Annotated in this window: 102 protein-coding genes and 16 pseudogenes (1 of these 118 only partly in view); 56 read left to right on the top strand and 62 right to left on the bottom strand. The window is 72.6% G+C overall.

The features are described 5' to 3' along the window. The 7 genes and pseudogenes from acpP to FRAQA3DRAFT_RS07770 form a co-directional block, all read right to left on the bottom strand. Positions 1–9, bottom strand: the 5' end (the start) of a protein-coding gene (gene acpP, locus FRAQA3DRAFT_RS07790) for an acyl carrier protein (protein WP_009738523.1). 228 nt of this gene lie to the left of the window's left edge; 9 of the gene's 237 nt are visible here — the first part of the coding sequence; it begins with the start codon at positions 7–9; its stop codon lies beyond the left edge, outside the window. 255 nt (positions 10–264) lie between these two features. After that, a pseudogene (locus FRAQA3DRAFT_RS36875) lies at positions 265–426 on the bottom strand (pentapeptide repeat-containing protein); the annotation flags it as partial. Between the two features lie 13 nt (positions 427–439). After that, positions 440–799: a hypothetical protein gene (locus tag FRAQA3DRAFT_RS36870; RefSeq protein WP_051054202.1), complete on the bottom strand. Its 360-nt coding sequence runs from the start codon at positions 797–799 to the stop codon at positions 440–442. A gap of 6 nt (positions 800–805) precedes the next feature. Further along, a complete protein-coding gene (locus FRAQA3DRAFT_RS36865) occupies positions 806–1,003 on the bottom strand; it encodes a hypothetical protein (RefSeq protein WP_009738522.1) in 198 nt (65 codons plus the stop codon). A gap of 420 nt (positions 1,004–1,423) precedes the next feature. Continuing rightward, positions 1,424–1,888, bottom strand: a complete 465-nt coding sequence (locus tag FRAQA3DRAFT_RS07780) for a GNAT family N-acetyltransferase (protein ID WP_051054561.1) — start codon at positions 1,886–1,888, stop codon at positions 1,424–1,426. A gap of 50 nt (positions 1,889–1,938) precedes the next feature. Further along, complete coding sequence (locus FRAQA3DRAFT_RS07775) at positions 1,939–2,577, bottom strand: IS110 family transposase (RefSeq protein WP_009738520.1); 639 nt, start codon at positions 2,575–2,577, stop codon at positions 1,939–1,941. Positions 2,578–2,662: 85 nt separating this feature from the next. Then, positions 2,663–2,998 carry a hypothetical protein gene (locus FRAQA3DRAFT_RS07770; RefSeq protein ID WP_009738519.1) on the bottom strand — a complete coding sequence of 112 codons (336 nt, stop codon included), beginning with the start codon at positions 2,996–2,998 and terminating at the stop codon, positions 2,663–2,665. 165 nt (positions 2,999–3,163) lie between these two features. On the opposite strand from FRAQA3DRAFT_RS07770, the pseudogene FRAQA3DRAFT_RS38510 reads away from it, so the two are divergent. The 7 genes and pseudogenes from FRAQA3DRAFT_RS38510 to FRAQA3DRAFT_RS07740 all read left to right on the top strand — a co-directional run. Continuing rightward, a pseudogene (locus FRAQA3DRAFT_RS38510) lies at positions 3,164–3,436 on the top strand (site-specific integrase); the annotation flags it as partial. An 82-nt stretch (positions 3,437–3,518) separates the two neighbouring features. Further along, complete coding sequence (locus tag FRAQA3DRAFT_RS07765) at positions 3,519–4,127, top strand: TetR/AcrR family transcriptional regulator (protein WP_009738518.1); 609 nt, start codon at positions 3,519–3,521, stop codon at positions 4,125–4,127. A 77-nt stretch (positions 4,128–4,204) separates the two neighbouring features. After that, a complete protein-coding gene (locus tag FRAQA3DRAFT_RS07760) occupies positions 4,205–4,951 on the top strand; it encodes a DUF4865 family protein (RefSeq protein WP_035922501.1) in 747 nt (248 codons plus the stop codon). 165 nt (positions 4,952–5,116) lie between these two features. Then, positions 5,117–5,263 (top strand): annotated as a pseudogene (locus tag FRAQA3DRAFT_RS32645) (trans-aconitate 2-methyltransferase); the annotation flags it as partial. 64 nt (positions 5,264–5,327) lie between these two features. Beyond that, positions 5,328–5,753: pseudogene (locus FRAQA3DRAFT_RS07750) on the top strand (SAM-dependent methyltransferase); the annotation flags it as partial. A 180-nt stretch (positions 5,754–5,933) separates the two neighbouring features. Further along, complete coding sequence (locus FRAQA3DRAFT_RS07745) at positions 5,934–6,362, top strand: VOC family protein (RefSeq protein WP_009738516.1); 429 nt, start codon at positions 5,934–5,936, stop codon at positions 6,360–6,362. Between the two features lie 392 nt (positions 6,363–6,754). Then, positions 6,755–7,264, top strand: coding sequence for an SAM-dependent methyltransferase (locus FRAQA3DRAFT_RS07740; RefSeq protein WP_083873522.1), 510 nt, complete (start codon positions 6,755–6,757; stop codon positions 7,262–7,264). 159 nt (positions 7,265–7,423) lie between these two features. Here FRAQA3DRAFT_RS07740 and FRAQA3DRAFT_RS07735 read toward each other — a convergent pair whose 3' ends face one another. Further along, a complete protein-coding gene (locus FRAQA3DRAFT_RS07735) occupies positions 7,424–7,618 on the bottom strand; it encodes a hypothetical protein (protein WP_157467202.1) in 195 nt (64 codons plus the stop codon). A 60-nt stretch (positions 7,619–7,678) separates the two neighbouring features. Here FRAQA3DRAFT_RS07735 and FRAQA3DRAFT_RS07730 point away from each other — a divergent pair, with 60 nt between their 5' ends. Next, positions 7,679–8,428 (top strand): TetR/AcrR family transcriptional regulator, encoded by a 750-nt coding sequence (locus tag FRAQA3DRAFT_RS07730; protein WP_009738514.1) that lies wholly within the window; start codon positions 7,679–7,681, stop codon positions 8,426–8,428. A 116-nt stretch (positions 8,429–8,544) separates the two neighbouring features. Here FRAQA3DRAFT_RS07730 and FRAQA3DRAFT_RS07725 read toward each other — a convergent pair whose 3' ends face one another. The 3 genes from FRAQA3DRAFT_RS07725 to FRAQA3DRAFT_RS07715 all read right to left on the bottom strand — a co-directional run bounded on the left by FRAQA3DRAFT_RS07725 (position 8,545) and on the right by FRAQA3DRAFT_RS07715 (position 12,337). Beyond that, positions 8,545–9,834, bottom strand: coding sequence for a lipase (locus tag FRAQA3DRAFT_RS07725; RefSeq protein WP_009738513.1), 1,290 nt, complete (start codon positions 9,832–9,834; stop codon positions 8,545–8,547). Between the two features lie 152 nt (positions 9,835–9,986). Further along, entirely contained in the window at positions 9,987–11,102 is a 1,116-nt protein-coding gene (locus FRAQA3DRAFT_RS07720; RefSeq protein ID WP_009738512.1) for an EstA family serine hydrolase, read from the bottom strand. A 323-nt stretch (positions 11,103–11,425) separates the two neighbouring features. Next, positions 11,426–12,337: a class I SAM-dependent methyltransferase gene (locus tag FRAQA3DRAFT_RS07715; RefSeq protein WP_051054200.1), complete on the bottom strand. Its 912-nt coding sequence runs from the start codon at positions 12,335–12,337 to the stop codon at positions 11,426–11,428. 123 nt (positions 12,338–12,460) lie between these two features. On the opposite strand from FRAQA3DRAFT_RS07715, the gene FRAQA3DRAFT_RS07710 reads away from it, so the two are divergent. Together FRAQA3DRAFT_RS07710 and FRAQA3DRAFT_RS07705 are read left to right on the top strand one after the other, a co-directional pair. Continuing rightward, positions 12,461–15,205 carry a hypothetical protein gene (locus FRAQA3DRAFT_RS07710; RefSeq protein WP_009738510.1) on the top strand — a complete coding sequence of 915 codons (2,745 nt, stop codon included), beginning with the start codon at positions 12,461–12,463 and terminating at the stop codon, positions 15,203–15,205. Between the two features lie 160 nt (positions 15,206–15,365). After that, on the top strand, positions 15,366–16,010 hold the full coding sequence (locus FRAQA3DRAFT_RS07705; protein WP_009738509.1) for a dihydrofolate reductase family protein: 645 nt from the start codon (positions 15,366–15,368) through the stop codon (positions 16,008–16,010). 71 nt (positions 16,011–16,081) lie between these two features. Here the strand turns inward: FRAQA3DRAFT_RS07705 and FRAQA3DRAFT_RS07700 are convergent, their stop codons facing one another. The 3 genes from FRAQA3DRAFT_RS07700 to FRAQA3DRAFT_RS07690 form a co-directional block, all read right to left on the bottom strand. Then, positions 16,082–16,927, bottom strand: a complete 846-nt coding sequence (locus FRAQA3DRAFT_RS07700; protein WP_009738508.1) for a MerR family transcriptional regulator — start codon at positions 16,925–16,927, stop codon at positions 16,082–16,084. 138 nt (positions 16,928–17,065) lie between these two features. Further along, on the bottom strand, positions 17,066–17,851 hold the full coding sequence (locus FRAQA3DRAFT_RS07695; RefSeq protein ID WP_009738507.1) for a 2-phosphosulfolactate phosphatase: 786 nt from the start codon (positions 17,849–17,851) through the stop codon (positions 17,066–17,068). A gap of 216 nt (positions 17,852–18,067) precedes the next feature. Next, positions 18,068–18,880 carry an SHOCT domain-containing protein gene (locus tag FRAQA3DRAFT_RS07690; RefSeq protein WP_009738506.1) on the bottom strand — a complete coding sequence of 271 codons (813 nt, stop codon included), beginning with the start codon at positions 18,878–18,880 and terminating at the stop codon, positions 18,068–18,070. A 480-nt stretch (positions 18,881–19,360) separates the two neighbouring features. On the opposite strand from FRAQA3DRAFT_RS07690, the gene FRAQA3DRAFT_RS07685 reads away from it, so the two are divergent. After that, positions 19,361–20,110 carry a dienelactone hydrolase family protein gene (locus FRAQA3DRAFT_RS07685; RefSeq protein WP_009738505.1) on the top strand — a complete coding sequence of 250 codons (750 nt, stop codon included), beginning with the start codon at positions 19,361–19,363 and terminating at the stop codon, positions 20,108–20,110. Between the two features lie 97 nt (positions 20,111–20,207). Here FRAQA3DRAFT_RS07685 and FRAQA3DRAFT_RS07680 read toward each other — a convergent pair whose 3' ends face one another. Further along, positions 20,208–20,513, bottom strand: coding sequence for an N-acetyltransferase (locus FRAQA3DRAFT_RS07680; protein ID WP_009738504.1), 306 nt, complete (start codon positions 20,511–20,513; stop codon positions 20,208–20,210). Positions 20,514–21,150: 637 nt separating this feature from the next. On the opposite strand from FRAQA3DRAFT_RS07680, the gene FRAQA3DRAFT_RS07675 reads away from it, so the two are divergent. After that, complete coding sequence (locus FRAQA3DRAFT_RS07675) at positions 21,151–22,053, top strand: aminoglycoside phosphotransferase family protein (RefSeq protein WP_035920661.1); 903 nt, start codon at positions 21,151–21,153, stop codon at positions 22,051–22,053. Between the two features lie 271 nt (positions 22,054–22,324). On the opposite strand, the gene FRAQA3DRAFT_RS34715 is transcribed toward FRAQA3DRAFT_RS07675, so the two are convergent. Both FRAQA3DRAFT_RS34715 and FRAQA3DRAFT_RS36860 read right to left on the bottom strand, forming a co-directional pair. Continuing rightward, entirely contained in the window at positions 22,325–22,933 is a 609-nt protein-coding gene (locus FRAQA3DRAFT_RS34715; protein ID WP_009738503.1) for a hypothetical protein, read from the bottom strand. A gap of 852 nt (positions 22,934–23,785) precedes the next feature. Continuing rightward, positions 23,786–24,145 (bottom strand): hypothetical protein, encoded by a 360-nt coding sequence (locus tag FRAQA3DRAFT_RS36860; RefSeq protein ID WP_232291962.1) that lies wholly within the window; start codon positions 24,143–24,145, stop codon positions 23,786–23,788. 80 nt (positions 24,146–24,225) lie between these two features. Here FRAQA3DRAFT_RS36860 and FRAQA3DRAFT_RS36855 point away from each other — a divergent pair, with 80 nt between their 5' ends. Further along, positions 24,226–24,846, top strand: coding sequence for a hypothetical protein (locus FRAQA3DRAFT_RS36855; RefSeq protein WP_009738501.1), 621 nt, complete (start codon positions 24,226–24,228; stop codon positions 24,844–24,846). A 151-nt stretch (positions 24,847–24,997) separates the two neighbouring features. On the opposite strand, the gene FRAQA3DRAFT_RS07660 is transcribed toward FRAQA3DRAFT_RS36855, so the two are convergent. Both FRAQA3DRAFT_RS07660 and FRAQA3DRAFT_RS07655 read right to left on the bottom strand, forming a co-directional pair. Then, positions 24,998–25,459, bottom strand: coding sequence for a phosphotransferase (locus tag FRAQA3DRAFT_RS07660; RefSeq protein WP_009738500.1), 462 nt, complete (start codon positions 25,457–25,459; stop codon positions 24,998–25,000). 236 nt (positions 25,460–25,695) lie between these two features. Then, the gene (locus tag FRAQA3DRAFT_RS07655) at positions 25,696–26,526 is read right to left on the bottom strand and encodes an NAD(P)H-binding protein (RefSeq protein WP_009738499.1); all 831 of its coding nucleotides are present in this window, start codon (positions 26,524–26,526) and stop codon (positions 25,696–25,698) included. Positions 26,527–26,607: 81 nt separating this feature from the next. On the opposite strand from FRAQA3DRAFT_RS07655, the gene FRAQA3DRAFT_RS07650 reads away from it, so the two are divergent. After that, positions 26,608–27,564: an AraC family transcriptional regulator gene (locus FRAQA3DRAFT_RS07650; protein ID WP_009738498.1), complete on the top strand. Its 957-nt coding sequence runs from the start codon at positions 26,608–26,610 to the stop codon at positions 27,562–27,564. A gap of 246 nt (positions 27,565–27,810) precedes the next feature. On the opposite strand, the gene FRAQA3DRAFT_RS07645 is transcribed toward FRAQA3DRAFT_RS07650, so the two are convergent. Next, complete coding sequence (locus tag FRAQA3DRAFT_RS07645) at positions 27,811–28,692, bottom strand: NAD(P)H-binding protein (RefSeq protein WP_009738497.1); 882 nt, start codon at positions 28,690–28,692, stop codon at positions 27,811–27,813. A 44-nt stretch (positions 28,693–28,736) separates the two neighbouring features. Here FRAQA3DRAFT_RS07645 and FRAQA3DRAFT_RS07640 point away from each other — a divergent pair, with 44 nt between their 5' ends. Together FRAQA3DRAFT_RS07640 and FRAQA3DRAFT_RS38505 are read left to right on the top strand one after the other, a co-directional pair. After that, on the top strand, positions 28,737–29,690 hold the full coding sequence (locus FRAQA3DRAFT_RS07640) for an AraC family transcriptional regulator (RefSeq protein ID WP_009738496.1): 954 nt from the start codon (positions 28,737–28,739) through the stop codon (positions 29,688–29,690). 119 nt (positions 29,691–29,809) lie between these two features. Next, positions 29,810–30,073, top strand: a pseudogene (locus tag FRAQA3DRAFT_RS38505) (zinc-binding dehydrogenase); the annotation flags it as partial. 31 nt (positions 30,074–30,104) lie between these two features. Here the strand turns inward: FRAQA3DRAFT_RS38505 and FRAQA3DRAFT_RS07630 are convergent. Beyond that, positions 30,105–30,380, bottom strand: coding sequence for a helix-turn-helix domain-containing protein (locus tag FRAQA3DRAFT_RS07630; RefSeq protein WP_009738495.1), 276 nt, complete (start codon positions 30,378–30,380; stop codon positions 30,105–30,107). A 62-nt stretch (positions 30,381–30,442) separates the two neighbouring features. Between FRAQA3DRAFT_RS07630 and map the strand changes: the two genes are divergently transcribed. From map to FRAQA3DRAFT_RS07615, 3 genes are all read left to right on the top strand, one after another. After that, entirely contained in the window at positions 30,443–31,210 is a 768-nt protein-coding gene (gene map / locus FRAQA3DRAFT_RS07625) for a type I methionyl aminopeptidase (RefSeq protein WP_009738494.1), read from the top strand. Between the two features lie 212 nt (positions 31,211–31,422). Further along, positions 31,423–31,818: a hypothetical protein gene (locus tag FRAQA3DRAFT_RS36850; RefSeq protein ID WP_232291960.1), complete on the top strand. Its 396-nt coding sequence runs from the start codon at positions 31,423–31,425 to the stop codon at positions 31,816–31,818. 148 nt (positions 31,819–31,966) lie between these two features. Beyond that, complete coding sequence (locus FRAQA3DRAFT_RS07615; RefSeq protein WP_009738492.1) at positions 31,967–32,959, top strand: NAD-dependent epimerase/dehydratase family protein; 993 nt, start codon at positions 31,967–31,969, stop codon at positions 32,957–32,959. Between the two features lie 168 nt (positions 32,960–33,127). Here FRAQA3DRAFT_RS07615 and FRAQA3DRAFT_RS07610 read toward each other — a convergent pair whose 3' ends face one another. Next, positions 33,128–33,472, bottom strand: a complete 345-nt coding sequence (locus FRAQA3DRAFT_RS07610) for a DUF1990 family protein (protein WP_232291959.1) — start codon at positions 33,470–33,472, stop codon at positions 33,128–33,130. 175 nt (positions 33,473–33,647) lie between these two features. On the opposite strand from FRAQA3DRAFT_RS07610, the gene FRAQA3DRAFT_RS07605 reads away from it, so the two are divergent. The 3 genes from FRAQA3DRAFT_RS07605 to FRAQA3DRAFT_RS07595 are packed head-to-tail and all read left to right on the top strand — an operon-like array spanning position 33,648 to position 35,938. Beyond that, positions 33,648–34,010 carry a PadR family transcriptional regulator gene (locus tag FRAQA3DRAFT_RS07605; protein WP_009738491.1) on the top strand — a complete coding sequence of 121 codons (363 nt, stop codon included), beginning with the start codon at positions 33,648–33,650 and terminating at the stop codon, positions 34,008–34,010. Between the two features lie 2 nt (positions 34,011–34,012). Then, positions 34,013–34,603, top strand: a complete 591-nt coding sequence (locus tag FRAQA3DRAFT_RS07600) for a hypothetical protein (protein ID WP_009738490.1) — start codon at positions 34,013–34,015, stop codon at positions 34,601–34,603. Positions 34,604–34,657: 54 nt separating this feature from the next. Then, positions 34,658–35,938 (top strand): serine hydrolase, encoded by a 1,281-nt coding sequence (locus FRAQA3DRAFT_RS07595; RefSeq protein ID WP_009738489.1) that lies wholly within the window; start codon positions 34,658–34,660, stop codon positions 35,936–35,938. A 149-nt stretch (positions 35,939–36,087) separates the two neighbouring features. On the opposite strand, the gene FRAQA3DRAFT_RS07590 is transcribed toward FRAQA3DRAFT_RS07595, so the two are convergent. Continuing rightward, the gene (locus FRAQA3DRAFT_RS07590; protein ID WP_035920658.1) at positions 36,088–36,894 is read right to left on the bottom strand and encodes a methylenetetrahydrofolate reductase; all 807 of its coding nucleotides are present in this window, start codon (positions 36,892–36,894) and stop codon (positions 36,088–36,090) included. A 339-nt stretch (positions 36,895–37,233) separates the two neighbouring features. On the opposite strand from FRAQA3DRAFT_RS07590, the pseudogene FRAQA3DRAFT_RS07585 reads away from it, so the two are divergent. Next, positions 37,234–38,030: pseudogene (locus tag FRAQA3DRAFT_RS07585) on the top strand (EamA family transporter). A 107-nt stretch (positions 38,031–38,137) separates the two neighbouring features. Here FRAQA3DRAFT_RS07585 and FRAQA3DRAFT_RS07580 read toward each other — a convergent pair. Together FRAQA3DRAFT_RS07580 and FRAQA3DRAFT_RS07575 are read right to left on the bottom strand one after the other, a co-directional pair. Beyond that, on the bottom strand, positions 38,138–39,028 hold the full coding sequence (locus tag FRAQA3DRAFT_RS07580) for a hypothetical protein (protein WP_009738485.1): 891 nt from the start codon (positions 39,026–39,028) through the stop codon (positions 38,138–38,140). A 101-nt stretch (positions 39,029–39,129) separates the two neighbouring features. Further along, a complete protein-coding gene (locus FRAQA3DRAFT_RS07575; RefSeq protein WP_009738484.1) occupies positions 39,130–39,819 on the bottom strand; it encodes an MOSC domain-containing protein in 690 nt (229 codons plus the stop codon). Between the two features lie 235 nt (positions 39,820–40,054). Between FRAQA3DRAFT_RS07575 and FRAQA3DRAFT_RS07570 the strand changes: the two genes are divergently transcribed. Beyond that, the gene (locus FRAQA3DRAFT_RS07570) at positions 40,055–40,492 is read left to right on the top strand and encodes a PPOX class F420-dependent oxidoreductase (RefSeq protein WP_035920657.1); all 438 of its coding nucleotides are present in this window, start codon (positions 40,055–40,057) and stop codon (positions 40,490–40,492) included. A gap of 282 nt (positions 40,493–40,774) precedes the next feature. Here the strand turns inward: FRAQA3DRAFT_RS07570 and FRAQA3DRAFT_RS07565 are convergent, their stop codons facing one another. After that, positions 40,775–41,410 (bottom strand): TetR/AcrR family transcriptional regulator, encoded by a 636-nt coding sequence (locus tag FRAQA3DRAFT_RS07565; RefSeq protein ID WP_009738482.1) that lies wholly within the window; start codon positions 41,408–41,410, stop codon positions 40,775–40,777. Positions 41,411–41,435: 25 nt separating this feature from the next. On the opposite strand from FRAQA3DRAFT_RS07565, the pseudogene FRAQA3DRAFT_RS38500 reads away from it, so the two are divergent. Together FRAQA3DRAFT_RS38500 and FRAQA3DRAFT_RS07560 are read left to right on the top strand one after the other, a co-directional pair. Then, positions 41,436–41,684 (top strand): annotated as a pseudogene (locus FRAQA3DRAFT_RS38500) (hypothetical protein); the annotation flags it as partial. A 1,224-nt stretch (positions 41,685–42,908) separates the two neighbouring features. After that, positions 42,909–43,793 (top strand): hypothetical protein, encoded by an 885-nt coding sequence (locus FRAQA3DRAFT_RS07560; RefSeq protein ID WP_035920656.1) that lies wholly within the window; start codon positions 42,909–42,911, stop codon positions 43,791–43,793. Between the two features lie 308 nt (positions 43,794–44,101). Here the strand turns inward: FRAQA3DRAFT_RS07560 and FRAQA3DRAFT_RS07555 are convergent, their stop codons facing one another. Then, on the bottom strand, positions 44,102–45,298 hold the full coding sequence (locus FRAQA3DRAFT_RS07555; protein WP_232292095.1) for an RCC1 domain-containing protein: 1,197 nt from the start codon (positions 45,296–45,298) through the stop codon (positions 44,102–44,104). Positions 45,299–46,131: 833 nt separating this feature from the next. Here FRAQA3DRAFT_RS07555 and FRAQA3DRAFT_RS07550 point away from each other — a divergent pair. Genes FRAQA3DRAFT_RS07550 through FRAQA3DRAFT_RS07540 form a run of 3 tightly spaced genes read left to right on the top strand, consistent with a single transcriptional unit; the run spans position 46,132 to position 49,627 of the window. Further along, entirely contained in the window at positions 46,132–46,656 is a 525-nt protein-coding gene (locus FRAQA3DRAFT_RS07550) for a PadR family transcriptional regulator (RefSeq protein WP_035920655.1), read from the top strand. Further along, positions 46,653–47,375: an ABC transporter ATP-binding protein gene (locus FRAQA3DRAFT_RS07545; protein WP_009738477.1), complete on the top strand. Its 723-nt coding sequence runs from the start codon at positions 46,653–46,655 to the stop codon at positions 47,373–47,375. Before FRAQA3DRAFT_RS07550 ends, FRAQA3DRAFT_RS07545 begins: the two co-directional genes overlap by 4 nt. Beyond that, entirely contained in the window at positions 47,372–49,627 is a 2,256-nt protein-coding gene (locus FRAQA3DRAFT_RS07540) for an FtsX-like permease family protein (RefSeq protein ID WP_009738476.1), read from the top strand. The genes FRAQA3DRAFT_RS07545 and FRAQA3DRAFT_RS07540 overlap by 4 nt, the downstream gene beginning before the upstream one ends. A 329-nt stretch (positions 49,628–49,956) precedes the next feature. Here the strand turns inward: FRAQA3DRAFT_RS07540 and FRAQA3DRAFT_RS07535 are convergent, their stop codons facing one another. Then, complete coding sequence (locus FRAQA3DRAFT_RS07535) at positions 49,957–50,862, bottom strand: CehA/McbA family metallohydrolase (RefSeq protein ID WP_035920654.1); 906 nt, start codon at positions 50,860–50,862, stop codon at positions 49,957–49,959. A gap of 309 nt (positions 50,863–51,171) precedes the next feature. Here FRAQA3DRAFT_RS07535 and FRAQA3DRAFT_RS07530 point away from each other — a divergent pair, with 309 nt between their 5' ends. Further along, on the top strand, positions 51,172–52,347 hold the full coding sequence (locus FRAQA3DRAFT_RS07530) for a beta-ketoacyl synthase (protein ID WP_051054560.1): 1,176 nt from the start codon (positions 51,172–51,174) through the stop codon (positions 52,345–52,347). A gap of 241 nt (positions 52,348–52,588) precedes the next feature. Here FRAQA3DRAFT_RS07530 and FRAQA3DRAFT_RS07525 read toward each other — a convergent pair whose 3' ends face one another. Beyond that, positions 52,589–53,791, bottom strand: a complete 1,203-nt coding sequence (locus tag FRAQA3DRAFT_RS07525; RefSeq protein WP_009738473.1) for a GNAT family N-acetyltransferase — start codon at positions 53,789–53,791, stop codon at positions 52,589–52,591. 237 nt (positions 53,792–54,028) lie between these two features. Further along, a pseudogene (locus FRAQA3DRAFT_RS38495) lies at positions 54,029–54,151 on the bottom strand (transcriptional regulator); the annotation flags it as partial. Position 54,152: 1 nt separating this feature from the next. On the opposite strand from FRAQA3DRAFT_RS38495, the pseudogene FRAQA3DRAFT_RS38490 reads away from it, so the two are divergent. Beyond that, a pseudogene (locus FRAQA3DRAFT_RS38490) lies at positions 54,153–54,350 on the top strand (short-chain dehydrogenase); the annotation flags it as partial. 198 nt (positions 54,351–54,548) lie between these two features. Here FRAQA3DRAFT_RS38490 and FRAQA3DRAFT_RS38485 read toward each other — a convergent pair. Then, a pseudogene (locus FRAQA3DRAFT_RS38485) lies at positions 54,549–54,785 on the bottom strand (protein kinase family protein); the annotation flags it as partial. A 224-nt stretch (positions 54,786–55,009) separates the two neighbouring features. Between FRAQA3DRAFT_RS38485 and FRAQA3DRAFT_RS32615 the strand changes: the two are divergent. Beyond that, on the top strand, positions 55,010–56,722 hold the full coding sequence (locus FRAQA3DRAFT_RS32615) for an MFS transporter (RefSeq protein WP_009738471.1): 1,713 nt from the start codon (positions 55,010–55,012) through the stop codon (positions 56,720–56,722). A gap of 68 nt (positions 56,723–56,790) precedes the next feature. Here FRAQA3DRAFT_RS32615 and FRAQA3DRAFT_RS07500 read toward each other — a convergent pair whose 3' ends face one another. The 6 genes from FRAQA3DRAFT_RS07500 to FRAQA3DRAFT_RS07475 form a co-directional block, all read right to left on the bottom strand. Beyond that, on the bottom strand, positions 56,791–57,906 hold the full coding sequence (locus tag FRAQA3DRAFT_RS07500; RefSeq protein WP_009738470.1) for a cation diffusion facilitator family transporter: 1,116 nt from the start codon (positions 57,904–57,906) through the stop codon (positions 56,791–56,793). Next, the gene (locus FRAQA3DRAFT_RS07495) at positions 57,903–58,307 is read right to left on the bottom strand and encodes a helix-turn-helix transcriptional regulator (RefSeq protein ID WP_009738469.1); all 405 of its coding nucleotides are present in this window, start codon (positions 58,305–58,307) and stop codon (positions 57,903–57,905) included. The genes FRAQA3DRAFT_RS07500 and FRAQA3DRAFT_RS07495 overlap by 4 nt, the downstream gene beginning before the upstream one ends. Before the next feature lie 155 nt (positions 58,308–58,462). Further along, positions 58,463–59,404 (bottom strand): ribose-phosphate pyrophosphokinase, encoded by a 942-nt coding sequence (locus FRAQA3DRAFT_RS07490; RefSeq protein WP_009738468.1) that lies wholly within the window; start codon positions 59,402–59,404, stop codon positions 58,463–58,465. A gap of 149 nt (positions 59,405–59,553) precedes the next feature. Beyond that, a complete protein-coding gene (locus tag FRAQA3DRAFT_RS07485; protein WP_009738467.1) occupies positions 59,554–60,855 on the bottom strand; it encodes an ABC transporter permease in 1,302 nt (433 codons plus the stop codon). Beyond that, positions 60,852–61,931 carry an ABC transporter ATP-binding protein gene (locus FRAQA3DRAFT_RS07480; protein WP_009738466.1) on the bottom strand — a complete coding sequence of 360 codons (1,080 nt, stop codon included), beginning with the start codon at positions 61,929–61,931 and terminating at the stop codon, positions 60,852–60,854. The genes FRAQA3DRAFT_RS07485 and FRAQA3DRAFT_RS07480 overlap by 4 nt, the downstream gene beginning before the upstream one ends. A gap of 551 nt (positions 61,932–62,482) precedes the next feature. Further along, on the bottom strand, positions 62,483–63,052 hold the full coding sequence (locus FRAQA3DRAFT_RS07475; RefSeq protein ID WP_009738465.1) for a TetR/AcrR family transcriptional regulator: 570 nt from the start codon (positions 63,050–63,052) through the stop codon (positions 62,483–62,485). 86 nt (positions 63,053–63,138) lie between these two features. Here FRAQA3DRAFT_RS07475 and FRAQA3DRAFT_RS07470 point away from each other — a divergent pair, with 86 nt between their 5' ends. Beyond that, entirely contained in the window at positions 63,139–64,023 is an 885-nt protein-coding gene (locus FRAQA3DRAFT_RS07470) for an SDR family oxidoreductase (protein WP_009738464.1), read from the top strand. 100 nt (positions 64,024–64,123) lie between these two features. Then, positions 64,124–65,257 (top strand): NAD(P)/FAD-dependent oxidoreductase, encoded by a 1,134-nt coding sequence (locus tag FRAQA3DRAFT_RS31335; protein ID WP_009738463.1) that lies wholly within the window; start codon positions 64,124–64,126, stop codon positions 65,255–65,257. A 461-nt stretch (positions 65,258–65,718) separates the two neighbouring features. On the opposite strand, the gene FRAQA3DRAFT_RS07460 is transcribed toward FRAQA3DRAFT_RS31335, so the two are convergent. The 5 genes and pseudogenes from FRAQA3DRAFT_RS07460 to FRAQA3DRAFT_RS31330 form a co-directional block, all read right to left on the bottom strand. Beyond that, the gene (locus FRAQA3DRAFT_RS07460; RefSeq protein WP_009738462.1) at positions 65,719–66,723 is read right to left on the bottom strand and encodes a class I SAM-dependent methyltransferase; all 1,005 of its coding nucleotides are present in this window, start codon (positions 66,721–66,723) and stop codon (positions 65,719–65,721) included. Between the two features lie 178 nt (positions 66,724–66,901). Further along, a complete protein-coding gene (locus tag FRAQA3DRAFT_RS07455; RefSeq protein ID WP_009738461.1) occupies positions 66,902–68,068 on the bottom strand; it encodes a hypothetical protein in 1,167 nt (388 codons plus the stop codon). Between the two features lie 114 nt (positions 68,069–68,182). Then, positions 68,183–68,716 carry a hypothetical protein gene (locus FRAQA3DRAFT_RS07450; RefSeq protein ID WP_009738460.1) on the bottom strand — a complete coding sequence of 178 codons (534 nt, stop codon included), beginning with the start codon at positions 68,714–68,716 and terminating at the stop codon, positions 68,183–68,185. Between the two features lie 406 nt (positions 68,717–69,122). Beyond that, positions 69,123–69,350: a hypothetical protein gene (locus FRAQA3DRAFT_RS07445; RefSeq protein WP_009738459.1), complete on the bottom strand. Its 228-nt coding sequence runs from the start codon at positions 69,348–69,350 to the stop codon at positions 69,123–69,125. Positions 69,351–69,432: 82 nt separating this feature from the next. Beyond that, positions 69,433–69,609 (bottom strand): annotated as a pseudogene (locus FRAQA3DRAFT_RS31330) (MmcQ/YjbR family DNA-binding protein); the annotation flags it as partial. 323 nt (positions 69,610–69,932) lie between these two features. Here FRAQA3DRAFT_RS31330 and FRAQA3DRAFT_RS38480 point away from each other — a divergent pair. Continuing rightward, positions 69,933–70,823: pseudogene (locus tag FRAQA3DRAFT_RS38480) on the top strand (MFS transporter). Between the two features lie 259 nt (positions 70,824–71,082). Here FRAQA3DRAFT_RS38480 and FRAQA3DRAFT_RS07435 read toward each other — a convergent pair. Continuing rightward, positions 71,083–72,531 carry a WS/DGAT domain-containing protein gene (locus FRAQA3DRAFT_RS07435; RefSeq protein WP_009738456.1) on the bottom strand — a complete coding sequence of 483 codons (1,449 nt, stop codon included), beginning with the start codon at positions 72,529–72,531 and terminating at the stop codon, positions 71,083–71,085. A gap of 413 nt (positions 72,532–72,944) precedes the next feature. Between FRAQA3DRAFT_RS07435 and FRAQA3DRAFT_RS07430 the strand changes: the two genes are divergently transcribed. Next, the gene (locus FRAQA3DRAFT_RS07430) at positions 72,945–73,463 is read left to right on the top strand and encodes a MarR family winged helix-turn-helix transcriptional regulator (protein ID WP_009738455.1); all 519 of its coding nucleotides are present in this window, start codon (positions 72,945–72,947) and stop codon (positions 73,461–73,463) included. A gap of 121 nt (positions 73,464–73,584) precedes the next feature. Further along, positions 73,585–74,406, top strand: a complete 822-nt coding sequence (locus tag FRAQA3DRAFT_RS07425) for an SDR family NAD(P)-dependent oxidoreductase (RefSeq protein ID WP_009738454.1) — start codon at positions 73,585–73,587, stop codon at positions 74,404–74,406. Between the two features lie 150 nt (positions 74,407–74,556). Here the strand turns inward: FRAQA3DRAFT_RS07425 and FRAQA3DRAFT_RS07420 are convergent, their stop codons facing one another. Then, the gene (locus FRAQA3DRAFT_RS07420; protein WP_035922471.1) at positions 74,557–74,796 is read right to left on the bottom strand and encodes a hypothetical protein; all 240 of its coding nucleotides are present in this window, start codon (positions 74,794–74,796) and stop codon (positions 74,557–74,559) included. A 252-nt stretch (positions 74,797–75,048) separates the two neighbouring features. Here FRAQA3DRAFT_RS07420 and FRAQA3DRAFT_RS07415 point away from each other — a divergent pair, with 252 nt between their 5' ends. From FRAQA3DRAFT_RS07415 to lpdA, 3 genes are all read left to right on the top strand, one after another. Then, the gene (locus FRAQA3DRAFT_RS07415) at positions 75,049–76,158 is read left to right on the top strand and encodes a lipase family protein (protein ID WP_157467199.1); all 1,110 of its coding nucleotides are present in this window, start codon (positions 75,049–75,051) and stop codon (positions 76,156–76,158) included. A gap of 37 nt (positions 76,159–76,195) precedes the next feature. Next, positions 76,196–78,922, top strand: coding sequence for a tetratricopeptide repeat protein (locus FRAQA3DRAFT_RS31320; protein WP_157467196.1), 2,727 nt, complete (start codon positions 76,196–76,198; stop codon positions 78,920–78,922). A gap of 151 nt (positions 78,923–79,073) precedes the next feature. Continuing rightward, on the top strand, positions 79,074–80,477 hold the full coding sequence (gene lpdA, locus FRAQA3DRAFT_RS07400) for a dihydrolipoyl dehydrogenase (RefSeq protein WP_009738450.1): 1,404 nt from the start codon (positions 79,074–79,076) through the stop codon (positions 80,475–80,477). On the opposite strand, the gene FRAQA3DRAFT_RS34705 is transcribed toward lpdA, so the two are convergent. From FRAQA3DRAFT_RS34705 to FRAQA3DRAFT_RS07390, 3 genes are all read right to left on the bottom strand, one after another. Then, a complete protein-coding gene (locus tag FRAQA3DRAFT_RS34705; protein ID WP_009738449.1) occupies positions 80,467–80,625 on the bottom strand; it encodes a hypothetical protein in 159 nt (52 codons plus the stop codon). The genes lpdA and FRAQA3DRAFT_RS34705 overlap by 11 nt on opposite strands. Next, positions 80,612–80,902: a zinc-binding dehydrogenase gene (locus tag FRAQA3DRAFT_RS07395; RefSeq protein WP_051054192.1), complete on the bottom strand. Its 291-nt coding sequence runs from the start codon at positions 80,900–80,902 to the stop codon at positions 80,612–80,614. Before FRAQA3DRAFT_RS07395 ends, FRAQA3DRAFT_RS34705 begins: the two co-directional genes overlap by 14 nt. A gap of 167 nt (positions 80,903–81,069) precedes the next feature. Next, positions 81,070–81,573 carry a MarR family transcriptional regulator gene (locus FRAQA3DRAFT_RS07390; protein WP_063820783.1) on the bottom strand — a complete coding sequence of 168 codons (504 nt, stop codon included), beginning with the start codon at positions 81,571–81,573 and terminating at the stop codon, positions 81,070–81,072. Positions 81,574–81,637: 64 nt separating this feature from the next. Between FRAQA3DRAFT_RS07390 and FRAQA3DRAFT_RS07385 the strand changes: the two genes are divergently transcribed. Beyond that, positions 81,638–83,122, top strand: a complete 1,485-nt coding sequence (locus tag FRAQA3DRAFT_RS07385; RefSeq protein WP_009738447.1) for an MFS transporter — start codon at positions 81,638–81,640, stop codon at positions 83,120–83,122. On the opposite strand, the gene FRAQA3DRAFT_RS31315 is transcribed toward FRAQA3DRAFT_RS07385, so the two are convergent. After that, the gene (locus tag FRAQA3DRAFT_RS31315; RefSeq protein WP_009738446.1) at positions 83,079–83,876 is read right to left on the bottom strand and encodes a Zn-ribbon domain-containing OB-fold protein; all 798 of its coding nucleotides are present in this window, start codon (positions 83,874–83,876) and stop codon (positions 83,079–83,081) included. The genes FRAQA3DRAFT_RS07385 and FRAQA3DRAFT_RS31315 overlap by 44 nt on opposite strands. Positions 83,877–84,284: 408 nt before the next feature. Here FRAQA3DRAFT_RS31315 and FRAQA3DRAFT_RS07375 point away from each other — a divergent pair, with 408 nt between their 5' ends. Continuing rightward, complete coding sequence (locus FRAQA3DRAFT_RS07375; RefSeq protein ID WP_232291953.1) at positions 84,285–85,169, top strand: NAD(P)-dependent oxidoreductase; 885 nt, start codon at positions 84,285–84,287, stop codon at positions 85,167–85,169. 267 nt (positions 85,170–85,436) lie between these two features. Here the strand turns inward: FRAQA3DRAFT_RS07375 and FRAQA3DRAFT_RS07370 are convergent, their stop codons facing one another. From FRAQA3DRAFT_RS07370 to FRAQA3DRAFT_RS07355, 5 genes are all read right to left on the bottom strand, one after another. Beyond that, positions 85,437–85,859: a hypothetical protein gene (locus tag FRAQA3DRAFT_RS07370; protein WP_009738444.1), complete on the bottom strand. Its 423-nt coding sequence runs from the start codon at positions 85,857–85,859 to the stop codon at positions 85,437–85,439. 482 nt (positions 85,860–86,341) lie between these two features. After that, complete coding sequence (locus FRAQA3DRAFT_RS34700; protein ID WP_009738443.1) at positions 86,342–86,500, bottom strand: hypothetical protein; 159 nt, start codon at positions 86,498–86,500, stop codon at positions 86,342–86,344. Between the two features lie 164 nt (positions 86,501–86,664). Continuing rightward, positions 86,665–87,213: a shikimate kinase gene (locus FRAQA3DRAFT_RS07365; protein WP_009738442.1), complete on the bottom strand. Its 549-nt coding sequence runs from the start codon at positions 87,211–87,213 to the stop codon at positions 86,665–86,667. Then, positions 87,213–88,709 (bottom strand): hypothetical protein, encoded by a 1,497-nt coding sequence (locus FRAQA3DRAFT_RS07360; RefSeq protein WP_009738441.1) that lies wholly within the window; start codon positions 88,707–88,709, stop codon positions 87,213–87,215. The genes FRAQA3DRAFT_RS07365 and FRAQA3DRAFT_RS07360 overlap by 1 nt, the downstream gene beginning before the upstream one ends. A gap of 52 nt (positions 88,710–88,761) precedes the next feature. Further along, positions 88,762–89,229, bottom strand: a complete 468-nt coding sequence (locus FRAQA3DRAFT_RS07355) for an RNA polymerase sigma factor (protein ID WP_009738440.1) — start codon at positions 89,227–89,229, stop codon at positions 88,762–88,764. Between the two features lie 395 nt (positions 89,230–89,624). Between FRAQA3DRAFT_RS07355 and FRAQA3DRAFT_RS07350 the strand changes: the two genes are divergently transcribed. Continuing rightward, a complete protein-coding gene (locus FRAQA3DRAFT_RS07350; protein WP_009738439.1) occupies positions 89,625–89,942 on the top strand; it encodes a hypothetical protein in 318 nt (105 codons plus the stop codon). On the opposite strand, the gene FRAQA3DRAFT_RS35810 is transcribed toward FRAQA3DRAFT_RS07350, so the two are convergent. Further along, positions 89,919–90,170 (bottom strand): hypothetical protein, encoded by a 252-nt coding sequence (locus FRAQA3DRAFT_RS35810; protein WP_083873516.1) that lies wholly within the window; start codon positions 90,168–90,170, stop codon positions 89,919–89,921. The genes FRAQA3DRAFT_RS07350 and FRAQA3DRAFT_RS35810 overlap by 24 nt on opposite strands. On the opposite strand from FRAQA3DRAFT_RS35810, the pseudogene FRAQA3DRAFT_RS07345 reads away from it, so the two are divergent. After that, positions 90,064–90,381: pseudogene (locus FRAQA3DRAFT_RS07345) on the top strand (IS607 family transposase); the annotation flags it as partial. The gene FRAQA3DRAFT_RS35810 and the pseudogene FRAQA3DRAFT_RS07345 sit on opposite strands and share 107 nt — an antisense overlap. Then, the gene (locus tag FRAQA3DRAFT_RS36840) at positions 90,375–90,833 is read left to right on the top strand and encodes a transposase (RefSeq protein WP_369809399.1); all 459 of its coding nucleotides are present in this window, start codon (positions 90,375–90,377) and stop codon (positions 90,831–90,833) included. The pseudogene FRAQA3DRAFT_RS07345 and the gene FRAQA3DRAFT_RS36840, both read left to right, overlap by 7 nt. Before the next feature lie 42 nt (positions 90,834–90,875). On the opposite strand, the gene FRAQA3DRAFT_RS07340 is transcribed toward FRAQA3DRAFT_RS36840, so the two are convergent. The 3 genes from FRAQA3DRAFT_RS07340 to FRAQA3DRAFT_RS07330 form a co-directional block, all read right to left on the bottom strand. After that, positions 90,876–92,081, bottom strand: a complete 1,206-nt coding sequence (locus FRAQA3DRAFT_RS07340) for a CaiB/BaiF CoA-transferase family protein (protein WP_009738437.1) — start codon at positions 92,079–92,081, stop codon at positions 90,876–90,878. A 321-nt stretch (positions 92,082–92,402) separates the two neighbouring features. Then, positions 92,403–92,636, bottom strand: coding sequence for a hypothetical protein (locus FRAQA3DRAFT_RS07335; protein ID WP_009738436.1), 234 nt, complete (start codon positions 92,634–92,636; stop codon positions 92,403–92,405). A gap of 303 nt (positions 92,637–92,939) precedes the next feature. Continuing rightward, positions 92,940–93,605, bottom strand: a complete 666-nt coding sequence (locus FRAQA3DRAFT_RS07330) for a hypothetical protein (protein WP_009738435.1) — start codon at positions 93,603–93,605, stop codon at positions 92,940–92,942. A gap of 471 nt (positions 93,606–94,076) precedes the next feature. Between FRAQA3DRAFT_RS07330 and FRAQA3DRAFT_RS07320 the strand changes: the two genes are divergently transcribed. From FRAQA3DRAFT_RS07320 to FRAQA3DRAFT_RS07310, 3 genes are all read left to right on the top strand, one after another. Further along, positions 94,077–95,918 (top strand): bifunctional diguanylate cyclase/phosphodiesterase, encoded by a 1,842-nt coding sequence (locus tag FRAQA3DRAFT_RS07320; protein WP_232291952.1) that lies wholly within the window; start codon positions 94,077–94,079, stop codon positions 95,916–95,918. Between the two features lie 51 nt (positions 95,919–95,969). Beyond that, a complete protein-coding gene (locus tag FRAQA3DRAFT_RS07315) occupies positions 95,970–96,827 on the top strand; it encodes a class II glutamine amidotransferase (protein WP_009738433.1) in 858 nt (285 codons plus the stop codon). Between the two features lie 204 nt (positions 96,828–97,031). Beyond that, positions 97,032–99,596 carry a CoA transferase gene (locus FRAQA3DRAFT_RS07310; protein ID WP_051054190.1) on the top strand — a complete coding sequence of 855 codons (2,565 nt, stop codon included), beginning with the start codon at positions 97,032–97,034 and terminating at the stop codon, positions 99,594–99,596. A 17-nt stretch (positions 99,597–99,613) separates the two neighbouring features. Here the strand turns inward: FRAQA3DRAFT_RS07310 and FRAQA3DRAFT_RS38220 are convergent, their stop codons facing one another. Then, a complete protein-coding gene (locus tag FRAQA3DRAFT_RS38220; RefSeq protein ID WP_009738431.1) occupies positions 99,614–100,552 on the bottom strand; it encodes a phosphatase PAP2 family protein in 939 nt (312 codons plus the stop codon). A gap of 214 nt (positions 100,553–100,766) precedes the next feature. Between FRAQA3DRAFT_RS38220 and FRAQA3DRAFT_RS07300 the strand changes: the two genes are divergently transcribed. Continuing rightward, positions 100,767–101,522: an alpha/beta fold hydrolase gene (locus FRAQA3DRAFT_RS07300; RefSeq protein ID WP_009738430.1), complete on the top strand. Its 756-nt coding sequence runs from the start codon at positions 100,767–100,769 to the stop codon at positions 101,520–101,522. Positions 101,523–101,854: 332 nt separating this feature from the next. Here FRAQA3DRAFT_RS07300 and FRAQA3DRAFT_RS07295 read toward each other — a convergent pair. After that, positions 101,855–102,304: pseudogene (locus tag FRAQA3DRAFT_RS07295) on the bottom strand (MarR family winged helix-turn-helix transcriptional regulator); the annotation flags it as partial. 87 nt (positions 102,305–102,391) lie between these two features. On the opposite strand from FRAQA3DRAFT_RS07295, the gene FRAQA3DRAFT_RS07290 reads away from it, so the two are divergent. Beyond that, the gene (locus tag FRAQA3DRAFT_RS07290) at positions 102,392–103,165 is read left to right on the top strand and encodes a pirin-like bicupin family protein (RefSeq protein WP_009738428.1); all 774 of its coding nucleotides are present in this window, start codon (positions 102,392–102,394) and stop codon (positions 103,163–103,165) included. A gap of 818 nt (positions 103,166–103,983) precedes the next feature. Here the strand turns inward: FRAQA3DRAFT_RS07290 and FRAQA3DRAFT_RS07285 are convergent. Continuing rightward, complete coding sequence (locus tag FRAQA3DRAFT_RS07285; RefSeq protein ID WP_009738427.1) at positions 103,984–105,171, bottom strand: hypothetical protein; 1,188 nt, start codon at positions 105,169–105,171, stop codon at positions 103,984–103,986. 631 nt (positions 105,172–105,802) lie between these two features. On the opposite strand from FRAQA3DRAFT_RS07285, the gene FRAQA3DRAFT_RS37990 reads away from it, so the two are divergent. From FRAQA3DRAFT_RS37990 to FRAQA3DRAFT_RS07275, 4 genes and pseudogenes are all read left to right on the top strand, one after another. Beyond that, complete coding sequence (locus FRAQA3DRAFT_RS37990; RefSeq protein WP_009738426.1) at positions 105,803–105,931, top strand: hypothetical protein; 129 nt, start codon at positions 105,803–105,805, stop codon at positions 105,929–105,931. An 8-nt stretch (positions 105,932–105,939) separates the two neighbouring features. Next, positions 105,940–106,506 (top strand): hypothetical protein, encoded by a 567-nt coding sequence (locus FRAQA3DRAFT_RS07280; protein ID WP_157467193.1) that lies wholly within the window; start codon positions 105,940–105,942, stop codon positions 106,504–106,506. A 196-nt stretch (positions 106,507–106,702) separates the two neighbouring features. Next, positions 106,703–106,816, top strand: a pseudogene (locus FRAQA3DRAFT_RS34690) (pirin family protein); the annotation flags it as partial. 107 nt (positions 106,817–106,923) lie between these two features. After that, positions 106,924–107,562, top strand: a complete 639-nt coding sequence (locus FRAQA3DRAFT_RS07275) for a trans-aconitate 2-methyltransferase (protein WP_009738424.1) — start codon at positions 106,924–106,926, stop codon at positions 107,560–107,562. Here FRAQA3DRAFT_RS07275 and FRAQA3DRAFT_RS07270 read toward each other — a convergent pair. Beyond that, positions 107,507–108,217, bottom strand: coding sequence for an HAD family phosphatase (locus FRAQA3DRAFT_RS07270; RefSeq protein WP_009738423.1), 711 nt, complete (start codon positions 108,215–108,217; stop codon positions 107,507–107,509). The genes FRAQA3DRAFT_RS07275 and FRAQA3DRAFT_RS07270 overlap by 56 nt on opposite strands. 96 nt (positions 108,218–108,313) lie before the next feature. On the opposite strand from FRAQA3DRAFT_RS07270, the pseudogene FRAQA3DRAFT_RS38475 reads away from it, so the two are divergent. Next, positions 108,314–108,518 (top strand): annotated as a pseudogene (locus FRAQA3DRAFT_RS38475) (helix-turn-helix domain-containing protein); the annotation flags it as partial. Then, positions 108,479–108,760: a zinc ribbon domain-containing protein gene (locus FRAQA3DRAFT_RS36830; RefSeq protein WP_083873514.1), complete on the top strand. Its 282-nt coding sequence runs from the start codon at positions 108,479–108,481 to the stop codon at positions 108,758–108,760. The pseudogene FRAQA3DRAFT_RS38475 and the gene FRAQA3DRAFT_RS36830, both read left to right, overlap by 40 nt. A gap of 153 nt (positions 108,761–108,913) precedes the next feature. Here FRAQA3DRAFT_RS36830 and FRAQA3DRAFT_RS07265 read toward each other — a convergent pair. Continuing rightward, on the bottom strand, positions 108,914–110,230 hold a 1,317-nt coding region (locus tag FRAQA3DRAFT_RS07265; RefSeq protein ID WP_009738422.1), incomplete at its 5' end, for a hypothetical protein.

Genomic DNA, 110,230 nt, shown 5'->3' with positions numbered 1-110,230 from the left:
AGTGGACACTCCGCGGCCTCCTGCTCCGACGTGCATGGGAACGGACACGACCCGCATATTCTCTGATCGGTCCACGCAGCGAGCTCCGCCGCCCACCCCTGATGGGTGATGCTCGCCACGTGGGCTCTGTCCCGTCTGGCGCCATGCCCGCCCGGCCGGGGGTAGCAGCTCATTACCCCGAGCGTCGTCCACCTGCTCCTGGACCAGCCCCTGGGCGCTGGTGAGGTTCGCCCTGCCCAGCCTGGCACCGGAGAGGTTCGCCCCCTCCAACCGGGCGTCGGGGAGGTTCGCCCCGTTCAACCGGGCGCGGACAAGGTCCGCTCCGACCAGCTCGACGCCGGAGAGGTCCGCCTCACTCGGTCGGGCACCGGTGAAGTTGCTGCGGGGGACGCCAGGCTCGTCGAGGAGTCGGGCGAGGACCTGGATGGCGGCACGGATGTCACCGGCGCCTTGGACACCGCCGCCAGCTGGTTCGGGTAAGCGCAGGGCGGGGGTCGCGGACGAACGCTGACAGGACTTCGACGATGGTGCGCTGGTCGGGTGGGGAGTCGGTGGCGATGCGTTCCAGGGCGTAGATCCCCCCGAGGCGGACCGTGCCGTTGTCCGAACCGAGCTGGTCCACCGCGCGGGTGAACAGCTCCCGGACGTGGGTGTTCTTGTTCGCTTCCCGTTCGCGGGTGTCCGCCGCCTCGTTCGCCCGCCCGGTTTCGGCGTTGGCCTGCCGGGTCTCGTCCAGGGCGATCGGCGCGCCGGCGACGGCGAGCTGGGCGGCGGCCGCGGTCAGCAGCCCGCCCTGCAACGCCGCTCAGGCCTGGACCGCGCCGTCGCTGGTACCCGGATGCATCCGGTCCGGCAGATGCCAGATCCCCACCACCGCGGCGACCGCCCCGAGACCAGCGAGCCCGGCCACCGCCCACAACCACCGCCGCCCAGCCTGGCGAGCTGATCCCCCGTTATCCGCCATGGGCAGGTTGTACGCCACCGACCGAGACAGGACAGTCACCAGACACCGCCGCGGTCCGGTGAGGACTGACCGGCGGCGACGGTCGCGGTAGCGGCCCGCCCCGGGCGGCGCACCCGCCACTCCCGGACGCTGGACTTCGACGACCCGTCCGGCGCTACCGCTACCGTCCAGCTCAGGGCACGTCCACCCGGTCGCGCTACCGCTACCCGGTAGCGGACCCGCCGCTACCCCACCCCACGGGCACGATCGATGCTCCTATGGATGTCCAGGTGACACGGGAAGATCGTTTGATGCGGGAGCGGTGTAGATCGTGTAGAGACCGGACAGGCAGGGTCGCATGTTCGACTGTTCTGCATTCCCTCACCGCAACTGATGATCACTGGTGATGGGATGTCACGGGGCGTGGGCCGGCGACGGCCCCGGGGGCGGCCCCGGGGGCGGGTGATCGCGTCCTGGCTGTCACAGGACTGTGGCGTAGATGCGTACCTGCTGGCCTGAACGGGTTATGGCGTCGCGTTCGTGGGCGAGGCCGGTCTTCTCGGCGACACGCTGGGAGGGTGTGTTGTCCGGGTGGATGATCGCAACGAGGCGCTTGATCTCGAGGACGTCACGGGCGAGGTCTCGGCAGGCAGTGGCGGCTTCGGTGGCGTAGCCGTGGCCTTGGGCATCGGTGCGGACGTGGTAGCCGATCTCGATGTCGGTGGTTCCTTCGATTTCCTGGGGGGTCAGGCCACAGTCGCCGACGAACTCGCCGGTGGACCGGAGCGTGACCAGCCAGAGCCCGAAGCCTTCCTGCCGGTAGAGACGCTGGTTCCAGTCGATCCAGGCCAGGGCTTCGTCGCGGTCTTTGGTGCGCGGGTAGTACCGCATCACGTCCGGGTCGCCGAGGAGCGCGGCCATGTCGTCGAGGTCGCCTGTGGTCATCGGGCGGAACGCGAGCCGCGAGGTCGGAGCCGGGATGCGCTGCTGGTGATTCACCAGGAAGCGCGCTTTCTCGCCTCACTCACCTCCTCATTGTCGCCTTTCTGGCGTATCTCGGTGGCCCCTGACGTGATGATCGCGTAGATTTCGCGGGTCACGTAGCGTTTGAGGCAGCGGATGATCTCCTTCTTGGTCTTGCCTTCGGCGGTGCGGCGCTGGGCGTAGGCCTGGGTGGCCGGGTCCCAGCGCAGCCGGCAGAGCACGACGCGGTAGAGCGCGGCGTTGGCCTGGCGGTCCCCGCCCCGGTTGAGCCGGTAGCGGTGCGTCCGCCCGGACGAGGCGGGCAGCGGGGCGACGCCGCACAACATCGCGAACGCGGCCTCGGAACGCAGCCGGTCGGGGTTGTCGCCCGCGCTGACAAGCAGCTGGCCGGCACTGTCGGCGCCGACACCGTTCACGGCGAGCAGCTTCGGGGCGATCGCGGCAACCAGAGAACTGAGGATCTTGTCGAGATCGGTGATCTCGGACGATGGGTGCTGGACGCGGCGCGCGAGACTGCGCAGCGCCAGGCGGACCGCGACCGCCGGGTCCCCGGCCCCGACGGGAGGAATCTCGGCGTCGGCCCACACGGTGATCAGCCGGCTGGTGGTCAGGGCTGCCAGGTCGGCACGGACCGGCTCCGGCGCGGCCACGATCAGCGCCTTTGGCGCGTCGACGTCCTGGTCGTCGTTGTCGACGTCGTAGTAGTCGGGATCCGCCGCGGGTGTGAGGACCGGGTCAGGCAGGCCAGACGCCCTCGCGTGTGACGGTGAGCCCGGCGGACTGCGCCGCGGCCCGGATCTCCGCGAGGAGCTGTGTCAGCCCGGTTTCGTCGGGAACATCGGCCGGGGTGGCCAGGAGCGTGACCATCCACTCGTCCGGCCTGTTCCGCCACAAGGTGAGAAGCACCCTCCGCTCGACACCGTCGTCGACCAGGTACCGGTAACCGAAGTCGCCGTCATCGTCATCGTCGAGCCGGCCGTGCGGGCGCAGGTCCAAAGACCTGCGAAGGCCGGACAGCGTCTCGAGGTCGACCGGGCCCGCCATGCTGACGGACAAGACAGTGCTCCACATCGGCTCTCCCCGGAAGCGGCGGCTGGTCTCAGCTGGAGATCGTGTCCCGCGAGTGGAACGCGTCGTCCGGGTGACCGCGTCGACGACGACGAGGACGTCGCCCTCGAGGATCGGGTCGGGCGCGCAGCCCCGGCACAGCGTCCGCTGGTGCGCCTCTGGTGCGCCTCGCCGACGTTGCTGTTCCGGCTGGCGTGCGAGTACCTGATCTCGGCGCGTGTGATCCGGCCGGGGCCGGTGACGGTGGTGAAGCGGGTCGCGCACGCCCGCGAGGTCGCGGGGCGGGAGACGTTCGACCGGCTGGCGTGCGAGTTCACCGACCGGCGATGTGCCGACCTGGATGGCCTGCTGGTGGACGACTCGGCGATCGGCATGACGCGGTTACGGTGGCTGGCCACCGGGCCGGTGGAAGCCTCGCCCGCAGTGGTGAAGGCTGAGGTCGGCTCTCCGACGCACGATCTCCCGGCAGCTCAACAAGGGAGAGTCGCTGCATGCCAAGAACATCCGCTCTGTACCTACTGGTATGTACAGTGGGCGGGTGGAGGCGGCGGAGCGGCTGATCGAGAGCACCCGGGCGCTGCTGTGGGAACGCGGCTACGTCGGGACGAGCCCGAAGGCGATCCAGGCACACGCCGGGGTCGGGCAGGGCAGCATGTACCACCACTTCGCCGGCAAGGCGGCGCTCGCCCACGCCGCGATCGAGCGGACCGCCGCCGAGCTGCGGGCGGCGGCAGAGGCCCAGCTCGGCGGGGACGGGCCGGTGCTCCCCCGCATCGAGGCCTACCTGCGCCGCGAGCGTGACGTGCTGCGCGGCTGCCCGGTCGGCCGGCTCACCCAGGACCCCGACGTCATGGCCGACACCGAGCTGCGCCGCCCGGTCGAGGAGACGTTCACCTGGCTGCGCGCCCGCCTGGGCGCCCTGCTCGCCGAGGGCGTGGCGGCCGGCGAGCTCACCGGGCTCGACCCGCCGGCCACGGCGGCCACGATCGTCGCGGTGCTGCAGGGCGGGTACGTGCTGGCCCGCGCCGCCGGCAGCGGCGAGCCGTTCGCCCAGGCCGTCGACGGCCTGGGTGCCCTGCTCGCCGCCCACGCCGCACCCACCGGCCAGGACCACGTGCACCCCGCCCGGTGATCGGCGAGGACGACGGGTCGCACGGCACCGTCAGACCGTCCAGCAGCGACCAACAGCGACCAGGAGAGGACGCGGACGTGTACGCGATGCAGTACGAGATCACCCTGCCCGCCGACTACGACATGGGGATCATCCGCCGCCGGGTCGCCGACACCGGCCACGCCCTCGATGACCGGGCGGGGCTCGGCCTGAAGGCGTACGCGATCCGCGAGCGCGGCGTCGCGGGCGCTGCGGTGAACCAGTACGCCCCGTTCTACCTGTGGCGCGACGCCGGGGCGATGGGCCGCTTCCTGGCCGGGGGCGGCGGGTTCGACCGGATCATCCGTTCCTTCGGCCGCCCGGCGGTCGCACACGGCACGGTCCTCGCCGTCGTCACCGGACCTGCGCACCCCGCCGGGCCAGCCTCGGCGGCTGTGCCCGCCCGCTCGGAGTCCGCGGGCGCGGCCCCTGCCTCGCCCCCGCTGCCGGCATCGGCCCCATCGACCGCCGCCGCTGCATCGACCGCCGCCGCTGCGCCGACCGCGGCCTCGCGTCGGGTCACCGTGCTGCCCGCCGATCCCGACGCCGACGGTTCGGGCCTGGGGCTGGCCACCCGCGTGGCGCGGGAGACCGACGCCCTCGCGGCGCTGGCCCATCGCGCTGGCGTGCACACCGCCGCCCTCACCCTGGACCCCCGCCGATGGGAGCTGACGCGGTTCGTGCTGTGGGCCGACGCCACGGCCGCCGCCGGGGACGCCGGGGACGCCGGTGGCACGCAGCGCTACCAGGTGCTGCACGTGTCCGCGCCGGGCGCGGCGGCGCTGCCCAGCGGCCGGCTCTGGTAGCCCGTTGCGTTCCGGTGAGCTTTGACGCTCACCGGTCACGCTGCCGTCCCGTGCGGGGCGGCGCTCCCGGTCTGACCGGCCGAAGCCGGGCCGGGTTCCCGTTTCACGGCCACCCGCCCACCGGGGTGGGTCCTACGGTCGGCTCCGCGGGCGTTTTCCGCCGCCGTCGCCGACCTCGGCTGCGGACCGGGCCACCTGACGGCCCATCTGCACGACCTCGGGGTGGACGCCTTCGGTCTCGACCTGTCCCCGCAGATGATCAGGCTGGCCCGCCGCGACCGTCCGGGCCTGCGCTTCGAGGTGGGGTCGATGCACCGGCTGGCGCCCACCGCCGGCCCGCGCGGTCCGGCCCGAGGCCCCCTACCGAATGTGTTGAATGCGCAATCAGCTGTCGACGCTGCGTCCCGATCCACGAGGGTCGAACCGTGGCGAATCATCCCGAGGTGAGGGGCTGGTAGCGGTGGCGGACACCCAGCACCATGCGGCGCCGATAGACCTGCACACCGACGTCGCGCACACCGCCCGCATGTACGACTACCTGCTCGGCGGCAAGGACAACTTCCCCGCCGACCGGCAGGCCGCCGAGGAGGGCCTGGCCGTCTTCCCCAACGGCCGCATCACCGCGCGGCAGAACCGGGCGTTCATGGTCCGGGTGATCCGCCACCTGGCCGGCGAGGCCGGGATCCGCCATTTCCTCGACATCGGCACCGGCATCCCCACCAGGCCGAACCTGCACGAGGTCGCCCAGGCCGCCGCCCCCGATGCCCGCGTGTTCTACGCCGACAACGACCCGATCGTGTTGGCGTAGGTTCTGGCTTCTCACCAGCATCTTTTGGCAATCGGGCGAGCAACGGGTCCATACCCGCGTTGCACACGCATGGCTCGGCCCCTGCGACCGCACGACGCAGCAGCGGCTCCCGGGGACCATCCTCCCGTCAAAATGCGGGAGATGAGCAAACGTCTCCCATGCTACGGTGCACCTATGTCATCGATCAAGCAGTTTCAAGTCACCTTTGACTGCGCAGAACCTGAGCGCGTCGCTCGCTTTTGGTGCGAGGTGTTGGGGTATGTTATGTCGCCGCCCCCGAAGGGGTTCACCACCTGGGATGATTTCAACCGCTCCCGGTTTCCTGAGGATCAGGGTTCATGGTTCGCCTGCATTGATCCCTCGGGTGTGGGCTCGCGGCTGTTCTTTCAGCGCGTTCCCGAAGGAAAGGTCGTCAAGAATCGGCTGCATCTTGACGTGAGGGTCGGCTCCGGGCTCGTGGGTGAAGAGCGCCTCGCCACGCTCGAAGCTGAATGCGCACGACTGTCCGTGCTCGGCGCGGTGCGCGTGCGACTGCTGTATGACGGCCACGACTCCTGCATCGTGATGCAGGACATCGAGGGAAACGAGTTTTGTCTTGACTGAGCATCCTCCGGGACCAGCGAGGTGGTGAACCGTCTTCCTTGAGCCTCTCTTAAAGCCGGTCCCGTGTGGGGCGGGAGTTATCCCGTGAGGGCAAGATCGTGCGGTCGTGCGGTGCCGAGCATCGCGGTGCGGTACAGCCATCCGTACAGCTAAGCCCGGGACGCCAGCCGACCAGAGCGAACTCCAGTGGACGCGGTCAGGGCTGTGACCGCGAACGAAGGACGATCGTGGGCGTCCGGACGCGCCGGGCCGATCTTGTAGTCGGGTGGTAGCGCGTGAAGTGCTGCCGCGCCGCTCCCGTTCCTCGGCGCTGGCGCGCCTGCGGTACGGGTCGGCTTGCCAACGGAGGCGCTCAACCGACAGACCGAGGCGGACGACGATCACAGCCTTCCATGTGCAACCAAGGGGTGGTACCGCTCGTGCTCGCCCACGCCCGGGCGCTGCTGACCAGCAGCCCGCCGGGCCGCACCACCTACCTCGACGCCGACCTGCGCGACCCGGCTGCCATCCTCGACGCCGCCGAGCTGCACGACACCCTCGACCTGACCCGCCCGGTCGCGCTGTTCCTCATCGCGATCCTGCACTTCGTACCCGACGACGCCGACCCGCGCGGGCTCATCGCCCGCCTCGTCGACGCGCTCGCCCCGGGCAGCTACCTGGCGCTGACCCACGGCATCGGCGACGGCGACCCCGTCCTCGACGCGGCCGCGGACAGCTACCGCAAGCGCGCCATCACCGCCCGGCTGCGCAGCCGCGCCGAGGTGGAGAGCCTGTTCGTCGGGTTGGAGCTGGTCGACCCGGGGGTGCAGTTCGTCCACCGCTGGCGCCCCGACGCGGACGTGCCCGCCGGCCTCACCGACGCGGCTGTGAACATCTACGGCGGCCTGGCCCGCAAGGTCTAGCCCGGCTCGGTCGTCCCAGCAGGATTGATCATGGTCGTGGGCTGGGTGTCGTGACGTCCGGGCGCGGTCGGGGGACGTCGGCGCTCTGGAGCGCGGCGAAGTCTGCGTGGGCCTGGTCGACGGCTTCGGGGTACGCCTCGCGCCTGGTGTGCTCGATTGTCACCGGCCGCCGAACGCGCGGAACACCGCTGTCACAACCACCCCGGTCACGACCAGCACCGCGACGAACAGACCGACCGTCAGCACGACGCTGACCCGCGACGGCGGCCACACGAGCTGCCGCAGCACATTCAGCCCGATCGCGACGAGGAGGTAGGCCCACCACGGCGCCCAGCGGGACCGCCGGGCACGCACCTTGTTTTCATACGGCTGTGTCACAAAAATAATTTAGCACGGCTGTGCCATTATGGGCCCGTGCCGAAAGTTGTCGATCATGAGGCCCGCCGCGAGGAACTCGCCGACGCGATGTGGCGGGTGGCGCTGCGGGATGGCTTCCCCGCCGTGTCGGTCCGCACGGTGGCCCGGGAGGCGGGCTGGTCGCCCGGGGCGTTGCGCCACTACTTCGCCACCAGCGGTGAGATGATCGCGTTCGCGGTGGAATGGGCGGTCCGTCAGGTCCGGCAGCGGTTCGACGCGCTCGACGCTGCCCGCGGCGGCGCCGTCACGCCGGCCACGCCCCTGGAGATTCTCGAGCAGCTTCTGCCCCTCGACGCGAACCGGCGGGTCGAGTCCGAGGCATGGCTCACGCTGGTCAGTAACGCGCACGTCGGAGCGCAGCTACGCGAGCAACGGCGCGAGGTCGACGGGCTGATCCGGTATGTCGTGCGGACCGTCATCCGCCAGCTCGACGACCTCGGCCGGCTCGCCGCGCACCGGGACCCCGAGGTGGAGACCGCCCGGCTGCACGCGCTGCTGGACGGCCTGGTCGTGCAGGGCATCGCCGACCCGCCCGGCGTCACCCCGACCGGCATCCGCGCCGTGCTACACCAGCATCTCGACGATCTGGCCCACCAGGCGGATCTGACCCACCAGGCGGATCGTCCAACCGCACGAGGAACAGAGGAACAACGGAACAGCCCGTGCCGGGACGTGGCCCAGCCGAGCAGCCACTCGCAGCCCCTACGGACAGGGACGGCCGACGGTGTGGATCTTGCGAGTACATGACGGTTGAATAGGCGATCCTGCCAGTCCCCAGGCCGTTCACCCGCGCCTTCCGCCAGCACACCGGTGACACCCCGGGCGCCTACCGCCGGCGCCTGGCGTCGGCTGCGCGCTGAGGGTCACCGGCCGACGACCCGCACCTGCGGGTAGGCCCGGCTCGGCCCGTCGAGCAGCGGCTGGGCGCGCCCGCCCAGCCAGCGTTCGACGAACGCCCCGACGTAGGCGCGGGTGATCGCCAACGCCTGCCGGCCGGTCAGCGCCTGCGCCTGCGGCGGCGGCGCGGCGGGCAGCGGGATCTGGTCGGCGAGGACGGGATCGTCGGTGAAGCTGAAATGGTCGGCGCCGTCGACGTCGAGCCACAGCCGCGGCGGGCCCATGTGCGCCCACGCCTGCACCCAGGTCCGATCCTCGTCCGCCGCCGGGGGGTCGCCGGCGCCGGGATGGTTCGCCGCCGCGCCGAGCAGCAGGAACGCCCGCCCGCCGAAACCGCCGGCGCCCACCGGCTCACCGAGGGTGCCGTCCATGTCGACCCCGGCGCGCACGCGGCGGTCGTGCAGCATCACCGACGCCGCCGCCGCCCCGCCGAGGGAGTGCCCGACCGCGGCGATGCGCGCGCGGTCGATGATCTGCGCGCCGTGCCAGGCCGGGTGCGGCCCGGTGAGGCTGTTCAGGACGAAGGACAGGTCGGCGGCGCGTCCGCGGGTGGCGGCCTGGAAGTCGGCGTCGGTGCGCATCCGCTCGCACGCCAGGCAGGTCAGCATCCGCCCGCCGGGAAACGCCGTGCCGGTCGACTCGTAGGGGTGGTCGACGGCCGCGGCGACCAGGCCGCGGCTGGCCAGGTCCTCGGCGAGCCCGGTCAGCGAACGGCGCCCAACCCCCAGGCCCGGGGACAGCAGCACCAGCGGCCGGCGCCCGGGCAGCGGGCGCGCCCCGGCGCGGCTGGCGATCGCGGTGTCGCTCAGCGCCTGCACGGGCAGGAGGTCGGCCAGGCCCAACGCGGCCAGGTAGAGGCGGACCTCCTCGACCGTGGCGTAGCGCGCCGGGGTGCCGGTGGCGGCCCGCGCCGGGTAGTAGACGTCGACCATCAGCTCCCGCGCGACGCCCGGCACCCACGGGTCGCGCCGATGACGGTCGACCAGGTGCACCGTGTCCCGGCCGACGGCGAAGGGCCCGGTGGGACGGGGCAGGGCCAGCCGCACCGGCCGTCCCGCCACCGTCGGCGGCCGCGCGCCCGCCGCCGCCGCCGACACCGACGGGGTCGGGGTCGGGGCGGCGGCACGCGGCGGGGATACCGAGGCCTGCGGGAACGCCGAGGCCTGCGGGAACGCCGAGGCCTCGGCGCTGCCGGCACCGGCGACGGGGAGAAGGAGGATCGCTGCGGCGAGGGACACCGTGCGGAGGATTGCCATCACTGCTCGCACTCTAAGTGCCGCCCCGGTCGCCGACCGTGCACCCCGGTAGTCTGTCAGGCGACACCCCACCGCCGCGCCCACCGCCTCCGTGCCGGCGGACCGTGCAGGTCAGGCCGTCCGCGCCGCGGGGGACGTCCGCCGCGGCGGACCTACGACAGGCCCTCGTAGGCGGCGATCACGATCCCCAGGGCCCGGTGGTCACCCAGGCCGCCGTCGTCGAGCATCTGGTTCATCACGTACGACACGGTCAGCCGGGCGTCGAGGTCGACCATCACCAGCGAGCCGCCCCACCCGCCCCAGCCGCAGGAACGGTCGAAGATGCCGTAGCCCATGCCGTAACGCATCGAGGCGCCGAGGATCTGGTCGACGCCGCGGTACTGCTGCTCGCGGGCCCGCTCGCAGCCGGCCGCCGACAGCAGCCGCACGCCCCGCGCCGTGCCCCCGCCGGCCAGCACCGACTGCACGGCACCGACGGAGCGGGCGTTGCCGAACCCGCTCACCGACGGGATGTGGGCGCGCCGCCAGGCCAGGGTGTTGGCGTCGCTGACGCGTATGCCGACCCCGGGCGCCGCGGACGCGCCCCGGTCGGCCCCCGGCGGGGCGGCAACCAGGTCCCCTGACGGCGCCGACGGCGGGGCGAGCACGGGCGCGACGCGGTGGTCGTGCTCGGCGGGCAGCCCGATGTGGAAGTCCGCGCCCAGCGGCGCGGCCACCTGCTCGGCGAAGAACTCCCCCAGCGGCCGGCCGGTGATGCGGCGTACCACCTCACCGACGAGGAAGCCCTGGGTGAGCGAGTGGTATCCGGCCAGGGCGCCGGGCTCCCAGCGCGGGGCCTGCGCGGCCAGGCGCGCCGTGACCGACGGCCAGTCGTAGAGGTCGGCCACGCTCAGCGGATCGTCGAAGTCCGGCAGGCCCGCGGTGTGGGCCAGCAGGTGGCGTACCTGCACGCCCTGCTTGCCCGCGGCGGCGAACTCGGGCCAGTACCGGGCGACCGGCGCGGCCAGGTCGAGCTCACCGCGGTCGGCGAGGATCAGCGCGCACAGCGCCGTCATCGTCTTGGTGACCGACCAGACGTTGGTGATCGTGTCGCGTTCCCAGGCGACGGTGCGCCCGGCGTCGGTGTGACCGCCCCAGACATCGACGACCAGCTCGCCGTCGAGGTGGACCGCCGCCGAGGCGCCGACGTCCTCGGCGGCCAGCGACTGCGCCAGCGCGTCACGCACCGCCGTGAACCGCCTGTCGTAGCTGCCCGCAACCTCGATCACGAGGGTGAACCTAGCCCAGCGACACCCACCATGGTCAACTCGTTTTCCGCCGGGCGACGAGGCCGACCGCAGGTCCAGGCGGACCCCGGCGGCGCGGCGGGTCGCCACTGCGCGCATCCAGCCGCGCGCGGCTACCGATCTTTCATTTGCCGGGTCGGGTGGAGATGATCCACGACACCTCCGGCCCGGTGATCATGATGGTTGGCTTGGCGGTAACCCCGATGGCTGTGTCTGCGGCGGTCCCGGTATCCGATCAACACCCGCCGCCGAACCGACCCGGGAACCATCAGCACGAACCACCAACCGACACCACCCATGAAAGATCAGTAGTCGGGTGCGCGGCCCCAGGCGATGGCGGTGGCGAAGGACAGGTCGAAAAACGCCGGGTCCGCGAGGCAGTCCAGGGCCTCGTCGAGGGTGTCGTCGCCGGCCAGGTCCAGCTCGCGGATGTGGGGGCGCAGCCGCGTCAGGGTCAGCGCCCAGCACTGGGCGGAGGCGCCCGCGCCGCCGGTGGTCGGCAGGTGCACGCTCACCCCCACGTCGACCAGGCCGCGGGCCTGCAGGGGGCCGGGGAACCCGCGCGCCCAGGCGGAGTCCGTGCCGATGGTCTTCGCCAGCGCCTCGTCGATGCTCAGCATGGCCCGGCGGAACGCCGGGTGGGGTGAGGAATCGAGGGGGAACGCGGCGATCGACTCGACGACGAGGACGCCGGCGGGTTTCAGCCAGTCCCGCAGGCGGTCCAGGACGTGCTCGCGGTCGGGAAGATGCTCCAGGACGAACCGGGCGTGGATGAGGTCGAACGGCCCGCCCGGGGGCGCGGGGTCACGGGTGACGTCGTGGCGCAGGACCGTCAGTTCCGGGCCGGCGAGGACGTCGAGGTGGCGGGTGTCGACGTCGGTGGCGACCACATGGCCGGCCCTGGTGGCATGGCCGGCCCCGGCGTCGGTGGCCGGGCCGGTGGTGGAGTCGGCGTCGGCACCGGTGACGCGGTCGGCGAGCCAGGCCGCGATCGACCCGCCGCCGGCGCCCACCTCCAGGCATCGCCAGCCGACGCCGACGCCGCGTTCGTCCAGGACGCGGATCGTCGTCGGGTCGCAGACCGCGGCCATGGCGGCCAGCCGGGCACGTTCGGTGTCGGTCGGGCCACCCAGCACATCGTCGGCGTAGCGGCGTTGCTGCGGGGAGGGATGCCGGTGGGAAGTCACGCCTGGCAATTCTGCCGCAACCGTGGGCATCGCGGCCCGGGCAGGCCCAGCATCGCCTGCCCGGCCCGAGTGCATCCGATCGGCCGTCCTCCGCTTCGGCGCCTTGGTCCAATTCGCGCGCAACCCTGGGGCGGCGGACGCATACTCCACGTCATGTCGACGGACTACGAGCTGCCAGCCGCGAGCGGCGTTGGGCGGATGAGCCCGGCCGGCGAGGTCGCGGACAGCACGGACAGCAGCCCCGACGAGGACGGCCTGCTCCGTCTGCTCACCGAGGTGGTTGCGGTACCTTGGCGCCTGCGCCGGGCCGCGGCCCGCGCGCACGCGGCGGGCGACGGCGATCCCGGCTGGCGGGCCCGGTGGGCGTTGCGGCGGCTGGTGAGAGCGTGCCGTGCCGGCCGGCTCGCGGGCGTCTCGGCGCTGGCCTACGTGGTGGCGGCCTCGCGGCCGACGCGGTCCGGCGAGCACCCGACGAGCCAGCCGCCACCCCTTCCGGCCGCCGCCGTGCGGGCACTTCACGACGAGCTGGCGATACGTATCCGCTATGGGACGGCGCCCTTCAGCGGGTGGGCCGATGCCGTCGTCGCGACGATCGCCCCCTACTGGGCGCACAGCTGCCAGCCGGACCTGTTCGGGCTGGTGCACACGGCGGTCACCGGCGAGGGCCGCGAGGACTGGCAAAACATCACTGGCCGCCGGGCACGGGTGGCCCGCGCCCTGCCACGCGAGGACAGATTGCCGCTGCTCCTGCTGCGCCTGCGCGGACAGTCGCCCGCGTCGCCCGCGTCGCCCGCGCGGGGGGCCAGGCAGTGGGCCCTGCTCACGGAGGTGCTGGCCAGGCGCTGGCCCCGCGAGATCGTCAGCGCGGTCGCCGAGGCGGACCCGGCGCTCGCCCAGGGCGCGGCGGACACCCTGCGGGCCACGTCGGTGCCGAAGGCGCTCGACGAGCTGGCGTCGGCCTGCCTGCGCGAGACCTCGCCGGCCACGGATCGGTGGCTCGCGCTGCTCACCGACAACCGCCACCTGCCCGCCGACGACGCGCATCGCGTCGTCGCCGCGGCGCTGCGCCACGACGACGGCCACCTTGCCACCCACGGCGCGCACGGCGTCGGCCTGCTGCTCGACGCGCTGGTCGACCGGCCCGTGCCGCGCGCGCTGGCGGACGCCCTGCGGCGTGCTCTGCGGCACCTGACCAGCCCGGCTGCCCGCGCGGAGCTCCTGGTCACCGCGCAGCTCGCGCCGGACTCCGCCCGGCGCGACGAGGCCCGCAGCGCTGCCGTCGAAGGTGACCACGTGCCGGCACCCGGGGCGGAGCGGGCCCTGTTCTCCTTCCTCAGCGAGCAGTGGGACCGCTACGAGGAGGTGGACGCCGACGGCCGGCTGATCGCCGACGCCAGCGGGGCGGCCGAGAAGACCACCAGGGCCGCGGTGCGTGCCGCGGCGCGGCGCTACGGCCGTACCGACGTCGTGGCGGTGTTCCTCGGCGGCGACCCCACCGCCCCCACCGACGCCCCTGACCGCGTCGGCGAGCTGACCCGAGCGGAGATCGACTATGTCGTCGGCGCCCTGATCGCCGAAGGCCGGGCGGAGCAGGCGTGGCGGCTGGCGTTCCGGCTGCCGTTCGTCCCGGCGCTGGCAGTCGCGGCCCGGCTGCGCGCCGCCGGGTACCGGCCCGCGGGCGTCGCCGACGAGTCGCTGCTGGCGATGGCCGCCGACGCCCACGCGCGGTTCGGCGAGGCCGAGCTCGACGACCAGCTCGCGACGCCACCCGAGCCCAGGCGCATCGAGGGGCACACCAGGGGATCGTCCGGGGACCGCGCGACGCCGCAGGCGCTGTCGTTCTCCCCCGACGGCCGCGAGCTGGTGATCGCGACCCACCACGATGTCTCGGAGCCGACCGGCGAAGGGGTCTACGCGGTGCCGAACAACTGCCACGTCCCCTCCACGAGGAGGCAGTGGATCCCCTACGTCAGAAGGTCGCAGTACGACCAGGTGGAGCTCGTCGACCCGGCGGGCGGGCGGCTGTGGTGTTTCGACCGGTTGGACGGTCCCGTCACCGAGGTGTGCGCGGCCGGTGGGGGCCGGGTTTTCGCCGCAGCGGCCCGGGTGGGGCTGTTCACGCGCCAGGCGGTCCTGTTCCTCGACGGGGAACGCCGACGCGAGCTCGGCTTCCACCAGGACGCGGTGGTCGCCCTGATGGCGCTGTCCGGCGGCGGGGCGCTCACCGTGTCCCTGGACCGGACGATCGCCTTCTGGGACGCCGACGGTGAGAACGGCGAACGCCTGCGCGTCGAGGACCCGTCACCGCACTGGGCCGCGCTGTCCCCCGACGGCCGCACGCTGCTCGTCGTGGGAGCGCGCCTGACTCGGTATGACGTGCAGGCACGCCGCCTGATCACCCCGGTTTCACAGACACGCGTGAGGATGTCGAGATTCGGCTTCGGCCCTGACGGCACCGGGATCCTGACCGAGTTCGACGGCGAGCAGACGATCTACAACGTCGAGCGGGCGACGCGGGAGCGATCCCTGCCCCTTCCCGGGTACCGTGGCGCGCCGCTGGGCATCTTCCCCCTGCCCGGCGCGGGTGCCGTGATGGTCGTGCGCGGCTCCGCCGGGCCGCAGGTGCTCTCCTGGCCCGACCTCGCCCCCGTCTACGACCGCACGTGGGCCGCCCCGGGCAAGACCGAGGCGGCGGCTGTCACCGCGCCAGGGACGCATCTCGCGACCGCGCACGGTGCCACGATCTTGCTGCGGGATCTGCGGGGAGTCGCGGTGTCGCGCATCCTGCGCCGGCCGCTGCGCGACGCGCGCCCCGGTGACGCTGCGACCCTCGACGAGGCGGCCTCCTGGCTGCCCGCCACGGCGGTGGGCGCCGCCCTGCTACGCCACCGGCTCTGACCCGTCCGGGCCGGGCGGGCCGGGCGGGCCGGTCGAGGCGGTCGAGGCGGTCGAGGCGGTCGACGAGTGTGAAGCGGGGTGCGGTCGCGGCGATGAGTCTGCCGGCCGCCCGCGGGTCTACCTTCCGACCGGGACACAACCAACTCGTCGGGAGTACGGCATGGGGCTGATCCACATCGCGCTGTTCGCAACCCTCGACCTCGTCGGGCAGGCGCCCGGCGGCCCCGAGGAGGACCCGGTGGGGTTCCCGTTCGGCGGCTGGCAGGCGCCCCTGCTGGACGAGGTCGCCGGGGCGCAGGTCGCTGCCGCGTACGAGGGCACGGACGCCCTCCTGCTCGGCCGGCGGACGTATGACATCTTCGCCGCCTACTGGCCGTACCAGGAGGGCGGCGCGGACAACGAGTTCGCCACGCTGTTCAACAGCGTCCCGAAGTACGTGGCCTCCCGCGCCACGCCCGACCTCACCTGGGCCGGGTCCACGCGGCTGGGCCCGGATCTGCCCGGCGCGGTGCGCGAGATCCGTGACCGGCACGCGCACGTGAAGGTCGTCGGAAGCCTGAACCTGGTGCAGACGCTCCTGCGCGAGAAGCTCTTCGACCGTCTCGACCTGTGGGTGCACCCGGTCGTGCTCGGCGTCGGGAAGAAGGTGTTCGACGGTGGCGCGGTGCCCACGAACGTCACCCTCCTCGAACCGCCGGTAGCCAGTCCGAAGGGCACCGTGTACCTGCGCTACGGGCTCGCCGACGGCACGCCCGCGACCGGGGACATGAGCGCACCCGACCGCGGTGTCGGGCGCGACGACTGACGCGCGCCCGCGCCAGGTGGGTCCGTACCCGGCCGGCCCCGGCGCACCGCTCGCGCCGGGGCCGGCCCACGTCAGGGCGTCGTGATCGGCGCCTGCAGTTCGGTCACCCACCGCTCGGGGGCGTGCGGGGGGCAGGACAGGTACACCTCGCGGGCGTAGCCGGCGCTGCGATGGCCGTGGGCGTCGATCCACCGGGCCAGGGTCTGGCCGGTGGCGACGATGTCGTTCATGGATCCGTGGTGGGTGAGGGTGGCCGCGGCGGGGACCGCCGGGAGCTCGACGATCGTGAGGTCGTGGCCGGCGTCGTGGCCGGCGGCGGCGTCGTGGCCGGTGGCGACGGGCAGGGCCGCGTGGACGTTGATCGTGCCGTCACCTTCGGCGGTGTCGGTGTAGTAGGCCAGGGCGGGCCCGGTCGGGGTCAGGCCGGCGCGGGCGAGGCGGTCGATCAGGTCGGCGAACAGGGGCGTGAGGACCGGGGAGATGTCCTCGGGGGCGTAGCTGGCGCAGGTGGCGACCAGTTCCGCGACGCGGACGGCGGCGACGGGCTTGGTCACGACAGTGTCGGTGGGCATGTGTTCCTCGCTTTCGATGGCGCGAAGCCTCGCCTGCACCCGGGCGAGCCGGGCGGTGTCGGCCGCGATCGTCGCGGTGAGTTCGGCTCGGCGCAGCCGCAGCATGCCGCGCAGTTCGTCGACGCTGACCTGCTCGTCGACGATGCTCCGCACCTGCGCGAGGGTGAAGCCGAGGTCCTTCAGGGCGATGATCCGGTTGAGTCGGGCGAGCTGACCGTCCTGGTAGAAGCGGTAGCCGCTGCCCGGGTCGACATGGGCGGGCCGCAGCAGTCCGATCGCGTCGTAGTGGCGCAGCATCCGGACCGACACGCGCCCGCGGCGGGCGAAGTCTCCAATGGTGAACATGACGCCTACCGGTCTACGACCTGCCACCGTGTCAGGGTCAACGTCCGGCCGTCGCGCGTTTATCGGCGGCCGGACGAGGACCTCGTCCCGGTCGCCCCCCGGTGGGCGACGCGCCCGCGCGCCGCCCACCGGGGCCGGTCACCCGCCGAGGGCGGTGAACGCGCCGTCGCGCAGAACGGGGACGACGGCGTCGGCGTCGAGCTGCGCGGCGCTGGCGACGTCGTCGTCCCAGCCCAGCTCCAGCAGCTCCCGTCCGGAGACGGACCCGCGCAGCTCGTCGTGCAGCTCGGGTTCGGCCGCACGGAAGGCGGCCAGGGCGGCTCGGGCCTCCGGGGAGAGCTGCGCCCGGGTCAGGGCGCCCGCCTCGACGGTGCGGGCGATGATCGCGCCGGCGCCGAGCAGGTCGTCGACGGCGGGACGCAGCGGACCGGCGTGCTCGCGTCCCTGCGCGTCTGGCCACCGTTCTCCGGCGGCGATCACCGCGACGCACCGGCCGGCGGCGAGATCGTCGGCGAGCACAGTGCCCACCGCCGCCGCGTTGCGCAGGCAGCCGGCGATGGGGGCCGTGCCGCTGTCGGCTGCCGCGGCCGACAGCGTGGCGCCGTTGGGTGAGAGCAGAACGAGGCGGGTGCCGGCCGAGATGTGGGCGAGGTCGGCCGGTGACAGCGACCATGGCGTGGTCGGATCCTCACGCCGGCCGGCGAGAACCGCCCCGTGCTGCGCGGCGAACCGCACGGCGGTGGCGTCGCGCCAGCGCAACGGCAACACCTGCGCGCCGCGGGTGACCGCGACGCTGACCGCCGTCGTGAACCGCAGCACGTCGACGATCACGACGGTGTCGCTCACCGGCGCGAGAACGGCCAGGTCCTCACCACCCCAGCCGAAGCGGACGCGAAACGGCCGCTGCTCGCCGACACCCACCACGACGCACTCCTGTCTGCCTACGTGGACCGCCTACGGGGACCGTCTACGTGGACCGCTCGCGGTCGGCGCCCGCCCGGCAGCGCCTTTCTCCCAGTCCAGCAGATACCGGCAGGGTTCATTCCTCCTTTGCCGTGATCGCTCCACGCCCCGTCACCGCAGGTGGGGCTGATGGGGGCGACCTGGCGGGGCGCGGCGTCGGGTGTCCGGCGCGCCGGGCTACAGGCGGGCGAGGAGTTCGGCCTTCTTCGCGGCGAACTCCTCGCCGGTCAGGACGCCGCGCTGGTACAGATCGCCGAGCCGGTCGAGGGTCGCCAGCACCGCGTCGGCGTCGGTTCCCGCCGGGGCCGCCTGCGCGGGCGACGCAGGTGCGGTGGTCGACGCAGGTGCGGTGGTCGACGCGGCGGGTTCGGCGGCGGGCGGCGTCGGGGTGGTCGGGCTCGCCACCGGCAGGCTGTCGACGGTGAAGGTGCCGTGCTGGCTGGTGAACGACAGCGTGCCCGGCGCGGCGCCCTGCTGCTGGTGCACGCCGCCGATGGCATGGTCGAGCGTGTCGTAGACGCGCACGGGCCCGCCGCCGCTCTGCACGGCCAACCGTCTGAGCTGGGGGAACACCGCGTAGTGGGAGTCGTTCTGGCCGCCGCTGGCCTGGGGCCGCCCCAGCTCGCCCGGCCACCAGGAACCCGGTTCCGCCGCACCGCGGTTCGCCGGGTGAACCGGGCCGGGCTCGCCCGCGGACACCGGATCGGGCGCGGGCGCGTACACCGCGGTGGAGGCCAGCAGTCTCGACAGTTCGCTCGCCAGGCCGCTGACCGTTGCCTGCAGGCCATGGTTACCCATGTCGCCGACCATCGTCATGCCGCCCGCCATCCACTGGCCGCTGCCGCCGAACTCGGGGTGGGAGAACTGCGCCATGGTGCCGTTGCCCCGCCGGACCGCCTCCAGCATGGCCCGCACCGCGTCGGTGCTCACCGCGTACCTGGCGGAGAGGTCCGCGACCGCCTGCTCACCCTGGCTGGTCAACGTGCGCATGGTGCCGCCCCTGATGGTGGTGACATCCCGGCGACTGCCGCCAGCGGGGCCGTCACCGCGTCGGGTGCTCGGTCCGGGGTACTGCTGATGATCTGAACGCTGTCCGCCGCCCACCGCTGCGTCAACGCCGCAGGTTCACTCATGGCCGCAGCGTAGGGACAGAGCGACCCCCGCGACTCCGAGATGGGCCAGTTTCGTCCTACCGACCTGGACGCCGCCCCCGAGCTGGGGAATCTGCGCCGTCCCAAGACCAGATCCGCACCCGGTGGGGCGCTGTCCCGCTGATCGCCGGGCTAGGCTGTGCGGCGATGACTACCGGGACGGCATTGCGCCACACACGGATGGGTGACCCGGTGCTCTTCTGAGCGCCGTACGGGCCGGTGCGGGCCCGCTGTTCGATCGAGGCTCTTGTGCTGCCGCGCGGGCTCCGCCTCCGTCGTGTTGATCAGGCTTGACACATCAACCACGACAGGAGAATGCATGCCCACCACGACGCTGCAGGTTCCCACCGCGGACGGCCAGGCCGACGCTTTCGCCGCCTTCCCCGACCGCAGCGAGCGGCACCCGGGGGTGCTGCTGTACCCGGACGCCTTCGGCGTGCGGCCCGAGCTGGAGGAGAAGGCCCGCGAACTGGCCGCGTACGGGTACTACGTGCTCGTCCCCAATCTCTACTACCGGCACGGCCCGGCACCAGTGATCGAACTTCCCGCACATATCGGAGCAGAGATCCGGCCCGCGGTCTTCGCCCGGCTGATGCCCCTGATCGAGGCGCACACCACCGAACGTGCCCTGCGCGACGCCGACGCCTACCTCAGGTTCCTCACCACCCAACCCGAGGTCGGCACCGGACCGGTCGCCGTAATCGGCTACTGCCTAGGTGCCGTCCTGGCGATGCGCACCGCAGCCGCCCACCCGGACCAGGTGGCTGCCGTCGCCGGATTCCACCCCTTCTTCCTGATCACCGACGCACCCGACAGCCCGCACCGCCTCTTCCCCGAGCTCACCGCCCAGGTCCACCTCGGCCTCGCCGAAGGCGACATGACGCCCGAGTCCCTCCGCGCGCTCGACCAGGCCCTGGATGGCGCAGGTGTCGACCACACCTGCGAGATCTACCCCGGCACCCTCCACGGCTTCACCATGTCCGACACCGACGCCTTCAGCCCCTCGGCACTACAGCGCCACTGGGACCGCCTGCTCTCCCTGCTCGAGCGCACCCTGGCCAACCTCTGAGACGTCGGCTCGACGGTCGCCGGCGACGTGGCCGCGCTCGACAGCGCGGCCGGCGCCGCCGCGCCTGCTCGAGCCATTTCTCGGCGACCGGGCCGCCTCACTGATCGTCTGGCAGGGTGCGCCGGCCGGGCAGCGCTCGCTGCATGACCCACTCCGGCCGGTCACTGCCAGGGACCGCCGCTGCGACGCTGGTCCGGGAGAACCCGCTGCGCTGGTAGAGCCGGACCGCGTGGTGGTTGTTCTCGTACACCCTCAGCACGACCTTGTCGGCACCCGCCCGCGCGGCCCACGCGACCACGGCTGCGACGAGCAGGTCGCCGACCCCGCGGCCTCGGGCCGCCGGCGCCACCCACAGCGATATCAGCTCGACGGTGTCGAGGTCGGTCCGGTCACCGCTGATCATGCCAGTCGGCTGAGGCAGATGCCCCTCCCGACGTCCCGAACCCGGGCGACCCGTGACGAGCCCCCGCTCTCACCTGACAGAGCAGATTCGGTGAGATTCCCCCGCGATCGAAGCAGAGTCACCGAGACGGCCTGCAATCGGGTGGTCACCATCTCTGAGACTGTCTTGTCTCGTGTGAGTTGGCGGGGCTCACGCCGGCGCCTGCGAGACATCTTCGCTGGTCACGGCCACAAAACAAGTGAGGCGATGCTTCGATTCACTGGCGGCCAGAGCCGGCACCGTGCGGACGTTTGATCCGTGGTGGACCGATCCAGGCGGCGCCTGAAAGCATCGGTGAGCCCCGACAGGCTCGGGTCGCTCAGCGACGTCGAGCTGCTCGCCCGCGGTGGCGACCGATGCCTTCACCACTGCAGGCTTCCGTCTTTCCGTCATCAGCGAGCCGCAGCCCGACCCGGCCGCCCGTGAGCTGTTCCCGGACGGCTTCCAGGACCTTTCGACCAATCCCAACTTCCTGTTCTTTGTCGTCGAGGTACCGCGTCGTCGAGGTACCGCCGTCGGCTACCGGCTGGGGCAGCTGGCCAGTCGCGGATCACGAGCGGAGCCAGAGTCGGCGCCTGCCCCAGTACGGTGGCTTCGTATGACCGATTCCGAGATCGAGATCACCGCAGAGCTGGTCCATGACCTGCTGCAGGAGCAGCATCCGGACCTGGCAGGGCTGGCCATCCGCGAGGTGGCGGGCGGGTGGGACAACCAGCAGTGGCGCCTCGGGGACGAGTTGGCCGTGCGCATGCCGCGCACGGAACGCGCCCCGGACCTCCAGCGCAAGGAGCGCCGGTGGCTGCCCGTCCTGGCCCCGCGCCTGCCGCTCCCGGTCCCGAACCCTGTACGGATCGGTGAACCGTCCGCGCGCTTCCCGAGGCCCTGGACCATCAGGACGTGGGTTCCCGGCGAGCCACTGGACTACACCTCGATCAGCCGCGGCGACCACGCGGCCGACACTCTGGCGGGTTTCCTCAGAGCGCTCCACGTGGAGGCGCCCGTCGAGGCGCCGACCAGTTCGGACCGCGGCGCTCACCCCAAGAAGTGCACGGACGGCTTCGACCACTTCTTGCAAGCCGTTGCCCCCGGCGGCATTGCCGCCGACGTCCGGGCCGTCTGGGACGCCGCCGTTGCGGCCCCCGAGTGGGAGGGGGCGCCGGTTTGGGTGCACGGTGACCTTCATCCCGCGAATGTCGTCGTCTCGGCCGGGACGCTCTCGGGCGTGATCGACTTCGGTGACATGTTCGCCGGCGATCCGGCGTGGGACCTCGCGGCCGCATGGGTAGTCCTTCCCGCGGGCGCCGCCTCACGCTTCTTCGACGTGTACGCGCATGCGGACGAGGCGACGATCCGGCGCGCCCGCGGACTGGCTGCTCTGAAAAGCCTGATCCTCATGCTGATGGGCCAGAACGGAGACCGGGGCCTTCCTGGCGGCAAGCCGACATGGGGACCCGCAGGCCGGGCAGCGCTCGATCGTGTTCTGACAGGCGGTTTGGTGTAGGCACGGAGCGACGATCCCCAGACGTCGCTCTCGCGTCGCTCACGATGCCCTCCCCGTGGAGACGAACAGATCCGCTCGATGCTCCACGGTCAGCACCGTCGACGAGCGAGGACTCGCCCGCCTGGCCCACCACGAGATCGACCACCTCGACGGCCTGCTGTATCTCGCCAGGATGCGACCAGGTGCCGAGCCCCATCCTCGTCGAGGACCACCGGCCAACAGGCCGAGCCTGGACAGACGACACCGTCCGATGGGTCAAGGCGCGATCATCTCAGCCCGGGGAAATCAGCCTGCTATTTTCCACGAGTAGCCGCTGATGAAGAGTTCGCACCGCGACCAGGTCGGCTTCGGTGGCTTTCAGCGCGGCGCGGGTCTCGTCGAGCTGCCGTTGGAGTTCGTCGGTGGCGGGCGGGAGCGGCGTCCGGCCGGTAAGCGCTCCGGTCGCCGACGCGGTCAGGCCGTCCACTCGAAGCTGTCGCAGCTCGGCGAGGACCGCGTCCGGGCGCTGACACAGGTCGGTGTTCTGCTGCCTGAGCATCGCGTTCTCGGTACGCAGTGCCCGCTTGGTCGCGGACGGGGCTGCGGCTGCCTGCCGCCCTGCGTCTTCGGGTAGCGCTGCGTCTTCGGGCAGCGCTACCCGGACTTGTGCGGCGCGGATTTTCGAGTCGCGGTGTCGCTGGAGGTACTGACCGTTCACGCGGGCCCGGCGGGTGATCTCTGCGTCGCTCAGCGGTGTGCGTCGGCGCCGCATGCCGTCGAGCACGGCGGTGACGCGTGCCTGGCAGTTCCGGCTGTCGGCGCGGCGGCTGACGGCCGCGGCGTCTCGCCCGGCTCGCGGGATCTGGTGACGACGGGTGCTCGCTGTGCCGTCCGCGGTCATCGGCGCTGCCTCGGTAGCGAGCTGATGACGATCGGGTCGACGGAAGGTTGGCCGAGCCGCTGTGTCCACGCCCCTCTACCGCTCTGATCGTAGGCGCGGAGGGTCTTGGGGGATCGCTCGCCGGTGCGCAGGTACAGCATCCACTCGTCCAGCCATGATCGCAGTTCGTCCACGGGACGGAAGTTAGCGGGGCGTGGAGCGCTGTGCGAGGAAGCGTCTCGTCCACCCGGTGCGGTTCGGGTCGGTGAAGTGCCTGTGTAGCAGCGGTTTTCTACGAATCTCTCGGGTGGCATCTTCGGATCCTAGCGCCCGATAACGCCCGCTTATCGGGCGTCAGCGCAGGGACACGCGAGGGGTCCGATATCGTCGTTCCGTTCCGTGGTATAACGATGCCAGTTAACGTTTCATCTCGGCGATGATACGGAAATGACGGTACGAGACGGAATGAGGGATCGTGATGAGCCGGGTGCCCCGCCCCCCTCAGCAACGCCAGGAGCCGGACGAGCCGGACGGGCCGTTCCGCCCGCCGGCGCCGCGGCCGTCCGTCGAGCCCCCCGAGCTGCCCACCACCGCGCCGGGCGCGGCGCCGGCGGCGACCGGCGTCCCGGCGGACGCGGGGGGCATCCCCTCCCCCACGCAGGCGCCGGCCGGCCCTGACGCGGTGGCCGACCCGGCCCCGGCACCCGGCTCGGCCGCCGCGGACATGGCGGCGGATCAGGCGCGGCCGGTGCCTGTCGCCGCGGCGGGGGCGCGCTGCGCCTACCCGGGCTGCACACGCCCGGCCGCACCCGCCGACGGCCCCGGCCGCCCGCCGGCCTACTGCGACGAGCCGGCGCACAACCGGCTCGCCGCCTACCGGCGCCGGCGCGAACTGGCCAACCGTCCCGCCGGGCAGAACACCCCGGCGACGGGCAGCGCCCGGCCCGCGCCGATCCCCCGGCCCCTGGCCGCCGGGCGGGCGCGCGCCGAGGAACTCGCCGGGCAGGTGCAGACCCTCGCCGGCGAGCTGACCGTCACCCTGGACGCCTTCGGCCGGCAGCTGGCCCTGCTCGGCGACATCACCGCCGCCGAGGCACAGGTCGAGGCCGCCGAGGCCGAAGCCGCCGAACGGGTCGCCGAGGCCGTCGCCCGCGCGGTGCGCGCCGAGCAGAACGCCCGCGCCGCCGCGGCCGCCCGCGCCGAGGCCGACGCGGTGGCCGCCGAGGCCGTCACCGCCCTCGACGACGCCGAACGGGCGCCTGGCCGCCGCCGAGACGGCCCGCGCCGACGCCGTCGAGGAGTCCGCGGCCGCGGTGCGCGCCGCGACCGCCGCCGCCGAGGCCGCCCGCGCCGACGCCGACGCCGCCGTGGCGGCCGCAGGCGTCCAGGCCCGCGCCGACCTCGACGCCGCCCACCGCGACGCCGCCGCCCGCCTCGCCGAGGCCCACAGCGTCGCCGAGCAGCGGATCGCCGAGGCCACCGCCGCCCGCGACCACGCCGTCGCCGAACTCACCCAGCTGCGCCGCGACGCCGAGCGCGACGCCCGCATCCGCACCGAGCTGCGCGCCGAACGCGACGCGCTGCGCGAGGACATCCGCGTCGAACGCGCCGAGGCGCTGCGGCTACGCCAGGCTGGCGACGCCGACGCCCAGCGGCTGCGCGCCGAGACCACCGCCGACCTCGACCGCGTCCGCGCCGAGACCACCGCCGAGATCAGCCGGATCCGCGCGGAGGCGGCCGCCGAGATCGAGCGGATCCGCGCCGAGGCCGAGGCCCGCCTCGACGCCGAACGCCAGGCCGCCGCCGAACGCCTCGCCGTGATCAGCGAGGCCCGCGCCGAGGCCCGCACCCGCGCCGAACGCGCCGAACGCCAGGCCGACGACCTCGCCGCCGAACTGCGCGCCCTGCGCACCCCCGGCCCACCCGGCCGCTGAGCCGCTGAGCCGCTGAGCCGCTGAGCCGATCGTCGCCTGTGGTGATGCGGGACGGCGTATCCGCGGTTCACATGGACGATCTCGTCGCGGGAGTTGCACGACGGGTTCACGGTGAGCGCGGCGCAGGGCAAGGACAACCCGGCCGATCTGCTCAACGCGGCACTCGAGCAGTTGGTGAAGGCCCGCTGCGAGCTGCCGGGCTAGACGACGTTGGATCAGACGGGTGCGGCTGTTGACCGAGATCGCGGTAGACGGTGTTCTTCGGCGACAGGTCGTTGTGACAGACGACGTCGTGGCCGTCGGCCAGCGGTGTCCCCGTGGTGAGGTCGTGCAACTCGCAGACCAGCTCGGCGGCCCGGATCAGGCCTGCGTCGGACCGGACGGCAGGCGCGTGTTCGACCTTCCAGGGAACGGGCCCGTCTATGAAGCTGAGGATCTCCCGGTGCTGCTCGTCGATGCCGAGGAACCGTGGCGCTGCCTGCCATCCCTGCTGGTCGAGAAAGCCGAGCAGACGGTGGACGAAGTCGGACCGGGACGTACGTGGCCTGCGCACGGTGTCGCCGATCCGGACAACCGTGTTCACGAAGCCGCCGGGCATGGCCTCTTCGGTCATGTCCGTCTCCCGCACGATCCACAGCTGACCGGTAGTGCTCGTTCTACCTGCCCACGCCCACCCCTGGGCACGCGGGCATTCATCTCGGGAAGCTGCCCGGCTCAGTCCGGCTGCTGCGCAGTTCGCGCCGGTCCACGTCAACGCCCTGCTGTTGCACCAGGTCCTCGCCGAACCGGAGCCGAACCGGAGCCGAACCGGACCGGGCAAAGAAGCTGTCCGACCTGACGGAGCCCTGATCAGCCGTGCCACACCCCGGTCGCGGCGGTGGTCCTGACGTAGTCGGTGAAGTCGCGGGGTTCGCGACCAAGAGCCCGCTGAACGCCGTCGGCGAGCTGGGCGAAACGGCCCTCACTGATCCAGCCGGAGAGCATGTTCAGCAAGGCGACGTACTCCTCCGGCAAGCCCTGCTGCGTGGCGTGGGCCGCGAAGTCGGCCGGTGAGACGGGACGGTAGGTGATGTCCCGGCCGGTGGCCTGGGCGATCTCATCGATCACGGCGCCCAGGCTCAGCAGCCGCGGCCCGGACAGCTCGTAGGCCTGCCCGCCGTGGCCGTCCTCGGTGAGGGCGGCCACGGCGACGTCGGCGATGTCTTCGACGTCGATGAACGGCTCGGCGCCGTCCCCGGTCGACAACACGACTTCGCCGTCAACGAGCTGCCCTCGGAAGAGGGAATCCTCGCTGAAGTTCTGCGCGAACCAAGCCGGCTTCAGGATCGTCCACGCTGCGCCGGATTCCCGCACCGCGCGCTCGCCGGGAAGTTTTTCCTCGCCGGCGGGCACCACCCAGTCGCGGTTGGACAACAGCACCAGCCGCTCGACACCGCTGGCCACGGCGAGCTTGCTGAAGGAGCTCAGCGATGTCGCGGCGTCACTGAGCTGTGAGTCGACCAGGTAGGCCGCGCCGACGCCCGCCAGCGCGGGCTCCCAGGTGTTCTCGTCGTTCCAGTCGAAGCGGGTCGGCCCCTTCCGGGAGGCCGCGCGGACCTCGTGTCCGCGCTGCTGGAGGCGGGAGACCACGCGGCGTCCCGTCTTGCCCGTGCCACCGAGGACCAGGATCGGTTTCGTCATGTGATCAGTCAAACAGTGCGCCGGTGAGTCGGGGAATGGTTCACGCGCTCACATTGATGTCTCAGCGTCTAGGCTCGCTGCGTGGATCCGCTGGCGAGCCTTCTGTACGAGGTGCGATCCGACGGCGCCCTGTTCAGCCGGAACATCGTGGCCCCGCCCTGGTCGGTCCGCTTCGCCGACGGGACGCCGCTCGCCGTCATCACCATGCTGCGCGGCGCGGGCTGGGTCGTCCCCGGCGACGCCGCGCCCGTCGCGCTCGGCCGTGGCGATGTGGCCATCGTGACCGGGGCGGAGCCGTTCTCCATCGCCGACGACGCCGGCGCGGGGACGCCGCCGCTCTACGTGGTGCACCCCGACCAATGCACGACGGCCGACGGCGAGGACATCAGCGACGACGTCATCCTGGGCCTTCGCACCTGCGGGAACAGCCCGGACGGCCCGACCGTGCTGCTCACCGGCAGCTATCAGGCCGACGGCCGGGTCTCCGAACGGCTGCTGAGCGGGCTTCCCCGGGTGCTCGTGGTTCGCCACGACGGCAAGCTCGGCCCGATCCTGGACCTCACCGGCAGGGAGATCAGTCGGGACGACCCGGGACAGCAGGCCGTTCTCGACAGGCTCCTGGACCTGCTGCTGCTGTCCACGCTGCGGGAGTGGTTCACCCGCCCGCAGGCCGATCCGCCCGCGTGGTACCGGGCGCTCGGCGACCCCGTCGCGGGCAGGGCACTGCGACTGATCCACGACCGGCCCGCGCGTCCGTGGACCGTGACCGCTCTCGCCGAGGAGACCGGCGTGTCGCGAGCCACCTTCGCCCGCCGCTTCAGCGACCTGGTCGGCGAGCCGCCCATGACCTACCTGACCGGCTGGCGCCTCGCCCTGGCGGCCGACCTGCTGGTGCGCACCGAGGCCACCGTGGAATCGATCGCCCGGCAGGTCGGCTACCGAAGCGCCTTCGGGTTGAGCGTGGCCTTCAAGCGCGTGTACGGAACCCGCCCCAGCCAGCACCGCGCAGCCGCCGCCCGGATGGCCAGCTACAGCTAGGAAGGCGCCGGGTGGCGCGGGCAACGGATCATCACACTCCCGGCAGTACCGCCTTTCCCGCGAGGCCACCGCCGCGAAGCCCTGAACGCTACCGGCGGGTCACTCGTCCCCTGGTGTCCGAGCTAGAGGGCTTGGACCCCTTCAAGCCCTACTCGGACCAGCGCTGGACCGAGGGTCAGACCAACGCCTGGAAGCTGTGGCCACAAAGTCATCGCCGGATCAAAGATTCCCCGTGTAGCCAGGGATTCAGTCTTGCCAGGTCCCGGCGGCCGCTGCGCGCTTCACGAAATCGCTGAAGTCGCGGGACGGGCGGCCCAACGCGCGCTGCACGCCGTCAGAGATGTGGCTGTCCATGCCGCGCCGGATCGGGCTGACCGCGTCGGCGTAGTCCTCTGCGTCGCCCCGGGACCACCCCTGTGCGACGAGCTCGGCGACGAAGTCCTCCGGCGCCACGGGCATGTAGCGAACCGTGCGGCCGGTGGCCTGCGAGATCTCGGCCACAGCCCCGGCCATGGTCACCGCGCGGGGGCCGGACACCTCGTAGACCTGGCCCGTATGCCCGGTCTCGGTGAGGGCCGCGACCACGACCGCGGCGATGTCCTCGGCGTCGACGAAACTCGCCGCGCCGTCCCCGGCCGGCAGGCGCAGCTCACCGGAGAGCACGGCGTCCAGGAAGAAGCCTTCGCTGAAGTTCTGCGCGAACCAGGCGGGCCGGATGATCGTCCACTCCGGACGGCAGGTGCGGACGGCGTCCTCGCCGTCGATGTGCGTCTTGCCTGCACCACTGTTCTCGCCCGCGTAGCCGGGGACGTCCACCCCCCGCCCGGACAGCAGCACGACCCGCTTGACCCCGAGCTCCTCGCACCGCTGGACGAACGGACGCGTCAGCAGCTCACCGTCGAACGGAACGAGGTAAACCTTCTCGACTCCTTCCAAAGCGGCGTCCCACGTGTCACGGTCGGTCCAGTCGAAAGGCGGGTCGCTCGACCGCGACCCCACGCGGACCGGAACGCCCTTGTCCTTCAGCCGGGACACGACCCGGCTGCCAGACTTACCCGTGCCGCCGGTAACCAGAAACGGATGCCGAATCATGCGGCCAGTCAAACCCGCGTTCGGGATTCGGGCCATGCCTCAAACGCTCGTTTCGATTTCTGTGCGTCTATATTGGCGGCGTGGACACGCTGGCAGGCCTGCTGGACGGAGTACGGGCCCGCGGGGCCCTGATCACCCAGACCGTCATGACTCCGGGCTGGTCGCTGCGCTTCGCGAGCGGCGCCCAGCTCAGTCTTGTCACCATGCTGCGTGGCCAGGCGTGGCTCGTCTCCACCGGCAACGACCCGGTGGCGATCGGACCGGGGGACATCGCCGTCATCCGCGGCCCCGAGCCCTACACTGTGACCGACGATCCGTCCATCTCACCGCACCTGACGATCACCAGCGCGGACTACTGCGCCCGAACAGCCCGCGTTCGTGCGCGTGAAGGCATCGTGCTGGGCCCGCGGACGTGCGGTGTCACCGAAACAGGCTCCGCCCGGCTGCTCAGCGGCGTCTACGAGGGCCCGGCCGGCATCAGCGGACGCCTGCTCGACGCACTGCCCCGCGTCCTGGTGGTCCAGGAGGCGACGGGCGACCCGCCGATGACGCAGATCATCGCCCGGGAAACGACCAAGGACAAGCCTGGGCAGCAGGCCATCCTGGACCGCCTTGTGGAGCTCGCCCTCGTCTCGGCCCTGCGCACCTGGTTCGACCGCCCGCAGAACAACCCACCAACCTGGGAACGCACCACAGGCGATTCCGTAGTGACCCTCGCCCTCCGCCTCCTGCACGAGAACCCAGCCCATCCGTGGACGGTCGCCGAGCTCGCGACCAAGACCGGAACCTCCCGCGCCCTCCTTGCCCGCCGCTTCGCCGCGAAGGTGGGCGAACCCCCCATGGCCCACCTGACCGGTTGGCGCATCACCCTTGCCGCCGATCTCCTGCGCGAAACCGACGCCACTGTCAGCTCGATCGCCAGGAAAGTGGGCTACGCCAACGCGTTCGCACTCAGCGTCGCCTTCAAACGCCGCCGCGGCATGACCCCCAGCGAACACCGCGCCAGCTCCGCCTCCCAGACCCACGCAGGCTGACAGAGCTGGAACGCGCCCCTCTACGGCGGGACTTCACGACGACGTCTCAGCCACAAGCTCGCTACCCCCATCAGCCCGAGAAGCGCCAGGAGGCACGGCATCGCCCGACGGCACTCGACCGCACGCTCAAGCGCGGCGGCGCCCAGTTCCCCGTACTCCCCGGGGACGTCGACGAGGAAGAGACCGCGAAGCTGGGCGTCACGGTCTCGAGCGCTCAGGTCCGCTCGAACGGCGCGCAGCTTGCCGAACTGGGGCGCCTGCTCGACGCGGGCACGGTCCGCGTCGCGATCGACAGCACGTTCGCGCTCGCGGATGCCCGAGCCGCGCACGAACGCGCTGCCCGAGGGCACATCCAGGGCAAGATCGTGCTCACGGTCGCTTAGTGGTCCGCTCGGACGGCAGGTCTCCTGACGTTCACGCCGACATGGCCTGGCCACCGCCGTCGGCATCCTCTGCGCAGGCTGTGGCCAGGTCGTCCAGCGACAGGTCCAGCGCGTGGGCCAGGGCCGCCACGGTGAAGAAGGCCGGGGTCGGGGCCCGGCCGGTCTCGATCTTGCGAAGTGTCTCCGCGGACACCCCGGCCGCCGCTGCCACGTCCACCATGCTGCGGTCACCGCGGACCTCGCGGAGCAGGGCCCCGAACCGCTCTCCGCGTTGCCGCTCTTGCGGGCTCAAAGGAACTCTCACCATGTCCGTGATACTAATACCGGTATAAGTATTGGATAGCGTCGCATCGCAGGGAGTCACGACACATGGTGGAGATCAAGACCGACACGGCACTGGAGACGATGCGTGAAGCCGGACGCGTCGTGGCCGAGGCCCTCGCAGCCGCCCGCCAATCGGCAGCCGTGGGGGTCCGCCTGCGCGAGCTCGACGAAGCCGCCCGCACCGTCCTGACCAAGGCCGGGGCGCGCTCTCCGTTCCTGGGCTACCAGCCCTCCTTCGCCCCCACCCCCTTCCCAGCGGTGATCTGCGCCTCCGTCAACGACGCCCTCGTGCACGGCATCCCCGACGACTACCGCCTGCGCGACGGCGACCTGGTCAGCATCGACTGCGGAGCCGAACTCGACGGCTGGACCGGCGACGCCGCGATCAGCTTCACCGTCGGCACCCCCCGTCCCGCCGACCTGGAACTCATCGCCGCCACCCAGCAGGCACTGGACGCTGGCATCGCCGCCGCCACCGTCGGCCACCGCATCGGAGACATCTCCCACGCCATCAACACCGTCGCCCGCACCGCTGACTGCGGCATGCCGGCCGACTTCGGCGGCCACGGCATCGGCCGCCAGATGCACGAAGACCCCCACGTCCCCAACCACGGACGACCCGGCCGCGGCTTCCCCCTGCGCCACGGCCTCACCCTCGCCATCGAACCCATGCTCATGGCCGGAGGACGCAACGACTACCGCACCGACCCCGACGGATGGACCCTGCGCACGATCGACGGCAGCCGCGCCGCCCACATCGAACACACCATCGCCATCACCCAGGACGGCCCCCGCATCCTCACCCTGCCCTGACCTCGAACCCGCTCACCCGCGGCAGCAGACGACGCCGGCCGCTGTCGGGAAGAACAGACCTGCGATCACAGGCTCCCACCGGCGTCGATTCCCTGGCAGGCAGCCACGCGCCCTTGACCGCGGAGCGGATCGCGCGTCGGCGCACGCAGGCGCTTTGGGCGACGGCCGGCTCGGGCGACGAAGCCGCGTCGCGTGCCTGCGACCATGGACCTGTGGCGACCCCGGACATGTCTGACCCCGCGACCAGGAAGGTCACGGCAGCGGCGTGGCGCCGTGTTCCGAGCCGATCGCGCCGTGAGGCCGTTCATCTCGCGGGACGCGGCCGGCGCCACCCGGACCAGGCGATTGCCGAAGCCGCCGAGACGTGGGCACAGATGATCCTTCGCCCGGTCTGGTGGAACCGCGTTCCCGCCTGGACGCTCACCGCGCTCGGACTGGTGTTCACCGCCGGCGGCCTGCTGCTGACCGATCCGATACCGGCGGTCGGCGGCATTGTCATCCTCGTCGCCGGTTGCCTCGGCTGGATCCAGCACAGGGCCGCCTCGCGCCTCGTCGCCGCCTCGCCAGACACCGAAAATCCCGGGCGGCGATGGGCGGGCCGCTGCTAGGGTTACCGCTGTCGGAGTCGCATGAGGGAGATGACGGTCCTATGGGTGCGGTGAGCGAGTTTCGCGATGCCCTCACCCGGGTCGCCGACTGAGGCGGTTTCCCCCGCCGTGGCCCGGGACATTCTCACCTCGTCCGGAGCCGCACATCATGCCAAGCACCATCTCCCGACCGCGCAGCATTCTCATCCTCGGCGGCACCCGTTTCGTGGGCCGCGCCCTGGCCGAGGCCGCGCTGGCCGACGACCACCGGGTGACGCTGTTCCACCGCGGTCAGACCAACCCCGGGCTGTTCCCCGCGGCCGAGACCGTCCTCGGCGACCGCACCCGTGACCTGTCCGCTCTCGCCGGCCGCCGTTTCGACATCGTCGTCGACGTCGCGGGCTACGACCCGCCGGTCGTGCGTCGCGCGGTCGACGCGCTACGCGGCCGGGTCGACCGGTACGTCTACGTCTCCTCGCTGTCTGTCCTGGCCGACCAGAGCACACCGCAGAACGAGGACGGGGCTTTGCTGGAACTCGACGACGACACGGCGCCGGAGAAGCTCTACGGGGCGCGGAAGGCGGCCTGCGAACGCCTGGTGCGCGACGCCTTCGGCGCGCAGGCGCTCATCGTCCGCCCCGGCCTGATCGTCGGACCGCATGATCCCACGGACCGCTTCGCCTACTGGCCGCGCCGGTTCGCCCGCGGCGGGCGCGTCCTGCTGCCCGGGGACCCGAGGGACCTCGCCCAGTTCATCGACGTGCGCGACCTGGCGAGCTGGATCGTGCGGTCGGTGACGTCGGGGGTGGGCGGGGTGTTCAACGTGACCGGCAGCCCGCTGCCGTTCGGTGCGTTCTTCGACGCCTGCCAGGCCCACGCCGGCACGCCGGCCACGGCGGTCTGGGTGTCGAGCGGGCGGCTGATCGCCGCCGGGGTCAACCCGTGGATGGGGATTCCGATGTGGATCGCCGCGCCCGGGTGCGAGGCCATCAACCAGGTCGACGTCACGCGGGCGACGGCTACCGGGCTGACAATCCGTCCCCTGGCGCAGACTCTGGCGGACACGCTCGCATGGGACACCGCCCGCGGCGGCCCGGCGCGGGGCCACGAAGGCCTCAGCGAGCAGGAGGAACGCAGGCTCCTCCGCGAGCTGGTGGGCTGACGCAGGCGTAGACCCGAGAACCAGGGAGCCGTTTTCCACTTCACCGTAGCGCTGTTTGCCTCCCGGCCGTTCAGCGGCAGCTCGCACTCGGAGTGACTGTCCTGGGCGGCCGGCTTATCCAGGTCTCGGGGCTCGAGCAGCAACCGAACGGTCAGTGGCGTTAGCGGTTCAGTCCCGCCGCGCGAGCCGCCCGAGCGCGCAGGTAGCTGTAGACGGTCTCGCGGCTGACCGGCAGGCGGCCAGCACGCCGACCCGTCCCCAACCCGCGCACATCACCACGGTCGCCCCGGCGTCCGCCCCGGGAGCGGTCGCCACCGGCCTGAGGCCGGCGTGACGATGCATCCTCCAGCTCATGACCACCGCGGCGGCGGTCTCGAGCACGGGCTGTCCGTGCCCCAGCAGCACGCGACGCCGCACATGCCGATACCCCGCCGGCAGGCTGCCCGTCGTCGCCCCGCGCTCAGGGTAGGTCAGCTCCGCCCCCGGTAGCGGGCCAACTCGCGCGCCAACCATCCGGCGACGACCAGACGCATCCGCACAGCATCCCCGGCCCGGAGACATCCCCGGCCCGGAGACATCCCCGGCCCGGCGACGGATGCGGGCGCGGTCCGGTGACCCGATCATGCATGCCTCATCTGGCCGACGCCTAGTACTTGACGATGCCAGGTACCTGGCTTAGTTTTCCACCATGGTTCCGACGCATGACCCCCAGCTGCTCAAGGGCGTCCTGTCGTTGCTGTTGCTGCGACTGCTCGCCGAGCGCGAGTCCTACGGCTACGAAGTCGTCCAGCGGCTGCGCGCACTCGGCCTGACCGACATCAGCGAGGGCAGCGTGTATCCGGCGCTGGCGCGCCTGGAACGCGAGGGTCGGCTGCAGGGACACCTGGTCGCCTCCCGGTCCGGCCCGGCGCGCAAGTACTACCGGCCGACCACCGCCGGAGCCCAGGCGCTGGCGGAGGGCACCGAAAGCTGGCTGTCGCTGGCCGCGGTGGTCCACCCCGTGCTCGTCCGGCGCCTTCCCGACCCACCCACCGCCACGGAGGACACCTGACGATGGCCACCTCACCGAGCGCCCTCGACCGGCTGCGTATCGAACGCGCCGTGTGGACGATGAACGCGCGGCTGCAGGACCTGCCGCGCCGATCCCGCGTCACCCGGCGCCGGGAACTGCGCGACAACCTCCACGCCGCGGCCGCCGACGTCGGCGCCCGCCAGGCCGTGCGACAGCTGGGTGATCTGCGCATCCTCGCGGCCGGCTACCTCGCCGCCGAGTACGGCGAGCTGTCCCGGCGACCGTCCTGGGCGGCCGCCGCCGTCACCATCCTCACCGTCGAGATCGTCATGATGCTGGTCGACTACGCCGGCAGGACCGCCTTCGACGCCGGGATCACCGCGACCACCCCCGATGCCACCGGCACCTTCCGCTGGGCCGGGGTCCCCTATCTGACCAGCGAGGCGACGTTCACCTATCGCAACGGCACGCACACCTCCGTCGGCGGGGCCTGGACGCCGCTGGTCTACGTGCTCATGTTCGCCGGGGCCTTCGTCACCGGACGGATGTGGCGGCTGATCTTCGCCTGGCAGCGCCAGCGTCACCTCACCCCACTGGCCGTCGACGAGGAAAGAAACGGCGGTCGGAGCTGACCCCGCAACCCAGAACGCGACTCGGCGTTCTTCCCCACCCAGATGGAGATCACAATGACCTGGCCTGCATTCCACGCATTCGTCACCGACCCGTGGCGCCGATCATCGGACCTGCGCGGCCCCCACCGGGCACATCGCCCGAAGCCTGCCGGCAGGGTCCTGCCGGTCGGCGCGTTCCGCGCGATCGTCGCGATCATCGTTGTGGTCTCGCCCCTGCTGGCGGGGGCGGCACCGGCCCTGGCCGGCACGCCAGCGCCTCGCGTCGGCGAGCCGGACACGGCGAGGATCGACCCCGAGCTGCGCACGCTGCTGAGCGACGTCACCGCCGCCGGCGTCCCCGGCATCCTGGTCCGCGTGCAGGACCAGCGTGGCAGCGGCCAGGCCGCTGCGGGGGTCGCGGACCTGGCCACCGGTGCACCGTTGCAACCGCAGGCCCGGGTGCGGGTCGGCAGCATCACGAAGACGTTCGTCGCCACCGTGGTCCTCCAACTCGTCGAGGAGGGACGCCTCGGCCTTGACCGCCCCGTGGGACGCTGGCTGCCAGGCCTGCTGCGCGGCGGAGACACCATCACCGTTCGCCAGCTGCTCAACCACACCAGCGGCCTGTTCGACTACACAGCCGACCCCGCCCTGCTGTCGGGCATCGTCCACAATCGGGTCTTCGACCCGAAGGAACTCGTGGCCACCGCCGAAACCCACCCGAGTTCCTTCCCACCCGGCACCGCCTGGGAGTACTCCAACACCAACTACATCGTCGCCGGCCTGCTCGTCGAATCGATCACCCGCCGCCCGCTGGGCGAGGAACTGCAACGACGAATCTTCAGGCCACTGGGCCTGACCGACACCTCGTTGCCCACCACCACCGGGAACCTGCGCGGCTACCACGCCCACGGCTACGTCCCGGCTGACCTCGCTCCCACCCCCGACGGCAGGCCGTTCGACGTGACCGGGCTCAATCCCTCGCATGCCTGGGCCTCCGGCGCCGTCGTCTCCAGCGCCAGGGACCTGGCCCACTTCTACCGGTCCCTGCTGGGCGGCAAGGTGCTCAGTGCCCGGATGCTGCGGGAGATGACGACCACCACGGTGGAAACTCCCGGCGACCCGAAGGTCCGCTACGGCCTCGGGATCGAACGGGTCCAGGACCGCTGCGGCGCGAACTGGGGCCACAGCGGCGCCATTTTCGGATACCAGAGCATGGCGTTCTGGAACGAGGACACCACCCGCACGGTCGTCCTGGCCAGCACCATCCACCCCGCCCCCGCCCCCGCCGGGACCGCGCTCGCGACGGCAGCCGACCACGCCCTGTGCGGGACACCTCGTCCGCGGAATCCGTGAACGCGCCGGGCGGGGTGCGAGTGCTGGACAGGACGCGTCCTGACAGGACGCTTCCTGACAGGACGCGTCCTGGTGCAGAGCCAGCCACCGCGTCCCGGTCAAGGCCCCCGGATCTGCGCGAAGCGGCCCGGGAGATCAGAGCCGGGAGATCAGAGAAGGTCCTCGAGTCGGGCGGCGACCTGGCGGTAGCGGCTCACCGGGACGAGGTGGACACCGGCGAAGGCACCGCTGTCACGCAGGTGCAGCACCTGCGCGCAGGCCGCCTCGACCCCGGCCGCCCGGTCCCGTTCGACCGCCTCGACGAGGGCGTCGGGGATGTCGATGTCGGGAATCGACTCGGCGAGGCGGCGGGCCATCCCGACGCTGGCGAGGACCATCACGCCGGCGTAGACCGGCAGCTCGACCGGATGGGCGTCGCGCCAGCGCAGCAGGGCGTCCACCGAGTAGCAGACCTGCACGAACAGGAAGTCCGCCGTCCGCTTCCACGCCGGCAGCGGACGTAGGCCGGCCGCGGCCCCGACCCGGAACGCCGGGCGGTCGGCGAAAACCGGGTCCGCCCCGGCCGCCCGGGCGGCGTCCATCATCGCGCGCACCGTCAGCTCGCCGCTGCGGTTGCCGACGGTGGGCTTGTCTCCGTGGACGAACAGGAACTCCTCGACGCCGTAGGCCGCCGCGGTGAGCAGGTCACGGCGCAGACCGAGCAGGTTACGGTCGCGGGCGTTCACGCAGGCGATGCTGCGTCCCCCCATCGTCTGCACCTCGTGGGCGACGGCGATGCTCGACACCGTCGCCCGTCCAAGATGGTTGTCGGGGATCAGGAACGCGTCGGTGACGGGGCCGAGGACGCCGATCTGGTGGCGGGCATGGGTCAGGTCCGGTCGGGTCGGCGGCTCGATCTCGCAGATCAGCTCGAAGCCGCCGACCGGACGTCCGTGATCCACCGTGGATTCCCGCATCCGGACAGGATAGGACGCCCCGATCCACCGACCACGACCGCGGCTCCACCGCACGATGCGCCCCGACCCATCCACCCCGACCGCCCAGGCGAACCCAGGATCAATTCCTGACGTCCAGTCCTGCCGCCGTCATCCAGCCCAGCAAACCCGGTGTCGGCACACGGTCGTCGGATGGTGTCGCCTAGGGTGGCCGTCATGAGTTCGACAGTGCTCTCCCCGCCCGCCGCGTAAGGCGGGCCGCCGAGGAAGGCCGCCGCGCCGGGTGAGGACTTCCGGCGCGCTGGTCGTGCTGCCCGCACACGGGACCACACGACCATTTCCCGACGCGGAGAGCGCACCATGTCGAATGCTGTTGCCGGCCTGCCCGTCAAGCGGGGCCTGATGTATCTGGCTGTTGCCGGTGCCACCTGGAGCACCACCGGAGCGGCGGTGGGCCTCGTCTACCGATCCAGCGACCTGGGACCGGTGGCGGTGTCCTTCTGGCGGTTCCTCGGTGGCCTGATCCTGCTGCTCATGGCACGAGCCGTGCGAGCGTCTCGGGCGGCGAACCGTGCCCCCGTGAGCCCCCAGCCCCAGCCCCAGCCCCGGCGCCGTCGGCTGCTCCTGCGCGCGGGGACCGCTGGAGGGCTCGCCGTGTTTCAGACCGCCTACTTCGCGGCGGTCGCGATCACCGGGCTGGCGGTGGGCACGATCGTCACGCTGGGAGCCGGGCCGGTGCTCACCGCCCTCGGCGCACGGCGGGCGCTGGGCGAGCGGCTGGGACGCGGCGGGGCCGTGGCGATCACCGGGGCGGTCGGCGGCCTGACGGTGCTTGTCCTGGGCGATCAGGGCGCCACCGTGCGCCCGGCAGGCGCCGGTCTGGCACTGCTGTCCGCCGCGGGATACGCCGCGGCCACACTGCGGTACCGACCGCGCTGGCCTATCCGCTCTACTTCGCCGGCGTGACCGTCGTGCGCGCCGCCACCGCGTCAGCGATCATGCTGATCGAGCCGGTGGGTGCCGCCGTGCTCGCGGTCACGCTGCTCGGGGAGCAGCTCACGGCGGCGACGCTGGCCGGCACCGTGCTGCTGCTGTGCGCCATGGTCTTTCTGGCGAGGGCCGAGTCGCGCCTCGCGGGTGACACCGCCGTTTCCTGATCCCGCACCGCGGGTGGGGTGCGGGACAGACGCCCTCGCACCCCACCCGGCGTCGGCCCGTGCGGGGTGGGTCAGCCCTCGAGGAAGACTCGGCCCTCGAGGAAGACTCAGCCTTCGAGGAAGACGATGCGCTCCGGGGGGACGGTGAGGGTGACCTTCTCCTGCGCGGTGGCGGGATCGGTCGTCACCGTGACCAGGGTGTCCAGGGCGGTGGCGTGTCCCGCGGGGACGGTGAACAGCCTGTCGTCGCCGGTGGCGAGGAAGTCGGCGAAACCGGCCAGGTCCACCCCGCCGGTCTCATCCAGGGTCAGATATTCCGCCAGCCGGCGGAACAGCTTCGGCAGGATCACCAGATCGTCGGTGAGCTGCTCGCGGGAGGTGACGGTGAATCCGGACGTGGTGGCGTCGAGCTTCCAGATACCGGTGGCCGCCCGGCGCACCGCCTCGGTGGTCGCGGCGAGATCGGCGCGCAGGTCGACGTACAGCTTCGAATAGAACGTCGGGTACACCCAGCCGGCGGCCAGCAGCCGGTGGTTGACCGACCGGTGCAGCCCGTCGACGTCGAGGAACACCGCGGCGCCGTCCTTGGTGCCCGCCGGCGGCGCACCGGCGAAGGCCATCGCGACGGCCCGGCCGTACTTGTCGGCGAAGCGGGTGAGGATGTACCCGTCGGTCTGGGTGGGCGTGGCGGCGGTGACGGTGCCGCGGGCGTCGCGGGTGACGTCACGGAAACCCAGTTCGTGCAGCAGGGCGTCGGCGGCGCCCCGACCGAACTCGGCGCGCTGATGCCATTGCCGGGCGGCGTGCGGCGGGGCGTAGTGCGTCTCCAGGGCGTCGATGGCGTCCAGGCGCAGCTGCACGCCACCCGCCCGGTTGGCCTTCACCGTGATGCCCGCCCGGCGAAACGCCTGCGGATTGTGCGGGTAGAAGCGGACCGAGTCGCCGTCCGGCGAGGCGCCCACCACCCGATAGGTCCCGGTGATCAAAGTCAAAGGCATGGATCACACGTTCCCCTGCGGCGCAGTCGGAATGCGGACCGTGACCGTGAATGTCCGATGAACGTTGCCACCGTCCGCGGCGATCGGTCAGGGGCGATCGGTCAGGGGCGGTCCCGCCCCCGCGGCGCCGTCCGGTCGCGGGCCCAGTCGTACCAGAACGCCGGCAGGTCGGGGGCGCGCAGCACCGCCGCGGCCAGCTGCGCATCGCGCCCGTGGTAGGCGCGGGCGAGTGCCGCGACCCCGACCGCCTGCGGCGCCCCGGGTGTGACCTCGATGGCGTCCCCCGCCCCCAGCTCGCCCTCGGCCAGGACCCGCAGGTAGATCCCCGGCCGCCCGGCGGCGGCGAAGCGCCGCGGCAGGCTGCGGTCGGCGAAGCGGATCCCGAGCTTGAAACACGGGATGCGCGGCTGGGCGACCTGCAACCGCGCCGACCCGACCGACCACACCTCGCCGACGACGACCCCGGCCACGTCCAGCCCGGCGATGGTCAGGTTCTCCCCGAACGCCCCCGCCGGCACGGCGCGGCCCAGCTCCCCCGCCCACCAGGCGAGATCCTCCTGCGCGTAGGCGTAGACGGCCTTGTCCGCACCGCCGTGGTGGACCAGGTCGGCCTGGCGGTCGCCGTCGAGGTTGCCCCGGCGCACCGCGACCCGCCCGGCGACGGGTTCCTTCCAGATCGCGGTGAGCACCTCGCCGCCGTCGTCGGTGGGGACGGCGCGGGGCAGACCGACGTTGACCGACACCACCCGTGGGCCCCGCACCCCACCGATCGGGCCGTGCGCACCACTCATCCCGGCCTCCCGACCTCGCCCCCGTCGGAGCCTCCCACCAGGACATTTCTACGTCGCCGCAGGCACCGGCACGCACCCGGCCCGCCTGCGCCGCCGGCGCCGCGCCCGCCGCGGCCGGCAGGCGACACCGGTCACCCCCGGCTGACCGATACGGTGGAAATCGTAACCACAAGGACGGATAGTGACGAGGCCGCGCGGTCGGACCCCGACCATCGCGACGAAGGGTGAACAAGCCGTGACCACCTTCGAGGACGCCGCCGCCCTCAGCCGCGCCGAGAGCGGGCTCGCCGTCATCTCGACGCTGCGCGACGACGGCGGCATCCAGGCATCCGTCGTCAACATCGCCTTCATGCGTCATCCACTCACCGACATCGAGGTCGTCGCGTTCGTGACGTACGGCGCGGTCAAGCTCGCCCACCTGCGGGCCCGCCCGCAGGCCAGCGCCACCGTGCGCTCGGGCTGGCGGTGGGCCACCGTCGAGGGCACCGCGGAGATCATCGGCCCCGACGACCCGCGCCCCGGCGTCGACGCCGTACGGCTGCGGCTGCTGCTGCGCGAGGTCTTCCTCGCCGCCGGCGGCACCCACGACGACTGGCACACCTACGACCGGGTCATGGCCGAACAGCGCCGCACCGCGGTGTTCCTCACCCCCACCCGCATCTACGGCCCCTGACCCCGCGCCGAGACCCGCAGCTGCCCCGCCCGGCGACACCTCGCCGGGCGGGGCAGCGACGAGGCGATGGTCTCCCTCGACGCCGACGCCACCAGGAGTGCCGGTAAGAAACGTGTCACCAGCCGTAAACGGCGATGATCTATCCGGCTGCCGGCGGCATGAAGTTCGCGGAGGTCGGGTGAGACCGGCCCCGGTAGAGGGCAGGGTTCCGGCCGCGTCGGTGGACAGGCCGATGATCGTGTGGCCCACGCCTCAGGCAGGGCCGCCGAGGAAAGATCCGGGTTAGGCCTCTGTCCGATCCCACACCGCGGACACCGGCGGCAGCGCAGGGCCGTCGCTCCTCCAGGCCGCGAGGAAGGTGGCTACGAGCCGTGGCCACGCCTCTGTGGCCGTTTCGGCGTCCGCTGCGATGAGGCCGTTGACCGCGCGGAAGAGCATGAGCAGGTCGCTGCAGTGCATGTCCGGTCGCACAACCTTGGCGTCCAGGGCGTTCTGGACGATGGCCTGCAGGTCTCGGTAGGTCCGATCGAGGTCTTCTCGAAGCGCGGCGGTGCCCAGCCCGGGCGAGGAGAGGACCTCGGCGAAGGCGCGATCGGCGATCTGGTGTTCCACCACGAAGTGGGTGTACGACGTCAGGGCCCCCCACGGGTCGTCCTGGGACCGGGCCAGTTCTGCTTCGGTCCGGGCGACGTACTCGGCCATCTGTTGCCCGAGGACGTCCGAGGCGAGCTCGTCTCTGCTGCTGAAGCGCCGGTAGAGGGTCGCGCTTCCGACGCCGGCCTCCGCGGCCACGTCGTCCAGTGACACCGACAGGCCGTTCTTGGCCAGCAGCCGCGCCGCGGCAGCCAGGATGGCGGACCGGTTGCGTTCCGCGTCGGCCCGCAACGGCTTGCTCGGGCTGCTGCCGCCAGTCGTCACGCGTCCATCCTAACCCAAACGGACGATCTTCCCCACTTCGCGGCGGCTTCCTAGGTGGGGGAGGTTCCCCACAACGGACCGGCTTGCTGCCAACACCCACGATGTACCGCGCGTCCTGCAGCTCGCCAGGACCCACGGGCTGGACGCGTCCTGGTTCACCCAGCTCCAGCGAGGCTATTTCGGCGGAACCATCAACCCGTTCGATCCCGCGGAGCTCACCAGGTCGGCCGTGGCCGGCGGCATGGACGCGGGCGAGGTGTCGGACGTGCTGTCTGGCAACCGCTTCGACGCCGAGGTGGCACGCGACCGCGAAGAAGCACTCGACCGGGGTGCCCTACCTCGTCATCGACAACCGCGTCGCGCTGGCCGGCGGCGCGACGGTCACCGACTACGCCCGCGCCTTCACCGCCCTGACCACCCGGGTCTGACCCCCATCTCCTTCACCCCGAAGGAAACCTGAACATGAGCGACTCCACCCGCAGCTGACACAGCCCGCAGACGCGAGAACCTCACCCCCGACGAGCAGGCACGCGCCGAGCTCGCTGACGAGCTGGCGCAGGAAGTCACCGCGACGCGACCTCCTTACCAGCCGATGCCATCGTCGGCGGCCGGTTGCGCGGTGAAGCCGAAACCCGATAGGCGAGCACACCAGTCACCACACGTTCCGGCGGATCTGCTCGAATGGCAGCCTGCCTGTCGGATGTCCGACGTTGCACTACCAGAAGATGCCAACAAAAATCATGGAGGCAACCCCTTGGCATCCGAGAACATCGAACGGTCCGCCACCCACCTCGGATACAGCGCCATCTACAACGGCAAGCCACAACCGAGAGGGTTGGATTACGTCATCGCCAAGTGGGCGAAATGAGGAGACGTCATGAGCGCGGCTTCGTTGCTGTCTATTATCGCCAGAATCCATCCACAAGTTTGGGAGGGGATCCTCCCGACTGGGCCGCGTGTCCAAGCGCGGACGGATCTCGTTTCCCTAAATCCACAGCCACTCCCGCCGGGTCCGCCCCCGGACGCCTTTCAGATCGCCGCGGTCGCGATGGCGCATGATGTCGTGCGCCTCGCGGTCGAGTCGGACGTGCGCGGGAAATCGTCGGTCGGCTTTCTGCAAGAATGGGTCGATGACTGGTGCGCGACCCCCTGGCCCCGAAAGTGGCCGTGGCCGTGGCCTGGCCCCCGTCCGGGTGACGGTCCGCTGCCGGATCCATGGGTGGTCCAAACTGGACGTGTCATCGGGGCCATCGCGTTGGCTTCCGTCGGCTCCCGACTTGCAGAGGGTGAGCTCGGCGCCGCCTGCCTCGAAGGAGCTGAACGTCTTGCCGAGGCGGCCGTTTCTGGGTGAATGTGGCTCTACTGGGGTGCGCACCGGCGGGATGTGCGTCACCCCACCGCCGGTGCCCCCCGGCCGACTCGGCCGGGGCGCCTCCTGGCGAGCGTCGCGGCCGCATTCCCTCCCTCGGCTGATCGGCCGGCGTGCCAGAATTGGCGGGTGAACCTGGACAGCCCGTACTCCACGCTCGACGAGGGGCACTGGTACAAGGGATCGCTGCACGTCCACAGCAAGCACGCCGAGGTCTACCCGGGCGGGCCCCAAGGACGACCGCGGCCGGAGATCCTGCACGACTATCGAAACAACGGGCACGACTTCGTGATGTTCTCCGAACAGAACGTGTACACGACGCAGGCCGACATCGACGCCGAACAGCTCAACGCCTACGGCGTGCTGGTCATCCCAGGGGCGGAGCTGGACGAGCACTGCGTCACCACCCATCAGCACCTCGGCCACGTGAATCCCTCCGAGTCGGAGCACGTCACCATGCCCGCCTCGTTACCGGAGATCGTCGAGTGCGCCCGCGTCGACGCCGACTCCCTCGTCGTGCTCCTGCATCCCACCTACCCCGGCACACTGCGAATCCGGGACTGTGTCGGCGTCAACGCCCTCGAGATTGTGAACGGCTGGTACCTGCAACGCCCGGATCCCCACCACAGCCCGTTCGCCTTCGACCACTGGGACCGCCTGCTCCAGGACGGAGAGCGGATCTGGGGTGTGGCCGGTGACTGCAGCGTCGTGGCCGCGGGCGCCAACAAGGCCTGGATCGTGGCGTGCGCCGCCGACCTGACCGTCGACTCCATCGTCAACGCGGTCCGTGACGGCCGGTTCTACGCCTCGACCGGAGTCACCATCAACACCATAGGCGTGGCGGGCATGGACGTCACCATCGACAGACACCACCGAAGACACCACCGACGCGACGCACATCTACGCCATCGTCGTCCGTCACCTGCACCCGCGTCATACACGAAGGTCTACCGGATCATGCCCTGCCCCAAGGACAAATCCCACAGACAGATCACAACTCGACACACGCCCTAGCGCAGGGGCGGGACGCCGCGTAGTCCCGCCCGTCGCCTCCTCTCTACCGGGCGCTCGCAGAAGCCGAGCAGGCCGCCGCGGACGACCGATCCTTGGGGCTGGAACAGCCAGGGACGGCCCAGTTGGTCCCTTCATCGGCGCGGGTCACGGTGGGACGGTCATCGTCGCCGCTGTCGGCCACGGCGGACCGCGGCCGACAGCGCCGTGGACAGCGGACGGTCCCCGGTGTCGGTTCGGATGGCCACCGGCCGCTCACGACTCTGCGTGTGCGGTATCGGGAACCAGCTGGTTCAGCCCGGTCAGCTGGCCTACTCCCAGTCCCAGTCCCAGTCGCTGACGATCGCGTATCCGGCGAGGGTGCCGCCGGCGATGGCTGTGGCACTGGTGATGCCGCTGACGGGGACGGGCACGACGCTGTCGGTGGTGGTGCCGTTCCCCAGCTGCCCGACGTTGTTGAGGCCCCAGGCCCAGACGGTGCCGTCCCAGCGCAGCGCGTACCCGCCTCCGCCGCCGCCGGCAATGGCTGTGGCACCGATCAGGCCAGTGGTGCCGCTGACGGGGACGGGGACCAGGCTGGTGGTGGTGGTGCCGTTCCCCAGCTGCCCGACGTTGTTGCGGCCCCAGGCCCAGACGGTGCCGTCCCAGCGCAGCGCGTACCCGCTGGAGGCGCCGGCGGCGATGGCTCTGACATCGGTAAGGCCCGGGACGGGGACGGGGACCAGGCTGGTGGTGGTGCCGTTCCCCAGCTGCCCGACGTTGTTGCGGCCCCAGGCCCAGACGGTGCCGTCCCAGCGCAGCGCGTACCCGCCTCCGTCGCCGACGGCGATGGCTCTGACATCGGTAAGGCCCGGGACCAGGACAGGTAGCAAGCTGGTGGTGGTGGTGCCGTTCCCCAGCCGTCCGTCGCCGTTGAGGCCCCAGGCCCAGACGGTGCCGTCCCGGCGCAGCGCGTACCCGCTGAAGGAGCCGGCGGCGATGGCTCTGACATCGGTGAGGCCCGTGACCCGGACGGGCACGACGCTGTCGGTGGTGGTGTTGTTTCCCAGCTGCCCGACGCCGTTGAGGCCCCAGGCCCAGACGGTGCCGTCCCGGCGCAGCGCGTACCCGCCGCCGCCCCCGGCGGCGATGGCTCTGACATGGGTGAGGCCAGCGACCCGGACGGGCACGACGCTGTCGGTGGTGGTGCCGTTCCCCAGCTGCCCGACGTTGTTGAGGCCCCAGGCCCAGACGGTGCCGTCCCGGCGCAGCGCGTACCCGCCGCCGCCCCCGGCGGCGATGGCTCTGAGACCGGTAAGACCCGTGGCACCGGTGACCGGGACAGGTATCGAGCTGTTGGCGATGGTGCCGTTCCCCAGCTGCCCGCCGCCGTTGAAGCCCCAGGCCTGTGCCGTGTCAGGGTCCGCCAGGGTGTGCTGCGACCCGGATGCCGTCTCCCAAGCCGGGGCGGCGGTGGCCGCAGCCGGCAGGGCCACGACCCCGCCTGCGGCCAACACCACCGCCCACATCCCTAGCCGTCGTCGACCAGACATCTCCGCTCCTCAGAACCAGTGGGTGTCGCCATCGACACCCGATCGTCACGGAGAGTAACTGCACGATTCCTCTATGTATTTGTTTTGTTTACATGTTCGTTGTGTCGCGTGTTGCGTCGGCGGGTGTTTGGTGGTGGCGGCCGAGTGAGGTAATGAAACGAACTTTCGACATCTGGGTGGAGTGGTGGTGTTCTTGGCGCTGTGCCCGCACCGCGGGGTGCCGGCGGATCGGGTCGCCGCGCTGGTCGGGCGGGGCAAGAGCCCGGTGTACCGGGGGTCGCGCATCCGAACGGCCAGTCCCGCCAAGCCACCCGCCCGCCGCCCGCTACCGGGACTCTTCGTTCCGTCTGGACAAGCTCAGTACCACGACGACCTCGCAGGTCTGGATCGTGCGCGGGGGACAGGCCAGTCGCGAAACGGTCGACCCGCGAGCGCTTCACCTCCCCCGCCCATCACCGGGAGCGCTGCGCGGGGCGACGCACAGGCGAACGCCCGGGTTCTCCACGCCGTTCTGGCCGGGCAACCAGGACCGATCCGCAACACTCACCACGTAGCAACAGCCCGCAACACGCGATGCCAACCGCCGAACCGCCACGACATCAGTCGCCAGGAGAACGGACGCGGCCACCACCGCCGGCAGTACCCGCCGCCGTCCGGACCCGCCGCCGGCCGGCGGGAATGCCGGACCACGCGAAGCCGCGCCTCGCCGGCATCTCGCCGGCATCTCGCCGGCATCGAGTGCGCCTATCCGGCCGTCCGTCGCCAGGCAGTATTGACTGCGCGTATACATCCAGTGTAGACACTGGGTCGTGACGGTCCCCATGGCCCTGCTGGGCCTGCTCGAGCGAGAGCCGAGCCACGGTTATGACCTCAAACGCGACTACGACGCCTACTTCGGCCGGGGCAAGCCGTTGCCGTTCGGGCAGGTCTACGCCACCCTGGGTCGCCTGGCCCGCGACGGCAAAGTGCTCGTCGGCGAAACCGAGCCCGGAGCGGGACCCGACCGCAAGCGTTACGTGATCACCAAGCAGGGGGTCAGCGAGGTCGAGACGTGGCTGCGCGAGCCGGTCGAACCCGAACCCCACCTGCAGACGGTGCTGTTCGTCAAGGTCGTGCTGGCCCTGATGTCGGGGCGCTCCGCCGAGGGCTACCTGGACCTGCAACGCGCCGCACATCTGCAGCGGATGCGCGAGCTGACCGCCCTGAAGCGGACCGGCGGCATGGTCGACGCGCTGCTGGCCGACCACGGCCTGTTCCACCTGGAGGCCGATCTGCGCTGGATCGAGCTGACCGCGGCCCGCCTCGACGCACTCGCGGACATGGTGCGTGCATGAACGCCGAGACCGTGCGGGCGCACCCCGATGCGCCCGGAGCGCTGATCGAGGCGCGTGACGTGGGGTTGTCGTTCGGGCCGACGCCGGCGCTGCGCGGCGCCAGCGTGGCGGTGCAGGCCGGGGAGATCCTGGCCGTCATGGGGCCCAGCGGTTCGGGCAAGTCGACGCTGCTGCACTGCCTGGCCGGCATTCTCACCCCCGACACCGGCGAGATCCTCCTCGCCGGACGCCGGTTGGACACGATGCGCGAGAACGCCCGCAGCGCGCTGCGCCGCGACCGCTTCGGGTTCGTGTTCCAGTTCGGCCAGCTCGTCGGCGAGCTCAGCGCCGTGGAGAACGTCGCGCTGCCGCTGCTGCTGAGCGGAACACCTCGCGCCGAGGCGCTGGCCCGCGCCCGGAGCTGGTTCGACCGGCTCGACCTCGACGGAACCCAGACGCGGCGCTGCGGTGAACTCTCCGGCGGTCAGGCGCAACGCGTCGCGCTGGCCCGCGCCCTGGTCGCCCGCCCCGAGGTCCTGTTCGCCGACGAGCCGACGGGCGCCCTGGACTCGCTGACCGGCGAGCACGTCATGAACCTGCTGGTCTCCTGCGCCCGGGAGCAGGGCACGACCGTCATCCTCGTCACCCACGAGCCGCGCGTGGCCGCCTACGCCGACCGCGAGATCATCGTCCGCGACGGCACGGTCACCTCCTTCGCCGCCGCGCCGCTCCTGCCATGATCCGCCTCGGTCTGCGCCTGACCCTGCGCGGCGGCCGGCAGGCGGCCGCGCGCCTCGCGCTCATCGCCGTCGCCGTGGCGCTGGGCGTCGCCATGCTGCTGGCCACCCTCGCCGGGATCAACGCCGTCAACGCCCAGAACGCCCGCTACGCGTGGCTGGCGACCGGCGCCGCGTCGAACCCGGCGACACCGCCCGCTGGCGGTGCCGCGGCGGACCCGCTGTGGTGGCTGCTCAGCGTCGACCAGTTCCACGGCGAGCAGATCGGCCGGGTCGACGTCGCCGCCACCGGAGCGCACTCACCGCTCCCGCCGGGGCTCGCGCAGCTACCCGGGCCGGGGCAGTTCTCCGCCTCCCCGGCACTCGCCGCGCTGCTGCGCACCACCCCGGCCGCCGAACTCGGCGCCCGCTTCCCGGGACGCCAGATCGCCACCCTCGGCCCCTCGGCGCTGCCATCCCCGGACTCCCTGATCATCATCGTCGGTCGTCGCGCCGACCAGCTCGCGGGCATCCCGCAGGCCACGCAGGTCACCGCCATCGCCACCACCCCGCCCAGCAGCTGCAGCGGGCAGTGCTTCGACATCGGCATCAACGCGAACGGCATCGACCTCGTCCTGTCCGTCGTCACCGCCGCGCTGCTGTTCCCGGTCCTGATCTTCATCGGCACCGCGACCCGGCTGTCCGCGGCCCGCCGCGAGCAGCGCTTCGCCGCCATGCGCCTGATCGGCGCGACCCCGCGGCAGATCTCGGTCATCTCGGCGGTCGAGTCGAGCGTCGCGGCGATCGGCGGCGTGGCCGGCGGGTTCGGGCTGTTCTGCCTGCTGCGCCCGGCGCTCGCGCCGATCCCCTTCACCGGAGCACCGTTCTTCGCCGACGACCTGTCGCTGAACCTGCCCGACGTCGCGCTGGTCGCGATCGGCGTGCCGATCGCGACCGCGGTGGCAGCCCGCCTGGCACTGCGCCGGGTGACCATCTCCCCGCTCGGCGTGACCCGCCAGGTCACCGCCCGCCCCCCACGGGCCTGGCGCGTCCTGCCCCTGCTGGCAGGCCTGGGCGAACTGGCCTGGTTCGTCCACGCCGGCAGCCCCGCCAGCACCCCCGGCCAGGTCCAGGCCTACCTGTCCGGGATCCTGCTGACCATGGCCGGCCTGATCACCGCCGGGCCGTGGCTGACCCTGGTCGGGGCCCGCCTGGCGGCCCGGCGCACCCACCGGCCCGCCGTGCTCATCGCCGGGCGCCGCCTCGCCGACAACCCGCAGGCGGGCTTTCGCGCGATCAGCGGCCTCGTCCTGGCCCTGTTCGTCACCAGCGTCGCCGTCGGGATCATCACCACGATCAACGCCTACGGTGGCAGCGGCCCACGCACCCACGTCTCCCCCCGCGGCCCGGCGGAACGCCACACCCTGCTCGACTGGTTCCTCACCGACACACCGTCAGGACTGCAGGACCTCGCGTCAGTCCCGACCTCGCTGCTGGGCGAGCTGCGCTCGATCCCGGGCGTGACCGGCGTGACCGTGATCCACACCGACCCCGGCAGCTACGGCCACGGCCCGCTGCGCGGCGTCGCCTCCTGCGCCGAGCTGCACGCCACCGCGACTCTCGGCCGCTGCCCGGCCGGGGCGGACACCGCGACCCTCGGCACCGGCGTCGACGCCTCGCCAGGCGGCAACGCCGCCACGGTCTGGCCCGCCGCCGCCCTGTCCTCCGACGACCTGCACCACCTGGGGGTCCAGTCCCTCGCCGTGGGCACGAACGGTCCCGCCGCGGTCGAGCGAGCCCGTACCGTGCTCCAACGCGCCTACCCCTACGCCTACCAGCCCGTCACCATCGCCGAGGACCTCGAACGCGGCCTGCGGCTGAACACCGCCTACCAGCAGCTGGCCAGCGTCGTGATCCTCACCAGCCTGCCGATCGCCGGCGCCAGCCTGGCCGTCAGCGTGGTGGCCGGCCTCAACGACCGCAGACGGCCCTTCAGCCTGCTACGGCTCGCCGGCGCCCCCCTCGGGATGCTGCGCCGCGTCGTCGCCCTGGAAAGCGCGCTGCCGCTGCTGGTCCTCACCGTCGTGTCGATCGGAACCGGATTCCTCGCCGCGGGCCTGTTCCTACGCGCCCAGCTGCACCAGTCGCTCCAGCCACCCGCCGGCGAGTACTACCTCATCGTCCTCGCCGGCCTGCTCGCCTCCCTCGCCGTCATCGCCTCCACCTTCCCGCTGCTGCGCCGCATCACCGGACCCGAAGCCGCCCGCAGCGACTGACCAGCCCCGCACGTCCCACCTGGCCAATCGCCGTAGGGAGCGGGGGCTTCGCGCATAATGCCGTGAGCTCCCGCCGGTACCGCAGGTCGCACACCGTTCGGTCCAGGCGCGGCCGGCGGTGGTGACGGTGCCGCGGCAGGAGCCGCGGCCGTTCGGCGGTCTCTCGGGTCTTTCTGCTACCCGGCTGCCTCGAGGTCGACATCGGGTTCGGTCCGGCGGCCGAGTTCGGGCCGCGTGGCCCGAACTGGCGCGTCGTGTTCGGGCAGCACCCCCGGGTCCTGACGATTCCTCCGAGCTCCTCGGTCACGCCCGTCACCCTCCCCCGAGTGCTAGCTCAGCGGGATCGGGTTGGTCCAGGCGCGGCCGGCGGTGGCGTCTTCGACGGTGACGCGGCAGTAGCCGTGGCCGAACATCGCCACCGGCAGGGAGCATTCCGTCAGACCGTCGCCCTCGATCACCTGCGCGCCCGGGGTGCCGCCGGTGAGGAGTATTTTCCGTACCGGCGAGCAGCGCACCGTGATCATGCCGTCGTGGAGTGCGACATCGTGCAGGTCGGGTCCGGTGCTGGCGTAGTAGTGACCGGCCTTGAGAGCGGCGAGCAGCGCCCGCGGGTCGAGGGATCGCGCGCGGACCTGGACCCAGGCCGCGCAGGCAGGGGGGTCTCGCGGCTGGAAATGCGCGTCGTCGGCGGCATAGGCGCCGAGGCGATGGCCTCGGGTGAGCAGGATGTCGGTCAGATGCCAGCTGTCGGCACGGTCCTCGCGGGCCGACAGGGCGTTGTGGACCTCGACGGCGTGGGCCGCGTCCAGGCTTTCGGCGTCGGCGAGGGTGAGCAGCGACGCCGCGGGGTGGGCCATGCCGATGAACGCCCCCGCCGCGCGCGCCCGCCGCGCCAGCGCCGGCCCGCTCTCGCCCGGCTCGGGCGGCGGGAAGCCCAGGGGCAGTCCCACGGCGATGATGTGCCACTCCGAGGACAGCTCGGTGCGCGGGGCATGCAGCTCGGCGCCGAGCAGCGTGGTGAATCCGGGGGTACGCAGCGCCCGGGTGTCGGTCAGCGGGAACCCGTACGCCGCCCGGAAGTGATCGGTGACGGCCAGGAAGTCGTAGCCGGCCTCCCGGTAGCGGCGCGCGACCTCCTGCGGTGGCAGCGCCCCGTCGGACCGGTCGGTGTGGGTGTGCAGGTTCCCCCGCCAGAACCGGCCGGGCAGCGCGAACGGCAGATCGACCACGAGCATCCTCCGTCCCCGGGCGGACCAGTGCTCACCCGCCCCGGACACAGCGTGCACGACACGGATCGGCAGCACCAGCCGCCGCGAGGGACCCCGCCGACGCCGGTGCTCACCGGCGTCATTGGCGTCATTGTCGGAAAGCCACAACGACAGGCCTCCGACCTCGGCAGCGTCAGTGCTGGGCGCGGCGCGGCGCGGCTGCGAAGGTGAACCCGACAACGGAGCGAGACCTTGACACGGCCGTCCCGCTCCACCACGCGGCGAAAGGGAGACAGGGCGGTGCACGAGAAGATCGTGGTCACGGGGATCGGCGCGATGACTCCGCTCGGAGGTGACCTCGACGCCACATGGAGCGGGCTGCTCGCGGGCAGGTCGGGCGTCACCGTCCTCGAGGACCCCTGGGCGAAGGACCTGCCCGTACGCCTCGCCGCCCCGCTGCCCGTCGACCCGGCCGCGTCGCTGCCCCGCAAGGAAAGCCGCCGGCTCGACCGCTGCGAGCAGATGGCCATCGTCACCGCCCGCGAGGCGTGGGCGCACGCCGGGCGCCCCGAGGTCGACCCCCAGCGCCTCGCCGTCGTCATCGGCACCGGCTACGGCGGGGTGGCCTCCACCCTCGGCCAGCACCGCATCGTCGAAGCCGGCAACGCCCGCAAGATGTCCCCCCACGCGGTGATCATGCTGATGGCCAACGGCCCGGCCGCCTGGGTCAGCATCGACCTCGGCGCCCGCGCCGGCGCCCGCACCCCGGTCAGCGCCTGCGCGTCGGGCGCCGAGGCGATCGCCATCGCGATGGAGATGATCCAAAACGATCTCGCCGACGTCGTCGTCGCCGGTGGCGTCGAGGCCGCCATCGACAACCTCCCCCTCGCCGCGTTCGCGCAGATGAGGGCCCTGTCCACCCGCCACGACGACCCCGCGGGCGCCTCCCGCCCCTTCGACGCCGACCGCGACGGCTTCGTCCTCGGCGAGGGCGCCGGCATCGTCGTCCTCGAACGGCAGTCCTTCGCCGCCGCCCGCGGCGCCCGGGTGCACGCCGTCGCCGCCGGCGCCGCGGTCAACTCCGACGCCCTCGACATCGTCACCGCCGACCCGGCCGGACAGTCCCGCGCCATCAGCACCGCCCTGTCGCGCGCGGGGGTGGCGCCCACCGACGTCGGCCTCGTGCACGCCCACGCCACCTCCACCCCGGTCGGCGACCCGCTGGAGGCCGAGGCGATCGCCCAGACCATCGGCACCCACCCGGCGGTCACCGCAACGAAGTCGATGACCGGCCACACCCTCGGCGCCGCCGGCGCCATCGGCGCGATCGCGACGATCTGCGCCCTGCGCGACGGCGCGATCCCCCCCGTGCGCAACCTCGACCGCCTCGACCCGGCGATCAAACTCGACGTGGTCACCGGCACCGCCCGCCACGACACCGTCCACGCCGCCGTGGCCAACGCGTTCGGCTTCGGCGGCCACAACGCCACCCTCGTCTTCACCGCCGCCTGACCCACGAACCACCGCGCCTGACCCACCACGGAGCCGGCCGCCCCGCCTTTGTCGTCCGTCACACCGGACAGGCGTGACGGACCGTTGCGGCGTGCCGTGCACACTCCATGACCCCGACACCGTGCATGGCACGCCGCCGCCCACCCGCCCGCACCGTCCCGCACGATCGTCATCTGCGAGTACCTGCCCGCGCTGACGAATGATCCTCCACGGTCACCAGGGACAGGTGCCGCCATTGTCGTTACACAGTGGCTCGCAGCGCCCACCGAGCCACCACAGACCCGCTGAGGCCAGCATCGAAATCTTCGAGCCAGCGCCACCACGGGTCGAAGACGAGGTTGGTGAGCTGCTCGTAGCCGGCCGCTGCGGGGTGGGCGCCGTCGCCGTCAGCGATCCCCTGCTGCCATGACGGTTGCTCTTGCAGCGCGGCGAACACGTTGACGTAGGGAACGTCGTTTGCTGCGCAGACGCCGGCGTATTGCTCGTTGAGTGCTGCGACGCGTTCGTCTCTACCTGGATCCCCGGAGGGCGGCGGCCCGACCATCAGGACAGGCAGGACCGGCAGCGCCTCGGCGAGTAGGGCCGTGAGGTTGGCCACCGACCGGTCAGGAGGGACACGCAGGCCCTGGCCGTCCTGGGTCATGTCGTTGACCCCGAACGACAGCACCAGCCGGGCCTCGGACGCCTCGGGCAGGCGCAGGAGGCACTCGTGCTTCCACCGGGCTCGTATCTCCGCTGAGGTGTCCATACGGATCCCGAGGTTGTACGCGGTGAGGTGCAGGCCTCTGTTCTCGGCGCGTGCGGCCAGGCGCCCGACCCAGCCCAGGTGGGTCGGGTCGCCCACACCCGCGGTGAAGGAATCCCCGAGAAAGCAGACGCGCACATCTCGGATGATCACCGGTGGTCGCACCGGTGACGTCTGGTTGGTGAGCGTCCGAGTGAAGGCAACGCGATGTAGTCCTGGTCCTTCGTGGTCGCGTTGGACAGCGACACCGTTAATCACGAGATCGCCGGGTTCGATCTGGAAGCCGATACCCGTGTGGAATGCTGTCGAAGCCGCGTTGCCGGGGCTGGTGATGCACTGCACCCGGCTGCAGCCCCGGGTGGCCGCGAGTTGGAAGAACCGGTGGTAGAGACCCGCACCGACACCGCGGCGGCGCAGCGACGGATCAACCCCGACGACGTGGATATAGGCAACCTCGGGGTGGGACTGCGACAGAAAACCAATGAGAAACGCCGCCAGGCGACCGTCTTCGTGTTCTACCAGGTAACTGCTGGCGGTGAAGTGCTGGAAGAACAACCGCGGTAGCAGCAAAAGACGCCGCAGCGACCCGGCGTCTCCCGGGGAACCCATCCACCAGGCGTCCATGACGGCGAGGACACGTTGCTGATCGTCAGAGTTGGGATGACGTACCACCAGACCGGCAGGAAGCTCGCGGACCACTGGCCAATCCTGGCAGAACTGCACGCGTCGTTGCCAACTCTTTTCAGGAGCCCGGTGCCGGGCACTTCCGGAACGCGTCGTACGAGCCCCTACCGCCGGTTCCACACGGCGGCTGCCCTCGACGCAACGAACGACCACGGACCAAGAAAGGGCGGAGTCCGGCTGACCTGCCCGATTTCTGGCGTATCCCCCGATAGGGAGGCTGCCACCATGGACGAGGGGCGGTGGGCGGGGCCGCTATCCGACGAGTGCCTGGGTGCCGAGGACGGCGAGCAGCGCAAGGCGTTCGGCGTCCCGTGTGCCGGGCTCGGCCGTGTAGATCATGATGCGCAGGTCGCTGCCCGCGACGCTGAGCACGTCTCTCCCGCTGCCGGCGCGTTCCGCCGTCCCGGTCGTGGTCAACATCAGCAGCGGCCTGGCCTCGCTGACCGAGGTCACCACCCCGGGCACCCCGAGGTACGCCTACCCGGCGTCGAAGACCGCGGTCAACATGATGACCGTGCAGTACGCGAAGGCGTTCCCGAACATGCGGATCAACGCGGTGCGGTTGAAACCCGGGGTGAGGCACGCGGCGGCCGTGTTCTGTTCTCGTTCTGTGCTACCAGATTGCCGGCGGTGGCGACATCCTCATCCCAGTCACGCAGGAAGGCTTCGCGTTCCACGTCGCCGCGCACGCCGCCGAGCAGGTGGTGATGGAGCAGGTGGCTCGCGGTGTAGCAGTGGTCGTACGCGAGGTGGTGCGAGAGGAACTCGGTCTCGTCCGCCGCACGTACTCCGCCTGCAATTCGATGTCCGCCAGAGGGACCCGCTTGACGAAGACGCGCGTCCCCTCGATGTCCAGCTCCGCCGATCGACCGCCGATACCGGACCCGAGCGGGGCGGCGGCGGCGGCCACGACCTGCCCGAGCCGACGGTCGCTCAGCAACGACAGCTGTGTGCTCACAGTCCCGTAATCAGCCAGGCGCGCGGCACGTAGCGGATCCTGGTCACGCATCGACGGCTCCTCGGTACGCTCTGCGTGAGCCGATCGGCGGGGTGTGACCCGTCGTCTCCCGGGTGACCGCTGTCCATCTGCGGACCCGTCGCTCGCCGCGTCATCTGTTGGCGCTTTGGCTCAGCTCTCCCCCTGAGAACGCGTCTGCGCGCGTGCCCGCCGCACGGACAGCGGTGACGCCGCGCTGCCGCCCCCTGGACCCGTCTGTCTTCCGAGAAGGTGGCATGCGACCTGACTCTTACGCGGGTGGTTCTCCCCGACCGCCCGCGGCGCCGGTGCTGGCAGTGCTGGCGCTGGGCACTGCCGTGCTGGGCACCAGTGAACTCGGTGTCTCCGGGTTGATCCCCGCCATCAGCGCGGATCTGAACGTCTCCGCAGGCGCGGCGGGCGCCCTCGTCGCGGTGTACGCCGTGGCCGTCGCGCTGGCGGGGCCGGTGCTGACCGCGGTGCTGGGGTGCCTGCCGCGCAGACGCGTCCTCATCGCCGCGCTGGGGACGCTCGCCGCCGGCAACGGGGCCACCGCAGCCGCACCCGGTTTCCCAGCCCTGCTGGCGGCCCGTGCACTCACCGGCGCGGCCGCGGCGGTGTATGTGGCGATCGCCCTGACCGTGGCCACGGGGCTGGCCGGCTCCGCCCGGCGAGGGCGTGCCATCGCCGTCGTCTTCGGCGGGGTGACCGTCTCGACTGTCCTCGGCGTTCCGGCCGCCACCGCACTGGGAAGCGTGGTGGGGTGGCGTGCCGTCTACGGCGTGCTCACCATCGCGTCGGCAGGAGCGCTGGTAGCTGCCGTCCGGGTCGTGCCAGAGCCCGCGGCCGGGTCGTCGCCACCTCTGCCAGCCCCGGTCAGGACGCTGACCCGACCCCGACTGCTGGCCACCTTCACCGTCAACGCCGTCATCACCGCCGGCTACTACACAGCATCCACCTACCTCGTCGTCCTGCTGACCCGACAGACCGGCCTGAGTACCGCCGCGGCCAGCGCGGTGTTGCTGACCAACGGCATAGCCGCCACAGCGGGCAACCTCGCCGGAGGGGTGGCCGCCGACCGGCACCCCCAACACACCATGATCGTCGCCGCGGCCCTGGTCGCCGCCAGCCTGGGCGTCGTCCCGCTGGTCATGACCGACTCGATCTTGACATGGCTGGTCACCCTGGTTCTGGCGACGGCCTTCCCCGCCTTCAGCACCGCCGCTCAACTCGCCGTGTCCCAGCAAGCCGGCTCCGCGGCCGATGTCGCCGCCGCGGTCAACATCTCCGTGTTCAACACCGGTATCGCCGGTGGCTCCGCGGTGGGCGGCCTGATCCTGCACCGAGCGGGCTTCACCGGCGTCAACCTCCTCGGCGCCGCGCTGGTCCTCGCGGGACTTGCCGGTGCACTCCTCGCCGTCCGGTGGAGCCGGGATCCTGTGTCCGTGGAACCTGTGTCCGTGGAACCTGTGCTGGAACCGGCCCCGGTGGCGGTCCGTGTCGCGTACGGCGATGATCGTCCCGCCGCCCTGGACGTCTGGCGCGAGGCCAACAGCGCCCGGGGACGACCCCCCGACGCTCAGCGGATCGCCAGGGTGCGGGCGAAGCTCGCCGCCCCCGATGCTCTCCTGCTGATCGCCTGTGCAGGAACGAAGGTTCTCGGCATCCTGCTGGCCGAACCGGGCCGCGGTCAGGATGGGCAGGGACCGAGATTGGACGGGCTGTGTCACATCTCGATGGTCTTCGTCCACCCCGACCACTGGGGACGGCGGGTGGGAGAGCTACTGATCGGATACCTCGCGGACCAGGCCGGCAGCCACGGGTACCTACGGCTGCAGCTGTGGACCGGAGCCGACAACGACCGGGCGCTGCGCCTCTACCGTCGAGTCGGCTTCGTTCCCAGCGGACGGATATCGCAGACGGACAGTGGAGCAGCGATCGTGCAGTTCGTTCGCTCGGCCGCGTCATAGCGAACCCGCCAGGGTGGCCTCCTCCGCCGGCGGCGCGCCGGTCTCGCCGTCGTACGCCGGGCACGGCGCTAGGACAGCGAGGCCGCCGCCCGGTCGCCGCCCAGGCCGCGGGCGATGCCGCACGGATCGTCGTGCGGGGGGGTGCACGGCTCGCATTCGGCCTCGACCGTCATATGGGTGATGCCGTACCGCTCGGCGAGCATCGCCTTGATCCCGTCCGACACCGCCCGCGCCTGCGCGAGGCTGGGATGGCCGTCCTCGGCCCCGTCGAGATGGCCGAGCTCGAGATGCACCGAGGCGGCGAACACCCGGTCGGACAGGCTCCACACATGCAGGTCGTGCACGTCGAGGACATGGATGTCGCGCAGGATGTCGGCGCGCACCGCGGCGACGTCCAGGCTTTCCGGCGTCGCCTCCAGCAGCACCCGCGACGCGCTGACCAGCAGTTTCACCCCCTGCCCGGCGATCAGCAGGGCGATCAGCAGGGAGACCAGCGGGTCCAGCCAGTACCAGCCGCCGACCAGCCAGATCACCAGACCCGAGGCGGCGACCGCCACCGACACCGCCGCGTCCCCGGCCAGGTGCAGCACGGCCGCGCGGGTGTTCAGGTCGGCGTCGCGCTCGTGGACGACCAGCGCGCTCACGCCGTTGACGACGGCGGCGACCAGGGCGACGGCGACGACCACCGGGCCGTCGACCGTCCCGTTCCCGCCGAGCCGGCGCAGCGCCTCGACGGCCAGCAGGGCCGTCACCACCAGCACCGCCGCGGCGTTCGCCTGCGCGGCGAGCACCGGCCAGCGGACCCCGCCGAACGTGCGCCGAGCCGAGGGGGGCCGCCGCGACAGCGTCAACGCCACCAGTGCGAGCACCACCCCGGCGGTGTCGGTCAGGTTGTGCCCGGCGTCGGCGAGCAGCCCGACGGATCCCGCGGCGACCCCCGCGGCCGCCTGGGCGACGACGATCGCGAGGTTCAGCCCGGCCGCCAGCCACAGCCGCCGCCGCTGGCGCGCGCTCCCCCGCCCCGCCGGCACACCGTGCCCGTGCGCGTGACCGTGGGCGGGCCCCGACCCGTGGGCAGGCCCGGAGCCGTGGGCATGGCCGGCACCGTGGGCATGGCCGGCACCGTGGGCATGGCCGGCATCGTGGGCACCGTGCGGCTCGTGGTCGTGGCTGGGCGCGCTCATGACTCGCTCACACCCGCCAGAGGCCCGGCGGCGGATGCGCCCGTCCCGGCCCCGGCAGCCGGCTCCATCGCCGCCGGGACGGCACCGCCCTCGGGGTGCACGTGCTCGGTGTCGACGGCAAGGACGACGTCGAGCAGATCACCCAGCGCATGGCGGAGCTTGTCGTCGGCGAGCTCGTAGCGCTGGCGGCGGCCCTCCGGGGTGGCGACGACCAGCCCGCAGCCGCGCAGGCACGCCAGATGATTGGACAGGTTCGTGCGGCCCACGCCGAGGATCTCGGCCAGCTCGGACGGGTAGGCCGCGCCGGCCCGCAGCACCAGCAGCAGCCTTGCCCGGGTCGGGTCGGACAGCGCGTGACCGAACCGGGCAAGGACCTCCGCCGGTGAGGCAACCTTTACCATGCCCCAACAGTACAGCGGACGCTGACGTCAGCCAATCCTGACCTGTTCCCCGTCCCCGCGGGTCCCAGGTCCCGACCGGCTCCCGTCCTCCTGCCCTTCCACAGTCTCTCGTGCCCGTTTCGTCCCTCTGGCTAAGCAGGGGATGCCGAAGGGGGTCAGGCGTCGAACAGGGCGCTGACCGACTCGCCGTTGTGGATGCGTCGGATCGCCTCGGCCAGCGGCGGGGCCACCGTGAGAACCTCCAGCTTCGGCACCCGGTCACCCACCGGGATCGGCACCGTGTTCGTGCACACGATCTCCACGACGTCCGACTGGTCGGAGATCCGCTTGAGCGCCCCCGCGGAGAACAGCCCGTGCGTGCACGCCACCCGCACCGAACGCACGTCCAGCTCACGCAGCCGCTCGAGCAGCTCCAGCACCGTGCTGCCCTTGGCGATCTCGTCATCGAGGACGATGACGTCGCGGCCGGCCACATCCCCGATGACGGTGCTGATGCTCACCTGGTCGTCGGCGAAACGCTGCTTGGCCCCGGCCGCGACCCGCACCCCGAGCATCCGCGCGAACGCCGCCGCCTCCTTGGCGTTGCCGAGATCCGGCGACACCACCGTCGTGTTCGACAGGTCGTAGCGGCGGAAGTGCTTGGCGAGCTCCCGCAGCGCGTGCAGATGGTCGACCGGGACGCTGAAGAAGCCGTGCACCTGCGGGGAATGCAGCGTCATCGCCAACACCCGGCTCGCCCCGGCAGCCACGAGCAGGTCCGCGACGAGCCGGCCGCCGATCGAGATCCGCGGCGCGTCCTTCTTGTCGGAGCGGGCGTAGGCGTAGTGCGGCAGGACCACCGTCGTGCGCGCCGCCGACGCCCCGCGCGCCGCGTCCAGCATCAGCAGCAGCTCGACGAGGTTCTCCTGCACCGGGGCGACCAGCGGCTGGATGAGGAAGACGTCGCGCTCCCGGCAGTTCGCCGGTAGCTGCACCTCCAGGCAGTCGTTCGCGAACCGCTGGACCCGCACCCGGTGCAGCGGCACGTCGAGGTGCGCGCAGATCTCCTCGGCGAGGATGGGATGGGCACTGCCGCTGAAGACGGCGATGTCTCGCACGAACCGCTCCCTGTTCTCTTTTCCCTGACCGGCTGGCATCGGCGCCTGACCGGCCGGCATCGGTCATCGCTGGCCTGGGCGCCGCCCGCATGGCCGGCGCCCGGTCGATCGCTCCGGATGCTACCGACCGCGGCTCGCCGGCGGGCAGCTCAGGCGGCGCGCAGGGCGTCGCGGATCGGCACCCGCGTCCCCGAGCGTTTCACCGCGTTGCCGTACACCCGCCCGGCCAGCCAGACCAGCACCACGATCCACGCCAGGGTCAGGACCAGCGCGAGGAGCACCTGCCAGACGGCGACACTGCCAATCCCGATCACCATCGGCATCAGGATCGGCGCGAACAGCGGAATGATCGCCAGGACTCCGATCAGCCCGCTGTCCGGTGACGTCGGCAGCACCGAGAAGCCCAGCATGTACGGGATGACGATCGCGGAGATCATCGGAGCGACCACTCCGCCGGCGTCCTCCTGGCGTGACACCAGCGCCCCGGCGGCGGCGAACATCAGCGCGTACATCGCGAACCCGACCAGGTACCACAGCAGCGCCAGCGCCACCGACCCCACGGCGATCCCCGCGGGGATGTCGAGCTCCCCGGAGGCCAGCCCCAGCCCGACCCCGACCACGCCGATCAGCACCAGCTGGCCGAGGGCCACCACGCCGATCCCGATCACCTTGCCCGCCATCAGCTGCCACGGGCGGATGACGGCCAGCAGCAGCTCCACCACCCGGCTCGTCTTCTCCTCGATCACACTCTGCGCCACCGCCGGGCCGAAGATCAGCAACGAGACGTAGATCAGACCGCCGGCGACCAGCCCGAGCAGCAGCCGGGACCCGTCACGCTCGGGCTCCGGGCGCAGCGCGGTGACCTCGACGCCCGCCGTCGCGACCGCCCGGCCCACCGTCGCAGGGTCACCGCCGAGGGCGGAGATCTGCCCCTCCAGCGCCGCCTGGCGGGCCGCGACGGTCAACACGGACGTCAACGAATCCCCCAGGTCCTTCTTCACCACCACCCGGTAACCCCCACCCGCCCCCTCGGTCCCGCCCGCCGGCGGCGCCACCAGCACGAGGGCGTCGACGTCCCCGTCGAGCACCGCACGGCGCCCGGCCGCCGCGTCGGCGTAGGTGCGCACCTCGACGTCGACGTCGAGCGAACGCGCCGCCGCCCCGATCGCCGCCGCCTGCGTGCCGTCCGCCGCCGTCACCGCGACCTGCTGCGCCGACGAACCGCCGACAGCGCTCAGCACCAGCACGCTCGCGGCGATCGCGACGACGAACAGCGCCGTGGTGATCTGGAACGCCCGCGACCGCACCCGCGTGCCGATCTCCCGGCCGGCGACCAGGCGCAGCACCCGGCCCGCCCCCAGCTCGCCATCACCGGCGTACCGCTCGCCCGCCTCACGCCCGCCGTCGCCACGCTCGCCGTCGTCCACCGGCGCGGCCGGCCCGGCCCTCACGCCGGCCTGCCCGCGGACTCGACATGCGCCCCGGACCGATCGTCCCCGGCGGCGTCCGCATCCGACTCCGTCCGCACCACCTCCGCCGACGCCGCCACCACCGACTGCCCGCCGCCATCATCGCCATCGCCCGCGCCGCCCTGGCCCTGGCCATCACCCCCGCCGCCGCGGGCGTCGGACCCGCTCACCACGTCACGGAACAGCTCCGCCAGCGACGGCCGGCGGTGGCGGAACTCGCGCACCGGCCCGCTCGCCAACGCCGCGCGCAGCACCGCCTGGTCGTCCGCCCCCGGCCCGAGCTCGAGCACCGTGCGCGACCCTTCCCACCCGCGCGCCCGCACCCCGGCGAGACCGTCCGCCCAGCCCGCCGGCGCGTCGGGGGCGTCGACGACGAGCCGTCCCCCACCGCCGGCCCGCAGCTCGTCGACCGGCCCGCAGGCGACCATCCGGCCCGCCCGCACGATCCCGACCCGATCGCACAGCCGCTCGACGAGTTCGAGCTGATGGCTGGAGAACACCACCGGCACCCCGGCGGCGCGCCGATCCCGCAGCACCTCGCTCATCACGTCGACCGCGACCGGGTCCAGCCCCGAGAACGGCTCGTCGAGCACCAGGACGACCGGATCGTGCACGAGCGCCGCGGCGAGCTGGACCCGCTGCTGGTTGCCGAGGCTGAGCTTCTGCACCTCGTCGTCGCGCCGCGCGGCCACGCCGAGCCGCTCGGTCCACCGCGCCACCGCCCGGCGCGCGGCCACCGGGCCCAGTCCGTGCAGCTGGGCGAGGTAATGCAGCTGCTCGGCGACCTTCATCTTCGGGTACAGCCCGCGCTCCTCGGGCATGTAGCCGATCCGCCGGCGCGTACGCAGGGTCAACGGCGCACCGTCGTAACGGACCTGGCCGGCGTCGGCGGCGAGCACCCCGAGGATGATCCGCATCGTCGTCGTCTTCCCGGCTCCGTTGCTGCCGACGAACCCGAACAGCTCGCCGGCCCGCACCTCGAACGACATCTCGTCGAGCGCCACGACGTCGCCGTAGCACTTGGACACGGCGTCGACCTCCAACCGTCCCTCGCCCATCCCCACCGCCCTCCCACTCGATCATCCGACCGATGGACCCGCCGGCCGAACCTCCTGGCGCCCACCGTTGGACGGCAGCCCGCGACCCCTGATCCTCCGTGATCGCCGCCGACCACGGACCCGGCTATCGGATGGACGACTCGCCCGCCGCGCCGCGACCACGCTCGGCGTCGTTGGACGGTCACCTCCCCAGCAGCCCGGTCTGGATGTCCGTTCCACCTGCGATTTTCGTGGAGATCCGGAGCGAGTCCTCAGCCGGGGTCCGAGGCTGGGTGATCAGGAGCGGTTTTTCCTGGGTTTTTTCATGATCAAAATTGATCAACAGGTATCGTCAACAGCGTTGATTATCTTGCTGAAGAGGCGGCGGAGAAGGAGGCCGACGGCAAAAAGGAGGCCGACGGCAAAGTCGTGCTGCACGGGTCGGGTCACCGACCTCGGGCGTCCCCGCCGGTCGCCGTCCAGGTGGGCGCTCCCCTCGCCCCGGTATCCGATGCGCCCGCGCCGGACCCCGCTCCCCCGGTCGGCTCCGGCCTGGCGGACGATGCGGGCCGTCAGGCCGTCGGGGCGAGCAGCCCATCCATGGCGAGGTCGACGAGCCGGCCGGCCTGTTCGGCGGACATCTGCTCGGCGATCCAGGCGGCGGCGTTCATCAGGGCGAAGATGTCGACGCCCGTCGCGTCTCGGCGCAGGGCGCCGGCCTGCCGGGCCCGCGCGATCAGTCGGTCGCCGATGTCGGTCATCTGGACGCACGACTGGTGCAGCTCGGAGGCCTCGTCGTCGACGCCCTCGGCGAGCATGGCAGCGAGTCCCTGGTACGCCGCGGCGTGCGCGATGACAGCGTGCACCCATGCGGTGAGCGCCGCCGCGGGCGAGGGCTGGTCGAGCAGGTCCGCCCCGCGGTCGAACAGGGCCTCGTTGCGCTGGCGCAGCAGCGTGCCGAGCAGCGCGCGCCGGTTGGGGAAGTGTGCGTAGAGCGTGCCGATCGCCACCCCGGCGCGGCGGGCGATGCCCTCCAGCGAGGCGTTCGTGCCCTGGGCGCGGAACACCGCGTCGGCCTCGGCCAGCAGCCGCTCGCGGTTGCGCCGCGCGTCGGCGCGCGGCCTCCGCCCGGATTCGGTCATCCACCCTCCACACAACTCGAGGATGCCTCGGAATAATCTTCCTGAGGCAGCCTCAGATTATCGGACGAGCCCTTCGGGAGACACGGATGATCCTGGTAACCGGTGCCACCGGCTCCATCGGACGACCCCTCGTGCGCCGGCTTCGGCGCGACGGCGTCGCGGTGCGGGCACTGGTCCGCGACGAGGCGAAGGGCCGCGCGCTGGACTGCGAGTTCGTCGTCGGTGACTTCGACGACACGGCCTCCGTCGCCGCCGCCCTGGACGGGGTCGACCGCCTGTTCCTCAACGGCGCCGGGGCGCAGCCGGCGGACGGGGAGCAGCCGATGGTCCGCCAGCAGACGGCGATCATCGACGCGGCCCGCGCCGCCGGCGTCGACCGGGTGGTGAAGGTGTCGGTCCTGCACGCCCACGAGGGTGGACGGCTCGCCGAGGGCGCCCACTGGCAGATCGAGCAGCACCTGAAGGCATCGGGGCTGGGCTGGTCGGTGCTGCAGCCGAACGGCTTCATGCAGAACTTCGTCACCGGACAGGGCGTCTTCATCGCCGACGGGAACCTCGTCGGCGCCTACGGCGACGCCGCGGTCTCCTACATCGACTGCGAGGACATCGCCGCCTGCGCCGCCGCACTGCTGACCGGCCGGCTCCGCGACGGCGAGACCTTCCTGCTCACCGGGCCGCAGGCCCTGACCCACGCGCAGATCGCCGAGAAGCTCTCCGCCGCGCTGGGGCGGACCGTGCGCTACGTGAACCTGCCCGCCCACGAACTGGCCGCCACCCTGACCTCCCAGGGGCTGCCGCCCCAGTTCGCCGACGACGTCGCCGTCCTCCTCCAGGGGGTGGCGAGCGGCATCCTGGCCCCGACGACCACGGCGGTCCAGGACCTCACCGGCCGTGCGCCCCGCACCTTCGACGACTTCCTGGCCGCCAACCACCAGGCCCTGGCGGCTCTGCTGCCGTCACCAGCCCGCTGACCGACACGGGTGCCGGTCGCGGACGGCGAGACGGCCGGCCCTGCAGCACACCAGATCATGGCTCACCGATCCGAGCGACACGTCCGGTATAGATGGCGTCATGGCGAAGTCGACGAGGACGGACACCACCGGCGAGGACCCACATGACGTCGTGGTCATCGGCGCAGGCGCCGCCGGCCTGAGCGCCGCGCTGGTGCTGGCCCGGGCACGCCGGCGGGTGGCGGTCATCGACGCCGGTGCGCCGCGCAACGCCCCGGCCGCGCACCTGCACGGCTTCCTGTCCCGCGACGGCATGCCGCCGGCGGAGCTGCTCGCGGCGGGGCGGCGCGAGGTCGCCGGCTACGGTGGCGAGCTGATCGAGGACACCGTGACCGCGGTCGAGCACGCCGGCGGCACCGAGCACGGCGACTCCGAGCACGCCGGGGACCCCGGCGACGCCCGGGACGGCGGTGGCACGAGGGACGGCGGTGGCACGAGGGACGGCGGTGGCACGAGGGACGGCGGTGGCACGAGGGACGGCGGGGAGGCCGAGAACGGCGGGGGCGGCTTCACCGTGCGCCGCGCCGCGGGTCCGGCGCTACGTGCCCGTGCGCTGCTGGTGGCGACCGGGCTGCGCGACGAGCTGCCCGACATCCCCGGGGTACGCGAACGCTGGGGCCGCGATGTGCTGCACTGCCCCTACTGCCACGGCCACGAGGTGCGCGACGCGCCGCTGGCCGTGATCGGCGGGCCTGTACGGGACTTCTCCCTGCACCAGGCGACGCTGGTCCGCCAGTGGTCGGCCGACCTGGTCTTCCTCCCGAACGGCATCACGCTGACCCAGCCGGAACGGGAACGGTTCGACGCCCGCGGGGTGCGGGTCGTCGAGGGCCCGGTCGCCCGGCTACTGGTCGCCGGCACTCGCCTCGGCGGCGTGCAGCTCGCCGACGGGCGGGTCGTGCCACGCTCGGCGGTGTTCGTCGGCCCCCTGTTCGTACCCCGCGACAAGCTGCTGGCGGCGCTGGGCTGCGCCCGCGGCGGGAACGGCTGGGTGGCCGTCGATCCCACCGGCCGAACCAGCGTGCCCGGGGTGTGGGCGGCCGGCAACGTCGTCGACTCCCCCGCCCAGCTGGTCACCGCGGCCGGGGCGGGCACGACCGCCGCGACCGCTATCAACCGTCATCTCGTCGACGACGACGTCGCCCGGGCCCTGGCCGATCATCGGCGCACGGCAGCAGCCCGGCTGGTCGGGTGACCCCTGCGTCGCCTCCTACGCGGCCGGCAAGCACCGCGACCGGCAAGCACAAGGCCGGCAAGCACAAGGCCGGCACGGACCCCGCGCCGCTGCCGTCAGGAAGACCGACCCACGACTTCCCGGCCAGACAACGGCCAGATCGTGCCGAGGCCTAAGCACGGTTTTGGGCCGGGAAACCGCGACTAGTCCTCGGCATGATTCTGTACCCGACCGCTGACGGCACAGAGCGACTGACGGACAGAGCGACAGCAGGTGGCGGCGGAACCCGGACCGACTGGGCTGTCCGGATGTCGCGAGAATTCGTCAACACCGTTGATTATCTTGATAACCAAGGATGTGGGCACAACCACCGTGTGTTCCGACGCCCGTTCTCGTCGGCCTGCTCCCATGGCTCGGTGACCGGCCGAGCTCCCGTCGCCGCCGAGGACACTGAGGATCAGCCGCGGCGGCTGATCCGGGCATCACTGCGGAGCCGGGACGCGGTCGGCGACGAGGATGCGGCCGTTGCGCAGCGAGCGGCGGTGCTGAACCGGGGTGGCGAGGTCCTTGGCCAGGGTGAGCAGGGAGTCGTCCCGGGCGACCGCGAAGCCGCGGACGCCGACGGCGCGGCGCATGGCGGCCGGCGTCCACACCGAGCGGTTCGGCTCTCGGGTCATCGGGTTCGACTGCCGGGACAGGGCGCTGAGCAGGCGCGCCGCCCACCGGCCGAGCGGCGCCGAGGGCGCCGGGGTGTGGTAATGCACGATCAGGCGGCTGCCTGCGGCGGAGCGGTCGCCGACGATCCGCAGCGTCCGGGCGACCTCACCGCGGGTGAGGTAGGGCACGACGCCCTCCCAGATCCAGATCGTCGGGACCGACCGGCGGTGGCCCGCGGCGGCCAGCGCCGCGGCGAGGTCGTCCCGGCTGAAGTCCACGGGCACGAAACGCGGTGACGACCCCACCGGCGCCAGCTCACCGGCCCGGTCACGCTTGTCGCGCTGCGAGGCCGGATGGTCGACCTCGAACACCGGCGTGGCGGCGAGTTCCGCCATCCGCCACGCCCGGCCGTCCAGCCCCGCCCCCAGGATGACGACCTGCGCCGCGGCGGCGGGCACGGCGCCGCCGCCCGATCCGCCGCCGTCGGCATCCGGGGCGTGCTCGGCATCCGCGGCGTCGGTGCCGGGGCCCGCGGCGGTGGCGAGATCACCGATGGTGGGTAACGCCTGGCGGACGGCCTCGTCGATCGCGACGGTGCGAGGTGCCATCACCTCGCCGCAGGCGCGCACCATCTCGAAGGTCAGCCGCGGTCCCCAGCCGGCCGGAGCGACGCCGGCGCGCACCTCGTCGACGATCCCCCGCTCGACGGGGAGCAGGAACGCCATCGCCGTCGGATCGTCGAACCGGTCGGGGGCGAGCCTGCCGTGCGCGACGGCCCGTCCCTGGCAGACCATGACCGCCGTGCGGCTGGCACCGCCCGTTCCGCCCATCGGCCGATGACCTCGCCGCCGCGGCCACCCCACGGCAGAGCCTCGTGCCCTCATCGCGCACCTCCCTCGCCCTCCCCCGTCGGCAGCGAGCCGCCCCGGCCGGCGGCCCGTGTCGTCGTCCCCGGAGTCCCGGCCCCATCGTCGCAGCCCGGACGGCCGGCGCGACGACACGGCCGGGTCAGGCGACGGGCACGGTCACCGCGGCGGTGTGCAGGATGCCCGCGGTCTGGAACTGGATGAACAGCCGCCAGTTGCCGGCGCGCGGCAGGTTCGCCGCGAATGCCAGGTCCGGCCCGCCGCGCCCGGCGCCGGTCGAACCCTCGGGATGCAGATGCGCGAACGCCAGGTCCCCCTCGTGGAAGGCGCTGACGTGGGCGTAGCTGGACAGGTACGGCTGCAGGTCGGTGACCGGCCGGCCGTCCCGGGTCACCATGACCGTGATCGGGCGGGTCATCCCGGCCACCGGCATGCCCTGCGGGGCGCCGAGGGTCAGCGTGTAGCCGTCCACGGCGCCCAGGCCCGACGGCGCCGGCAGCGGCACGGGCACCGCCGGCCCGGGCACCGCGATCAGCTGGCTGAGCACCAGCGGGGTGTCACGGCCCGCGATCCGGGTGCGGAAGGAGACGTAGGCACGGTAGAAGCCGCTCGGCGTGGCCGCGAGGTGCGCCGTCCACGTGCCGCCGGGTGCCATCGTCGGATGGACGTGCTGGAAGCCGGTGAGGTCGGAGCGGATCAGGTACAGGTGCATCAGCTCGTCCTGGTCCGGCGTGAACGAGGTGATCGCCCCACCGTCGGACCCCTGGATCTGGAAGGCGAACGCGGTGGGCTGGTCCGGCGTGAGGGTCGTCGTGGCGGCGACGAGGCGGACCCCGTCAGCCTGCGTGAGGCCGTCGCTCGTCAGGGCCGCCGGGGCCGAGGCCGCTCCGACTCCGGTGCCGGGATGGTGCCCGGTCCCGGGCGCGGCGGCCGGTGACGGGAGCGGGTGCGCGGCGGGACTCGTCGAGGCCGCGTGCGCCTGCTCGTCCGCATGGGTCGCCGAGCGGGTCGGGCCGGTGGTCGTGCCGCAGGCCGAGGCCGCGACCAGCGCCGCCGCGGTCAGACCGGCGACGAGCAGCGCGCATCGGGACTGGGCCGGGGGACGGGGCTGGACCGCGGGCTGGGACTGGGCCGAGCTGCGGACCAGGGCCGGAGGTCGGGACTGGGCCGGAGGTCGGGACTGGGCCGGAGGTCGGGACTGGGCCGGAGGTCGGGACTGGGCCGGAGGTCGGGACTGGGCCGGAGGTCGGGACTGGGCCGAGGGGCGGGACCGGGCCGGGGCCGGGGGGCGCGGCGGGACGGCGGACACGGCCGGGGGCGGGGGCGGCGCGGGCGTGCGGGCAGCATCGAAGCTCGGATGTCCTTCGGGACGTGCACGTCAGCACGACGTGGGATGGGCATGTGCGTCGGTGGTGACGGCCGGTCACGTCTGACACACGCACACGTCCCGAAGGAGGAACGCACCGGCCCGCGGCGGTCCGCGGCGCCGCGTCCCGTGGCCGGCCGGGCCCCGATTCGTGGCCGTGGTGCGCACGCACGGGACGGTCAGGCCGAGGGCCAGCAGGGCCAGCAGCGCGCCCAGCCCGGGCGGCGGGCGGGTCGCGGCACAGGTCACCCGGTGGTGGCCACCCGCCCCGTCGTCCTGCGGCGCGCCGACGATCGCGGCTCCGACCAGCCCGGCGCGGCCCACGGCGGAGATCAGGCCCGTTGTGGCCGCGGGATCTGTAGGAGCCACGATGGCCGTACGCGCCAGGGTCGTGGGAGCCGCCGGGGCCGTCCGGCTCGTGGGTGCGATGGGAACCGTCAGAGCGGCGGGAGCCAGCGGCGGGACGGGGGCCGCGCCGATCGGGAGGCAGGGAGGTATGCCGGGCAGGACGTGCCCGACCGCGAGACCGGCGAGCAGCAGGCAGACGATGAGCAGGCGTGTCGCCGCAAGCGCAGCGGTGCCGCCGCCCACGATTCCTCCCGCCCTGGCCCTGTCCCCACCCTGGCCCTGTCCCCGCCGTCGGACCGTGTGCGCACATGACCCGCCCCGCCCGGAGGCTCGGTCATCGGGCCGGCCATCCGCTTTCGCGAACCGGGCAGGACGGGGCGGGTGCTTCGCATCCGGCCACAGTCGACGGATCTGGGGCTCGGAGCTGGGACCATCGTAGAAAGGGCCCGTCGCGCGCCACCACACACCGGTGGCCGGCGGTGAGCATCCTGACACCCGGCGCGGCTACCCCGGCTACCCCGCTCGGCCCGACCGTGCCGGCCGGTGGTCCTCGCATGGCCCTCGCCGGCCCGGAACCGACGCGCGCGACGAGCCCCCGACCCCGGCGGTGGCTTACGCCACCCTGCTGCGCGCCCCTCATGCAGGGCGTTCAAGCACCTGGCCCGCCCGCCGCGGCGGGCGGGCCGTCGCTCTCGCCCTGCGCTGAGGGCCCGGGGCCACCGGGCTGGGGATGGCGGGCGTAGTCGCCGCCGGCGAGAACGGTGATCCCGCAGGCCACGGCGAGGATGATGACGGCGATCCGCCCGGCGGTGTCGTCGAAGATCCCACCGATCGCGCCGAAGATCTCCGCGACCGCGTTGGCAACGAACGCGGCCATGACGGCGTGCCGCGGTCGTGCCCGCGGTGTGCCGGGAGCTTTGGGACGGGCGCGGTCAGTCGAGGGCGTCGTCGAGGGTGTCGAGGATCGGCCCGTCGGGCGCCGCCGGCCCCAGCGCCTCGCGGTCGGTGCGCCGCAGCGGACGTTCCCAGGCGAACGTGGCATCCCGGACCCGCCAGGCGTCGTTGCCGTACGACGGCCGCTCGGTCGTCTCCGGCAGGGCCAGCGCGATGCGGCGCATGTCCGCCCAGGTCGCCACCACAGCACGATAACCTGGCTCACCGGGCTCGAACCCCCGCCCGCTCGCCCCCGCCCAGCCGCACGCGACCTGCTGCGCAGGGCTGCCCCGACGCACCCGGCGGCGGGCGGGGGATATCGACGGCGAAAGCGGCCAGGGAGCCGGAGGTCAACGTCATCCGTGGGGACGTCAGGGCGGCGGGAACCGGCCGCGGCGGACGGCGAGCACGGGAACTGCGAACGTGTGGGGGTGGCCTGCCGGGCAATGGCAGCGGCGGGTTGGGGACGATCCGCACGGCGATTCCGGCCCGGCTCGACCGGCTGCCCTGGGCCCGGTTCCACTGGATGATCGTCGTCGGGCTGGGGACGGTGTGGATCCTCTCGGTCGGAAGAAACTGTTCCTGCTGACCCTCGGCGTCTACATCGTGGCGACGACGGCGACGGCATTCTCGTGGACGCCGTGGTTCTTCTTCCTGACTCGGTTCCTCACCGGCGCCGGAATCGGCGGTGAATACGCGGCCATCAACTCGGCGGTGGACGAGCTGATCCCGGCGCGGGTGCGGGGCCGGGTCGATCTGCTCATCAACGGCTCCTACTGGCTGGGGTCCGCGGCGGGCTCCACGCTGACCGTGTTCTTCCTGTCCGAGCACATTTTCCCGACGGAGCTCGGCTGGCGGCTCAGCTTCGGCCTCTGCGCGGTGCTCGGGCTGGTCATCCTCGTCGTGCGCCGGCACGTGCCGGAAAGCCCACGCTGGCTGTTCATCCACGGCCGCGCCGACGACGCCGAACGGATCGTCGGCGACGATGATCGCGGCGAGCTACCTGGCGGCCGCGGCGCCGGCCGTCCTGCTCGCGGTGCTGTTCGCCGCGGGCGCGCTGAACTCGTGGACGTTCCTGCTGCTGGTGGCGGCGACGTTCTTCTACGCCGTCGGCACCACGATCGGCGGCATCACCGGCCCGCTGCTGTTCGGCCATCTCATCGACACCGGCCGCACCGGGCCGGTGATGGCCGGCTTCCTCGTCGGTGCGGCGGTGATGGCCGTCGGCGGCGTCGCCGAGCTGGTGTTCGGCGTCGACGCGGCCGGCCGTTCCCTGGAGGACATCGCCGCCCCGCTCACCGTCACCGAGGACGGCGACGAGCCGTATCCCGACGAGCCGACCCGGACGTCCGGGTCGGACCGGTCCGGGCGGCAGAGCGCGGCCTGGTCGCCCCCCGGGGCGGCCGGCTCCGCGTAGCGGCGGGCGCCGTGGCCGCCGCGCGGCGGCTGCCGTACGAACCGTCCGTCGCCTCCAGGGGCGGGCATGCGCCGCAGCGGGCGCACGCCCGCCCCAAGAAGCGCCCGCATCCATCGACGTCGGAGGACCGCTGCCGTCGACGGCGGTTGACGGTCAGGGGCAACCGCGTTCCGGCTGCCCCTGGCCAGCCACGAGATGTTCCTCCCCCCACGGGCCCCGCGGCGCGCCGCCGGCCGGACCGGCCGGCCCGGTGGCGGACCTACCGGGCCCGCGGCCCCGCGTGGCGCTGGACCGGCACCCGCACGCCGCCGGGCGGCGTCGATCGGCCGAGCTCGGTCAGCTCCGCCAGCCACAGCTGGGCGAGGCGCGTGTGGTTCGGCACACTGTCGCTGGCCGCGAACGTGATCCCGATCCGATCCCCGAGACCGAACAGCGCGACGGACAGGTGCTGGCGTCCGACGAGCAGCGGTCCCGTGCCGATCAGGTCGGTGACCGCACGGCCCGCGACGGCCAGCGGCCCGCGGATCGTGCGGGCGTTGGTCGCCACCATGGCCAGCTCCCGGGTGCGGCCCCCGAAGCTCGCCGCGTAGGAGAGCATGCGCGGGGTGGCCCGCGCCGCCACGGCGGGGAAGTGGTGATGTTCCACCACGCCCATCCCACCGTCCTTGAGCCGGCGGGTGACCGCGGCGATGCGCGCCAGGCGGTGAGCGGCGTCCGGTTCTCCGCACGGCAGCGGGACCCGCACCCCCGAGGTGTAGTTCGACAGCACGTTCTGGTCGGCGGCGATGCGGATGCTGACGGGCATCAGCGCGTGGACGGGCCGGGAGTCCTCCCGCCACTCCGGCAGGGACCACGCCCGCACCGCCCCCGCGAGGGCAGCCAGGTAGACGTCGTTGACCGAGGCGTCGTGGCGGTGGGCGACGTCACGCATCAGCCCGAGCTCGGTGGTGATCCAGGAATGCCGCGCCGGGCCGACCGGCTGGCCGCCCCAGGCGTCGAGGACGCGGGTCGGCGACAGGCAGCTGAGCCCCCGGCTGACGAACCGCAGGTAGTCGCCGACCTGCGGGCGGGGGATCGACGCGGGCAGCCCCAGGTCGGGCTCGTCCTCGCCACCGAACAGCAGGTGCAGCGACCGGTAGAGCGCGGCGCCGTCCTGGGCGATGTGGCTGGTCCGGTAGACCACCACGCGACCGGCGGTCCCGCGCTCGCACAGCAGATAGAGCATCCACGGCTGACCGCTGGTGTCGATGGGCCGGGTGGCGATCCCGTCGAGGGCGGCGCGGATGCGCCGGTCACCGACCGCGTCGCCGCCGGTCAGGCCGGCGGCCTCGGCTGCGCCCGGTAGCTCGAGGGCGACGACATGCTCGTCGACCTTCATCTCCGGGTCGCAGACCCAGTAGGTCTCGTGCACCGTGGAGCGACGGTCGGCCGGGCGGACCGTGACCGTCTCCAACCGGTCGGTGAGCATCCGCGCCCGCGGCGCGCGCAGCCGTTCGGCGACGTGTGCCCGCAGGTCCGCCAGCTCCACCGGCCCGTCGAGGAACAGCACCGCGCCGACGTCCTGGTATTCACCGGGATTGAGCCGGTGGAAGGCCAGATAGGCGCGGTCCCCCGCGGTCAGCGGACGGGCGAAAGCCCGGTTGTAGCCGGTCTTCGCGACCGTATCGAGGAGGGTCATCAGGCGCGCCCCCGGCCCGTCGCCGGGCATTGGGTGCAGGCCTTGACAACGCGATCAATAATGCTAGCAGATCGACGCACGGATGCGTCGTGGATACCTGTACCCATGTACCTGTTTATCCGCGGGCCGTTCAGCCCATCCAGACTTGTGTCGTACGTCTCCACACGGATGGGCAGGATGGGCGAGAAGGATCCCGCCAGACGGCACGAGCAGCTCGATAAATGCAGGTGAGCGCCGGTCCGGAACGTGACCGACGCCAGGCCGGGACATCAACACGAATGGGCTACGGTGCTACCGCGGCCGGGGTTACACGAATTCCCTCGATATACGCGTGCCCATTCCTGGCCGGGGCGATCGGGGGATACCCGGGGCGAAGGAGGTGGCCTTCGTGATGATGCGAGGGCGCGACGAGCCATCCATGGAGATGCCGGTAGCGTGGCGGGATGGACGCAGCCGCGCCGATCCCTGCCGGGGAGGACGAGGCCGACGATTCGCCGTTGGCCCGGCTGGAGGTGGCGCTGTCGGCCCTCGTGCGCTGGAGTGAGAGCAAGCACATCCGGCTGCAGGTGACCCGTCGGTCCGGCTGTGAGCTGTCCGCCAGCGAGCTGCGGCTGCTGGAGCACTTCGACGCCGCCGGGCCCATGCGGGTCTCGGACATCGCCTCGTGCCTTCGCATCGACATCTCCACCGTCTCGCTGCAGCTTCGCACGCTGCGCCGCGACCACCTGGTGGAGCGGCTCGCCGACGCGCAGGACCGCCGGGTGGCCGTGATCGCGATCACCGCGAAGGGCCGCGAAGTGGTGCGCCGGGTGCGACTGGCCCGCCGCGACCTGCTCGGTGAGGTCTTCGCCCAGATCGGGACGGTCGATCTCGACCAGGCGGCGCGGGTCCTGCTGCAGGTCCAGACCCACATGCTCCAGGGCCTGCTCGACGGTCCTGATGGCGGGTCGTCCCGGGTCTGACCTGCGCGTCGTCCACGTTCCGCGGTCCGATGACGGGCAGGCTTGCATCGCGTCGGGCGGAGATGCTTTTATTCATCAAAATTGTTGGGAAGGCGGCGGGCACAGCCGGAGAGGGGATCCGATGAGGACGATGGTGATCACGGGCGGAACCGACGGCATCGGTCGGGCACTCGCGGACGTCCATCTCCACCGTGGCCACGCCGTCCTCGTCGTGGGCCAGAGCGCCGAGAAGGGGCAGCGGTTCCTCGATGCCGCGCGCGAGCTCGGCGCCGGCGACCGGGCCCACTTCGTTCAGGCGGATCTGAGCCTGGTCAGGGAGAACATCCGGCTGCTCGAGGAGATCGGCAGGGTCTTTCCCGCACTCGACGTCCTGGTGCTGGGTGCGCGCTACCACCGGTCGGTGCGCACGGAGACGCTCGAGGGCCTGGAAAGTAACTTTGCGCTGTTTTACCTGAGCCGTTTCCTGCTCAGCCACGGGCTGGCACCGCTGCAGGAACGCATCGAGGCACCGATCGTCCTCAATGTCGCCGGGCCGGGGGGAACGGGCCGGATCCAGTGGGACGATCTGCAACTGCGCCGGCACTACCTCGGGACCGGGGCGCTGGGCCACGGCGGTCGGCTCAACGACCTGCTCGGCGCCGGGTTCGCCACCGTGCACCCGGACAGCCGGATCAGGTACATCCTGTTCAACCCGGGCGTCGTGTCGACCAGCTTCGCCGGGGAGTACGACCGGGTCGCCGCCGCGCAGGTCGCCGGGCTGAAGGTGTCCGGCAAGTCGGTGGCGCAGAGCATCGGGCAGATCCTGCCCTGCCTCGACCGTCCCCCGGCCGAGCCCCTGAGCGCCTTCGTGGAGGGCAGGCGCATCGACGTGGACACCCCGTACTTCGACCGCGATGAGGCGGCCCGCCTCCACGAGATCACCGAGGGGCTGCTCAGGGCCTGATCCGCCCGCGCGGATCGACGGCGGGGCCGGCGGGCGGCGGGGCCGGCGTCCGGCAGTCGGGGGCCGGCGTCCGGCAGGCATCCGGCCGGCGGCGAGGGCCGGCGGGGCCACTCCCCTGGGCGCGCTGGTCGCCCGGTCGACCAGGCCCACTCATCCGAGCTCGTCGCGCAGCTCCCACACGAAGCGCTCCAACCCGGCGACGAAGGCCTCGGCCTCGGGCGCCGACCAGCCGACCAGGCGGCGGCCGAGCAGCTCGGCGAGACGCCGGCGCAGCAGGCCGACCACCTCCTCGCCGTCCTCGGTGAGGCTGAGCAGGGTGCCGCGCGCGTCCGGGTCGGGACTGCGCCGCAGCAGGCCCCCGGCCTCCAGTTCGCACGCCCATGGAGACATGCACACGCCGGAGATGTGCACGCCCGCGGAGATGGGTGCGCCACGGAGATGCGCACGCCCACGGAGGGGAGTCGCCATGGTCCAGCAGGCCAGCCCACTATCGGCGACGGCTGAAGATGGCTGACCGCGGCATCAGGCCGACATGCGCGGACCGGCAGGCAGGGGCCGGCGTGCACGGACCGACGCCGTCCAGCAGCGTCGGAGTACGCGAATCACACCAGGTATGTCACGCTTCGCAGTCGATGGGGTGTAATGGCAGCAACGTCCGAGCAGGTGCGCGGGGACCGGGGACGAGGCGGGGGCGACATGGCGGAGATCGTGTTCGTGCACGGGATCGGGCAGCGGCAGCGCGGCCCGGCGACGCTGGGCGAACCGTGGCGGCTGGCGCTCGCCGACGGGCTGTGGAAGGCCGGCCACACCGATCTCGCCGACCGGGTCGGCCGCTCCCCCGGGTCCCCCGGCGCGCTCGGCGCGCGGATGGCCTACTACGCCGACCTGTTCGACCGGCCGGACGGCCAGGGCGCCGCGCCGGTCGACCTCGCCGGGCTGCCACCCGCGCAGGCCGCCGCGGCGGTGGAACTGGCCGAGGTGTGGCTGCGCCGCGCCGCGCTGGCGGCGGCGAGCAAGCGGGACCGCGCCGTCGCCCGCGCCGAGCTCGCCGACCTGTCCGGCGCCGGCGGCGAGCGCCAGGGGATGGGCAATGCGGCCCGCGGCGCGCTGGCGGCGCTGGCCCGGCTGCGCTGGTTCGCCCCGTTCGGGATGGCGGTGGCGCACCGGTTCGTGCTGCGGGCGCTGGCGGAGGTCGTGCGTTACCTCGGCGAGCCCGGCATGCGGGAACGGGTGCAGGAGCGGGTCGCCGCCGCCGTCGACGACGACACCCGGGTGTTCATCGGGCACTCGCTCGGCTCGGTGGTGGCGTTCGAGGCCGCCTGCCGGCGGGCCGGGCCGCTGCCGCTGCTGGTGACGCTCGGCAGCCCGCTCGGGCTGCGCCGCATCGTCTACGACCGGCTGGTGCCGCAGCCGCCCGTCTACCCCGAGGCGGTGCGCCGCTGGGTGAACGTGGCCGCGGACGACGACATCGTCGCCGCCGTCCCCGACCTCACCGGGCTGTTCCCCCGCCGCGCCCCGGCGGCGGGATCCGGGCCGCGGATCGACGCGCCGGGCTCGGACAACGCGCCGGGGCTGGAAACCGTCGCGGGGCTGGAAACCGTGGCGGGGCTGGAAACCGTGGCGGGGCTGGTCAACGTGGCGGGGCTGGTCAACGTGGCGGTGGACAACGGCTCCGCCCCGCATGAGGCGCTGCACTACCTGACCTCCCGCCAGGTCGGCGGGCCGGTCGGCGACGCGCTCGTCGCCGGCTGACCGGCATCCGCCCAGCCGCCGGAGAAGGGGGGTGGCCGTGGCCGGACGGCACGCGCTGGTCATCGGGGCGCGCTGCGCGGCGGCGGGACCGCTGTCGTTCCTGCCGGGGCTCGCCGAGGAGCTGTACGAGGCGCTGACCGACGCGGCGCTCGGCGGCTGCGTGTCCGCGCTGCCCGACCGCTCGGGCCTGCTGCTCGACCCGTCGATGACGCAGCTGAGCACGACGGTGACGGAGGCGTTCGCGCACGCCGACGCCACCGCCTCGACGCTGCTGCTGGCGTTCGTCGGCCACGGCCAGCTCGGCGTCGACCACGGCCCCGGCGGACGCGCCGACTTCTACCTGCTGCCCAGCGACTGCGACGACCCCGAGCGGCCCACCGGCGACCGAGCCTGGCTGGTCGGGACCCGGCTGCGGGAGCTGCTGCGCGTCCACGACCGCATCGACGGGCTCGTCCTGCTCCTCGACGCCTGCCACAGCGGTCAGGGCGCGGTCGAGGTGGCCCGACTGGTCAGCGACATCGCGATGGCCGCCGGGCGACGCTTCGAGGTGCTCACCGCCACCCACGACGGCCCGGCCGCCGACGGCTGCTTCACCCGGCGGCTCGTCGACCTGCTCCGCCACGGCCACAGCGGCTCCGGCGACTGGCTGACCTGCGCCGACGCCAAGCGTGACATCGTCTGCGCGGGGCAGGTCCCCCAGCACCTGTCGGTCAACGGCGCCGAGGTCGTCGCCGCCGGCGACCCCGGGCTGTGGCTCGCCCCGAACTGGCGCCGCCCGCCGGGACGGGTCCCGCCGCCGGCCTCGCCGTACGCGGCCCTCGCCGAGCAGCTCACCACCGCGCTGGAGGTTCCGCCGACGGTCGAGGGGTTGGTCGCCCGGGCGCGGCGCGCCCGCTGGGTCGGTGTCCACGGCCCCGCCGGGTCGGGCAAGTCGACGCTGGTCACCGCCCTGGCCCGCCCGGAGCTCGCCGCCGGTGCCGTCCCGGACCGGTTCGTGCACGCCGTCGTCTACGCCGACCGGGCCACCACCGTGTGGTCGCTGGCCGAGGAGCTGCGCCGCCAGCTGCTCGTCAGCGTCCCCGGCTTCCACCTGGCGCTGGCGGCCTACCGCGGCGCGGAACCGGACGAGGCCCGCCAGCAGCGGCCGCCGCTGGTCCAGTTCGTCGCCGGCCCGCTGCGCCACCTGCCCGGCGACGACCCCGTCCGGCTGGTCGTCGACGGCCTCGACCAGCTCGACGACACCGTCGGCGAGGGCGTCACCGCGGCCCTGGTCGCGCTCGCCACCGACCCGGACAGCCCGCGGGTGCACGTCGTGGTCACCAGCCGCGAGCCCGGACCGGACGTTCCCGGCGGCCGGGGGCTGGCCGTCGACCGGCCCGCGGCGGGCCCGCTGGCCCGCTACCTGCGCCGCCGCGGCGTGCCGGACCGCGCCTGCGACGTGCTCGGCGAGCTGTGCGCGCGGGGGACGGGCGCCTGGCTGCTCGCCCGGCTGCTCGCCGACACCTACCGCAGCCTCACCGAGGCCGAACGCGACGAGCTGCTCGTGCGCCTCGGCCTCGGCGACGACCGCGCCGGGCTGCTGCGCGCCCTGATCGACCGGCTCCTCGACACCGCCGGCGCAGCCGACCCCGCCTCCTGGACCGCTCACCTGTTGCCGGTGCTCACCCCGCTGGTCGCCGCCGGCGCCGGGCCGACCGTCCCGATCGAGCTGCTGGCCGCCGCCGCCGACTGGCTCGACGGCCCCGACCAGCCCGCGGCGGTCCGCGGCGTGCTGGCCCGCCTCGACCGGCTCGTCGTGCGCGCCCACCCCGGCACCGCCCGGGAACTCGTGGGCCTGGCCCACCCCGCCCTCGTCGACCACCTCGTCGGCCACCCCACCCGCCGGCTCGACCCGGCGGCCGGCCGGCGCATCCTGCTCAACGAGATCGAGGACCTCGCCCCCATCACCGGCATCTACACCGACAACCCGCTCTACCGCTGGGCCGCCGGCTCGGAGGCCGAGTTCCACTGGCAGAACGGCCAGGTCGCCAACGCCCTGCGCGCCCTGCGGCGACGCCCCCTGCCGACCCCCCGCCAGAACCTCGACCGCTGGGCCGCCTGGCTCCCCCGCGTCCACGCCCTGCGCGGCCCCGACCACCCCGACACCCTCACCACCCGCCACGAGATCGCCTACTGGACCGGGCAGGCCGGGGATCCGGCCGGCGCCCTGGACCTGCTCCGCCAGCTCCTGCCCGACCGCGAACGCGTCCTCGGCCCCCACCATCCCGGCACCCTCAACACCCGCCACGAGATCGCCTCCTGGACCGGGCAGACCGGGGATCCGGCCGGCGCCCTGGACCTGCTCCGCCGCCTCCTGCCCGACCGCGAACGCGTCCTCGGCCCCCACCACCCCGGCACCCTCAACACCCGCCACGAGATCGCCTCCTGGACCGGGCAGACCGGGGATCCGGCCGGCGCCCTGGACCTGTTCCACCACCTCCTGCCCGACTTGGAACGCGTCCTCGGCCCCCGCCACCCCGACACCCTCACCACCCGCCACAACATCGCCTACTGGACCGGGCAGACCGGGGATCCGGCCGGCGCCCTGGACCTGTCCCGCCGCCTCCTGCCCGACCGCGAACGCGTCCTCGGCCCCCACCACCCCGACACCCTCACCACCCGCCACAACATCGCCTACTGGGCCCGGCGGATCGAGGAGGAGCAGGCGGGGAGGGCCGGCGATCGGGAGGGCCGGGATGACGCCGATCAGGCGTCGGAGGCGTAGTTCGGTCAAGGCCCTCACGGCGATGCGCCGCGGACCCGGTGGCGAAGGCGGGCGCCGGCCGGCGGTGTCCGTGCCGCCGGTCGGGTGAGTGTGACCGAACGCCGGGTGGTGCGGGAACGGGGTGGCCGGGCGGGGTCGTTAGGCTGCCGATGTGAGCGAACATTTCGACGTAGTGGTGCTCGGCGCCGGGCCCGGCGGGTATGTGGCCGCGATCCGGGCCGCCCAGCTCGGTCTGACCACGGCCGTCGTGGAGGAGCGGTACTGGGGCGGGGTGTGCCTCAACGTGGGCTGCATCCCGTCGAAGGCGCTGCTGCGCAACGCGGAGCTCGTCCACACCCTCACCCATGAGGCCAGGACGTTCGGGATCTCCGTCGACGGGGAGCTCACGTTCGACTACGGGGCGGCGTTCCAACGCAGCCGGAAGGTCGCGGACGGCCGGGTCAAGGGCGTCCACTACCTGATGAAGAAGAACAACATCACCGAGTTCTCCGGGCGCGGCACGTTCGTCGACGACCACACCCTGTCGGTCGCCGGCGAGGACGGCGCGACCAGCACGGTGACGTTCGACCACGCCATCATCGCCGCGGGCGCCACGCCGCGGCTGCTGCCGGGCACGTCGCTGTCCGAGCGGGTGGTCACCTACGAGCAGCAGATCCTCAGCCCCGAGCTGCCTGGCAGCATCGTCATCGCGGGCGCCGGGGCGATCGGCGTCGAGTTCGGCTACGTGCTGCGCAACTACGGCGTCGACGTCACGATCGTGGAGTTCCTCGACCGGGTGGTGCCGCTGGAGGACGCCGAGGTCTCCGCCGAGCTCGCCCGCCATTACAAGAAGGCCGGCATCAAGGTGCTGACCTCGACCCGCGTCGACTCCATCGACGACTCCGGCGACACGGTGAAGGTCACCGTGACCGGCTCCGACGGCGTGTCGCAGGTGCTGGAGACGGAGAAGGTGCTCCAGGCGATCGGCTTCGGGCCGAACGTCACCGGCTACGGCCTGGAGAACACCGGCGTGGCGCTGACCGAGCGCGGCGCCATCGACGTCGACGGCTTCTGCCGCACCAGCGTCGCGCACATCTTCGCCATCGGCGACGTGACGGCCAAGCTCATGCTCGCCCACGCCGCCGAGGCCATGGGCATCATCGCCGCGGAGACGATCGGCGACGCCGAGACCTACCCGCTGGACTACGTGATGATCCCGCGGGCGACGTACTGCCAGCCCCAGGTCGCCAGCTTCGGCTACACCGAGGCGCAGGCCCGCGACGCCGGCTACGACGTGCAGGTCGCGAAGTTCCCGTTCTCGGCGAACGGCAAGGCGCACGGCCTCGGCGAGACCGCCGGCTTCGTGAAGATCCTCAGCGACGCCAAGCACGGCGAGCTGCTCGGCGCGCACCTGATCGGCCCGGACGTCACCGAGCTGCTGCCGCAGCTGACCCTGGCGCAGCGCTGGGACCTCACCGTCGCCGAGCTCGCCCGCAACGTGCACGCCCACCCGACGCTGGGCGAGTCGGTCAAGGAGGCGATCCACGGCCTCGCCGGCCACATGATCAACATGTGATGCCCGGCCGGCCGGAGTAGGTGCCGTCGCTGCCGTAACGGCACGGGGGGCGCAGGCGGCGGCTGTCGCCGTCCTGCGGGGACAGCGACAGCACCCCGTCGGCGCAGGCGAAGCGGAACAGGCCGCCGGCGGCGTCAGGAGGAGACACCGAGCACGATCTTGCCTTGGGTGCGTCCTGTCCCGCTGATCGCGTGGGCCTTGGCCGCCTCTTCGAGAGGCAGCACTTCTTGAATGTCGACCTGGAGCCTGCCGCTTTCGATCAATGCGTTGACGTCCTCCAGGTCGGTTCTGGAAGGGTTCACATAGAACTCGGCGAACCGGATGCCACGCGCTGCGGCCTGGCCGCGGGCGAGGTCGCGCTCGATGCCGGCACCGGTCGTGCCCGTCACGTCGATCAGCAGCCCTCCGGGTTTCAGGGTGTCCAACGACCGGGATCCGTACTCGCCGCAGACCCACGGAACTAGAAGATCTTCGGCCACGGATCTCGACCATTGCCCGCCGAGGCCGCCCATCTGCGTCAGCAGACAACACCAAAAATCCAACCGAGAAATGCCTGGACGGACCCCCAGGCCGATGGGACGGTGCGCCGCCGTCAGGCGAGGGCGTCCTGGTCCCGCCACGCCTGCGCGGCGTGGCGCGCCAGTACGTCTGTCGCGAGGGCGCGAAGTTCGTCCACCCGGGCGCCGGGCAACCCGGCGAACAGGTCCGGCTCCGCCTCGTCGAGCAGCGCCTCGGCGCGGCGCAGCAGGCGCTGCCCGGCCGGGGTGATGGTGAGGATCTGGCGACGCCGGTCGCGCGGGTCGCGCTCGCGGCGCAGGAGCTCGGCGTCCTGCAGCCGGTCGAGGAAGGACACCAGGTCGCCGCTGTCCAGGTCGAGACGGGCGGCGACGTCGCGCTGGATGGCCGGGCCGAACTCGTCCAGGCAGCACAGGATCGCGTGCTGGTGCTGGTTGAGACCGAGGGTGGCCAGCCGCTCGGCGCAGTGCATCCGGGTCAGTGCGGCCAGCCGGGCGAGCACGAAGCTCGTGCGGTGACGCAGCGCGGCGGGTAGCTGGGCGGCGGGCAGCTGGGCGTCGGACACCGTCACGATGCCCATCCTAGCGACCACTCGCTGGCACCTCTATTAGCTGGCAACTCCAGTGATTGGTATAACCAGCCGCATGAGCTTCGAGGGAGATCCCGGCGGCCGGCTGCTGCTACCAGTCGTGCTCGCCGCCTACGTCCTGTACGGCTTCGACGCCAACGTGGTGAACGTGGCCATTCCCGACCTGCAACGCCAGCTCGGCGCCGGGCCCGCGGCGCTCGAACTCGTCGTCGGCGGCTACGTGTTCACCTACGCGGCGGGGGTCGTCACCGGCGGGCGGCTCGGTGACCTGTTCGGCCACCGCCGCCTGTTCCTGGCCGGGGTGACCGGTTTCGCCGCGGCCTCGCTGCTGTGCGGGCTCGCGCAGGGCCCCGTCGAGCTGGTGGCGGCCCGGATGGCGCAGGGCCTGGCCGCGGCGGCGATGGTCCCCCAGATCCTGGCCCTGGTGACCGCATCGTTCACCGACGCCGAGCGCTCCCGCGCGCTGGCCTGGTACGGGGTGGCCGGCGCGGTCAGCGGGGTCGGCGGGCAGGTCCTCGGCGGGCTGCTGCTCGACGCCGACGTGTTCGGCCTGGGCTGGCGGGCCGTCTTCCTCGCCACCGCGGCGGTCGGCGTGGCCGTCGCCGCGGTGGCGGCGCGAGTGCTGCCCCGCGCCGGGCGGCGGACGGCCACCGGGCTGGAGCTGGATGTTCCCGGCGCGGTCGGAATCTCCGGCGCGCTCGGGCTCGCGCTGCTGCCGCTGGTGGTCGGGCACGAGACCGGCTGGCCGCTGTGGAGCTGGCTGCTGCTGGCCGCTTCCGTCCCCGCGCTGACGGTCGCGGTGCGCTGGGAGCGGTCGGTGGCGCGCGGCGGCGGGCAGCCCCTGGTCGATCCCGCCCTGTTCCGCACCGCGACGTTCGCCACCGGTCTCGCGGTGAACGCCGCGTTCATGGCGTCGTTCAGCAGCTGCCTGTTCGTGCTGAGCCTGCTGCTGCAGGCCGGACTCGGACTCAGTCCGCTGTGGGCCGGTCTGGCGTTCGCGCCGATGGGCCTGCTGGCGATCGGCAGCTCACTGCTGGGACGACGCCTGGTCGCCCGCCTCGGCCCGGCGGTGCTGCTGGCGGGCTGCGCCGTGACCGCGCTGAGCTTTCTGACCCTGGCGGTGACCCTGCACACCCATCCCGGCGGCCTGTCCCCCGCCTGGCTCGTCGCCGGGATCGCCGGAATCGGGGCCGGCAACGGGCTGATCCTGCCCTCGCTCGTCGCAGCGCCGCTGGCCGGCGTCCCCCGCGAGCGGTCCGGTGTCGCCGCCGGGGTCCTGACCACCACCCAGCAGTTCGCCGGCGTCAGCGGCGTCGCCGTCCTCGGCGCGGTGTTCTTCGCCCGGCTGGGCACCCATCCCGATCGCGGCGCGCACATCCGCGCCGCCGAGTCCGCCTTCTGGCTCGGCCTCGCCCTGGTCGTCGTGATGACCGCCCTGGTGGCCCGCCTCGTCTGGCTCGATCCCACCCGGCGCCGCGGCCGGCCACCGGCGACGGCTAGCGTGCCCCGACGCCGGCCGGCTGGCGCGGGCGGAAGATGACGCCGGGGGTGTCCGCGCCGGGCCGGACGTGGAAGGCCGCGCGGACGGGCTGGCCGATCCTCGCCTCCGCCGGTGCGACCCCGTCGAGCCGGCCGGGCAGCCGGACCCCCTCGTCCAGGGTGACCAGCGCGAGGACGTACGGCGAGCGGCCGGCGAAGGCGGGCACGCTGGGATGGCGGATGACGAGGTAGCTGTCGACGACGCCGGTGCCGGCCGCCGGTTCGAAGGCGGTCGGCCCCGCGCAGTGCCCGCAGCGCTCCAGGCGCGGTGGCAGCCAGCTCCGGCAGTCCCGGCACCGGGACAGCACGAACCGGTCCTCGCGCAACGCGGCCCACAACGGCCCGGTGCCGTCGTCGTCGGGCGGCGGGAGCTCGGTCCGAGCGTCTGCGCCGCGCTCTGCCACGCCCGGAAGAACCACGGTCTGCGCGTCCTCGGCGAGGTCCGCCTCGGTCGCGGGATCGACGGTCCCCATATTCGCGGCGGAAGCCGGCGCGTCCGGAACGTCGGCGGCCGCCGCCCGTTGCGCCAGATCCGCTGCGCTCGGCGAATCGGCGACCGACGCATCCCCTGCCGGGTCCTCCCGTGTGCCGGGGGCCGCGGGGGACGGCTCGGTGGCGGGCACGGCCGGGGGAATCACCCTGACCGACGGGATCCTGGTGGACGGGTGGGTGGCGGGCGGGGCGCCGGCCGCCGGCGGGTCCGCCTGGCGGGAGACCGGATGGAGGACGCGCACGTGAGGTTGACCGCTGATCATCTACTCCGCACCGCCGTTCTCACCGACCCCCTCCGAACACCGGGACACCGCCGACACGTCCCGCCCCGGCGGTGACGAGCGCCACGTCGGCGTCGTCGACCCTGCCGGCGGCGAGCCGCACGACGCCGTCACCACACCATGGTGATTCATCCGATGGAGCTGTGCCTCAGACAGTGGCTCCACGTGCGCAATCGCCGTCGAAGGATGCCGTCGTAGCGTGGAACACCGGCGCCTGGGGCCGGCGGGCTGACCCGGTCGCACCTCCTATCCTGGATCACGCGCACTGACGCGCACTGACGCGCACTGCCGCGCACTGACGACGTCAGATGTCAGCAGGCGTCGGGGGTCAACCGAGATCGCGCCGGGAGCATTGTTTCGGGTTGCGCCGCGGGAGGGGGATGCCGGGTGGTGACGGTGGCGATCGTGAGCCCCGGTGCGATGGGCTCGGCGCTGGGGCGCGGCTACGTCGAGGGCGGCGCCCGGGTGCTGGCCTGCGTGGCGGGCCGCTCGCAGCGGACCCGCGCGCTCGCGCACGGCCTGGAGCTCGTCGACTCCCTCGACGAGGCGGTCGGGGCGGCGGACGTCGTCCTGTCGGTGGTGCCGCCGGGCGAGGCCCTCGCGGTGGCCGGCGCCATCCGCCGGTCGGCCGCCGCGGCGGGGGTGACCCCCCTGGTCGCCGACCTCAACGCGCTCGCCCCTGCCACGGTCGAGCGGGTGGGGCGGGCCCTGGGCGGACTGGACCTCGTCGACGGGTCGATCTCCGGCCCGCCGCCGGAACCGGCGTCCGGGCGTAGCCGCACCCGGCTGTACCTGAGCGGGCCACGGGCCGGCGAGATCGCCGCGCTGGCCCATCCCCGGCTCGATCCGCGGGTGCTGGCGGGTCCGGTGGGCGCCGCGAGCGCGCTGAAGATGAGCACGGCGAGCCTCTACAAGGGGCTCGCCGCCCTTTTCCTGCATGCGGCCGTGGCGGCGGAGCAGGCCGGGGTGCTCGACATGATGCTCGACGATCTTGCGCCGACGTTCCCCGACCAGGTCGGGGAACTGGGATCATGGCTCGCGCTGTCGGCGAGCAAGGCGCACCGCTACGTCGCCGAGATGCGCGAGATCGCAGCGACCCAGGCCGCCGCGGGCCTGCCGCCGGAGCTGTTCGAGGCGATGGCCGTGGTGTGGGAGCGGGTCGCCCGGTCCCCGCTGGGCGTGCTCACCCCGGAGCGGGCCGCCGCCGTGGCGGAGGCCGGCGCGGTGATCCGCGCCCTCGGCCTGCCCTCCGCCGGCCACCCGCCCGAGGTCTGAGACCGAGGCCGGCAGGCCGGCGCCTGTTCCCGGTCATCGACGTCGACGGGTGACCGAGGATCTTCGAGACAGTCGTGATGTCGAGACAGTCGTGATGTCGATGCCCTCACCGAGCATGATCGGCGCCGAGCCGTGCCGAAGATCGTGCAACCGCTCGGGGGGAGAGCGGGCGCTCCCCGATCTCGTCTCCCACCTACAGGCCGAGACACGCCCGCGCGACAGCCGTGCAGGGCGTCACCAACCGAATCCGGGGCAGTGAGATGAGGATCAGGTGCTGACGGCCGCAGCGTCGGCGCGCGCCAAGGTGGCGTCCAGGACGGCGTACTCGGCTTCTTCCACCGCGGCGATAGCGAAAGAGATCGCGCAGACGGCGTCGTCCTCCGCGTACTCCGCGCGCCGCTCGGCACGCTGGGCGTCGCGCTCGGTCTGCTTCTGATCGACCTCAGCACGCACCTTGCTCACGTGGTCCCTCCAGCGGTCCTGGATCTCGCTCCACCGGCTGGAAGCCTCCTGGGTCACGTCCGTGGCCTTCTCACGAAGCTCGCCCGCGTGCTGCTCGGCGTTGGCACGAGCCTGCTCGACCTTGGCCGCCAGCTCCTCGCGGGTCTCGGCCTCGGCAGCATCCGCAGCACCCTCGGCAGCCCTGGCACGCTTCGCGAGATAGGCCAGCTGCTCGGACAAACGGGCCATAATACTCACCCTTCCGTCGTCTTCCTGCACAATCACATGGCAGTCACGCTAGCGCGGATTCCTGGCTGACGCAGGTCCACCCCAACGACGGCGACCATCGCAACCTAGATCCCCCCTACAGTGATTTGCAGCCATCTGTCGACGCCAACCGGCTCGAAGTGCAGCGGAGATCCGCCACCCAACAGCGAATGAATGCGCGGCACGCCGAACAGCCTCCAGCCGCGCACTCCCGAGTCGACTTCCGGCGAGCTTGATCCCTCCTAGGGGCAGTGAAACCTAATACCGCTGTTCACGAAAGCGGTATTGTTCGGTTTTCCTGCGGACCGTCCGGGCAGGAGGTAAGTGACGCCCGAACCGGCAGGGATGCCCGCAAGGGTTGTCGTGAGCCCGACGCGCTGCCCGGATAGGGGGATGACCACCGTCTTCGGCAACCCCGCGTCTACCGAAGAGCCGTTCCTCCAGAAGTTTCCGGACGACTTCACCTATGGCGCCACATGGACGGGCACGCCGAGCCGCAGCGCGAGCAGCCACACATTGCCGCACGCGAACAGGAAACTCAAAGCGACGACCACGACCATGATCGCCGCAACCAGCCGGACAGTCAGCGCCCGCACCTCCGCCGGCCCGCCCCCGCCGGTCATCAGACCTTCCCGCCTTCACCACCGACACCGTCAGGATCACCGCCGAGATCCTCACGGCGACGGCGACCCATCTGGATCGCCGTCCGAGCGGTCACAACGAGTTCAGATCGCTTACCGGACCATGAGGATGTCGAACGAACCTCACCCGGGGTCCACCGCGCCGGTCAGCCGGCGCCGAACAGGCGGGCGAGCTCGGCGGCGATCTCGTGCGGGTTGCGTCCGTCGGTGTCGACGACGTGCCCGACGCGGCGGTAGGCGTCGTCGCGGGCATCGAACATCTCGGTCAGCGTGGTCAGCGGGTCGCCGCCCAGCCAGGGTCGGCCCCGGCCGTGGCCGACCCGGCGGGCCAGCGTCGACGGGGTGGTGCGCAGGTAGACGACATGGCCCGCGTCGGCCATGAGGGCCAGGTCGTCGGAGTTGTCGGCGACGCTGGCCGCGATCCCGGCGACGAACGGTGCCGGCGTGTCGAGCAGGGCGCGCAGCTGGCGGGACTCCTGGGCGTGCAGCGCCTGGCGGCCGAGTTCGGCAAGGGTGGGCGCGTCCAGGCCGGTCCGCTGCTGGAGCAGCGTGTCGTTGTCGAGATACGGCCAGCCGAGCCGGTCGGCCAGCGACCTGCCCACCGTCGACTTGCCCGAGCCCATCAACCCGACGAGGAAGATCCTTCTCGCCAGGTCCGGACGGGGGGTGGAGTGCTGGTCGCCGACATTGGTCATCAGGCCGCCTTCCGGGCGTACGGTTCCATGCTGACAGCGAGCAGATCGTCCAGGCAGCGCGCGCGCAGCCGCCGGGCCTCGTCGCGCCGACCGGCCCGGCCGAGCTGGTCGGCCCGGTCCAGAGCGGCCGTCCAGCCCCGGGCGTGGGCCTGGGGACGCAGGACACGCGCGGCCAGGTCGCGGCTGCCGGGGGTGGGGAATAGGCAGGCCAGCCACATCGCGGCGATCCAGTCACCGGCGTCGGCGAGGCCCGCCAGCACCTGGGTGGCCGCCGGGCGCTCGCCGCGCAGGGCGAGCCGGTGGGCCAGGCAGACCGCGGCGTACCAGTCGCCGCGCCGGGCGCGGACCCGCAGCTCGGCGAGCTCGTCGCGGGCGGCGAGTGCGTCCGCCAGGTGCACGGCGGCGTACCGGTCACCGGCGTCGGCCCGGTGCCGCAGGGCGCGCAGGTCCCCCCGGTCGGCAAGCAGCTGCGCGAGCCGCCGCGCGCAGTAACGGTCACCGGCGTCACCGCGGACCCGCAGCTCGGCCAGCTCCCCCCGGGCGGCGAGCATCTCCGCCAGCCGGACGGCGGCCTCCCGGTCCCCGGCGTCGGCCGGTGCCCGCAGGGCCCGCACCGCCCCGGCGAGATCGCCCTGTTCGACGAGCAGATCCGCCAGCCGGACGGCGGCCGTCGCGTCGCCGGCTCGTGCCTGCCTGCCCAGCAGGGTGAGCGCCGCGTCCCGCTCGCCCCATCCGACCAGCAGGTCGGCAAGGTGGATGGCGGCGTCCCAGTTACCGGCCTCGGCCTGTCCCCGCAGCAGGACGACCGCCGAGGCCCGCTGCCCCGACCCGACCAGCAGCTCCGCCAGGCACAGGGCGGCGTACCGGTCGCCCGCCGCCACGCGCAGGCGAAGGTCGGCGACGTCGCTCCGGCTCGCGAGCTCGTCGACCGCGCGGACCGGGTCGGCCGTCCCGGCGACGGCGCTCCGCGGATGCCAGCCGGGCACAGCGGTCGGGGCCGGCGGTGCAGGCGGGCTCGGCGCCGGGACATGACCCGGCGCCGAGCCCGCGGCGGGCGGCTGCTCCTGCGCCGTCCGCCGACCGCTCGCGGGTGCAGGCTCGCCGTCGCCGGGACCGGTGACGGCGAGCAGGGGGCGCAGCGACAGCAGCGTCCCGCGAAGCGCCGCGTCGACGACGGGTGCGCCGTCGACGGCCAGCAGGGCCGCACGCAGGCTGGTGAAGAAGCCGGCGTCCGCTGCGGCGTGTCCCCCGTCAGCCCCGTCGCCGCCCGCTCCACCACCCGCCACGCCACCACCCGCCACGCCACCACCCGCCACGCCACCACCCGCCACGCCGCCGGCGGCGGACGCCGCGACCGCCGCGAGGATCCGTTCCAGGCGAGCGGAGACGTCCAGGCGGGCGGTGAGCTCGGACAGGGCCTGCGCATCCAGGGCGTGCATGGTGGCGTCGACGTCCGCGAACTCGTCCCGCTCGTCCTCGGGGCCGGTGTGTCTCATCAAATCCTCTCTGTCATCGCGGACGGGAACGTCGTACCGGGTCGACGCGTGCTCACGGACCGGAGCCAAGCATCTCCCGGAGCCGGGCTCTTCCGTGCCGCAGCGAGGAACGGACGGTGGCCTCGGAGGTACCGACGACGGCGCTGATCTCCCTGGTGCTGAACCCGTCGTAGTACAGCGCGACCACGGCCCGCTGTGCCGGCGGCAGGCTGCGCAGCAGCTGCACGGTCCGCCACTTCTCCTCCTCGATCGCCGTCGGGTCCTCGCCGGCGGGCAGCGGGATGTCCGTGTCGTGCATCGGGACCTCCGGCCGCAGCCGTTTCCACCACGACCGCTGCGCCGTGATACGCACCCAGGCCGCGGGGCTGGCGATATCCGCCCAGGCCAGCGCGGCCCGCAGCATCGCGTCCTGCGCGGCGTCCTCCGCGTCGGACTGCGTCGCGCCCTTCTTGACCAGGAACAGGACCAGGCGGGGGAAGTCGCGGCGGAAGAACGTCTCGAAGTCCTCGCGACCCGTCACCTAAAGATCATCTTTGCTCATTCCTCTCACCGAGGACCGGACAGGACTGGGTTACGCCACCCCGGTGCGGGTTGTCTCCGCCGCGCGCCGCCGAGCCGAACGGGCTGGTGCGGCGCGGGCGCGGGACATCCCCTCCGATGGCGCACGACCCCCCGAAGATCGAGCGCAGCAGCGGCCTCTTTCCCCCCGCGGTCCAGTCGTGTTCTCCGTTGTCATCCCTTCAGTGGCCGAACCGGCACCGGATCGTGCAAGCACCCGCGGACCTTTTTCGGCTTGCCGGTCCCACGCCGGCTTGCCGGTCCCACGCCGGCCAGCGGCTCGACTGCACGATCCGGGCCCGGCGCGGCTCTCCGCAACGACAGCCGAGACAGACCGAACCGGGATGGTGACGACGAATGATCTGCGCACCCGCCGACACACCGCGCGCACCGCACCACGACCACGCCGGCCGCCCGAGGACGGCACCGGCCGCGCTCGCGCTGGCCGCCGCCATGCTGGTCGTCCTCGGGTGGCTGGTCGTCCTCGGGTGGCTGGTCGTCCTCGGCTGGCTGGTCGTCCTCGGGTGGCTGGTCGTCCTCGGCTGGCTGAGTCCGGCCGACGTCGTCGCCCAGCTGCTCGCCAACCTGGTTGCCGGCGCCGCTTCGGCCGCGGTCCGCGCTGCCCGCCGGTCAGGCGGGGCGACCGGCAGCTCAGGCCGCGCTGGAACGAGATAGTCGGGCGTGGTCGGCGTCGGGGAGCCGATCGCGGCCGGGGGTGTACTCCAGCCAGCGGCGGCGGGCGGCGGTCTCGGCGAACGCGCGCAGCAGGTCCCGGCCCGCGGCGCAGGGCTCGCCCGGCCAGAAGCCGGACCTTGACCGGCGGGTCGCCAGGATTGTTACCTGGGCGGCCCGCCGGAACCTGGCTGTCGGCAGGGTCGTGACCGAGGTCGGGTCGGCGCTCAACGGGCATCGGCGGAAGTTCCTCGGCCTGCTGCGTGACCCGGCCGTGACGACGATCGTCGTCGAGCATCGGGACGGGTTCGCCCGGTTCGGTGCCGAGTACGTCGAGGCGGCGCTGTCCGCGCAGGGGCGGCGTCTGCTGGTGGTCGACCCGGCCGAGGTCGATGATGATCTGGTCGGTGACATCACCGAGATCCTGACGTCGATGTGCGCCGGACCGCCGATCGCTGGTTCGTCTCGTTCACCGTCGAGGTCGAGCGCGACGTTCCCGCCCGGCCGTCGTGGCGCCAGCGCACGGGTGGCGCGGTCGGCGTCGACCTTGGGGTGACCCATCTCGCTGTCCTGTCGACCGGACAGAGCGTGGCCAACCCGAAGCACTACCAGCGGGCCGAGCGGAAACTACGCCGGGCGTCGCCGGGCCTACGCCCGGCCGAAGCCCGGCTCCGCCGGCCGCCGGCAGCGGGCCGCCGCGCTCGCCCAGGTCCAGAACCGGATCGCCGACCAGCGCCGCGATGGCCTGCACAACCTCGTCGCCGCCAGTACATCGGAGACGCAAAACGCCCGCGGAGCCGACCAGAAGACCGCACTCGTGCGGCAGGTGGCTGTGAAACGGGAACCCGGCACCGCGACAGCGGGTCAGACCAGGAGTGCCCCACCGCAAGGTGAGGCGGCATGAAGACGCGCTATCCGGCGCTCTCGTGCAACGGCTCAGCCGAAGGCGCCCTGGGCGCGGTAGTCGTCGATGGTGGCGGCGTCGAGGCCGAGGCCGCGCAGCACCTCGCCGGTGTCGGCGCCGAGTTCGGGGGCGCGGGTGCGGGCGCGGGCGGGTTCGCCATCGAACTGGTAGGGCGGGGCGACCACCCGGAACGGCGTGCCGTCCGCGGCGGTCAGTTCCGACAGGTATCCGTTCTCCCGGACCTGCACATGGTCGTGGACCTCGGCGGGGGTCAGCGCGGGCGCCCACACCCCGGAGAACCCGGCCAGGGTTTCGCGCCACTCGTCGAGGGTGCGCTCGGCGAAGATGGCGTCGAGCTCCTCCACGCACGCACGGTTGTGGGTGTAGCGGGTGGCGGCGTCGGCGAAGCGCGGGTCGGCGACGAGCTCGGGGCGGTCGAGGACCAGGCACAGCTCGTCCCAGAACCGGTCGGCCTGTAGGCAGACCAGGTTGATCCAGCGGCCGTCCTTGGTCCGGTAGTAGTTGGCGATCGGGTTGGCCGGGGCGCGGCGGTCGGCACGCGGCACCTCCCCGGTGAACGGCGCGGCGGCGATGTCCGCGCCCAGCGCCCACATGCCGGTGTTGAGCAGCGAGACGTCGACGACGGCAGGTTCCCCCGTCCGTTCGCGGCGGTAGAGGGCCATCGCGACGGCGCCGGCGATCGTGTTGCTGCCCTGCAGGTCGTAGAAGGCGGCGGGCTGAGCGATCGGCTCGTCGTCGGCGGCGCCGGTGAGCTTGTGCAGGGTGCCCGAACTGGACCAGGCCGCCGCCGAGTCGTAACCGCCCGTGTTGACCATCGGGCCGCGGCTGCCCCAGCCGCTGCCGCGCACGTAGACCAGCCGGGGGTTCACCGCCCGCAGGTCGTCGACGTCGATGCCGAGGCGGGCCCGTAACGCCGGCAGGTAGCTGGTGAGGAACACGTCGGCGTCGGCGACGAGGCGTAACAGCACCTCGCGGCCGGCGGAGGTGGTCAGGTCGAGGGTGACGCTGCGCTTGCCGTGGTTGGGGATCTCCAGGAACGGGTTGGGACCGCTGTCGTCCTGGTTGAGCAGGTTGCGCAGCAGGCGCTGCGGGTCGCCGGTGGGCGGCTCGACCTTGACGACGTCGGCGCCGAGGTCGGCGAGGATCGCGCCCGCGGCGGGCACGAACGTCCAACCGGCGATCTCGACGACGCTCACGCCCTCGAACGGTCTGCTCATCGTCCGCTTCTCCTCGCTGCGCGTCTGCCTGAACTCCCCAGTCCGTGAACCTAGTAGAGAGAGTTGGTTATGTCATCCAGATCACTCTTCTGACGGACAGCAAGCGGTCGGACGTGACTGCCGGCGGGCCGGCGGATCGACGGAGGTCGTGGTCGACCATGGCCACCAATCCAAGATCAATTTGATCGACGCCACAACGTCAACAGCGTTGATTATCTTGGAGAGTGGCGTGGGCGGCGAGGTTGACCTCAACCTTTGTTCACCTTCTACGGTCGGTCACGGACGGGCCCGGCCAGCGATCGCAGCCGCCGGGCCGTGCCGCTACCGCCGCGGTTCGTCCCGGTCGCGGTCGACGTCGGCGCGCGGCGGGGGGTCGGTGACCGCCACGGGGTCCGGCCGGTCCTCGACGCCGGCGTCCTCGCGTTCCCGCTCGGTGCGAGCGGCGAGCACGTCGTCGTCCAGCGGCCCGCGGACGCCGGCGTGGCGGGCCTGGTCGCGCCAGCCGGCGGAGACCCGGCTCGCGGTATCGCTCGGTCGGCGGCTGTCGGTCGACATCGGCCTCGTTCCTCTCGTCCGCGCGGATGACGGCCATCCGCGTCGATGACGTTCGCTGTCCCCGCCGATGTGCCGACAAAACCCCCGCTCCCCCGGCAGGCGTGCCCGGCCACCCCCACGGGGCGCCCGGGACGCGCGGCAGACGACACCCGCCCTCCCGGCCACCGAGCAGCCAGATCATGCCGAGGGATCAACACCGGCGCGCACGGCATTTGCGAGCCCGCGAATCGCCGAGCTTCAAGCCGGGAGCCGGGAGCCGGGGGCTGCTGCGAGCCTGGAGCTCGGGCTTGCTCGTCCGGCGCGCTACTCGGCGACGAGCCGTTCGATGTCCGCCGGCTGCCACGCTCCGGCGGCACCGGGCCGGGTGGCGAGGTAGTCGGCGATCCGACGTGGCGACCAGCCGTGCGCCTCGCGCAGGCCGGCGGCGAGCATGGCCAGGTAGCCGGCCGACGGCACGGTCGGGTGCACGTCGGCCAGGGACCACGGCGCGGTGAACGTCAGGACGGGGATGCCGGCGCGGTGGCCGACGAGCACCAGCGTCTCGTAGCGGCCGGGACCCACTCGGGCCCGGCCGGTGCGCAGCACCGTGGCCAGGTCGAGGTCGACGTCGGGGGCGCGGTGCATCTCCTGGGCGGCGACGTCGGCGAACTGACCGGCGGTGAGCAGGTAGGCCCGGCCGGCGACCTCCCCGGGGGCCGCCGGGTCGTAGAAGGCGATGCCCCCCGTCCAGATCCGCGACTCCAGCGCGAAGTACACGGCGCCCGGCAGCATCACCGGGGCGGCCAGCCGGGGCGGGCGGGGATCCCGGCAGCCGGGATGGCGGTGGTCGCTGCCCGGCGGGCAGCCGCCGGCAAGGTAGTACGTCAGCCGGGCCCTGCGCATGTTCGAGCCGTAGCTTGCATACCAGACCAGCTCGGGTCCGACCGACCGAGCCTGATCCGCTCGCCCGGCGGGCGCCGGTCCACTCACCGGGCCGTCCTGCGCCCCGCCGGGGCACCGACGGCGGCCCCGGCGTTCACGGTCCACCTCCCGCGGGCGTCCCCCTGCCGGGACCGGCCGCGCACACCCGCTACGCAACAACGCTCTCGCACCGTCACAGTATGCGGATCCCGCGGACAGAAAGGGGCCGGTTATGACAATTGTCAGGCACGGACGGCGACCGCGCCCACTGTGGCCGGTCGGCCGGCGGGAACCGCCTCACCAGGACAACGGGTCGGCTGGCGGAACGGACTGGCGGCCGGCCCGCTCGCCCGACGCGAGGTCGACCAGGACGTCGACGCGTCGACGGCGGGCAGCGCCGCGCCTCAGCGCCGGCTGGGTGACGACAGGGGTGTGACCGGCCCGTTCACGACGATTCCGGCCACCGGTACCGGGTAGGCCCAATGGGTGCCGCGATCCGCGTCGCTCGACGGAGGGGGGACCGCCGGACCCGCCCTGGACGTGACCGACCGTCTGTTGGAACGTCTCGACATCGGCCTGTTGGCCACCACGGCGTCCGACGGCGTGATCAGCGACGTCAACGACACCGCGAGCCGGATCCTCGGCCGTGACCGGGCCGCACTGATCGGCTCCCGTCTGGCGGACCATCTGCTGCCCGGCGACGCCGCCCGGCTGCGGGACTACCACCACCGTCAGCTCGCCCGCCTCCCACCGGGCCCGGCCCACGCTGCGGTGCGCGGCCGGGCTGCGGGCGAGGCGCCGGAGCCGCCGCTGGCGGTGCGCCTGGTCCGCCCGGGCGGCTCGCTGGTGCCGGTGCTGATCGTCGCCACGGCGGTGCCCGGGGACGACGGGCCGCAGGTCGTCAGCCGGGTGCAGGACGTCACCGAGCAGGAGCAGGCGAACCGGTACCTGCGGCTCGTGCTGGACCACAGCCCGGTGTCGATGCTGCTGATCGACCAGTCGGGCCGTTCGGTGTTCGGGGTGGGCGCGCACACGGCCGAGGAGGCCGCGGGCCTCGCCGCCGCCGAGTCGGCGTCGGTGTTCGAGGTGTTCGCCGATCACCCGCAGCCGATGGCCATGCTGCGCCGGGGTCTCGCCGGTGAGCCCGGCGCGCGGATCGTCGGCGCGTTCGGCCGCTACCTCGACCTGCACGTGATGCCGATCCGCGACCCCAGGGGCCAGGTCAGCCTGGTCGCGGCCATCACGATCGACATCACCGAGCGGGAAAACGCCCGCGCCGCGCAGGCCCACCTCGCCGACCTGGCCCGCCAGGCCCTGGTCACCCTCGAGCCGGCCGTGCTGTGGCGCCGGGCGACGGCGGTGCTCGCCGAGCATCTCGGGGCGACGGCGACCCTGCACGAGGTCGACGGGGATACCGGCGCGCTGGGTCTGGTGGCCGCCGACGGCCCGTCGGTGTCGCGGACCGTGGCCGCCGCGGTCGCCCAGGAGGCCCTGCGCGGACCCGCGAGGTCACGGTCGGCGACCGCCGGCGGCGAGGTGGACCCGCGCCAGGACGGCTGGTTCACCCTCGCCGAGCCGATAGGGCTGCGCGGCGAACCCGCGGCGGTCGTCGCCGTCCTGCGGCCCCCGGGCGCTGCCGGGCCCCCGTACACCTCCCCTGGGACCGTCCTGCCGGCGGGGGTCGGAGCCTTCAACGACTCCGAACGCAGTTTCGTGGCGGCGGTGGCCGGCGTGCTCGGTGCGGCCGCGGCCCGCTTCGCCGCCGAGCGGGAGATCCGCTACCGCTCGCAGCACGACATGCTCACCGGCCTGCCCAACCGGGCGTCGCTGCTGGAGCGGCTGCGCGGCAGCCTGGCGGCGGACCAGCGGGCGGGGGACCAGCGGGCGGGGGACGGCGAGGGCCTGGCGGGCGCGGGGCGCACCGGCATCGTGTTCGTCGACCTGGACAGCTTCAAGGCGGTCAACGACACCTACGGGCATCTGGCCGGCGACGCGCTGCTGCGCACGGTCGCCTGCCGGCTGCGCGCCGCGGTGCGACCGTGCGACGTGGTCGCCCGCCTCGCCGGCGACGAGTTCGCCGTGCTCTGCACGCGGATCGAGTCGGTCGACACCGTAGAGCGGGTCGCCGCGCGGGTCCTGGCCTCCCTGGCCGAGCCGGTGACGATCGACGGCATCACCGTCACCATCACCGCCAGCGCCGGGGTGGCGGTCTCCGGGCCCGGCCTCACCGACCCCGATCGCCTGCTCAACGCCTCGGACATCGCGATGTACGCCGCCAAGCGCGCCGGCGCCGGACGCTGCGTCGTCCACCAGGACTGGATGCGCCTGAGCGCGGGTCCGGCGCCCCTGTCCCCCGCACCTCCTGGGCCGCCCCCCGGGTAGGACGACGCTAGGACGGACGACGCCGGGACGGGTCAGGAAGGACGTGCGCCTATGTGCCGACTGTTCGGGCTGACCGGGGCCCCGCGACGGACCCGGGCCACGTTCTGGCTGCTCGACGCCCCGGACAGCCTCGACGCCCAGAGCCGCCGCAACCCGGATGGCACGGGCCTGGGCTACTTCGACGCCGACGGCCGGGCGGAGCTGTTCCGCCAGCCGATCGCCGCCTGGGAGGACCGCCAGTTCGCCGCGCGGGCGCGCCAGGCACAGTCCACGACGTTCGTCGCCCACGTCCGGCATGCCTCCACCGGCGGGCTCGCGCCGCGCAACACCCACCCGTTCCACCAGGACGGCCGGCTGTTCGCGCATAACGGGGTGATCGAGGGCCTCGACGTCCTGCAGGCGCATCTCGGCGCCGCGATGGCGCGGGTCGCCGGCGACACCGACTCCGAACGACTCTTCGCGCTGATCACCCGGGAGATCCAGGTCGCCGGCGGTGACATCGGGGGCGGGATCACCGCCGCGGTTCGCTGGGTGGCCGCCACCCTGCCGGTCTACAGCATCAACCTGGTACTGATCACCCCCAGGAACCTGTGGGCGTTGCGGTATCCGGACACCAACCGCCTGTACCTGCTGCGGCGACCCGCCGACGGACGGCCGCTGCACCACAGTGACGCCACGGGAGCGACCCGGATCCACGCGGCGGAGCTGGCGAGCGCGCCCGCCGTCGTCCTAGCCAGCGAACCCATGGACGATCATCCCGACTGGCGCCCGCTGCGCTCGGGCGAACTCGTCCACGTCGGCGCCGGCGGGCAGGTGCACTGCGTGACCGTCCTGCCCGATCCCCCGGCGCACCCGCTCACCCTCGCCGACCTGCGCCCCGAGGCGGCGACCTCGCAGCAACTGCGCTGACCCGCAGCCGGGCGGGGGCGGAAGCCGCCCGCCCAGCCACGGATCTCCGCCGCATTCGGAGCCACCCCGTCGTGACCGTCCAGTCACTACTCCGACTTCTCCTGTCCTGCCACGAGAAGGTGATCCTCGCCGATCCACCCTGCCGCGGCCGCGCACCAACGAAGTTCTCTTCGCTGACCTAGTGCACTAGGATGCCCGTCACGGATGCCGGGTTCATCGTGGACGAGGGAGTACGGCGTGACAGAGACCACTTCCGTCGCAGGGCAGGCCGGGCCGGCCGGGCAGGGACCCCTGGCGGGGCTGCGCGTCATCGATCTGTCGGGCAGCCTGCCCGGGGCGCTGGCGACACTGTTCCTCGCCGACGCCGGGGCCGATGTGCTGCTGGTCGAGCCGCCCGGCGGCAGTGCGCTGCGCCGGCGGGTCGACTGGCCGGTCCTCGGCCGCGGCCGGCGCAGCGTGGTGCTCGATCTGCGCGCCGCCGGCGGCCGCGACGAGCTCGACGCCCTGCTCGCCGACGCCGACGTCCTGGTCACCACGTACCGGCCGGCCACGCTCGCGGCGCTGCGGCTGACCGCGGCCGACCTCGCCGCGGCCCACCCGCGGCTGGTCAGCGCGTCGATCACCGGCTTCGGACCGGGCGGGCCGTGGCGCGACCTGCCCGGCTACGAGGGGCTGGTGCTGGCCAAGCTCGGCGTCTTCCACATCAAGGAGGCGATCACGGCCCGGCGGGGGCCGGCGTACGTGTCGGTGCCGTTCGCCTCCTGGGGCGCGGCGCACACGGCCGTCCACGGCATCCTCGCCGCGCTGCTCGAACGCGACGCCAGCGGGCTGGGCCAGCACGTCGAGGCCGACCTCGCCCGCGGCGTCGGCGCCCTGGACACCTGGAACTTCTACACCGAGATCGTCGGCATCCGCTGGCCCGACGCGTTCACCGTCGTCAACGCGTTCAACGCCGCCGGGGAGGTCCAGGGGCCGCTGGTGTACCCGCTGCTGACCGCGCCGACGAAGGACGGCACCTGGCTGCAGTTCGCGCAGGTCGAGCCGCGGCTGTTTCTCGCGCTGATGCGGGAGTTGGGCCTGGCGGAGGTGTTCACCGACCCGAAGTGGGCCGGCATCCCCGCGCTGCCGACGCAGGAGCTGCGCACCGAGCTGTGGGAGCTGATGATCGAGCGGGTCGGGCGGCGGACCCTCGCCGAATGGGAGGAGGTCTTCGCCGCGAACGGCGACATCTCCGCCGAACCGTTCCGCCGGGGCTCCGACGCGCTGGGCCACCCGCAGCTCGTCCACGACGGGCGCCGCGTCACCGTCACCGACCCCGAGCTCGGCCCGGTCGTGCAGCCCTCCACCCTCGTCCACGACGACGGCCGGCCGCTGCGCGAGCTCGCGCCCGCACCCCGCCTCGGCCAGCCGGCGACCCCCGCCCCGGCCACCCCCCTCGCGTCCGGCCCCGCATCCACCCCGTCCGACGCCACCCCGCTCACGCCCACGCCCGAGGCCGCGTCGACCGCCACCACGCCGTTGGCAGGCGCCGCGCCAGAGCAGCCGCTCGCCGGGATCACCGTGCTGGACTTCGGGCTGATGTTCGCCGGGCCGTTCGCCGCGACCCTGCTCGCCGACCTCGGCGCCCGCGTCATCAAGATCGAGACGTTGGAGGGCGACACGATCCGCCGGGTCGCCGGCTTCCCCGAGTCCGGCGGCGCCAGGGTCATGCAGGGCAAGGAGAGCCTGTGCGTCGACCTGGCCACCGACGAGGGCCGCGCGATCGTCCACGAACTCGCGAAGCGGGCCGACGTGGTCCTGCAGGCGTTCCGGGCGGGCGCGGCCGAACGCGCCGGCGTCGACGCCGCGACGCTGCGCGCCCTCAACCCCGAGCTGGTCTACGTCAACGCCCCCGGCTACGGAACCGGCGGCCCGTACGGCCACCGCCCGGCCTACGCCCCGGCGATCGGCGCGGCCAGCGGGCTGGCACTCACCGACGCGCCCGGTGTGCGCAGCGCGGTGACCACGGTGGCGCAGAAGAAGACCGGCGCGGTGCGCTGCTTCGCCGCCGCGGCCGCCGTGCCGGTGCAGGCCGACGGCATCGCCGCCCTCGGCGCCGCCTCGGCGATCCTGCTGGGCCTGGTCGCCAGGAGCCGGGGCCGGGCCACGGGCGCGCTGACGGCGACGATGCTCGCGACCGCCACCCACGCCATCCTCGACCAGGTCGTGGACTACCCCGGCAAGCCGGCGCCGCGGGAGGTCGACGACGATGCCTGGGGCCCCTCGGCGCTCTACCGGATCTACCCGGCGGCGCACGGCTGGGTGTTCCTCGCCGCCCCGGCGGACAAGGAGTGGCCGCGGCTCACCGCGGCACTCGCCGCCCACGTCGCCCTCGACGCCGACCCGCGGTTCGCGACCGCGCCGGGCCGGGCCGGGCACGAGGCCGAACTCGTCGACGTGCTGGCGAAGACGTTCGGCACCCGGCCGGCCGCCGACTGGGAACGCGACCTCACCGCGGCCGGCGTCGGCTGCGTCGAGGTCGCCGAGCGCTCCCAGCAGACGATCATCCAGGTGGAGCCGGCCGCGGCGGAGGAATACTGCGTGACGGTGCACAGCGACGTGTTCGACGAGCACCTGCGCCCCGGCCCCACCACCCGGTTCTCCCGCTCCGCGACGAGTCCGAAGGGCTTCACCCACGCCGGCGCGCGCACCGACGCGATCCTCGCCGAGCTCGGCTACGGCGAGGCCGACATCGCCGACCTGCGCGACCGCGGCATCGTGGGCGGCTGACCCGCCCGACGCCCCCGCTACCGGGCCATGGTCGTCGGGTCGGGGCCCGCGGCCGACGCTTCCCGGCGCCCGTCGCCACCGGCGGGGCGCGGGAGCGCGACGAGGGCGGGAACGGCGTCGGGACGCCGCCCGGCCTCGGGGGCGCGCCGGGCGCGGATCCACTCGCGCAGCCGGCGCAGCCCGCGGGTCAGGGCCCGGCCGACCAGCTCGGCCAGCACCAGCAGCACGACGGCGACGATGCCGTCGGCCCAGAAATGGTTCGCGGTGACGACGACGACCAGGGTCGTCACGACCGGGTGGACGATGATCAGCCATCGCCACCGGCTCGGGCTGATCCGGATGACCTCGTAGGCGATGAGGAACGCCCAGCCCACGTGCACCGAGGGCAGCGCCGAGAGCTGCGCGGCGACCCCGCTGCCGAACTCGCCGTACACCGACTGGCCGAGCAGCACCGCCTCGTCGACGAAGCCGACGGAGGTCAGCATCCGCGGCGGCGCCACCGGCAGGAACATGTGGAACAGCAGCGACGAGCCGGTGAACAGCACGATCGTCGTGCGCACCGACGGGTAGGCGCGGCGGTGGCGGGCGAACAGCCACACCAGGAACAGGTTCATCGCCGGGAAGTGCACCCAGGCGTAGAAGTCGTTCGCCGCCCGCAGCAGGCTCTCGTGGCCGAGCATGAACCGCTCCATGGCGAGCTCGCTCGGCAGGTGCAGCCACTGCTCGGCCCGCCAGATCCACTCGGCGCGCTCGATGCCGCCGTCGACCCTGGTCACCCCGAGGATGCGAGCGACCTGCCAGAGCGTGAACAGGCCGAGGATGATGCCGGCCTCCCGGCTGGCGGCGGAGAGCAGCTCGACGGCGCGCCGCGGCCACCACCGGTGCACCACCCGGGCCACCACGGCCAGCGCCAGCAGCGCCCCGGCCCCGACCGCGGCCTGCTGCCACAGCGGCATCGGCGCTCCCGTCCCCGTCCCGTCGGCATGCGGTGTGCGGCGTCCACCGCGGCCAGGCCGGTCGGCGATGCGGACGCCCCGGCCGTCACGTTACGACCCGTTCGCGCCGGATGCCGCCACCGGCTCGCCCGCCGCCGCACCTCTTGACGCGATCGTCAGATCATCTAAGGTCTTCTCACGTTTGATCGGGATGGACGGATACGGGAGGTCGGGGATGGCGGACGTCGGCATCGTGCTCGTGCACGGCGGTCAGCACGCCGGGGACTGCTGGGAACCCACCGTCGCCGAGATCGAATTACAGGCGCCGGGCACCCCGGTCCTCGCCGTCGACCTGCCCGGCCGGCGCTCGGCGCCCGCCGACCTCGCCACAGTCACCGTCGACGACTGGGTGACGAGCACGATCGCGCAGATCGACGCCGCCGGCATCGGCGAGTTCATCATCGTCGGCCATTCGATGGCCGGCCTGACCGTGCCCGGCGTCGTCGCGCGGCTGGGACCGGCGCGCGTGCGCCGGATGATCCTGCTGGGCGCGGCCGTGCCGCCGCAGGGCCGCTCGATCGTCGACACGGTGCCCGGCATCCTGGGCTGGGTCGCCCGCCGCAAGGCCGCGACCGGCCGCCCCGCCGCGCCGATGCCACGGCTGCTGGCCCGCTACTCGTTCTGCAACGGCATGACCCGCGAGCAGCGGGCGTTCAGCCTGTCCCGGCTCCACGGCGAGTCCACCTCGGTGACGATCGAGCCCACCGACCGCACCGACCTCGACCGCTCCGTGCCCCGCACCTGGATCCTGACCCTGCGCGACCGCGCCCAGACGGTGGCCACCCAGCGCCGCTCCATCGAGGCTCTCGGCGGCGTCGACGAGATCATCGACCTCGACACCGGCCACAACGCCATGATCAGCGAGCCGGCAAAACTGGCCCGGATCCTGCTCGACCGCGGCGGCCGTTCCATCCCCGGCTCCGCCGTCTGACCGAACCGCCGTCACGGACGGCGCCCCTCGCCTGTGGGCCGGCGGCCCCTCGCCTGTGGGCCGGCGGCCCCTCGCCTGTGGGCCGGCGGCCCTGTCAGGTCGGCCAGACGACGTTCTCGCACCATCGGCGAATCCTGCGCGAGGCCGGGATCATCCGGGAGCGGCATCCACGAGACCCAGCGCATCCTCGGCGTCCGCCGTGACGACCTGGACGCCTGCGCAGCTCAATCCCGGTCGCCCAGCCGAACCGTTCGACGACCGGACGAGGTCTCGTGACCAGCCGAGGTGTTCTGGTCGGTCGCGGCGTCGTCTGCCGGCCGGGTCGGGCGGCGCTCGTCCGGGAGGAGACCCGACAGGACCGAACCGGTGATCGCGTCGAGAGCGTCCACCTGGGCGTCGGTGAGGGCGTCGAAGACACCGGCCCGGACGAAGGCCACATGCGCCGGTGCGGCGCGCTCGATCGCCGTCCGCCCGTGCTCGGTCAGCGCCACCAGGGCACCACGGCCGTCGTCGGCGCACTCCTCCCGGGCTACCAGGCCACGGCGCTCCATCCGGGAGACGTGGTGGGAGAGCCTGCTCTGCTCCCAGGACAGATCGCGCGCGAGCCTGGTCACCCGAAGACGCCCGGCGGGGACGTCGGTGAGGCGGACGAGGACCTCGTAGTCGGCCAGCGAGAGCCCCGCGTCGGCGGCGAGCTGGCGGTTCATCTGCGCGGTGAGCTGGCTGGTCATCAGCAGGTAGCGGCGCCAGACCCGCTGCTCGCGCGCATCGAGCCACCGCACGGGCCCTGCCGGGAATGCACCGATCCCAGATCTACTTGACACGTCATCTAGCTTAATGACACGTCATGAAGATGGGAAGGGTCCGTCATGGCCAGCGTGACACCGCAGCCGAAGATCGACATTCGCCGCGCCGCCGAGCGCCCGACGACGAAGATCGACTGGCTTGACTCGAAGCACTCCTTCTCCTTCGGCCACCACTACGACCCGGCCAACACCCACCACGGGCTGCTGCTGGTCAGTAACGACGACACGGTGCGCGCGGGCGCGGGCTTCGAGACCCATCCACACCGCGACATGGAGATCGTCACCTGGGTGCTGCGCGGCTCGCTGGTCCATCAGGACTCCACCGGTAACTCCGGGGTGATCTACCCGGGGCTGGCGCAGCGGATGAGCGCCGGCCGGGGCATCCTGCACTCGGAGAAGAACGACGCCTGGCGCCTCGCCGGTGGCGGTGAGCCGCACGACGAGCCGGTCCACTTCGTCCAGATGTGGGTCGTGCCCGACGAGCAGGGCATCACCCCGGGCTACGAGCAGCTCGAGATCGACAGCGAGCTCCTCGGCGGCGGCCTCGTCCCGGTCGTCTCCGGGATGGCGCGCCACGACGGCGCCAGCGCGATCCGGATCAGAAACAGGTACGCGGCCCTGCACGTCGCCCGGCTCGGTGCCGGGCAGAGCGTGCAGCTACCCGACGCCCCGTACCTGCACCTGTTCGTCGCCCGCGGCGAGATCACGCTGGAGGGGGCCGGCCCGCTGCACGCCGGCGACGCGGTCCGGTTCACCGGCATCGGCGGCCAGCAGGTCACCGGCACCGAGCCCGCCGAGGTCCTGGTCTGGGAGATGCACGCCGCACTGTCGCACTGAGCCGAGCCCGGCCCCCGTCCCACCGTGCACGCGGTCGGACGGGGCCGGACTGCGCAGCAGCGAGGGCGTGGGTGAGGGTGGTCTTGCCGGCGGCGTGGGTGCCCTCCACAGCGATGACGAGGCGGTCACGCTGACGAGGCAGTCACGCTGACGAGGCGGTCACGCTGACGAGGCGGTCACGCTGACGAGGCAGTCACGCTGACGAGGCAGTCACGCAGCATCAGCGGGCTCCTTGGCAGGATCTGTGGTGCTGCGCAGGCGGCGGACCCTGCCGGTACGAGGCCGGGGGGCAGGTCGTGGAGGCGGTGGCCGGCGCACACGTCCGCGAGGGTGGCCGGTGCGGGGTTGCTCGCCGTGTCGTGGAGGTGGGCGAGTCCGCGTGCGGTGTTTCCGTCCTTCCAGGCACCGGTTACCGCGGTGATCCCACGTGTGGGCCGGCTCGCCACCGGCGGCAGTCAGCCCCGCCAGCTCGTCGGCGAACGGCCGCCGGGCGGCACCGAACGGGGTGTCTGTCCAGCCGAGGTTGGTCGCCGCACGCATGGCCGATGATCCTGAGCGTTTGGCGCGCTGACGGTGGCCGGTCGGCGCGGGCGACGGCGTGGATCGAGCGCCCCAAGTACTTGGCGTAGTGGTTGCGCTGGAACCGGTACCGCGCCCAGATCGCCGTGATCGGCTCGTCGAGCAGGTTGCCCAGCGGTTCGAGCAGGTCGGGCGCGTCGTAGACGGGCCATGCGCTGGCGGTCCCGCTGCGCACGAAGGGCGGTGACGTCGCCGGGGCTCTGTCACCGCCCTCCCTGGCGGCCGGCTCGTGCCGACGTTTATCCGGCCGCTCCGACAAGCGCCGAGATGGGAGACTGCAGGATTCCAAGAATCTGCGGGCTTCCCACCGGGCACTTCGATGTAGCGGTAATCCTACCTTCGGCGTTGAACCCGTGGTCGGTCGACCAGCCGCCCTGGCCATTAGCGGCAAAGAACGGGAAGAAGCCGGCGCTGAACGACGCGCCGACCGCCTGCTGGTCACTGCTGGCGATCGCGGAGTTGGAAGTGAGGATGGCCTCGATCCCATCGACCACGACGAGCGAGGTAACGGCTCGCGGAAGCGATCCACCCGGAGCAAAGAACGAATTCCAGCCAGGATTCCCCGAGTACCACACCCGATAGTTGTTGTTGTTGTACCCGCTGGCGAGCGCCTGCGGCACGTACCACGGATTGTAGGTTGCAGTACCGGCCAGGACGGTTCCCTGGGACAGTGGCTGGACGGGGAGTATCAATACGTTCGTGAAGTTCGCCGTCACCGAGAATCCGGCATCATTCAGTTGACTGGTAGCGCTCGAATATTCGGCGCCGATCTTTCCGAAGAATCCCGCATGGTGTCCCTCGATCGAGCCCCTGGCCCAGGTCCGGGAGAGGTCCGAACTCGTGGTGTTGCTGTTGATAGTCACACTGCCCCAGAGTGCCCTACCTATTTTGTTCTTCACGTCGTCGACCGTGCCCTGGTACGCTTTGATCCCACCAGGTCCGCCGGTGGCCCCCCAAAGCGTGTTCGCCTGGCCAATCGTCCCGTCGAGCGAGGTCCGGAAATCAGAGATGCATTTCGAGGCCTGCTCGGGCGGCATATTTCCGTATGCCCAGCCGCCGAGACGGTCGACGAAACCCTTCGCGTCATAGGATTTGGGGTCGTTGCTCGCGGCATAAGCGACCCAGCTGGGGTAATAATCACCCATGTCCACTTTGAAAGCGTCACCAAAATTGTCCTGCAGACGCGAAACCAGCAGTCCGTACTGGCCGGAGAAGGAATTGCGGCCGAACCCCGTCCAGTACTGCGTGACCGAGTACGGCGGTATCGAGTCCAGGAAGTTCCACAGCTCTGGCGACGTACCGGGGAGAGAGACGTTCCCCTGCGCCAGCTGGAACTGGTCAGGGCTGAGATTCAGCTGATCGACCAGCGCGTTGTACCACTGCGACGTGACGGTCTGCACCACTTGATCGGCGGATGAAGATCCCATCGAGAGCATCCTCTCGTCAGTGAGTGTGTCGTGAACCTTGGCGAGGAACGCGAGGCCACGGCGTCGTTCCCTGTTTGCGGATCCGAAGGCGACGGCGACCGGCCCTGCATTTCTATGGCCACACCGATTTTCTGGCGCACAGTCGGTGGCTGGCGCCACCGGTGTCCCGCCGCACCACGAGCTCCTTCCTCGGCGGAACAGGCCAGGCCGTAGCCTGGATCGGCCGTCTTCGATGTGTTGTCGAAAGGCAAGAGCCCGACCGACCGCTGTTTTCACTTGTCGTGTCTCATTGTTCGGCTGCCGCGCCGAGCCCGCAACGCGCGCCGGCACCTACCGCCGGCTTAGGCGAATCGCAACGGGTATCTCATGCTCCCCGAGCCGGACCGGCCAACACAAGAGGGGCCAGACGGACATCGGATGCCAATACTGGCGGATGGTTCCGGCGGGCCGCCGTGGAGGGGCGGCGTTCTTGCTCGGACTCGCGCCGGAGCCGGCGGACCGCACCTGACAGCGCGGAAACATCGTGAACGGGAGTCGAGGTCAGCGAGGAACCCCAAGTCACCTGTAAAGTCAGCGTGTCGCCGGCCCGGCTGGCAACAGTCCATTCCCCGAACTTCCTGCGGAGTCCGCGATGGCGTACGTCGCGGGAGAACCAGCGCTGGCCGTCGCGCCGGGCGGCACCGGCTCGATCGCGCTGGCCTACGGCGAAGACGAGCCGCCGACGGCCGGTCTCGCCGTCGACGCGACACAAGGACGGTGATCACTTCTGTGGCCAGCCCTTCCTGGGCGCCTCGGCGCCGACTGGCGGCGGGCGGCGGCTCGGTGCTCGCCCGCGCGCTCGCGCTCGCGCTGGCCGCCACGGTCGTCGGCTGTGGGGGTGGTCGGGACGGCGACCTGGCTGAGGCCGGCAGGCTGACGGCATCCAACGGGCCGACGACGACCGCCCCGGGCACGCGGTTCGTCGTGGACGCACGAGTGGTCAGGCCGCCGCTGGGCGAAGAGTTCACGTTGGCGCCGCGGGAGGTCGCCGAGGTCGACGGCGCCGACCTCGACATCACGTTCGTCGGCGTGAGTGCCGACAGCCGCTGCCCGGCAGGGGTCAGCTGCGTGTGGGCGGGCGACGCGACCGTCGAGCTGTCCGTCGTCGTCCGAAACCGGGCCACGGGCCGACCGCCGTCGGGCGTCACGGCGGAGCTGCACACCGGCACCGGCCTCGCGACCACCGCGACGGTTGGTCCGTTCGCCGTCGCTCTGACCAGGCTGACGCCAGCACCGTCTCCCGACGGGGTGTCCCCCGGCCGATACCGGGCCGTCCTCCGGGTAACCCCGGCCTAACCGACAGGCCGATTCGACACGTGGTACCTCAGCCGCATCGTGAACCACGCCAAACACCACGTGTTCTTGGTTGCCGACCGTGGTTGGAACCCGTGGCGCCTCAGGGCGTCCGTCGGCCCTACCGAGCACCGCATGTTCGCCCGCCGACCGTCATGGCCCCACGGCAGCACTCGCAGCTCGTGTCGGTCGCATCGCTATGGAGATCGTCACCTGGGTGCTGCGCGGCTCGCTGGTCCATCAGGACTCCACCGGGAACTCCGGGATGATCTACCCGGGGCTGACGCAGCGGAGGAGCGCCGGCCGGGGCATCCCGCCCCAACCCCAACGATCATGGTGTTCCGCGGAGCCGTGCCCCGACGCCGCGTTCGGTGGGCGCGGACGCCGGTCGCACCGCTCCTCGGCCGAGTCTGTCGCACCGTGCCGCCGCACCTGGGCAACGGCCCGGTGCACATCACCACCGCCAGCGGCGACACCCTCGCGAGCGGGCCGGGCGTCGTCGTCGGAACGCTCCAGAAAACGGGGCGCCGCGGCGCTGGTGGGACGTTAGCTTCCGCCGAACAGGTGCGACGTGCGCGCACGCTCATGCCGAGGGCCACCTTCCTCCACGCCGACGCGGCCGAGGTCGACCTCCCGCCCACCGCCTTCGACGCGGTCGTGAGCCTGTACGCGCTGATACACATGCCGCTGCGCAAACAACCGACGCTGCTGGCCCGGATCGCCACCTGGCTGCGGCCGGGCGGCTGGCTGCTCGCCGTCACCGGCCAGCACGCGTGGACCGGCGTCGAGCAGGACTGGCTCGGCGGTGGCCGGCCGATGTGGTGGAGCCAGGCCGACGCCGCCACCTACCGGTCGTGGATCGCGGCGTCCGGACTCATCGTCGAGTCCGAACGTTTCGTCCCGGCGGGCAGCACCGGTCACGCGCTGTTCTGGGCACGCCGTCCGGACCACGGCGAGGACGGCCGCATCGCCCGCGACGCCGCGACCGACGCCGAGACCGACGTCATCCCTCCCGGGGAGCCCGACGGTCGACCAGGGCGGCCAGCCACGCGGGGGTGACGTGGGCGAGGCTGGGCACGACGGCGTCGGCGGGGACGTCGGGGGGCTGCGGCGTGGAGGGGACGAGGACGGTCACGCAGCCCGCGGCCAGTCCCGCCGTCGCGCCCGAGGCGCTGTCCTCCAGCACGACGCAGCGCGCCGGCGGCACGGCGAGCAGGCGGCTGGCCCGCAGGTACGGCTCGGGATCCGGCTTGCCGCGCACCACCTCGTCCCCGGCGACCGACACCTGGAAGCGGGCGGCGCCCACCGCGCCGAGCACGTGGTCCATGAGCACCCGGGCGGACGACGACACCAGCGCCAGCGGCACCCCCTGCGCCGCGAGCGCGCCGAGCAGGTCGACGGCGCCGGGCCGCGCGACGATCGCCCCCGGCGCGGCGAACAGCTCGACGATGCGGCCCATGACGAAGTCCGCCGCCTCGGCGAACCGCGATCCGTCCACCCCGAGCAGCGACAGCATGAGGTGCAGCGCCGTGTCCGGGCCGCGGCCCATGAGCGCCGCCTTGATCTGCGGGGTGAACACGCCGCCGAGGTGGGCGGCGAGATCCTCCTGCGCCCGCGTCCACAGCCGCTCGGTGTCGACGAGCAGGCCGTCCATGTCGAACAGCACCGCCGCCGGCGCCCTCCCCCCAGGTAGCCCCGCTACAGCAGACGTCATCGGGATTGCGGCGTGGAGACCCCGCCGTTCACGGCGAGAACGAAACGCCGTCCCATCTTGTTCATCGGTCGATATCCCTTCCGCTAGAATTGAGGCCTGTCCCGCTACCGGCTTTGTCCGACCGTCGAACAGGCGGCGGTGCTGGCAGACCATTGCGGGCATGCGCGGTACGTGTGGAACCTCGCGGTGGAGCAGCAGTCGTGGTGGAATCCGCGCCGCGGCCATGGCGAACTTCTTCCGGGGTTCGCACCGCCGGCCGTCGTGGCGCAAACGCGGCCGGTCGGCGGGGTTATCAATCCTGTGTGGACGTCGCAGACCTGCAACACCTGCGGGATTCGGGACCGCCAGGCGCGCGAGAACCAAGCCGTCTTCGGCTGCCGGGGCTGCGGGCAGCAGGCGAACGCCGACGTGAACGCGGCACGCAACATCGCCCTGGGACCTCAGTGGGCAACCACCTGGGTGACTGCGCGGGGAGGCGACGCCGACAGCCGGCCCGTGAACCGCGAACCTCAACGCTGCACACCCCCTCCGGCGGATGGGTAGGAGTTGGAATCCCCCGCGTTCACGCGGAGGAGGATGTCAACCGTCGAGCCTGGCACATCCACGACCCCCGCACGCCTCGATCACACCCCCGGCGTGGCCGGCGCAGGTCCGGGCGGGCGCGGCCGCGGCGCACGGCCCGCCGGGGGTACGACCTCAGCGCGGGCCGCCGGAGGTCAGGAACCAGCGGACGGCGGCCGCGGTGCCGGCCCGGTTGGAGCCGAGATGGTCGACGCCCGCGCCGAGGTCGACGATCGAGGCGTCGACGCCGTGCCCGCGCAGCGCCGCGCGGCAGTGCTCGCTGTTCGCCCGGGGCACCTGGGTGTCCGCGCCGCCGACGTAGAGCCGCACCGGCGCCGGGCCTGGCGGCGTGGAGCAGGTCGCGTCGGCCACCGCCAGCGCCGCCGCGAACCTGCCTCGCGGATGGCGGAGCAGCTCGGCGCCGTGGGGGGTGAGCAGCGCGTCGAGGCTCGCCGGCAGGCCGGCGACGAACCGCGGGCCGGAGTGCTCGCCGTCGAACAGCGCCTCGACCGACGGGTCGCGGAAGACCTCGGCGGGCGAGTCGTACAGGTGGTGCAGCCGGTTGAACGCGACGAGCAGGTAGGCGGTGTAGGCGACGCCGTAGGGCCACTCGACCCGCCCGTCGAGCAACGCCGGCAGCTCCACCGAGCGCCAGTCATAGGCACCGCTGACCGGCGCGAGGGCGGCGAGCCGCAATGACGCGTCGGCGCCGGTGCGCAGCGCCGTCGCGAGGCCGGTCGCCGCCGAGGCGCCCTGCGAGAATCCGGTCACCAGGACCCGCGGGTCGACCGTGCGTCCCTGCGAGGCGGCGAACGCCCGGGTGGCGCGCAGCAGGTCGAGCGCCGCGGACACCTCGGAGGGCACGTCCATCCACGGGTGCGGGCCCGGCCCGACGCCGAGGCCGAGGTAGTCGGGGGCGGCTGCGGCGAAGCCAGCCGCGGCGTAGGTCAGGGCGGGGGCCTGGCCCCAGCCGTCCGCGGCCAGGTCCGTCGCCGTCGACGGGGCGTCGGCGCGGGCGATCTCGGTGCCGTGGGTGTAGGAGACGACGCGCAGCCGGCGGGTATCGGTGTCCGGCAGGGCCAGCAGGCCACTGGCGGTGCTCGCCCGCCCGTGCGGGTCGATCGTGCGGTAGACCAGCCGGTAGGTCGCCACGCCCGAGCGCAGGACCGCCGGGTCGGCGTCGAACCCGCTTGCGGTCAGCACCGCCCGCACCTGCGCCGCGGACAGCACGCGCAACCGCTCGGACGAGACCACGCCACCGCGGTCCGCGGGTCCCGCGGTCGACAACAGCGACGCGGTGACGGCGGGAGAGGCGGTGACGGTGGGAGAGGCGGTGACGGTGGGAGAGGCGGTGACGGTGGGAGAGGCGGTGACGGCGGGAGAGGCGGTGACGGCGGGAGAGGCGGTGACGGCGGGAGAGGCGGTGACGGCGGGAGAGGCGGTGACGGCGGG

It is taken from the genome of Frankia sp. QA3 (genome assembly GCF_000262465.1).
GTDB lineage: Bacteria > Actinomycetota > Actinomycetes > Frankiales > Frankiaceae > Frankia.
The sequence above is the reverse complement of the archived record's forward strand: the minus strand, read 5'-3'. Positions and strand labels throughout refer to the sequence as shown.

Bases quoted from the DNA above. Each gene is read 5' to 3' on its own strand.
- FRAQA3DRAFT_RS07435 (WP_009738456.1), bottom strand. From the start codon at position 72,531: ATGCCCGGCGACGGGCCGGGGGCGCGCCTGATGACCCTCCTCGATACG.
- FRAQA3DRAFT_RS07600 (WP_009738490.1), top strand. From the start codon at position 34,013: ATGGCCACCTCACCGAGCGCCCTCGACCGGCTGCGTATCGAACGCGCC.
- FRAQA3DRAFT_RS07350 (WP_009738439.1), top strand. From the start codon at position 89,625: ATGATCTGCGCACCCGCCGACACACCGCGCGCACCGCACCACGACCAC.
- FRAQA3DRAFT_RS07270 (WP_009738423.1), bottom strand. From the start codon at position 108,217: ATGACGTCTGCTGTAGCGGGGCTACCTGGGGGGAGGGCGCCGGCGGCG.
- FRAQA3DRAFT_RS07765 (WP_009738518.1), top strand. From the start codon at position 3,519: ATGTACAGTGGGCGGGTGGAGGCGGCGGAGCGGCTGATCGAGAGCACC.
- FRAQA3DRAFT_RS07430 (WP_009738455.1), top strand. From the start codon at position 72,945: ATGGACGCAGCCGCGCCGATCCCTGCCGGGGAGGACGAGGCCGACGAT.
- FRAQA3DRAFT_RS07555 (WP_232292095.1), bottom strand. From the start codon at position 45,298: ATGTGGGCGGTGGTGTTGGCCGCAGGCGGGGTCGTGGCCCTGCCGGCT.
- FRAQA3DRAFT_RS07420 (WP_035922471.1), bottom strand. From the start codon at position 74,796: ATGTCTCCATGGGCGTGCGAACTGGAGGCCGGGGGCCTGCTGCGGCGC.
- FRAQA3DRAFT_RS07705 (WP_009738509.1), top strand. From the start codon at position 15,366: ATGGGGCTGATCCACATCGCGCTGTTCGCAACCCTCGACCTCGTCGGG.
- FRAQA3DRAFT_RS07540 (WP_009738476.1), top strand. From the start codon at position 47,372: ATGATCCGCCTCGGTCTGCGCCTGACCCTGCGCGGCGGCCGGCAGGCG.
- FRAQA3DRAFT_RS07770 (WP_009738519.1), bottom strand. From the start codon at position 2,998: ATGTGGAGCACTGTCTTGTCCGTCAGCATGGCGGGCCCGGTCGACCTC.
- FRAQA3DRAFT_RS07715 (WP_051054200.1), bottom strand. From the start codon at position 12,337: ATGCCCACGGTTGCGGCAGAATTGCCAGGCGTGACTTCCCACCGGCAT.
- FRAQA3DRAFT_RS07595 (WP_009738489.1), top strand. From the start codon at position 34,658: ATGACCTGGCCTGCATTCCACGCATTCGTCACCGACCCGTGGCGCCGA.
- FRAQA3DRAFT_RS07290 (WP_009738428.1), top strand. From the start codon at position 102,392: ATGGCCAGCGTGACACCGCAGCCGAAGATCGACATTCGCCGCGCCGCC.
- FRAQA3DRAFT_RS07460 (WP_009738462.1), bottom strand. From the start codon at position 66,723: ATGGGCGGAACGGGCGGTGCCAGCCGCACGGCGGTCATGGTCTGCCAG.
- FRAQA3DRAFT_RS07475 (WP_009738465.1), bottom strand. From the start codon at position 63,052: ATGACCGAATCCGGGCGGAGGCCGCGCGCCGACGCGCGGCGCAACCGC.
- FRAQA3DRAFT_RS07660 (WP_009738500.1), bottom strand. From the start codon at position 25,459: ATGACCGAAGAGGCCATGCCCGGCGGCTTCGTGAACACGGTTGTCCGG.
- FRAQA3DRAFT_RS38220 (WP_009738431.1), bottom strand. From the start codon at position 100,552: ATGCCGCTGTGGCAGCAGGCCGCGGTCGGGGCCGGGGCGCTGCTGGCG.
- FRAQA3DRAFT_RS07615 (WP_009738492.1), top strand. From the start codon at position 31,967: ATGCCAAGCACCATCTCCCGACCGCGCAGCATTCTCATCCTCGGCGGC.
- FRAQA3DRAFT_RS07365 (WP_009738442.1), bottom strand. From the start codon at position 87,213: ATGACCAATGTCGGCGACCAGCACTCCACCCCCCGTCCGGACCTGGCG.
- FRAQA3DRAFT_RS07685 (WP_009738505.1), top strand. From the start codon at position 19,361: ATGCCCACCACGACGCTGCAGGTTCCCACCGCGGACGGCCAGGCCGAC.
- FRAQA3DRAFT_RS07360 (WP_009738441.1), bottom strand. From the start codon at position 88,709: ATGAGACACACCGGCCCCGAGGACGAGCGGGACGAGTTCGCGGACGTC.
- FRAQA3DRAFT_RS07530 (WP_051054560.1), top strand. From the start codon at position 51,172: ATGACTCCGCTCGGAGGTGACCTCGACGCCACATGGAGCGGGCTGCTC.
- FRAQA3DRAFT_RS07645 (WP_009738497.1), bottom strand. From the start codon at position 28,692: ATGGCCCGAATCCCGAACGCGGGTTTGACTGGCCGCATGATTCGGCAT.
- FRAQA3DRAFT_RS34715 (WP_009738503.1), bottom strand. From the start codon at position 22,933: ATGACCGCGGACGGCACAGCGAGCACCCGTCGTCACCAGATCCCGCGA.
- FRAQA3DRAFT_RS07710 (WP_009738510.1), top strand. From the start codon at position 12,461: ATGTCGACGGACTACGAGCTGCCAGCCGCGAGCGGCGTTGGGCGGATG.
- FRAQA3DRAFT_RS31315 (WP_009738446.1), bottom strand. From the start codon at position 83,876: ATGATCAGCGGTCAACCTCACGTGCGCGTCCTCCATCCGGTCTCCCGC.
- FRAQA3DRAFT_RS07415 (WP_157467199.1), top strand. From the start codon at position 75,049: ATGGCAGCAACGTCCGAGCAGGTGCGCGGGGACCGGGGACGAGGCGGG.
- FRAQA3DRAFT_RS07285 (WP_009738427.1), bottom strand. From the start codon at position 105,171: ATGGGATCTTCATCCGCCGATCAAGTGGTGCAGACCGTCACGTCGCAG.
- FRAQA3DRAFT_RS07780 (WP_051054561.1), bottom strand. From the start codon at position 1,888: ATGACCACAGGCGACCTCGACGACATGGCCGCGCTCCTCGGCGACCCG.
- FRAQA3DRAFT_RS37990 (WP_009738426.1), top strand. From the start codon at position 105,803: ATGGCGTACGTCGCGGGAGAACCAGCGCTGGCCGTCGCGCCGGGCGGC.
- FRAQA3DRAFT_RS07535 (WP_035920654.1), bottom strand. From the start codon at position 50,862: ATGCTCGTGGTCGATCTGCCGTTCGCGCTGCCCGGCCGGTTCTGGCGG.
- FRAQA3DRAFT_RS07315 (WP_009738433.1), top strand. From the start codon at position 95,970: ATGTGCCGACTGTTCGGGCTGACCGGGGCCCCGCGACGGACCCGGGCC.
- FRAQA3DRAFT_RS07630 (WP_009738495.1), bottom strand. From the start codon at position 30,380: ATGGTGAGAGTTCCTTTGAGCCCGCAAGAGCGGCAACGCGGAGAGCGG.
- FRAQA3DRAFT_RS07310 (WP_051054190.1), top strand. From the start codon at position 97,032: ATGCCGGGTTCATCGTGGACGAGGGAGTACGGCGTGACAGAGACCACT.
- FRAQA3DRAFT_RS07745 (WP_009738516.1), top strand. From the start codon at position 5,934: ATGTCATCGATCAAGCAGTTTCAAGTCACCTTTGACTGCGCAGAACCT.
- FRAQA3DRAFT_RS07575 (WP_009738484.1), bottom strand. From the start codon at position 39,819: ATGAGTGGTGCGCACGGCCCGATCGGTGGGGTGCGGGGCCCACGGGTG.
- FRAQA3DRAFT_RS07390 (WP_063820783.1), bottom strand. From the start codon at position 81,573: ATGGGCATCGTGACGGTGTCCGACGCCCAGCTGCCCGCCGCCCAGCTA.
- FRAQA3DRAFT_RS07425 (WP_009738454.1), top strand. From the start codon at position 73,585: ATGAGGACGATGGTGATCACGGGCGGAACCGACGGCATCGGTCGGGCA.
- FRAQA3DRAFT_RS07545 (WP_009738477.1), top strand. From the start codon at position 46,653: ATGAACGCCGAGACCGTGCGGGCGCACCCCGATGCGCCCGGAGCGCTG.
- FRAQA3DRAFT_RS07655 (WP_009738499.1), bottom strand. From the start codon at position 26,526: ATGACGAAACCGATCCTGGTCCTCGGTGGCACGGGCAAGACGGGACGC.
- FRAQA3DRAFT_RS07480 (WP_009738466.1), bottom strand. From the start codon at position 61,931: ATGGGCGAGGGACGGTTGGAGGTCGACGCCGTGTCCAAGTGCTACGGC.
- FRAQA3DRAFT_RS07470 (WP_009738464.1), top strand. From the start codon at position 63,139: ATGATCCTGGTAACCGGTGCCACCGGCTCCATCGGACGACCCCTCGTG.
- FRAQA3DRAFT_RS07495 (WP_009738469.1), bottom strand. From the start codon at position 58,307: ATGGTAAAGGTTGCCTCACCGGCGGAGGTCCTTGCCCGGTTCGGTCAC.
- FRAQA3DRAFT_RS07590 (WP_035920658.1), bottom strand. From the start codon at position 36,894: ATGCGGGAATCCACGGTGGATCACGGACGTCCGGTCGGCGGCTTCGAG.
- FRAQA3DRAFT_RS07740 (WP_083873522.1), top strand. From the start codon at position 6,755: ATGTGCAACCAAGGGGTGGTACCGCTCGTGCTCGCCCACGCCCGGGCG.
- FRAQA3DRAFT_RS07300 (WP_009738430.1), top strand. From the start codon at position 100,767: ATGGCGGACGTCGGCATCGTGCTCGTGCACGGCGGTCAGCACGCCGGG.
- FRAQA3DRAFT_RS07335 (WP_009738436.1), bottom strand. From the start codon at position 92,636: ATGTCGACCGACAGCCGCCGACCGAGCGATACCGCGAGCCGGGTCTCC.
- FRAQA3DRAFT_RS07675 (WP_035920661.1), top strand. From the start codon at position 21,151: ATGACCGATTCCGAGATCGAGATCACCGCAGAGCTGGTCCATGACCTG.
- FRAQA3DRAFT_RS07680 (WP_009738504.1), bottom strand. From the start codon at position 20,513: ATGATCAGCGGTGACCGGACCGACCTCGACACCGTCGAGCTGATATCG.
- FRAQA3DRAFT_RS07340 (WP_009738437.1), bottom strand. From the start codon at position 92,081: ATGAGCAGACCGTTCGAGGGCGTGAGCGTCGTCGAGATCGCCGGTTGG.
- FRAQA3DRAFT_RS07610 (WP_232291959.1), bottom strand. From the start codon at position 33,472: ATGGTTGGCGCGCGAGTTGGCCCGCTACCGGGGGCGGAGCTGACCTAC.
- FRAQA3DRAFT_RS07605 (WP_009738491.1), top strand. From the start codon at position 33,648: ATGGTTCCGACGCATGACCCCCAGCTGCTCAAGGGCGTCCTGTCGTTG.
- FRAQA3DRAFT_RS34700 (WP_009738443.1), bottom strand. From the start codon at position 86,500: ATGACCGGCGGGGGCGGGCCGGCGGAGGTGCGGGCGCTGACTGTCCGG.
- FRAQA3DRAFT_RS31335 (WP_009738463.1), top strand. From the start codon at position 64,124: ATGGCGAAGTCGACGAGGACGGACACCACCGGCGAGGACCCACATGAC.
- FRAQA3DRAFT_RS07690 (WP_009738506.1), bottom strand. From the start codon at position 18,880: ATGCGCACGTTGACCAGCCAGGGTGAGCAGGCGGTCGCGGACCTCTCC.
- FRAQA3DRAFT_RS32615 (WP_009738471.1), top strand. From the start codon at position 55,010: ATGCGACCTGACTCTTACGCGGGTGGTTCTCCCCGACCGCCCGCGGCG.
- FRAQA3DRAFT_RS07445 (WP_009738459.1), bottom strand. From the start codon at position 69,350: ATGGCCGCGTTCGTTGCCAACGCGGTCGCGGAGATCTTCGGCGCGATC.
- FRAQA3DRAFT_RS07700 (WP_009738508.1), bottom strand. From the start codon at position 16,927: ATGTTCACCATTGGAGACTTCGCCCGCCGCGGGCGCGTGTCGGTCCGG.
- FRAQA3DRAFT_RS07500 (WP_009738470.1), bottom strand. From the start codon at position 57,906: ATGAGCGCGCCCAGCCACGACCACGAGCCGCACGGTGCCCACGATGCC.
- FRAQA3DRAFT_RS07725 (WP_009738513.1), bottom strand. From the start codon at position 9,834: ATGGCAATCCTCCGCACGGTGTCCCTCGCCGCAGCGATCCTCCTTCTC.
- FRAQA3DRAFT_RS07580 (WP_009738485.1), bottom strand. From the start codon at position 39,028: ATGCCTTTGACTTTGATCACCGGGACCTATCGGGTGGTGGGCGCCTCG.
- FRAQA3DRAFT_RS07385 (WP_009738447.1), top strand. From the start codon at position 81,638: ATGAGCTTCGAGGGAGATCCCGGCGGCCGGCTGCTGCTACCAGTCGTG.
- map (WP_009738494.1), top strand. From the start codon at position 30,443: ATGGTGGAGATCAAGACCGACACGGCACTGGAGACGATGCGTGAAGCC.
- FRAQA3DRAFT_RS07370 (WP_009738444.1), bottom strand. From the start codon at position 85,859: ATGGCCCGTTTGTCCGAGCAGCTGGCCTATCTCGCGAAGCGTGCCAGG.